Below are 83,885 nucleotides of genomic sequence, written 5' to 3' on the forward strand. Positions count from 1 at the left end.
TCTTTATTAATAGCTATTTTCGTATTTATTGTGGTTTTTGGAAAATCCTAAGTGCCGGACTTTTCCTTCTCTGTATTCCAAGGATTTACTCTTGAAAAAGAATGAGCAGCTCTATTCTTTCCTGCTTACCTGGATTTTTTCGGCGAATTACTAGGATATTATCTGGAGTTTAAATTGAATAGCAACAAAGTTTACGAAAAGAGCCTTATTAATAGAATCTTTTGAATCCATCAAAGTGGGATTTCCAATAAGAATTATTAAGGCTTGAAATAGTTACGCCATCATCACCTGCATGGATGAATTGATTCCCGCCAAGGTAGATTCCAAGATGGGAGATTCCCTTTTTATATGTATTTTCAAAGAAGACCAGATCACCGACCTCTGGCTGGTTCACATAATAAGAGCGGTTATAGTATCCTCCGCTCGACAGTCTGCCCATTTTCAATCCGGCTTGGTTATAGACATAATGGATAAAACCGCTGCAGTCAAAACCTCCATCGGAAGCGCCTCCCCAGACATATGGCGTGCCCATATGGGATCTTGCTTCATTGATAAGTTTTGCAGCATCAAATGCCTTACCGGTGGCGGGCGGTGCAGGAGTACTTCCTGCTTTCACTTTCAGTTTCTGTCCGGCAAAAATCAAATCATTCTTTAAACCGTTCCAGTCTTTCAGCTGTGCTACAGTCACTCCATATGACCGACCAATGGCAGAAAGAGAGTCACCTGGTTGAATCGTATAGGTCTTGGCAGTTCCGCTCTCTTTAGGAGGTGGAGGGCTGCTTGGTGCAGGTGGAGCAGGTTTCGATGGAGCAACAGGTGCAGGGGTTTGTATTTGTCCCTTTCCGACTACAAGTTTCTGCCCTGGATAAATTAAATGCCCATTCAGATTATTCAGCATCCTTAATTCTGCCAGAGTAATAGAATGCTTGTTGGCAATTCCAATCAGTGTATCACCGGAGACAACTGTGTATTTTTTATCAATTACCGGAAGCGGAATGACTTCCTGCGCTGGTGGAGGAGCACCATTCACCTGAGAAGAAACCTTTATCACCTGTTTAGGATAGATGACATCGGTCTTTAAACTGTTCAACTCTTTGAGCTTATTGACTGATGTACCGTATTTGTTGGCAATGGACCAGAGTGAATCTCCACTTGCAACTGTATGGGAACTTGCCTCTGCAGCAACACCATACGCAGTGGAAATAACAGCAGTCGTGGCGACAGTAAACAACACTTTTTTCACGTGATTTCCCCTTTTGTCATAATATAGTGATTTTATAAGTATTTTATCACGTTTCTTGTTGGAAAAGGTAGTATGTATTGTAATATTCTACTATTTTCTCAGAAATAAAGTAATGGAGAGGGAGGAAGAAGCAAGTTTTTGTTTCCCGAATCATAAAGATCGGGAAGGGACTATTCCTTTTAGACAAATATCCCCTTCAGTCAGAAAGGGCAGTGGGATTCTGCGAGCAGTGAAATATTATCGAGGCAGTGATTTGGTATTGAAGGAGGGAAGAGCAATGGACAGTAAAACGGTCTCTCATCCCTTTATAGTATTATCAATAGAGTCAGCAAATTCAAAAGGATAAGAGACACGATGATGGTTATAAGTTGAAGAGTTTTTTTCTTTGCAAGTGTATAAGGAGAGGAATTATCATGTTCTATCAATATCTTCAATGATCTGCACGCTGACTTTGCCTGATAATAGTGAGGGGAGTCTGGATGACAGGCTTTTTGATAATGTAGATAGGCTTTCATTAGTACTCCTTCTTCTTCCCATTTTTTTGCAAGGTAATAGTGAGCTTCGGGGGAATGGGGGTCTTTATACAGGAGGTACTTCTCAAAAAACTCAGGATCGCTTTTTGCCAGATATAAATTCCTTTTCAGCTTGATTAAATTCTTCTGTAAGGGGCTTTTGAAGAGGCTCATGATTCCAACCGCCTTTCCGCCTTTAAAGGTAAGCAGTGATGTGTTCTCTAACTCTTTCCCTTTTGAAATAAAATGCAAACTATAATTAATGAAATATAGAGAGAGGGTGTGCTTGGAGTTTCACTGCTGAGGGAAAGTGGAGTGCACCGAGTTTCAACTTTGAATACCTAAAAAAAGCATCTGACTGAGCGGCAGATGCTTTTAAGTGGAACTACTTCTCTCACTATACTCCTATAAAACCTTCCCAAGAAACGCCTTGGTCCGTTCGTTTTTAGGATTACCGAAAATCTCGCTGGGTACATCTTCTTCCACGATATATCCGCCGTCCATGAAGATGACACGGTCCCCGACTTCACGGGCAAAGCCCATTTCGTGAGTGACGACGACCATTGTCATTCCTTCGCGGGCAAGGTCTTTCATGACTTCCAGGACTTCCCCGATCATCTCGGGGTCCAACGCAGAAGTCGGTTCGTCAAACAGCATGACTTTCGGTTCCATGGCGAGCGCCCTGGCAATGGCGACACGCTGTTTCTGACCGCCCGAAAGTTCACCTGGATAGCTTTCTGCTTTTTCTTCAAGGCCGACTTTTCGCAGGAGCTCCAAAGCTTTTTGTTTGGCCGCTTCTTTATCGACCCCCTTTGTTTTCATTGGTGCCAAGGTGATATTTTGAAGGACCGATTTATGAGGGAAGAGGTTGAAGTGCTGGAACACCATACCCGTTTCCTGACGGATTTTGTTGATATTGATCTTAGGGTCTGTGATATCATTCCCGTTCACAATCACATGTCCCGCCGTTATATCTTCGAGTCTATTCAGACACCGAAGGAATGTACTTTTACCAGAACCAGACGGCCCGACGACGCAGACCACTTCTTGTTCTTTTACTTCAGTGCTGATATCTTTAAGGACTTCCAGGTCCCCGAATGACTTTTTTAAATTGTTCACTTGTATGACACTCATCGCAATTCATATCTCCTTTCTATGTAGTCGCCAAGCTTGGTTAGAAGATAGATGAGGATAAAGTACATGATTGCCACGACTCCCCAGATTTTAAAGGCTTCAAAGGTAGCCGATACGGCAGTCTGCCCTCTTTGTGTCAGCTCTGCAACACTGATGACGGAAAGAAGTGAAGTATCTTTAAGGCTGATGATTGCCTGGTTTACAAAGGCGGGCATCATTCTTCTTAAAGCCTGGGGCAATACGACATAGCGCATGGTCTGGCCGCTGGAAAGCCCCAAAGTACGGGCTGCTTCTGTCTGCCCTTTGTCGATGGATTGGATCCCTGCACGGATAATTTCGGCAATATAAGCACCTGCATTGATGGTGATCCCGATGATACCGGCTGGAATTGGATCCAAGGAAATAAAGTCCAAAGAGTTCAAACCAAAGTAAATGAAGAATAATTGAACCAGGAATGGTGTTCCCCGGACAAAGTTAATGAACCAGATGGCGATCCACTTTAACGGTGCAATCGGTGACAAGCGGGAAAGAGCGATAATCAATCCAAGGATGAATCCCAGCAACAGACCTATGGCTGTTATATAAGCTGTTACCTGTAATCCATCCCATAACATTGGCAGTATTTCGATTATGACATCCACGGGCTTTCTCCTTTCATGCTGTGAAATTTAAAAGGCTGTTTTCGCCTATAGTGTTGCTTTCGGAAAATCCCAGATGCCGGATTTTTTCCTTATATTCAAGGGTTTACTTTCAAAAAAAGAACGGGCAGCTCTTTATTTCCTGCTCACCGGGGTATTTTCGATGATTTACCAGTTCGTTATTTGAAAATTTATATTGAATAGCAACAATGTTTACGAAAAGCGCCATTTAAAAAGACAGCGCGCAACAGGGGCGCGCTGGTTGATCTTACTCTTCCAGGTATTTGTTCAGGATTTCATCATATTCGCCGCTGTCCCTGAGTTTCTGAAGGCCGCTGTTGATTTTATCCAGAAGCTCCTGGTTTTCGCCTTTCAGTACAGCAATTCCATATTGGTCACCATTCAGGCGTTCTCCGACTGTTTTTAACCCGAGGTCCTTTGTTTTGATTGCATAGGCAATGACAGGATAGTCTTCAATCAGAACGTCCGCGTTTCCATTCGCAACTTCCTGGAACATGGCGGGACTGTCATTGAACTGGCGGATTTCAGCTATGCCGATTTCATCTTTCAGCTCTTCCGCTTTATCAGCGCCTGTTGTACCATTTTTAACGGCGACGGTCTTACCTTCTAAGTCTTCAACCTTGGTAATGTCGTTGTTATCTTCTGAAACAACAAGTGTCAACCCGGCATCGAAATAGGGATCGGAAAAATCCACTTTCTCTTTCCGTTCATCGGTGATACTCATGCCGGCAATCGCAACATCAAGCTGATTGGCCTGAAGTGCAGGGATGATACCGCCAAAATCCATTGGCTTCAGCTCGATTTCAAATCCTTCTTCTTCTGCAATCGCGTTGATCAGGTCGATGTCAATCCCTTTATACTCTCCGCCTTCTTCAAATTCGAACGGAGGATAGGTAGTGTCGGTTCCAACAGTGTATGTAGTTCCGCCGCTGTCTCCTGCATCTCCATCATCACCGCTGCTGTTGTTTGCGGAGTTGTTCGTTCCGCATGCAGCCAGAATCAGCATCATTGCCATTAGAAAACTCGTTATCTTCAATTTCTTCATCTAATCCCTCCAGAGTAGTTTGATTTAATTGATAATTCAGTACTATTACAATGGTAACAAAAGTATGGGATGGAATTCAAAGGAAACGATTTGCTTTAGCACATTAACGCAGCGGGGGACTGTCCCCCGGTACGTTAATGCGCTAAAGCGAGCTTAAGATAAAAAAGAAGCATCAGCCTATTCCGCTGATGCTTCTCCAGGGGGACTATACTTATGTGCTGTCCCATTAATCTGGTTTTGTTTCCACTAAGGTGGCAGTCAATATAAATCGTTGAGGAGCGGGACCGATGTACCGGAAAGGGTAACAGGTGCTGACGGTCAAGGTTGCTCTGGGCTTTGGAACGATGATGGTTCTGTCATCTTTCTCTACAATCCTGATTTTACCTACCTTATAAGTGAACTCTCCGGCAGATGTTGTCACAATCAGTTCATCACCGATTTCTACTTCACCCAGCTCGCGGAATACCGAGTCCCGGTGGCCTGAAAGAACGCTGTTATCCTTTTCACCAGGGAGGACACTTCCTTGATAGTGGCCGACCCCTTTTTCCAATTCATCCTCATTAGCTCCATGAAAAATGGCTAGAGACTGTTCCAGCTTGGGAATTTCCATGACACCGATTTGTTCTCCGATTTTTGGTTTCTCACTGTAAAGTGGTTGAGTCTCTTCCTCTTCAGGAACAGGAATATTTTCTTCTGCCTTGAATTCCTGTACGCTTTTGACAGTTTGTTTCTTGCCAAAAAGGGCTGAAGCATTATCAAAAACCAAGAAGCCGCCAGCTGTAAAGAATATGCAAGCCGAAAGGATGATTAAGACCTTTCTCATTTACTGCTGATTATGCTCCGTCTTCTGAAGATCACGAAACCAACAATTATCAGACCCAATCCCAGGAACATTTTTTCAGTATAAAACCCTGCTGTTTTCGGAAGTTTTGCTCCTTTAACAGTAGTCTTTAATGGAACAGTTGCCTTTTTTACTGTTTCAGGTGAAGCGATTGTCTTGGTTTGTTCCTGAATCCAATCTGAGCCAAACATATCAGCTGTGAAGATCAGATCTGCCAGGTAATTACCTTCTAAATCGTAAATTTCAATTAGCAGGTCCTTACCATTGGTGGATGTCATGGAAATCATTTCTTCTTTTGATAAAGGGCCGGTTGTGGTGCCGTTCTCATCTATTAAGTAATAATCTGCTTGCAAATGGAACAATGATAACATTTCTTCCATGATAGCGTAGAGTTCTTCCAACTGAGCCTGAGTCAATTCTTCAGCCGATTCAAATTCACCCAGAGCATTCAGGCGTGATTCAAACCCTAGTAGTTTCGATTCAAATTCAGCGCTGTCTATATCAAGGGACATTAAGTGTTCAAATACAGCCAGTACTTCATCGCTGGTCAGTCCCAATTCTTCCAAACCAAAATCTTCAACATCCATTTCCACTTCATCATAAAAAGCTAAAGTATCTTCCAGAGCGTTCGTAAATAGGAAAGTAGTGAAAACATCATCTTCTTCAGATATTTCACCGTACTCTGTTAAAAAGGCTTCTGCATCTTCAATAGTTTCAAACCCATAACTGTCCAGGATGGGCAGTATAGTCGTTTCATTCAATCTTGTGCCGACAGTTTCATTCAGTTCATCAATTGAATTAAACGTCTGAAGTTCTTCGTCGAAATAGTATAAAAGATAATCATTGAACTCCTCTTTAGTCAAACCCAGTTCCAATAAGAGTGAATCCAGGTCTCCAGGGGGTATTGCAGCATAACTGATAAATGGGGTAACCGTGAATAATACCAGTGCTAGAAATATTACTGCTGCGATCTTTTTCATTTAACTTTTTGTCCCTCTTTCTCCAAGTTTATTTACCTACAATAATAATATAATAGAGAAAAAATTTTTTGGACAGAATTGATTTTACAAATTTTTTCAATTATACTATTAGTTTTTTCTGGAGTTCAATTAGAGTTAGGTGCAACCTTTTTATAAAAAGTAAAATTTCATTCATGCCAAAGTCCTATCTTTCCAAAACTTATTGATTAATCAAAAAAATCATAGTACCTTTATATGTAAGTAAATGACAGCGTTTGCATAAGGGAAATCCACGTGTAGTTGAATGGAAGGTAACGGTTTGTGCGATTTTGTGCAAACGATTTCACAACTGCGCTTATTTTTATGGAAATTGTGCAATCGGTTTCATTCCAACATATTCAGATCAAAGGGAGGAAAATGGAATGCATGGGAGAAAGTATCAAAGGGTCACGGCCGTAATTTTATCTCTTATTCTAGTCATCTCCATGTTTGCGGGGTACATACCAGCAGCTGAAGCGCAGACTGGGGATCGAGCTGTCAGCCTTTCATATGAGCGGGCAGATGGCGACTATGAAGGCTGGAATCTGTGGGTTTGGGGAACAGGGGTCCAGGATGACCAGATTGATTATACAGAGGTAAAAGACGGCAAGGCGATTTTCAATATCGAGGTTAGTCCCGATGTGGACCAAATTGGTTTCGTCCTTAGAAAAGGGTCGGATTGGTCACAGAAGGATGTCGATGCCGATCGATTTATCACTTTGAATCAAAATGATTCTATCACAAAGGTACATGTGAAAAGCGGGGAAATGGAGTTCCATACTGTCCCTGACGGTTCCGGTCCTGCAGTAGAAAATGGAAATGCGACATTCTATTTCCGGGACAAGGATTTGTATGCTCAAGACGCCATGGATACAGTGGAAAAAGTGGAGCTTGAAATATTGGGACAGCGTTATGAGATGGAGGCTGACCCTGATAACGAGCGATTCAGCTACACGCTGAACGACCTTCCGCAAGGGGAACATCCATATACGTATTTTGTCACAGTCGACGGAACGACGACCGAAGTAACGGATCCCTACAATACAGTTGACGGGCAGTCCACGGTCACCTATCAAGTGGCAGATTTCAATGTTTCCGGTACAGTTCAGCCTGCAGCGGTCAGCTACAATGAAAATGCTGTAGTAACTGTGGACCTTGGAACTGAAAATGAAGCCGCAGCACGTGAAATGTTTATCGATTTAACGGCAATTGGCGGAGAAGAAAAGGTCACAGTGGATCCTGCACTGAATGAATTGACTGTAGCAGTAGATCAAAAGGTGACAGCCGGGGTGAAAACACTTCCGATTACAGTGGTCGATGAATATGGAAACAGTCATCATGGAGAAGCGTCTCTCGAAGTAAAGGCCCGTACTTTTACAGGGGAGGAAGCGGACTTTGACTGGGATGAGTCTGTAATCTACTTTATGCTGACTGACCGTTTCTTTGACGGCGACAGCTCTAACAACGATCCATATGGAATCGGCTACGATACTTCCAAAATGGGAACCTATCAAGGCGGAGATTTTAAAGGAATCACGCAAAAGCTGGACTATCTTGATGAACTCGGGATCAACACGATTTGGGTGAGCCCGATTGTTGATAACATCAATTATGATGTCAGATATAACGAGGATCCTGGTACTCCTTATTATGCTTACCATGGATATTGGGCGGACAACTTCGGCCAATTGAATCCTCACTTTGGTTCTATGGAAGATTTCCATCAACTGATTGATGAAGCTCATAACCGCGGCATCAAAATCTTGGTTGATGTGGTATTGAACCATTCAGGTTATGGGTTAAAAGAAAGCGATGCGGGAACAACGGGTGTACCTAACTTCCCGAAAGATGAAGACCGCGCCCGTTTTGAAGGGATGCTTCGTGACGGAGGAAGCGATACGGTCCGCGGGGAATTATCCGGTCTGCCGGATTTCCTGACAGAGGATTCCGCTGTTCGGGATCAAATCGTTCAATGGCAGACAGACTGGATTAAAAAGTCCAAAACCCCGAATGGCAATACAATCGATTACTTCCGTGTCGATACGGTGAAACATGTTGAAGATACGACATGGATGAAATTCAAGAATGAATTAACAAAAGTAAAGCCTGATCACAAGATGATTGGGGAAGTTTGGGGAGCAAATGTAGAAAACGACGGCGGCTACCTGAACTCAGGCATGATGGATTCACTGCTCGATTTTGATTTTAAGAATCTTGCCCGTGATTTCGCTAATGGCAGCCTGGCTGCAGTCGAGTCAGAATTAGAAAGCCGGAACAAGGAGCTTTCAAATGATGCGACCCTGGGGCAGTTCCTGGGCAGCCATGATGAAGACCGCTTCCTGGAAGCAGTCGAAGGGGACCTTGGCAAATACCAGGTAGCAGCTACACTTCAGATGACGGCTAAGGGACAGCCTGTCATTTATTATGGAGAAGAGCTCGGCCTTCCGGGTGAAAACAATTATCCGGTTTATGACAACCGTCCGAACATGCCATGGGATGAAGTGGAAGGAAACAAAATTCTATCGCATTACCAAAAGGTGCTTAACTTCAGGAATGCCAACACAGATATCTTTGCCAAAGGAGAACGCAGCAAAATCGCCGGTTCTGATAGCGAGCAGTATCTGGTTTTCAAACGAAGCTATCAAGAAGAAAATGCTTACGTCGCCATGAATACCGCCACTTCTGTAAAAGAAGCAGCTATGGACTTCGGCCTGGCTGAGGCAGTCGTGACAGATCATTATTCCGGTAAAACCTACACTACCTCTTCCGACGGGAAAGCTTCCATTTCCATTCCTTCCATGGAAGACGGCGGAACAGCTCTATTAACGGTTGAAGGCGGAGTGACTGTTGAAGAACCTGGTGGTGCAGGTGAAATAGCGGAAGATACATTGCGCATCCATTACCAACGAACAGACAACAGCTATGAAAACCTGGGTGTATGGCTGTGGGGAGATGCTGCTTCACCATCTGAAAACTGGCCTTCAGGCGGTACGCCATTTGACGGGGTAACCGAATTTGGGGCATATGTGGATGTCAAAATCAATCCCGATTCAAAAAATATTGGCTTCCTTGTTTTAAATAGGACAAATGGTGAGAAGGACGGCGGGGATAAAACGATTGAACTGTCTTCACCAAAGATGAATGAAATCTGGATCAAACAGGGATCTGACGAGGTATTTTTATATGAACCAGCCGAGCTCCCGGAAGACACCATTCGTATTTACTACGAGCGTGAAAACGGAGACTACGACGGCTGGGGGCTTTGGAACTGGGATGATGTTGCGGCACCATCTGAAGGATGGCCGAACGGTGCAGCAGACAAAGCGGGAGTTGGAAAGTTCGGAGCGTATTACGACATCAAATTAAAAAAGAATGCCTCGAAAATCAGCTTTTTATTTGTTAATAAAGAGACCGGCGCCCAAACCGGAGACATGTCATTTGAAATGCTTGACCAATATCACACTATTTTCGTAAAAGAAGGCGAGGATAAAGTGTATACAAATCCTTATGGTACTGTGAAGCCTGCGCTTTTATCAGGCGAAGCCCTTTCCGACAAGCTGATCAGTCTTACGTTTGCCAAAACAGAAGGATTGACCGTTGAGGAGTTGAAAGAAAAGATCACAGTGAAAGACAAAGACGGCAATGCTGTGGCCGTGTCAGATATCACGATGGAAGGTCCTGAAAAGATACATCTTCACGGCAAATTTGATATCGAAAATCTTCCATATAAAGTTACGTATGGCGAGCGCACCGTGACAGTCAAATCAGGCTGGAAACTGATTGATGAAATGTATGGGTACGACGGAAAACTGGGAGCTGAGCTTCATAAAAACGGCGCTGCAACATTAAGGGTTTGGTCTCCTAAGGCGGATGACGTTTCCGTTGTCCTCTATGATAAAAAAAATCAGGACAAAGTCGTCAAAACGGTCAAAATGGAAAAGGGGGACCGTGGTGTCTGGTCCGTGACGCTTTCCAAGAAAAACACAGGTGTCCAGAATCATAGAGGATACTACTATCATTACAAAGTGACCCATGGAGAGGATACGAAACTGGCACTCGATCCTTATACGCAATCCATGGCAGCGTGGAGCAGTGAATCAGGTGATCCTGTCGGCAAAGCGGCCATCGTTGATGTTTCAAGGGTGGCGCCAAAACTTGATTTTGCTGATATTCCAGGCTATGAGAAACGTGAGGATACCATTATTTATGAAGCCCATGTTCGTGATTTCACCTCCGACCCGAACATTGAAGATGAGCTGAAGCACGAATTCGGTACATTTGCCGCATTCGTTGAAAAACTGGATTACATCAAAGAGCTTGGTGTCACACACATTCAGCTGCTGCCGGTAATGAGCTACTACTTCACCAATGAGTTCGAAAAAGATGAAAGAATGCTGGAATACCAATCAACAGATACGAACTATAACTGGGGCTACGACCCGCAAAGCTATTTTTCTTTGACGGGCATGTATTCCGAGAAACCGGGGGATCCGGAAAAGAGAATCAAAGAGTTCAAGAAACTGATTAAAGAGATTCATAAACGCGATATGGGAGTAGTCCTTGATGTGGTCTACAACCATACAGCACAGGTCTCGATTTTCGAAGACCTTGTACCGAACTATTATCACTTCATGGATGCAGATGGTACACCAAGGTCAAGCTTCGGCGGCGGGCGCCTGGGGACGACGCATAAAATGTCCCGAAGAATCCTGGAAGATTCGATTATGCATTGGGTTAACGAATATAAAGTTGATGGTTTCCGCTTTGATATGATGGGAGACCATGATGCGGAAAGTATCCAAAGGGCATTTGATAAAGCGAAAAAGGTCAATCCGAATCTTGTGATGATCGGTGAAGGCTGGAGAACGTATACAGGAGATGAAGGCGAACCGGTCCAAGCCGCTGACCAGGATTGGATGCAGCATACAGAAGCGGTCGGAAGCTTCTCTGATGAGTTCCGGAATGAATTGAAATCCGGTTTCGGAAGCGAAGGACAGCCAAGGTTTTTGACAGGCGGGGCGAGGAATATCGCGCAAATCTTTGACAATATCAAGGCCCAGCCGCATAACTTTACAGCCGATCAGCCGGGCGATGTCGTACAATACATCGCGGCTCACGATAACCTGACTTTGTATGACGTCATTGCCCAATCAATAAAAAAAGATCCGGATATTCCGGAAAACAACATGGGAATCCATAAGCGGATCCGAATCGGAAACGCCATGGTGTTGACATCCCAAGGCACGGCGTTCATCCATTCAGGACAGGAATACGGGCGTACAAAGCAGTGGAGAGAGGAAGCGGAAACGGCTCCATACAAGTCTACCTATATGACAGATGAAAATGGAAATCCATTCAACTATCCGTACTTCATTCACGATTCCTACGATTCGTCTGATATCATCAACCGATTCGATTGGGAAAAAGCGACAAATGAAGAGCTGTATCCGGTTAACAATGAAACAAGAGAGTACACATCCGGATTAATCAAGCTGAGACGATCGACAGACGCCTTCCGATTGGGCTCAAAAGAGTTGGTCGATGCAAACGTTACATTGCTTGATGCACCTGAAATCAAAGACCAGGATCTGCTGATTGCCTATCAGGCGAAAGCGACCAATGGTGATGTTTATCAAGTGTTCATTAATGCTGATTCTAAGGCAAGGACTTTGACGCTGAACGAAAATCTGACTGGTGCTGAAGTGCTTGTGGATCAGGATGAAGCAGGAATGAGGGAAGTTTCCAAGAGAACTGGATTCAGCCTGACTGCCGGCAGTATTTCCATTGAGCCTTTAACTACTGTTGTAGTGAAGGTTGGAGAGAATGACAAGAAGAAGCGTCCTGGTAAAGGAAAAGGGAAAAACAAATAAATAGAGAAAAAGCAAAAAGGCCGTCTCTATAGGAGGCGGCTTTTTTAGTGAGAGGGGGAGGCATGTTTAATAATAATAAAGAAAACCTCCGGCACTAAAGTGCAGAGGTTTTCTTGCTAACAAATTCATTCTTATTTCATGATTGTAATGGATCCAACGGATTTATCCTTAGCCTGGTCATTAACAAGAACTTTCAATCCATAGTTCTCAATGTTACGGCCGGCATCCGGCATGAAGATATTATTGAAATCCTTGTTGTCATTAAACAAAGGTATACCACGCTGAGGGCTTAAGAACAGGCTTTGAACCCCAGGATAATCCAGGTTCAATCCTGATGTCGGCATGAAGTTGAATGCGGCATCAGCTATGTGGTAGCGGGTGCTTGCCTGGCCGCCTGTGCTCCAAACAAGGTTTGTGTCATCATGGGCATCCACTACTCCAAGGAATCCGTCACCCGGGTGGATACCAGTCCAGTTGTCTGTATAAGTATCATCTACATACCATACGACCAAACCGCCATCATAACTCATCAAAGAGTTTCCACGTGCGATGTGAGCAAGCCCTTCGTCCACACCTTCATGATTCCGCCATTCTAATAAATAGTAGTGGTCGACATATTTATTACCGTCAGACTTAGTGAAGCCATTCAATGTAAATGGAGATTCAGAGCTCTCTCCTCCATCTTCAACTATCGTTGCTCCGTCTGCGACAACTTTGATATTGTCAGCGAAGAAGCCAGTGAAAGAACTGCCCCAGTCGGTGGCATAGCGTAAACGCAATTTGATTTCTTGTCCAGCATAGGTCGAAAGGTCAAAAGTTTGTGCTTCCCATCCATTTGAATTGCCAGTGAAACCAGGCATTGAATTCAGAATGGTTGGATATCCTTCTGGCACAACATCACTGCGCGTATTTTCATTTCCTAAAGAGGTCCATGTGGAGCCCCCATCAGTCGACACCTGGACAAATCCGAAATCCCATTGCTCTTCAATGTCATACCATGCATCAAAGGTCAATGTTGCAGAAGACTTTCCAGTTAAATCAACGTCAGTGACCATGTTAGTATCCATTTCATCTTGTTGGCCGCCCCAATACTCATAGGTGCCCGATTTAGGGTTATTTATAAGTGTTTTCTTTTGCGGCAGGTTCACTTGGATTGCCTGATCGTTTTTTCCGTTTGTAGAATTGGCTTGATCCAGTAAGAAAGATGCCCCTTTTTTGTTAAGATCCTCAAAGTCTACAACTGTTGGAACCGTCCAATTGCCGCCAAGTGTTGACTGTAAGTATGCCTTCGCCCAAGGCGAGAATCCAGTCGGCTCTGTTCCTGGAATTTTACCTGCCCAAGATCCCGACGCCATAATGGACCAATATCCAACCGCTTCTCCAGTTCCAGTGTATTGTGTATCGTACTCATCTGGAAGTCCAAGGTCATGTCCGTATTCATGGGCAAATACACCGGTTGCCCCATCTTCCGGCATCATAGTATAGTCGTAAAAACCTACCGTGCCATCACCTAAAGCATCCATATCCACATAAGAAGCTGATCGGTGTGACCAGATGGCATCATCCATAAGCGAGCCGCCGCCTGCTTCCTGCCCCATACCGGAATGGATGATTTGCAGGTGATCTACCAGGCCATCCGGCTCCCAGTAGTTTCCGTCTCCATCAAGATCATGTGGATCTTCTAAATCATAGTCCTCCAGTGGAATACCAGCCTCTATTGCAGCTAAGTAAGTATCTCTAACTAATGCTTTTGAACCGCCGGGAGTCACATTGTCGTGTCCTCCGGAAGCTCTATCAGCTCCGTAAAACTTTGCAGTTCCAGGAACCTTCAACCAGCCGTATGCTTGTCCCTCGATTGTATAAGTACCACCGGATTGTTCTTCATAAAACTGTTTCTGGGAAACAAAATTTTCTCCATTTGGTCCTGTTACCCCATCATCACCAAAAATCATCTCTTCAAAGTGTTCTGTGTTGTAATCCTCATAATAGTTATCGGTTTCATGAGGCTGGATGCTGTTATGTTCGAAGTCGGAGTACTCTACCATTATCGTAAGTAGTTTTCCTTTTTTGTTAATACCAGGTGATGGAGATTCTTCTACAGGTTTAGGATGTTGTGTACGCCCTTGCAACTTTCCTTTCTTTCCATTTTGAGTGAGCTCTTTGAAGTTTTCATGTTTTGCAGATTCCGCAGCTTTAGCGGCTGGGGCGATTGGATCATTCCCGAGTGCATCACTTTCTGTCTTTTTGCCCTTTAATTCAATATAATCTTGGAGCGCTTGCTGTTTCTTCGCTTGTGAAGCTTTTGCGGATACTTTTCCTTGTTTGATTAAGGATGCTATTAAACGCTCATCATTAATCAAAGCTAAGTCTAAGTCTCCATAAAAGTGAGAAGAATGAGAGACTTTGGATTTTTGTGTTACTTCTGTTAGTTCCTTTGCTCCTACAGATGAGATCCCGGGTATGCCTGAAAAGAGCGTACCTGCTACTACTACTGTAGTTAGACCGGTTTTGAATAGCTTGTTCATAAATAACCCCCTACAAAAGTATTTTGTTACACCTTACATACTATTCCAAAAAATCAGTCAATGGTAGGGTATCTTTTCATCAATTAACGACACAATATTTAGAGATCCAGTTTGGCAGAACCTTTCCTAAATGAAGACGAAATTAGTATATTACCTTGGTATGGCTAAGTTTATATCTGGTGAATCTTCTAAACAGCCTAAGGGTAAAATGAGAGAATTATAGGTAATTTTGTCGTATTATAAAGAACTATTTTGTTCGTTATATCGTTGACACTAGAAAAGAAGTCTAGTAGATTTGTGAATACAGGCAATTACTATTAAATTTCAAAAGGATGTGAGTCATTGAAAAAAAGAGCTATGAAAATTATTTCAACTCTTTTCGTCACATTGATAATTGGCAGTATCGCATTTCTATTATTTGTTACATATCAATCTCATAAGAATCCGAGTGAGATTCCTTCATTCTTTGGTTATAAGCCCCTGACAGTATTGACAAACAGCATGGTTCCAAAGATTAGTGCAGGTGATATGATCCTGGTGAAAGAGACTGAATCCTCATCATTGACTGAGGGTGATGTCATAACATTTCAATTGTCTGATAAAACGCTGATTACCCATCGAATCGTAAAAGTGAATGATGGCTCGTTCACGACAAAGGGTGACAATAACAATGTGGCAGATGAATGGGAAGTAAAGCCGCAAGACATCCTCGGACAAGTTGAATACACCATCCCGAATGCAGGTTATGCTGCCAAGTTTGTTACCAGCAAACTAGGGTTTTCGTTATTCGTCCTGTTTCCGCTGCTATTGTTTGTTCTTATTGAGGTCTACCAGAGGGTTTTCCGCTATTTGGACAAACGAGATGACACAGCAGCAAATGACCTATAGGTATTTATAGTTATATAAATATAAATCAATTATTTTTGGGAGGAATTTTAAATGAATAAAGTTAAAAAGGCATTACTGGCAACGTCAATGGCAGGGGCTCTAGTGGTAAGCGCAGGATATGGTACATATTCTTGGTTCACATCCAGTACAAGTGCGGTTGGAGACATCGACAATGGAACATTGTCTGTAAATAATGGAGAAGCCATTTCCACTAAGCTGTTCAGTGCTGCTAAGTTTGCGCCATCTCAGGTAGTAACCGGAGAATTCATCACCCTTGATAATACTGGGAATTTAGAACAAAACTTGAAGCTGACATATGAGGCTTCAGTTGATAAAGCATCTGCTGATCCTTACAAAATTTATTATATGGCATTTAAATACACAGCCAAGCCGGACATGGATGAATTAAATGATTGGAGAATGGCCTGGGAGAAAGGGTTCTTCAATGGCAACCACAATCCGAGATCGATGGGTATAGCCGCTGCCTCAAAGTCGGATATGCCTCAACTTCCTAAAGGAGTGGAAGTGGTTACTGGTGAAGTAGCTGTGGAAGAAGCATCATCTATAGCGTCCTTTAGTAAATCGACAGCTTCTGCGGCAGAAGGAAGTAAAACTTTCAAAATTGGAAATGATGAATTCTTTACCTTAAATGAAGATGAGTATATCACCATGGCTTTTGATGTAAAACTTGATGATGGTGCAGGCAATGAATATCAAGGTGCGCAGTATGATGCGAATCTGATGGTTGAAGCCAAACAAACAGACATGGGAGCAAAATATAAAAATAAATAAGTGATAAATCCTTATAGTGGGAGGCAGTCGGTTTCCGGCTGCCTTACTCTTTGGAGAGGAGCCCGTGACTTTGAAGAATCGTAAGTTGAAGAAGTTGTCCAGTCACTTTTTCCTGAAATATATTAAGATAACAGCTTTGTGCATCTCGGCAACCATGCTGTCGTTGTACCTTTTTGCTGAAACGTTGTCTTCCATGCCGGGGACGTTTGCCTGGTTTACTTCCCAAACCCAGGCTTCCGGCAGTATTCAAAACGCAACGACTTCTGATCTTTTGAAAATACATACTTCTGAAATTAATTATGGAAAGAATTGTTCAGTTCGTAATAGCATATCAATCAAAAATATTTCTAATATGGATACTGTAGTAAAGATTGCTCTAATAGGTCAAGGCGGAGAGAAATTGCTGGTGGAAAAAAATCTGAAGCCTAAGGAGACCGTGAAAAGTGATCCTGAAATGGCAGCTGATCATTCCCCAGGCTGTGAAACAGAAAAAATCGAGTATCGGGTGCAAGCCTTTAAGAACTTTGTCAATGAAACATACAAACTGAAAGTCGATAGTGAAAAGTTAAAGGAAACAATACAAGTTACTGAAGAAGATGTACCAGAGAAGGAACAGAAGGAAGAAGCAGAGACAGATCAGACTGGGGAGAAGGAAACAATAACGGATGAAGCCCCTCAAGAAGATCCAGCCACAAAGGATGCAGAGTTGGATTCCAAAATAGAAGATAAAGATCAAGAAGAAAGTCAAGATGGAGATCAGAAATCCTCTGAAGAAAAGCCAGGGGAGGAAGAAGATAAGAGCACTGAAAAAGACGAACAAGAAGTAACAAAGGAAGAAGGAGGGGAGACGGAAGCAGATATTGACTCTTATTCAGATTCCGATTCCAATGAAGTTAACGCCACGACCCTCGATCTCTCCACAGGAACTGAACAATAACCCATAGGATAGTGACGGCCTCCAAGCTTTATGTTGGAGGTCTTTTTTCAGGATTTCACCGGGAACTTAAAACCTGCTCCTTCCAGGTTTCTTTCTTCCAGTAGACTGAGTTAGAATAATAGTTAAGATTCCAAATATTGAAAGTATGAGGATGGTTCAGACTCTATGAAATTAGTAAAGATACTTATCATCATTATTGCCGGGCTCATCATCGGGTACGGCTCGTACAGAGTCAGCAAGGACATTGTGGAATGTAGGGAATCCGCTTATGAGCCTGTCTACCCTCCACAGAATAATGGGGATGATATGGGAGGGGAAAAGACAGATCTACCACCTGCAATGGAACCCCCGCAAGATATAGACAGGCTCATCTCTCATTCTGTCGATGGTACTGGCACCACCGATATCCCTGTTGACACGGAGGAACTGTTCGTCGTTCATGAAGGCGCACTGTATGTCAGGACGGAAAAAGAAGCGGCATGGATGAAGGTGCCTGATGACGAGATGACAGGATATGCACGGATCAGTGACTATCTTGACACAATCTCCCAAGACAATATTTATGTTTCCGAAGAGTTCGCTGCGGTGGTATATGGCGGCAGGGGATCGGAGAATATCAGTATCATCAGGTCATATGATGAAGGTGTCGCCTGGTCAGTAGGCAGCATCTCCAAAACAGCGACGCATGATTTGAAAAAGGGATATGACCAATTATATATCGGCTTTTCAAATGATACGGGAACAGGTTACCTCGCTGCGTTTCGTAATACTGGATCGAGCGGTGAAATTCACGCATATCGAAGTGTCAACAATGGAGTTACATGGGATCCAGTGACAGAAAATGATCAGCTCTACCCGGAAGTTCTCTCACAGTTCGGGTTAAAGGCGGTGGAGTAATGAAGGAAATGCCCAAAATGAAAATGATTGCATCAGCTGTCTTTGTCCTGCTTTTGATGTTTCAATCAGCTGTATTGGCTGCCCGCTCTTACGATGTTTATTTAGTGTATGGATGGATTTTTTTCATCAATAATTATTTACTGATTTTCCTGCTTTTGTTTTTACTCCCCTGGAATAATGTTTATGTCAAATGGGGTGTGCGAGGGTGTGCGTTAGCCTTGATTGTGGCCAATACCACATTCTTCTATTATTTTGGGAACACGAACGTATTGGTTTCGAAGCCGGCAAGCGGAGAGCATGCTTTGATTTTAAAAGAATATAAGAATCTCAGGTATGAAACAATCAGTTTGAAGCCTTTTATACCGTTATTCGGAAGAGCGACGGATGTTTTAGAAGGCAGTGCAGATTTTAAAGCGATTGAAAACAGCCAGTACAAAGTGGAATGGGTAAGCGGGGACACGGCGGTTCTTTCCTATAGACCTGACAAAGGCACTTCACTTGCACAAACCATCTTTAACTTCAGAGGCTCTGACTATGTACGTTATCAGTATGTCCTTGTGTCATTGACCGGCAAATGGAAGGAAGAGGATAATCCGGAAAACTATTTCATCTATGACCAAGGGGAAATCGTCTATGCAAATAATGGAGAGCTTTATTATTACGGTGAAGAGGAAACTGAACAGCAGGGAATCTTTTCTCTGATTGTGAATGGGAATGAATCTAAACCATCCTTTACAATAGTATTGAATGACGATGCCGAGTATGAAGAGAGCGGTCTCCTCGAGGAAGGAAGTACGATCACCATTTCCCCGGTATCCCTGGATGAAGAAGAAGGAAAGGTTTATCATAAGAACTAGTTATCTATGAAATGATTGAAGTTTATATAAAGATCAATTAATACAATCACTTGTTTGATTCATAATAGGGGGAATTCAAATGAAGATACTTAAAGGGATTTTGATATTGGCAATAGTCCTTGGTATCGGCGGGTATGCACTCTATCATTTCGGTACCGGCTTTGCTTCGGATAAAATCGTTGATTATGTCAACGATGAAATGGAAAACGCAGGTCAAGTGGAAGAGGCAAAGCGGCAGATTGCAGCCAATCCTGAGCTGAAAAAGTTTTTGGAGGAAGGGTTGGAGAATGTCGATGAAAGCAACTTGGTTTATAAGACAAAAGAAGAAGCGGTTCAAGGTGTCATCAAGAAGGTAGGCATCAGCAAACTGATGGAGCTGCAATCAGAGGTATCAGATGGAGTGACAGCTGAGGAACAAACAGAGATATTGGCCATGCTTCAGGAGAATTTGAATGAGGATGAAATACTTGCCCTTAAATACTTGGCTAATCAGGAATTGAACAGGTAATGAGGGAGTGCAGCCAGGATAGTTCTTCTATTAAATACAACTCTTTTTCACTTTACTGGCTGTTTCGCCTTGAATATTATTCTTTGAAGATTCTCTAGAACAGGATTTTATTCTTGATCAGGTGCAGGTATTATGTAGATTTTCAATAATATGATATACCTGCAAAATTACCTGTCAAGAGCTTTATGGTTTTTATCACTGTTCGGAGACCACCCCTGATACTCATGGGGAAAATCAGGATTTTAGTTTTTTGGTATGCAGCAATCCCTATGCTGAATACCTGTAAGGAAAAACCTCTATCCAATATGGACAGAGGTTTTTTATCAGTTATTATTCAGTAATCCCGACAGAATCAAAACCGCCGGCAGCTGCTAACGCTTCAGGGCTGCCTTCTCCATATAGGTCGACAGCTGATTGAATGATGGATTCACGGGCATGGCTGAAGTCAGAGTCCGGTGTCAGATAAACGGTCAGGGCACGGTAGTAGATTTTCCCGAGCTTATCGCGTCCGATGTCCTGAGCCGTCAGGTAGGCTGCATGGTTGATGATGGATGAGTTGATATGGACCCCGCCGTTATCAAGGTTAGAAGGGAGGTCATAGTATTCATCCATGTGGGAAGGGTACATGCCATCGCCATTTCCATATGGTACATAGTCGGCACCAACAGGGAATCTGCTCGGATCGCTCAAGCTTCTAAGGGCATCCCTGCCACTTTCTTTCGCTGCTGGTGCCATAATGTCTTCTCCCATTTCCCAATCAGAGTCATCTATCAGAGCTCCGAAGATATCAGAGAATGCTTCATTCAGTGCACCGGATTGGAAGCGGTAGACCAAGCCGGCGGAGTTGGAAGTTACGCCATGAGCCATTTCATGAGCGGCAACATCCAGCCCGGCGGATAGAGGTACCATGAATTCTCCATCTCCGTCCCCATATACCATATACGTTCCATTCCAGAAGGCATTGTTATAGTCTTCCCCATAATGGACGACTGACTGGATTGGCATTCCTTCCCCATCCAGTGAGTTCCGGCCATGTTCATTTAAGTAATAGTTATATACTGTTTCTGAATTGAACTGGGCATCTACGGCAGGGCGGTCATGGTCAGACATGAATGCAGCCCCTCTGCCTTCAAATACTTCAAGTCTATTATTTGAATAATCATAGGTAATGATACCTTCCAGCCCTTTATGACTGAAATCAGCCATCTGGAACAAAGTACCTTGACGGGGCTTTTGGTCGGTGGAAATATGTATCCTTCGTAAATCCCCTAGAACTCCAAGTCCTACTCCGCTTATTGTCTTGATTTTATCTGCATGCATGATGGCATTGTATTTATCAATCACATTACCAGTCTTGGCATCGATGAAAATAAACCAGTTGCCGGGTTCTTCACCAAGGAAGCTGATATTAACTTTATGTGCCAGGTAGTTTTCTCCTTCAAAAGGGTAGATGACAAGTTCGGCAGTCGGACGCTGGTCCAGAATGGCAGGAGCTTTGACAGAAGATTTAGCTGTATTGAGAGCTTCTGAAAGTGATACGACAGGGGTGGTGTCAAGATTGCTTTTTTCTACTTGCTTGTTGTGGGAACCATTGATAGAAGTAATTTCATTTTCGGCGTTGTAGTGGACAATGACTTCGGCACCTTCTACAGGAACCCCGTTCTTTGTTTGATTGAAGCGCACGTGGGTCATACCGAGCTCATCTTTTTCAGCCTTTTTGGCCTTCAGTTCAGCTTTAGGGTTTTTGAGGTTTAGTTTCGTTTTATTTTCCTGGAGATAATTAAGGGCATCACTTGATGTAGCGGCAGGACGTTTTGCAGTATGCGTTTCTTTTACAAAGAGAGGCACATTCGCTTTGTCATTCCACTGTTTTTGGGCAGCCTGTTCCAATTTCGATCCGGGTTGAACCGCCAGGACGTTGCTGTATGGAAGGGAAGCAGAAATCAGTCCTGCAGATAAAACGAGTGGTGCAATCATTTTCTTATTCAAACAAATTCCTCCTTTATTTAGGTTAGTACAAGTATAAAAGGAAGGAGGTCTAATTGCATGATTAGTTTGAATTATCTTACAAATATAGGTAATAGTTACAATTACATGGCTTTCGAGTTATTTCGACTTACGAAATAGTCTTAAAGTCCTTTACCGCATTAACGCAAGTGGGGACTGTCCCCACTTGCGTTAATGCGGTAAAGTATATGGCTGCTCACTGATCAACATACCCCTTAAACTCTTCAAATGACAGGGACTGGCTGATTGGGTACCTTGGAACCTCGTATATGTGATCGACCGGGCTGGCGTTCCGTTCCTCAAGGGCAAAAGCCATTTTTGCTCCTAATGAGTCTACTATCTTTATCGTTTCGGGCGTATATTCTCCGTAGGGATAAGCAATGAAGTCATTGTCGTTGAGCTGATAGAAGCTTGTTTCGATATCCTTCCTCACTTCTTGTTCAGACTTTGCTGCCAGGAAAGGAATATCCTTTCCGTCTGTTGTTTCTTTCTTATGAAATGTATAGGTGTGGCTTCCGTATTCAAAAACATCGCATGAGCCTTTCAGTTCTTCCTGGCTGAGATATTGTACTTTGTCCGGCAGGAAAGGCTGGGTTTTCTTTTTCACTGATCCTGTCACAAGGAAAGAGGCAGCGTGGAAGCCATATTCTTTCAATATGGGATAGGCTTCAATGTAATTGTCCTTATATCCATCATCAAAGGTGATGACCACACTATTTTCGGGTATCGCTTTTCCTTCCGTTAAAAAGGCATACAGTTCATCAAGCGTCAGGGTGACAAATTTTTTCTCTTTGAGGTATGACATCTGTTCCCTGAAAGTCTCAGCAGTGACAAGGTTCGGATTGATTTGCCCATCAAGGTAATGAGTCTCTGAAATATCCTTTTCCTTGATTACACGATGATACAGCAGGACCGGAATGTTTGCGGCTTCATTATTACTAGTTTCAAAGTTTCTCATGCGAGTGGTTTGTTCGCAGACATCAAGTCGCTTATCTGCAGGAAAAGGACCTTGATGTTCAACAGCCAGAATGTCGTATTTACTGATGACCATGCCGAAACTGACAAACAGTAAGCCAAGGAGCGAGACGAATCCAAATGCGAACATGACTTTAACATACATATGTTTCAAGCACGTTTCACTCCTTTCACCGCAAATGCACCGGTCCGTTCAAACTTGTTCCAGGAATGGGGCTTGTATACATAAGTTACCGTGCCGTAGAGGACAAAGATCAGGTTCAATAATCTAAAAACGAAGATTTCAGCAGGCAGGAATAATATGATCTGGACAATATCTAATTTTGAGAACTTAATATCATGAAGATGGCTGATGTAGAGAGTCGTAATCCTTTGATAGGTAAAAAGGAAGAATGCAATAGCAAGGAGCATCAACATGAATAAATAGTTATCATGATTAATTAATAGAAGAAATGGCGCTGCCACAACCGGGAAGCCATTAAGGGTGCCGATCAGGAATTGGTCCACAAGAAAGAAGATGGAGAACCTCTTTGAAAATTTATTGAAATAACAACGGCGGTAATGAACTAAACAATCGATAAAAGCCTTTTGCCATCTGACTCTTTGCTTGAATAAGTCTTTTATGGAACTTGGAGCTTCCGTGAAGCAGACGGCAGAGGGGACAAAAGTGATTTTATCTTCGTTACCATTTTCCTTAATGAACTTGTGCACCTTGAGTGTAATGTCCATATCCTCCCCGACCGTGCTCCGGAACCCATTGATCTTCAGGAGCATCTCTTTCTTAAAGGCACCGAAGGCCCCTGAGATAACCGACATGGTCCCCAGGGTAGCTTGCGCCCGCTTGTATAGAAAAAAGTCTGTCAGGTATTGTAAATACTGATACCTTAAAATGCCCTTCATTTTAAAATGTGGTTTAAAATGGCCGAATTCACCTTTAAATGCCTGGGCAATCATCACATTTCCCCCGCAGGCGACAACATTTTTCTCCTTAAAGGCGTCATTCATTTCACTCAAGGAGTTTGGATCCAAGATACTGTCAGCATCCAGTGTCACCACAATTTCCTTATTTGCAAAATTAATGCCGGCATTGAGAGCATCTGCTTTCCCGCCATTGAATTTGTCGATCACAAAGATGTTTTTTGCTGTTTCCGAACGGTAGACATTCAGGATTTCCTTATGAGGAAGGGTCCGATCAAAGGGCTTTACATAAGGCCGTAATTTCAACTGTGTTTTCAAGACTTCCAGGGTATTGTCGCTGGAACCATCATTAACAATGACCATCTCAGCATTCTGGTGCTTAGTCTGTAAAAATCCGAGGATGCAGTTTTCAATGACAATCGCTTCATTATAGGCTGGGACAATGACGGAAAAGCTGTGCTCATGCAGGTTCAGCACTTTTCTCCTTCGTTCATCTTTAAAGATAGGTATAAGGATATACAGGGTCTGAAAAGCTACAAACGTCAAAAAAATCGCTAATGCCAAGTAAAGATAAGCCATTTCCCTCAATCACTCCTCGTTGGATTGTTGATAGATCCTTACATAATCTATAAGTGTTTCTTTCGGATAAGAATCATCCGGATCCGGATAGCCGGGCCAATTGCCTCCGACAGCTGTATTCAAATAAAGATAAAGGGGAGAGTCCGGTGAAAATCTTTCAGTTTCAAAAACCTTGATGCCATCCAGCGTCCATGTAATCCTGTCCTCATCCCATATCAATCCATAATTATGGTAATCTGCCGAAAAATCGATACCATCGCTGACGTAAGTGGTGAAATCCCTTTTTTTGCCGCCTTCTTCAGTTTCCCAATGCACTACATAGTGCAGCTCGTTAGGCTTTTGCCCGATATTTTCCATGATGTCAATCTCAGGGAGCCATGTCCCCCCATTTGAGTTCACAAGCCAGAAGGCTGGAAACATCCCCTGCCCTTTAGGGATCTTCGCCCTGATATCAATTTTTCCATACGTGAATTCAAATATATTCTCAGTGGTTACGGCCCCTGAGGTATAATGCCGCCCTTTGAATCTTTCTCTTTTAGTCGTGATAACCATCTTCCCATCCCGGACTTCAACGTTATTCGGAGAGTAATACTGAAGCTCATTATTTTTGTAAGAAGGCCAGTCTTGCAGCATCCACAAGCTCTCAAGCTTTTCAGTATTCTCAAACTCGTCATTCCATACAAGAGACCAGCCTTCTTCCGGCCTTATTTCCGCACTGGCAGAGTCCTTTGTTTTCTCCTTTGAAGCAGACTTAACATCAGCTTGCGGGACGATTTCAGGGGTGTTCTTTATAAAGACCTCATCATCCGGACCATTCTGAGCGCTGCAGCCTGAAATAAAAATCATTAAAATAAAAATTCCGACAAAAACACGCATTAAAGTTGACCTCCTATTACAAAATTCATTTTAAAGCAATGATATTTCTTTATTAAGAACATTAAACGTAAAAAAATAATTTATGTTCATTATAAAGAACGAAATAATTTTATCAAGTGATATGCATTGAATGATTGTGATTTCCTTTTTACTGGAAAGATATATGTGGAAGTTCCTTTTATCAGACCAAGATAATTGCTACTAAGGGAGATGGGAAATACAAAAAAACAGCCTGGAAAGCATCCAGGCTGTTTCGTTCATTCACCAAAGTACATCTGTATATTCATTGTTAAATAGATTTGTGTCGATATTGCAGGCTTGCGCATCGAGTCCGTACTGCCAGCCGATCACCTTGGAGCCTTCCGGTGCCTGTGGTCTATACTCCGGGGCGTCCTCCTCGGTGGTAATGCCGACATTCGGTGCTGCTGTCCAGAGGTAGGTATCATCCTGTATAGAAGCATCCTGGTTGACCGCTTCTGTAAAAGCAGCTGTCAACGCTTCATCCCCTGCAAAAATTCCGTATATTCCTGGTGCATATGAAGAAGAAGAGACCGTTTCATACCAGCCTATGATAAATTCAGCATCCACCGGGTAATTAGGTTCGATGTCAGCAAACAGGGCCGTTCCTTGAGGTGCTCCGATCTCCTGGGCCAGCCCAATGGCTTCTTCAGCTTCTTCAACCCCTTTATCAAAGCCGGCTGCATCATCAAACCGGTTATGAATAAGGAGAATCTCATCATTATTTGATTTGATCAGGTCGACTTCCTCTTTGGTCAAACCTGATGATACACCTTCTTTCTCACCAAGATATCTGCCGACCACTTTAGGATCGCCGAAATTATCCCGCACACACACACTCAACTCTTCAGTCAGCGGGCTGGCTGTGTCAATGCCCCAGGACTGCCCGGAACCGGAGTTGTTTCCGTCATCATCCCCGTTTCCTCCGCTGCCATTGCCGCCGTCTCCATTTCCATTTCCGCTGCCGCCCGTATTTTGATTCGTTACACTGTTGCTGATATTGTTGCTGATTGTATTCACTACATCACCGTCGCCCTGTACGTTTACTTCCACATTATTCGTAATATTGTTGGTGATGTTGTTTTTCACATCCTTGCCCGCTTCATTCTCTATTTGATTTTCAACCGTATTCTCGGCTGACTTGCTGCCGTTGTTTTCAATTTGGTTATTGATGTTGTTCGTCCCGTCCATTGGCTGTGCTGAAGATGAAATTTCTTTTCCTTCTTTGAGCCCGGCCTTATAAATATAAAGTCCGGAAAAAAGTGAAAGCAGTAAAAGAACCGCTGCCAAAAAGACACCAACATATTTATTTTGCCACACTCTACGTTCACACCTTTCGTCATTCTCCTATCAGCATATGTAAGGGAGGGAGGTGGACGTGCGGGCGCATGCCCAGTGGCACTGCATTGCCACATCGAGAGCGAATAAAAACCCGGAAAGACATTAATATACAGTAGTCTGTTTCCAGTGGGGTGATTGTTATTTTCATAAAACATATTGCATATTTATACTAATGTGTTAAAATACATTTTATTGAATAAATATTAATTAGAAGATTAGGGGGATCAGTAATATGAAGAAGCTTTTTGCGGGATTGATTGCAGTTATGGCCGCAGGTTCATTAGCGGCATGCGGTACTTCGGAGGAAACGAGCGGGGAAGGAAAGGAAAAGATCGTGATGGGAACATCAGCAGACTTTCCGCCATTTGAAACACATGATAACAGCGGGGAAATTGTCGGGTTTGATATTGACCTTGCCAAGTACATAACAAAGGAGCTGGGGTACGAGCTGGAGATCAAGGATATGAACTTTGATGGATTGATCGGGGCTTTACAGGCTGACACCGTTGACTTTGTGGCATCGGGCATGTCCGCCACAGACGAACGGAAGGAAAATGTGGATTTCTCAGTCGAATATCACCGTTCCGGAGAGATGTTCATCACTTTGCCGGAATCAGAGATTGAGAGTATGGATGACCTGAATGGGGCAAAGGTTGGCGTACAGCTTGGAACCATCCAGGACACGGCTGCCAAAAAGCTGGCCGAAACCATTGATATAGAGGTGAAAGCGCTGGATAAGCTTCCTGCGTTGATCCAGGAATTGAAAGCAAAGCGTATCGATGTGATTTACCTTGATAAGACCGTCGCTGAAGGCTATATCAAGGAGGTCGGTTTAAAGGGATTTGACGATGAGAGCTCAATATCACCGGGCATGGCCATTGCTTTCCCGAAGGATAGCGACAAGGTTGAAGAGTTCAGTGAAATAATCGAGAAAATGAAAGAGAACGGCGAGTTGGAAAAATTGGAAGAAAAGTGGCTGAAGGAAGAATAAACTTTTAAGAAATGAGGTGCAAAGGGCATGGATTTGGATTTTCTCCAGATCGTGCCTTCTATTCCTTTTATACTGAACGGCGTCTGGGTGACGTTGCTTTTCGTTTTGGTGTCAGGAATCGTAGGCTTTATCATCGGAACAATTTTATCATTATTCAAGATTGGCAGAGTCAAAGTTTTGAAGTGGGTCGCCGATGCATATACATCCATTTTCAGGGGCACTCCGCTGATCTTACAGCTGATGTTGATTTATTTTGCAACGCCACAGCTGACAGGCTATGATATTCCGCCATTTTTGGCCGGGATGCTGGCTTTCGGCCTGAATTCAGGGGCATACATATCAGAAATCATCCGCGCGGGGATCCAGGCTGTGGACAAAGGGCAGAAGGAAGCTGCCGAGGCACTGGCAATCCCATACCGCCCGATGATGAAGGATATCATTCTGCCGCAGGCGCTGAAAAACATTCTTCCTGCATTGATGAATGAATATATTACATTGACAAAAGAATCCGCGATTGTATCGACCATCGGATTTTTAGATATCATGAGAAGGTCGCAAATTGTCAGTGCTAATACGTATACAGCATTCGAGCCGCTGATTTTCGCTGGTGTCATCTATTATGTACTTGTGATGTGCTTGACGCTGCTCGGGAAAAAACTTGAGAGGAGGCTGCGCCGGAGTGAGTAAGGATTATATAAAAATAAAGGACCTTCACAAGTCGTACGGGAAGCTGGAGGTATTAAAAGGGGTTTCGGCGAAGATTAATAAAGGGGAAGTGGTGGCAGTCATCGGCCCTTCAGGTTCAGGAAAATCCACGCTGCTGAGATGCTTGAACCTGCTGGAAACCCCGACGAGCGGGGAGGTTTGGATCGGAACGGATGAAATCACGAATCCTCAGACAGATATTTTGAAGGTTCGGCAGAATGTAGGCATGGTGTTTCAGCACTTCAATCTATTCCCGCACAAAACCGTACTGGAGAATGTTATGTATGCACCTATAGTGGTAAAAGGGGAATCAGATGCTGCTGCCGAAGAAAATGCGTTGAAGCTCCTGGCATCCGTTGGCTTGTCAGAGAAAGCGGATGACTATCCGAACAGATTGTCAGGCGGGCAGAAGCAGCGTGTGGCCATAGCGCGTGCGCTGGCGATGTCGCCGGGTGTCATGCTGTTCGACGAGCCGACATCCGCACTGGATCCGGAGATGATCAAAGAAGTGCTGGATGTCGTAAAGTCCCTTGCCCACACAGGGATGACGATGGCAATTGTCACACACGAAATGGGTTTCGCCAAAGAAGTCGCAGACAGGATTCTCTTCCTCGACGGAGGCATCCTGATGGAAGACGTCCACCCCGACGAATTCTTCCATAACCCAAAAAGCGAGCGGGCCAAAGAGTTCCTGGAGAAAGTCCTTTAGTGCTTTAAAGCAACCGGGGACAGTCCCCGGCTGCTTTAAAGCGGTAAAGCGTGAAACACCCGAATACTTAGCAAAAGAGGTTGATTCTAATATGGATGTATTGAAGCAGCGAATTGTGGATGAAATCGATCAGTTAAAGACAGTTTTTGAAGAAATCAGCATTTATATTGGTGAAAATCCGGAGCTTGGCCATGAGGAGTTCAAGGCAAGCAAGATCCTTTCTGAAACACTTGAGGACTTTGGGTTCGATGTAGAGATGGAGACCTGTGATCTGCCGACTGCCTTCAGGGCAGTATTCGACAGCGGGAAGGCAGGACCGGTCATCGGCTTCATGGCTGAATATGATGCCCTGCCGGAAGTCGGGCACGCCTGCGGCCATAATCTGATCGGCACCATGGGAATCGCCGCCGGCATCGGCTTGAGCAAAATAATTTCCGAAACAGGCGGAAAGGTCGTTGTCTATGGGACCCCTGCAGAAGAAACACGGGGCGGAAAAGTCACGATGGCAGAAGCTGGCCTATTTAACGAATTGGATGCGGCGTTAATGGTCCACCCTTTAAACAGCTATGTGAAAAGCGGATCGTCTCTCGCAATGGACGCGATTCAATTCGAGTTTTTCGGAAAATCCACTCATGCCGCAGCAAGTCCTCAAGACGGAATCAATGCGCTTGATGCGGTGATTCAAACCTTCAACAGCATCAACGCCATGCGCCAGCATATCCTGCCGACTGCCCGCATACACGGAATCATCACTGAAGGAGGGAAGGCTGCGAATGTCACGCCAGACTATGCGGCTGCCCAGTTTTATGTACGCGGTACTTCACGTGAATATGTGAATGAACTGACGGAGAAAGTGAAGAAGTGCGCAGAAGGAGCCGCCCTGCAGACAGGAGCCTCCATGAAACACTCTTTCTATGAATTTTCATACGACGACATGATCACCAACATGGAATTATCAGAAGCCTTCACGAATGAACTGGTTTCCCTTGGGGTGGACAGGGGTGAAATCCAGGAACAGCGTGACGGCAGCGGCTCGCTCGATATGGGAAATGTCAGCCAGTTCGTACCGGCCATCCATCCATATATCAAAATCACGGAAGGAGCCTATGCCTGCCACACCCACGAGTTCCGTGAGGCGGCCATGACAGATCAGGCAAGGGAAGCGATGATCATTGGCGCAAAGGCCATGGCTCTGACAGGGTGCGAAGTCCTGACGAATCGTGAGCTCCTGAATGAAATTAAGAAAGAGTTTGCTTTGAATCGTGACAGTCACGCCCCGGAATATGTCGAATAATCTCCAGCAAAAAACCTTTTAACAAGCTGACTCTCAGCTTTGTTAAAAGGTTTTTTGTTGGAATTTCTCCCTTAACCGGGAATAATCATTTCTCTGGTGGAAACTCTAAACTCATACTCATTACCAGGGAGGGATCCAGGATGGAAAATAAGAACCCGGAAAGAAAATCAGAACAGGATCAGCAGGCAGTTGTGAAAGCCCAGAATGAATCCAATCAATTTAATGGTGCAGACACCGAGTTCTCACTTGATGAGGATGTCCAAAAGGCAGCAGCGAAAAGCCAGCAGTACCAGGCACAGCATCAGCAGCCGATGTATGAGCCGAATAAACCGTTATAACAAGTAAAAACCGGTACAAGAAAAGTACCGGTTTTTCTCTGTAAACCCTAGGCCCAGTTAATGATAATTGTGTTTCCTTCCTTAAAAATGTAGTAACCGGCACCATCGTTGAAATTCACATCCACTTTTGCCCCGCTTTCTGCCGCCACATCAATATTGCCGGCAATTCCGGTTTCCTCAGAGTATCCGTGGAATGCCATGTAATCCTTTAGGACAGCGATATCTTCAACCCCGGCACTGACAGTCCCTACAGAGAAGAACAATAAAGGCTCTTCCCCCTTGATAACTGCAAAACAGTCGGAGTTCTCAATAGCATACAAACGTGCACCGTGCTTTTGAGCAAATTCAGCCAAATCTTTGAACTTTTTCATATCTGTTATATCTACATATTCTTCATTGCCAACCATAACCGTTTCTCTTTCAGAGGAACTTTGCTCCGCTTCCGATGGCTTTTCTTCAACAGAATCGTTTTCCTCGACGGCAGATGAAGAGTCAGGGGTAACATCTGTGGTTTCATCAGGAGTATTATTCTTCTCGGCAGCTTGCTTTTCAACCATATCTCCATCAGCTTCGCCTGAAACCGTGCTTTCACTTTCCTTCTGCTGCTCCACAGAACCACCACTAACCCCGTTCGTTGCTGATACCGTACTCTTCGTTCCTTGATAATGAAAGGCACCGACTGCTAAAAACAAAACCGTGAAAAAAACGACAAATGAAAGCTTCTTCTTCATTCTGATCCTCTCCGTTCCTTTAAAAGATTCTTACTTATTAGACGAATTGAAATGAAGAAATGTTTCAGTTTTATTACAAAAGTTACAAATGGTTAAAAATACCTAATTTTTACCTGCCAAACCCTAGCCACCTTCACTAAGAGAGGCACTTCTTAAACAAACAAACTCTGTGTCACTCTTCACAAACCAAAGATCATTAGTATAATAGGGATATGATTAAATCGGAAATGTGGTGCATGAGATCATGAAGATAGATGATGTTGATCGTAAGATTCTGCAAATCCTGACCGAGAACGGCAGGACTTCCTATGTGGATATCGGGAAAGAGCTTGGATTGTCACGTGTGTCTGTCCGGGAGCGGGTGAACCAGTTGATAGATGGCGGCGTGATTGAACGGTTCAGTGTCGTTATCAACTCCGAAAAGGTCGGGAAATCAGTGTCCGCTTTCTTTGAAGTGGACTGCGAACCTGCATACCTTGTGGAGGTGGCTGAAAAATTAGTAGAGCTGCCGACTGTAGCCAGCTGCTATCAGATGACAGGGCCGAGCACCCTCCACATGCACGTGCTGGTCGACGACTTCTCCGCATTGGAGAATTTCGTTAATAATGAATTATATGCACTTGAAGGCATCACTAGAGTAGAAAGCCACATCTTGCTTCGCCGATTCAAGAGCCGGAATGGATTGAAATTATAGGTTTTGCTTCCGAAACGGAAGGTTATTGCCCAAAGACTTAGACAGGTTGTCTTCACAGCCAGTCTGAGTCTTTTTTAGTTTCTTTGCATGAGGGATAAGGAAGAATGAGCATTTCCCCCAATGTAGAGTCCGCTCAATGAAGCTGCCCTTGGATCCCCCGCTTATTTTAACAGCAGAGGAAAGATTCAGCTGTCACGACCTCACACACCCCGCACACCCTCAACTTTTATAGAATGTACAGGCTCAGACATTTTTCCAAGATAGAGAAAATGGCCCCCCGAAACTGGTTAGATATGCCCATAAATATCCAGACAAACTAGTCCTTTATAAATAAAATAAACTTTTTTGTAAAAACACTAGAAATATTCTGAATTATCATTTATAATCGTCCCTAACATCAAAAAACTTCCGTTTGTAAACTAAAAACTTAAATTAAATTAACAAACGGAAGGTAACGCAGGGAAGTGGCTTCTAAAATTATGAAGCGCTTACATATCAAAAAGGGAGGGTGAACCGATGATAGCACTTATTTCACGCAGATTTATTCAATTGGTCTTATTATTATTCGGAATCTCGTTTCTGGTATTCGGCAGCATGCATCTGGCACCAGGGGATCCAGCCACCATCATTGGCGGGCCGACGGCAAGTGACTCCGACATAGCAGCCATCCGGGACAGCCTTGGTTTGAATGATCCATTCCTGGTTCAGTACTGGGATTACTTAAAGAACATCTTTCAAGGGGATTTTGGTTATTCCTATCAAACGAAACAGTCGGTGGCTGAAGCCATTGCCATCCGCTTTCCGAATACACTTAATCTGGCGATCGCCAGCATGATTGTCGCCGTGGTCATCGGTGTCATAGCCGGGATCATTTCAGCACTGAAGCAGAACTCCTGGCTGGATGTTACCAGCACCGTGTTCGCACTCGGCGGGATATCGATTCCGAATTTCTGGCTTGGAACCATCCTGATTCTTGTTTTTGCAGTCAACCTTCAGATTTTACCCGTCGGTGGCTTGAGTGCTCCGTTCTGGACGGTGGAAGGGATGAAGCAGCTTATCCTGCCGGCCATCACATTGGGAACCGGTTCGGCAGCAATGATTGCAAGGATGAGCCGGTCGTCCATGCTTGAGGTCATCAAGGCAGACTACATACGGACAGCGAGATCCAAAGGAGTGAAAGAGAAAACAGTCATTTGGATACATGCTTTGAAAAATTCAATGATCCCGGTCATCACCGTCATCGGCCTCAACTTCGGATTCCTTCTGGGAGGAACCATCATTACGGAGCAGGTTTTCGCGATTAATGGAGTCGGCAGGCTGATGATCGATGCCATCGCAGCAAGAGATTTTCCGATGGTGCAGGGCTCGGTGCTCCTGGTTGCCACACTATTCGTTCTGGTCAACCTGATTGTCGATATCGTTTACGTCTTCATTGACCCAAGAATCAGCTACGATTAAGCCGTTTTAGGAGAGGAGGAACTTACCTTGTCAGCAGAAGCAGTACTTAATGAAGAAATCCAGCCGGAAACGAAGTCCAAGAAGGAAAAGTTTCTGGTCACTACCTTTAAGCGATTGATAAAAAATAAGCTGGCTGTCATCGGACTGGTCATCATTGCTTTGCAGCTGATCCTTGCCATCGCCGCACCTGTAATTGCCACACATGATCCATTGAAACAAGCATTGGCAGATTCCGAACTGCCTGCTTTCTCAGAGGGACATTGGCTTGGAACCGATAACTATGGAAGAGATATATGGAGCCGTATCGTATACGGTGCAAGGATTTCCTTGTCAGTCGGCCTTCTCGCAGTCACTCTGGGACTGCTCGGAGGAGTCACCCTCGGGTTGATTTCGGGTTACTACCGCCGGCTCGACGGAATCATCATGAGACTGGTGGATTTACTGTTCGCATTTCCAGGCATTTTGCTTGCGATGCTGATCATTGCCATTCTTGGAACAAGCCTGGTCAATGTAGCAATAGCCATCAGTATCTGGTCGATTCCATCCTGTGCGAGGATTGTCCGCGGCTCGGTCCTGACCGTCAAGAAACAAGAGTACATCCAGGCGATGCGCTCACTCGGTGCAAGTGATTTCAGGATCCACGTGAAGCACATCCTGCCGAACTGCATGGCGCCGATCATTGTTTTTGCGACAATGAGGATGGCCACCGCAATCCTTTCAACTTCAGCGTTAAGTTTCCTCGGTTTGGGGGCACAGCCGCCGACACCGGAATGGGGAGCGATGATTGCCCAGGGGCAGAACTTCATGTGGACATCACCGCACATGACGATCGTTCCGGGGATCGCCATCATGCTGATCGTATTTGCTTTCAATGTAGTAGGAGACGGACTAAGGGATGCGCTCGATCCAAACATGGATCTGAATCAATAATACTTTTATTAAAAAATAGGGGGAAAGCTCAATGAAAAAGTGGTTGGCAGTATTACTAACGGCAATGCTTGCTTTTACGGCAGGCTGTTCAAGCAGCTCAGGCGGTTCAGATGGAGGAAATGCCAGTACAGATGTACCTCAGGAATTAACCTATGCATCGACTTCAGATGCTGTAGGGCTATCACCCATCATGACAAATGATTCTGTTTCATCCCGAATCATCGAGCAAGTCTATGAAACACTTTTCACTAGAAACCCTGAAACAATGGAAGTCGAGCCGAAATTGGCAGAATCCTATGAAACACCCGATGAAAACACATGGGTGATCAAATTGAAAGAAGATATCCAATTCACGGATGGAACACCTTTCAATGCCGAGGCGGTCAAATATACATTTGATAAGTTCCGCGATCCTAAAACGGCTGCACCCCGCGCTTCACTTTTAGAACCTATTTCTGAAGTGAATGTTGTTGATGAATACACAGTCGAGATCAAGACGGAAAAGCCATACGGAGCCATGCTTGCGGCGCTGTCCCATACAAATGCTTCAATCGTCAGCCCTGAAGCAGATAAAGCGCAGGACTTAATGAAGGAACCGGTCGGTACAGGCCCATTCAAGTTCGTCAGCTGGACACAGGGTGATCAAGTGGTTCTGGAAAAGAATGCCGACTACTGGCAGGGCGAACCAAAGCTTGAAAAAGTGACCTTCAAAGTAGTGCCGGAAGTCAACACAGCAATCTCCATGCTGCAGACAGGCGATGTACAATTCATCGATGCTATCCCATCCGAACAGTTGAAGCGCGTTGAATCTCTGAAAAATGTTGAAATCACTAAAAATGAAGGAACGCCAATGTATTACATGGGCTTCAATATGAACAGGGAGCCAATGAAGGACCTTGAATTCCGCCAGGCAGCAGCCTATGCGCTTGACCGTGAGGCGTATGTCAAAAAGCTGAACGGACTCGGTGTCCAAGGAAACAGCATCATCGGCCCTAAAGTATTCGGTTTTGATGAGTCTGCAAACGAAGAAGGCTACAGCCACGATGCTGAAAAAGCAAAAGAAATGGTCGAGAAGAACGGATACGGCGATCAAAAGCTTACCATCCTTACTGCGAATACTGAAGCATACATGATGATGGCGGAAATCGCCCAATCTCAATTAACACAAGCAGGATTCAACGTCGAAATCGAATCCATGGAATGGGGCACTTTCCTCGATACAACGAAAGAAGGGAACTTTGATATCACCTTCATGGGCTGGTCCAACTCGACAGCTGATGGAAGCGAACTATTGTATCCAAACTTCCACAGCGACAACATCGGATCTTCAAACCGTATGGCGTATTCGAATCCTGAATTCGACAAGCTTGTCGAGGAGTCACGCTCCAATGTCGACCAGGAAGTGCGCCAGCAGAAACTTGATGAAGCAAACAAACTGCTTGTTGAAGATGCCCCCGCAGTCATCATGCACCATGGTGTTGTAACGGCAGCTTATGATAAATCGGTAAAAGGACTCCAAGTAGACCCGACAGGACAATGGTCACTATACAACGTTTCAAGAGAGTAGGGATACAATGTCTAACGAATTATTATATGTAACGAATTTAAACACTGCTTTCCGTACGGCTGATGGGGAACTGTCGGCTGTACGGGGAATCTCTTTTTCAGTGGATAAAGGCGAAACCCTCTGTATCGTCGGTGAATCGGGCTGCGGAAAGAGTATTACATCCCTGTCGTTGATGGGACTGCTCCCGAGCAATGGCTATATCAAAGAAGGATCCATTGATTTCGCCGGGCGGAATCTGACAACCCTGTCAAAGGAAGAATTGAGAAAGGTCAGGGGAAAAGACATCTCGATGATCTTCCAGGAGCCGATGACTGCCCTGAACCCCGTACTGACAATCGGCTATCAGCTACGCGAACCATTGATGCTTCATAAGAAAATATCGAAAAGGGAAGCGAACAAACAAGGAATCGATCTGTTGAAGCAGGTCGGCATTCCTTATCCGGAAAAACGGATGAACCAATACTCACATGAACTCAGCGGCGGGATGAGACAGCGTGTCATGATTGCCATTGCGCTGGCTTGCCGCCCGCAATTATTGATTGCAGACGAACCGACGACTGCTTTGGATGTAACGATCCAGGCACAGATCCTTGACTTGATACAGGATCTTAAGGATGACCTGAACATGGGTGTCATCATGGTCACTCATGATATGGGAGTCGTCGCCGAGGTGGCTGACAAAGTGATGGTCATGTATGCAGGGGAGAAAGTAGAGGAAGGGGACGTCGAGAGCATCTTTAACAGCCCTCAGCATCCATACACACAAGGGCTTCTCCGCTCCGTACCTGATGTCGATGATCCTTCTTTTGAGTTAGAAGCGATTCCGGGATCTCTTCCCAATTTGAACGAAAATATAACAGGATGCCGTTTTCATCCTCGCTGCCCTTTCGCAATGGACTGCTGCAAAACGGAATCACCGAAGGAATATGATGTCAATGGAACACACCGCGTAAAATGCTGGCTTCAGGAGGTGCGAGAGGATGGAAGTGCTCGAGAAAAAGTCGCTACTTAAACTGGATGGCGTACAGAAATATTTCCCGATTAAAGGAGGATTTCTGAAGCGTGTCCAGGGACATGTCAAAGCTGTCGAGGATGTGAGTCTGGACGTTTATGAAGGAGAAAGCATCGGGATTGTCGGTGAATCCGGCTGTGGAAAGTCAACGCTTGGCCGCACCATTCTCGGCCTCGAAGATATCACCAACGGAAAAGTCCTGTATAAAGACAGTGAAATTCAATCGTTAAGCGGCAGCAAGTGGAAAGAACTTACAAAAGAAATGCAGATGATTTTCCAGGATCCCTATGCCAGCTTGAACCCGAGGCAGCGGATCGGAAATGCGCTTGAAGAAGTGTTTGTCATGCACACCAATCTATCAAGCAGCGAGCGCCGGCAGAAAGTATATGACCTTTTAAAAGAAGTCGGGCTCAAGGAAGAGCATTACGACCGCTATCCGCATGAGTTCAGCGGCGGGCAGCGCCAGCGGATCGGGATTGCACGCGCGATTGCCTTGAATCCTTCTGTTATCATATGTGATGAGGCCGTTTCGGCTTTGGATGTATCGGTACAGGCGCAGGTGCTGAAGCTTTTGAAAAACCTTCAGGAAAAATACGGTTTGACCTATTTGTTCATCTCGCATGATCTTGGGGTGGTCCGCTACTTCTGTGACCGCGTCGTGGTGATGTATTTGGGGAACACGGTTGAACTCGCATCATCCAGAGATCTCTATTCAAACCCGCTTCACCCTTATACAAGGGCACTGCTTTCTTCGATTCCGCGTCCCAAAGTGGGTGCAAGAAAAGACCGCATCCGTCTGACTGGGGAAATCCCCAACCCGGCAAACCCTCCGTCAGGCTGTCCATTCCATACACGCTGTCCGCTTGCGACAGACATTTGCAAACAGGCAAAACCGGAATGGAGGGAAATCGAGAAAGATCACTTTGTAGCTTGTCATCATGTTGAACAGGAGGTTGTGAATTAATGGAGAACATGGATTTTTTATACCACCCGTATTCCTCGCAGCGAAATACGGTCTTTTCAAAAAAAGGGATGGTCGCGACATCCCAGCCACTTGCTGCCCAGGCAGGACTTGAAATTCTGCAGAAAGGCGGCAATGCCATTGATGCCGCCATCGCCACCGCGGCAGCTTTGACAGTTGTCGAGCCCACTTCGAACGGAATCGGCGGCGATGCCTTTGCCCTTGTATGGGTGAAGGATAAGCTGCACGGCCTGAATGCCAGCGGCCCATCGCCAAAATCGATTTCCATTGAAAAAGTGAAAGAACTCGGTCATGACAAAATGCCGGTCCATGGCGTCATACCGGTGACAGTACCTGGAGTTCCAGCGGCATGGGCGGAGCTGTCCGGTAAATTTGGAAAGCTTTCCTTGAAAGAAACACTGGCACCGGCCATCCGCCTGGCGGAAGAAGGCTATCCGCTCACACCTATTCTCGGTAAGTATTGGTCACTTGCTTATAAAAAATTCAAAGAAATTTTAACCGGAGATGAGTTCAAAGCGTGGTTCGAAACGTTTGCTCCGGACGGAAGGCCGCCGAAAATCGGAGAGGTATGGTCATCACCAGGGCATGCATCCACATTGAAAACAATTGCCGAAACAAACGGCGAAAGTTTTTACAGAGGAGAAATTGCTGATAAAATCAGTTCCTTCATGGAAGAACATGGCGGTTTTCTATCACGGGACGATTTAAAGGAATACCAGGCCCAATGGGTTGACCCGATCAAAACGGATTACCGGGGATACGACGTGTGGGAAATTCCGCCGAATGGCCAGGGATTGGTCGCATTAATGGCGCTGAATATTGCAAAAGGCTTTGAATTCCAGGAAAAAGACGCAGTCGATACATACCACAAGCATATCGAATCAATGAAACTGGCCTTCACGGACGGAAAAGCGTACATTACACAGCAGGAACACATGCCGCTTCCCGTAGACGAACTCCTTTCTGACCGTTATGCAGAAGCACGCCGTAAATTGATTGGCGACGAAGCCATCACACCGGAAGCGTACGATATCCCCAAAGGGGGTACTGTATATCTGGCGGCAGCTGACGAGGAAGGCAATATGATCTCATACATTCAAAGTAATTATATGGGCTTCGGCTCCGGCGTGGTCATCCCTGGCACAGGCATTGGCCTGCAGAACCGCGGTCACGACTTTTCTTTGGATCCGGAACACCCGAATGCCTTGAAACCTGGCAAAAAAACATACCATACCATCATCCCTGGCTTCCTGACGAAGGATGGCAGAGCAGTGGGCCCATTTGGAGTCATGGGCGGCTACATGCAGCCGCAGGGCCACTTCCAGGTGATCAGCAATACAATTGATTTTCATTTAAACCCGCAGTCAGCTCTTGATGCGCCAAGATGGCAGTGGATCGAAGGGAAAAAGGTTCTGGTGGAGCCGAACTTCCCGACACATATCGCGCAGGCATTAGCAAGAAAAGGACATGAAATCCAGACCGCAACAGACGAGGGAATGTTTGGCAGAGGCCAGATCATTTGGAGAGATGAGGATACAGGCGTACTCATGGGAGGAACAGAGTCGAGAACAGATGGAGCCATTGCGGCTTGGTAAGAATCATGTCCGGACATCAGGCAGGGGAAAGCGGGGCATACTAAACCTGCCTTCTTCTATGCTTGATGTCATGCTCTTTCATTAGGTTGTTTGGATTGACTTATATAGTGCATATTCAAAAACTGCCAGGTGAAAAGAGCATATCCAACAACAAGAGGGTGATGAAACCTTGAAGCAGCTTCAACTATTTTTAGCTTTTTTCCGAGTGGGAATTCTGGGGTACGGCGGCGGGCCGTCATCGATTCCCCTCGTGCATAATGAAGTCGTGGAGAAATACAAATGGATGGACGATGATGATTTTTCAGATGTTCTCGCACTGGGAAATGCCATGCCGGGACCGATTGCCACAAAGATGGCCGGATATATCGGCTGGAGGGTCGGCGGCTTTGTGGGAATGGCTAACGCGGTACTTGCCACCATCATTCCGACAATCATTCTGATGATCCTGCTCCTGAATGTGCTGAATGCCTATAAGGACAAGGCTTGGGTGCAGGGAATGGCCAACGCAGTCGTGCCGGTGGTCGGCGTCATGCTCGGGGTGCTGACATGGGATTTTGTCGTGAAGTCCAAAGGCGCCTTGGGATGGACCGTCACCATCGCCATCCTGATTGGAAGCTTGATTACAATTGAACTGCTGGGCATCCACCCGGCAATTGTAATCGGCGGCCTCCTGGTATATGCCTTGGTCGGTAAAAAGAAAAAGGCAAGTGAGAGAGAGGTGAAAGCCTCATGATTTATTGGGAAATCTTTTTGGCTTTCTTCATTCCCGGTATCCTGGGATATGGAGGCGGCCCCGCTTCGATTCCACTGGTGGAGCATGAAGTGGTCGACCGATATGGCTGGATGAATGTCAATGAGTTCAGTGAAATGATTGCGTTGGCGAACGGGCTTCCGGGTCCGATTGCTACAAAGATGGCCGGATACATCGGTTATGAGCAGGGAGGAATCCTCGGAAGCATTGTCGGTGTTTTTGCGACAGTTGCACCTTCCTTGATCCTGATGATCGTACTATTGAGCCTGCTCATGAAATACAAAAGCTCACCGAGAGTCAAGAAAATGACCAGCCTTGTCAAGCCAACCATCGCCGTCCTGCTGGGCGTAATGACCTGGGGATTCATCTCCAATTCCTATGAAGGCATCGGCTGGCTGCAAACAATCATCTTGGCTGGTGCAGCCTTTCTCCTGCTGGAAAAGCTGAAGATCCATCCCGTATATGTCATTGGCGGGGCTTTGGTTTATGGAGCGGTGTTCTTGGCTTAGCGCTCTTAGTGACAGGCACGACCCAAAATTTGTCGACGGAAAAAACAAAAATCCAAGCCGTTTTTGGCTTGGATTTTTTTTATATGTATATCCGAAGTTAAAAACACCTGGCGGTCAGGTGCCAAGTTTAGATTCATGGTATTTGTTTTTTCTTATAGGCAGCACTTTTTATATTTCTTGCCGCTGCCGCATGGGCAAGGGTCATTACGGCCGACCTTGTTCTCATTTTCGGCCGGGGGAAAAGTCTGTCGGAATTGATCTTCCTTTTCAATCAGACTCATTTTTATGTGATGCAGTCCAGGGTGATCGATTTTGTTGAGTACAAGGCTGGCATAAAAGGACATTTCCAAATCGGCCATGATCATGTCATAGCCTTCTTCCAGCTGGTGCTCCACAAGAGGAATCGCCTCTACAGACAGATGCTGGCAAAGGGCGTCAGCAATCGTGGTTTGGATGCTGATATCATCGGTCTTCTGCCAAAGCCTCATCAATGCTTGTTCAGCTTCCTTGGATTTGATTTTAGCCAGTATATCAATGCTGTAGATGAAAATGTTCTCATCAATAGCGATTTTTTCTACTTCACGGACCACTTCATCAGTGCCGATTTTTATAAGCGCAGAAGAGATTTCCTCCAGAGCTTCGTCACTATCATCCCTGACAAGCAGCTTTATGAGGTCGGGGACTGTGGATTCTGTCCGGAGTTCACCTGCCATATAAATTTGGAACAAGCCGATCGATGGCATGAAAGAATACGAGAGCAGCTCACCCATCGCATTCTCTGGTTCCCAATCTTCAATGATGCCTCTGCCGATCAACTCATTTGCGACGCGTTTTCCCATTTGTATGGCCGTTGGGTCATAGGTGTTGTCCAAGTTGTTGGCAATGCCGGCAAGCTTTAAAAAGAGGCCTTCTTCATCCATCTCTGAAAAAGAATTCAGTTCTTTATAAAACTTTCTGCCCAAATAGGGAGCTAAATCACTCTCGTATTGCAGAAGCACTGAAGTATCCGCATTATCCAGGAGATTAACAAACCATTCCTTATTTTCATTATCCGTTTTCAAGCGTGAAATAAGCTCCTGCACGCCTTCCTCATCCACCGGAAGAAATCCGATGTGCGGCAGGATCAATTCCGGGAATATGGTGGGGAGTTTCCGGTCATAGGCTTCCAAAGCCTTAAATAATGTTTTCGGCGTTGCAAGATGGCTGTCCTGCAGAATGGAAACGGCAAAATGCTGAACAAATGGATCATCGCTCACTAATGCGGGTTCGATTCTATTTAAGAATGTCATGTGCAGACTTCCTTCCTTGTCGGTTAGTTTCTATTGTAAGGGTTCTTAGATAGAAAATAAACGAGGTTGTCGAATTTTCGATAAGAGGTTTTCCTTTTAGCAATTGGAAGCTAAAGATTATAATAGAGGGTAAAGGAGGTGTGCCCCATGAATCCCCATTATAGTTAACCCCGCTTGAATCCTTGTCCAGATGGCCGGTCCAAACCCATTATAGAAAGGAAGAATGAAATTTGCCAAAAGCCTACCTCGTCAACACAAACAAATCCCAAAACCCCCTAAATGAAGCAGAAATGCTGGAAGAACAGAAAGTCGCTGCTTATTACTCCCCTTGGAAGTACCTCATCAACCACATTGAAGCCAATGACATGGTATTCCTGTACAGCAATGGAAACGGCATTATTGCCCGCGGAATCGGTTCCGGGATTATTGAAAAAGCGGGTGAAGAGGATCTAGAACATTTTATGCCGCTGCTTCAGTTTGAAAAATTGGAAGAGCCCCTGCCTCCGTCCGGCATCGTTCAGCTCGCACAGGGTGTCACAGACGAAAACTATAAGATTAAGTGGAATCAGACATTGATTCACCTTCAGGGATTTATTGGAGAGGAAATCTGGCGTTACATTACCAAAAATAATCTTTGATAGCACAGCAAGTTTGCTTTTTGCCCTCAGCTGTCCGAAAATGTAGGGAGAATGCAAAAGGAGGTCATGTCCATTGAAACTGAAAGATAAGAAGGTTCTTCAGCTTGTCAGTGATGACTTTGAAGATCTTGAGCTGTGGTACCCGGTTTTGCGCTTGAGAGAAGAAGGCGCTGCCGTCCATCTTGCTGGAGAAAAGAAAGATCATGAATATACCGGAAAGTACGGAGTGCCTGCTGTTTCGGATGTATCCTTCAAAGAGGTGGATCCGAATGACTACGATGCTCTGCTTGTGCCCGGAGGATGGTCCCCGGATAAATTAAGAAGGTATGAAGAAGTGCTGTCGATCGTTAAAAAAATGAATGAGGACAACAAGCCGATAGGACAGATCTGCCATGCAGGATGGGTCTTGATATCAGCTAAAATCCTTGAAGGCAAAAAAGTGACAAGCACTCCGGGAATCAAGGATGATATGGAGAATGCCGGTGCCGCGTGGGTGGACCAGCCTTCCATCATTGACGGAAATATTATATCCAGCAGAAGGCCGCCCGATTTGCCGGATTATTTAAGAGATTTCATCAGCGTGATGGAAAAATAAACAGAGAAGACGAGTCCTGAATGTCTGCGGGACTCGTCTTCTTCTTATTTCCTTGATAACTTTTGAATATCTGTTTCAGCTTGGAACAGTCTTTTATTCAGCGCCTCGGAATTGGAGTCTATCTTGGTATGGAATGTTTTTAACAAGGCAATGACATCTTCATTCTGGTTGGTTTCTATGCGTTTAACGATATTTTTTATTTCGTTTTGGCCGGTTTCAAGGCTTGAAAGCCGCCTGTCGATTCTGTCAAACCTGCTCTCCTGTTTGGTGAAAGCTAGGTCATGACTATCCAGGCGGGCATTGAATTTTTTATCTTGTTCGTCGAATCGGGCGTTGAACTTTTTGTCTTGTTCATCAAAGCGGGCGTTGAACTTTTTATCTTGTTCGTCGAAGCGGGCGTTGAACTTTTTGTCTTGTTCGTCGAAGCGGGCGTTAAACTTTTTGTCTTGTTCATCAAAGCGGGCATTGACCTTTTTATCTTGTTCATCAAAGCGAATGTTCATATTTTTGGCTTGCTCGATGAAGCGCGAGTTCATTTTCTTCTCTTGTTCATCGAATTTTTCATCCACTCGATCAAATTTTGCATCGATTTGATTGAACCGTCCGTCAACCTTCTCGAGTCTCTCATCAATGGTATTCAGTTTAGAGAGGATTTCCTTTAGGATTTTTTCCATCTGTCTCACCTCTTTTACATTGTGTAGCCCTTTCCGGCTTCAACACCGAATTCGAAAACCTTATAAGCGGTAAGGGTAAAACATTCGACAGCATCCTCTTCGAATCTTATTGAGGCGTCTGCTGTCATGGTATCCAGCCTCTTCTTGACTTCCGAGGATATATCTTCTTTAAGAAACTCATTCAGCATATTGGCTTTGGAATAAAGGGAGAAAATGAACCCGTCTATAAAAAGATTGAGCCCATAGTTTTCAATGAATCGGTAATGAAATGGAGATTCAAATAAAGGCTCGAGAACTGTGATCTTTTTTTCAAAATGCGCTATTGTAAACAGTGCTTCCAGTATATCCGGGATTTGCTCACTATAAAAGAAGAGGATATCTTCTTTTATCTTTTCCCTGTCTTTGGAAAAATCATCATGGATAGATGTGTAATTTTTAATAGAAGAATTCAATGGGGGACCTCCAAATCATTTGTTTTTCTCTGTAGAAGAGTGCGTGGTCATATTAGTGGGTTTAAATTTCCAAATTTCACCTCCTTTTTCCTATTTTAGCACTATTTTTTATAAAAAAGAGGAAAGTTTTCGGAAAAATCTTTTTATTTTTTGGTATGATTAGAAGAAAGAAGACGATTCATGAGGGTGGGGCTGAATGACAACAACTTCCGAAAGGCTGGCGTTTTTTCTAGAGGATAATTTCCAGGAATTTTTGCAAACATGGAGGTCGCAGGTAGTGATTTCTGAAGGAGATAAATATAAGGAAGAAGTAATGAATAACGGGATCAGGATGTACGGACTTGTCAAAAGGGCAATCAATGGCGGGCTTAGCGAAGAAGATATCAAGATGCTCGCTAAGAAGGTGGCCCTCGAACGAGTCGAAGCCGATGTGAATATCAGTGAGTTCGTCTACAATGTCAATATGGGCAGAAGTGAAATCATCAAATGGGTTGGCACATCAGGCATCGGGATGGAAGAAATGCATACCCATCTGGAAGAAATCAACCGTGTTTTTGACCGTTTTTCCTATTATGCTGTCAAATTTTATTCCGAGAAGAAAGACCAGCAATTGAAGGAAAAGGAAGTATATATCGACCATACTCATAAAGAGCGGCTGACGATCCTAGGCCAGATGAGTTCCAGCTTTGTTCATGAATTCAGGAATCCACTGACTTCCATTATAGGGTTCACGAAGCTGTTAAAAGGTGATTATCCCGAACTGCCGTACCTGGATGTCATGAGCCATGAATTGGATCAACTGAATTACCGGATTTCGCAATTCCTGCATGTTTCAAGAAAGGAAATCATTGAAAGCAAAAAAGAGAAATTCCTGGTGTTTTCGCTGCTGAGTGAATTGATAGAGTTTGTATATCCAAGTTTGGTAGACGGTGATGTCCAAGTGAAATCGCACCTGGACTCACAGGTTTATATCAAAGGGAATAAAGAGGAGCTCAGGCAGGTATTCCTGAATCTGATTATGAATTCCATTGATGCGCTTCAGCAGGTCAAGTCTGACAGGAAAATAACGATCACTTGTACCTTTGAAAATGAGGAGATTCATGTGAAAGTGGCAAACAACGGGCCGGAAATCAGTGAGGAAACGATGGAGGCCATTTTCGAGCCGTTCTATACCACCAAAGAGCTGGGGACCGGAATCGGACTGTACATCTGCCGAAAGCTGGTGGAAAAGCATGAAGGCAGCATCCTATGCACCTCAAGTCCCGAGGAAACAGCGTTCACCATAACGATACCGGCTGCAGAGGAAGAACCTGTCCAAGGAATGCTCCTTTAGTCCTTTAAAGCAGTGGGGGACAGTCCCCTGTTACGTTAAAGCGGTGAAGTGTTAAATAATAGAATAAAACTATCAATAACCGGCAAGGATGATGGACAGTTGGGAGGGAGTCATCTTTGCGGTTATTGGTAGTTTTTTTGTACATAGGGTTCCTGTTCATCATGACGTGTACAGCCAGCTTTACAGATTTGATAGAGCATCAGCAGATCCGGTTTTTAGTCACAGACCAACCAGATTTTTGGAGTTTTTTCGAATACCGCTCCTTTCCGTACAGTGATCCCGGGTATATCAGCCAAAAGGCAGGCCATGCCTTGTGCTTCTTTATGCTGGCGGTTCTTTTGAAGACATTGTTTCACAGCTTTAAGGCGGTCATCACTGTTTCATGGGTATTCGCTTTAATCACTGAAATCGCGCAGATGTACTTTTCAAGGACAGGATGCCTGGTTGATGTGATGTATGATTCAGGCGGGATAATGCTTTTTTTAATGGTCCATTATTTAAGCAGGGCAGCAGCGCGTTCGACTGATATATTCGATACGTGAAACACATAAGCATATTGTAAAGACCGAAAGTGCCCTTGTCAGTATAAGGGCACTTTTGGTTTCTGTTATTAAGACGTGCTTTACCGCTTTAAAGCACTCGGGGACAGTCCCCACATGCTTTAAAGCGGTAAAGCGCAAATGGATTCCCCTTTAGGAGAAGATCTTCCCTGGGTTCAACCGGTTCTCCGGGTCAAGCAGCTGCTTGATCGACTTCATGACAGACAAGGCCGCTCCGTGCTCTAGTTCCTGGTACTTCATTTTTCCGAGGCCGACGCCGTGTTCTCCTGAGCAGGTGCCTCCGACTTCGATTGCTTTCCGTGCCACAAGGTCATTGATCCGGGCTGAAGCGGAAGCCTGCTTTGACTCACCAGGGTCATAGACTACGAGAGTATGGAAGTTCCCGTCGCCGACATGGCCGAATACTCCACCGAGCAGGCCGCTCTCATCTATCAGCTTGCGGGCATATACAACCATATCTGCCAGCTGTGAAATAGGCACGCAGACATCTCCTCCTGAATTGGCCATTCCTTTTATATGCCTGAAAGAGTAGGCCAGTTCATGGCGTGCGCGCCACAACTCGTTGCTTTCAGCAGCACTGTCAGCCCTCTCCCAATTTTCTCCGCCGTGCTCCAGCACCAACTCTTTTGTCAGATTCGCATCTTCTTCTGCAGATGCCACAGTCCCCGAGAACTCCAAGAACAACGAGTGAGCCTCCGGAAAAGAATGTTCGCCGGTTAAATTGACCTGTCTGATGCTGTCAGCGTCCACGAGCTCCATGCGCAGCACTTGTATTCCGCTCATTAAAATGGATTGGGCGGCCTCCGCACATGCTTTAGGTGTTTTGAATGTGCAGCGGGCCGTGACGGTATGTTCAGGTATACCGTGCAGCTTCAAGGTAATGGCGGTCATGATTCCAAGAGTCCCTTCAGACCCCACGAACAACCCATTCAAGTTATAGCCGCTTGAGGACTTCTTTGCCCTGCTTCCGGTGTTGATGACAGAACCGTCTGCTAAAATGACTTCCAGGTTCAGAACCTGGTCCCGCATGGACCCGTAGCGAACGGCAGTCGTACCGCTCGCATTTGTGGCTGTCATACCGCCGATACTGGCATCAGCGCCAGGGTCAACAGGGAACTGTAGGCCGTGCCGGTTGATGGATTTGTTCAATTGTTTCCTCGTGATGCCGGGCTGTACTGTAACCGTCAAATCCTCGGGGTTAAAAGAAAGAATCTTGTTCATCCTTTCAAAATTAATCGAGATTCCTTTGTTGATGGGAATAGCATGGCCATCCAGCCCTGATCCCGCTCCAAAGGGAGTGACAGGAAGATCATTCTCCCGGGCGATGCGCAGGATTTCGATGATCTCTTCCTTGCTTTCAGGGTAGACAACGACGTCCGGCTCAACTGGAGGATGGGAGGATTCATCCCGGCTGTGCCGGTACAGATCCCCTTCACTTATGCTCACTTTATCTGTGCCCACTGACTCAGTTAACTGGTTGATTAACGATGTATTCATCTTTCCACCTCTAAAGTTTGTAATATTCCAACTACTATACTTGTAAAATATCATAGCACAGACTTGGGGCTGGAGAGGAGGTGTTCGGTTTAACTCATTAACGCGTTAACAGGTTGGGGGACAGTCCCCTGGTAGAGCACCGCGGTAACGCGTCAGCGTAACAGGGGACTGTCCCCCAGTGCTTTAAAGGGGTGAAGCACACAGAAATACAAATTTATTACAAATTGGTCGGTTTTATCCAATAAAGATGATAAAATAGTCTTTATATTGAGTATTTTTGCATTTTACTTTTGGGAGGATTACAGAATGAATTCAGAGCTTAATAGGCCAAAAGGATTTGGCGAGATTTTGGATCAGACCTTTCGTCTGAGCAAGAACCGGTTTTTAGATTTTTTCTTGATTTTTCTTATATTGCTCGGGCCGATTTATCTGCTTCAGGCATTATTTGAATTGATGGCAGGAACGAGCTTTTTCAGAGTGGCCGGAACCGGGAACAATTGGTTTGAACAGTTCTTGAGCAGCATAGAAGGGGGAACGATGGAAGCGGAACCTGTAACAGGTGCAGGCATATTTGCAGGATTGGCCTCCGGGCTCCTTGGCATCATCAGCTCCATATTCGGTGTCATTGCGAGTGCTGCCGTCATCATCGGGGTCAACCATGTCAGGAAAAATGAAGAGTTCACGGCAGGAAGCGCAATCAAGCAGGCATTCAAAAGATTCTGGGCTTTGCTTGGGAGCTCTATCCTATACTTCCTGATCATTTTCGGAATGATCTTTGTGCCGATCATGATTATTGGAATCGGAGGCATTTTCGCTTTCGGCTTTGGAGAAGCCTTTTCCGTCGACTCGTTCGCAGGCTCATTGGTGACAATCCTATTCATCTTCGTCCTTCTATTAGCTGCGGCAGTGGGTATCGGGTATTTGGTCACACGCTGGAGCTTCTATATCGGAGTCGTCACGATAGATAAAATAGCACCTGGCATCGGAACAAGCTGGAACCTTTCCAAGGGGCGCGGCTGGCTAGCATTCGGCGTTTTCCTGGTGCTGATGCTGATCACAGGGGTCGTCACGGCCGCCCTTGAATTCACATTCGGTCTGGCGCTCGGCAATAGTGTCCTGTACTCCATCATCCTCAATTTTGTGACGATGATTACATCCCTCATCACCTCGGTCGGCTTGGCTGTCATGTTCTTTGACTTGAAGAGCAGAAATCAAGCGGAAGATCTGCAGGAAATGATTGAGGATTACAAACAAGAGTAGTATGTGCGGTGCCTGGTACAAAACAGCTGATTTGTGCCGGGCTCCAATACCAATGCTGCTAATGAAAGTCAGGTGAGTCAGTTTGCTTAACGAAAATAATGCCAGGGATGAGCTGCAGGATATCCTGAATGATAGGGAATACACTGTGTACCAATCGGAAAATCAAGGGTTCTTTCAAAGCCTCTGGGAAAAAATCAGGGACACCGTCATAGACTGGCTCAACAATTTATTTCCGGAATATCAAGTATCCCAGGGCAGCGGCACGATGATTACGCTGGTCCTGGTCATTCTGGGGCTCGCTGTGCTTTTCCTCGTCCTGTTTTTTGTATCCAGAAAGATGATCAACAAGCGGAAAATGGCGAAACAAAAGCCGCTGCAGCACCTTGCGGAAAAGGATTGGTCTTATCAAGATCATCTGGGTGAATCGCTAAGGCAGGAAGAGGCGGGGAATTACTCTCTTGCGGTCCGCCATCTGTTCCTTGCACTGCTTCTGAATTTCCATGCAAGAGATTGGCTGCAGGCCAGGAAATGGAAGACGAACTGGGAGTATTACGAAGAGCTTCAAAAAGTGAACAAGGAATGGGCAGAGCAATTTTTTTCCCTCGCCTTGAAGTTTGACGAGGCAGCCTATGGCGAACGTGAAATTCAGCAGGAGGAATTCATTCCATATAAAGAAACGGCCATGAAGTGGCTGAACGAAAACCAGCAGGAAATGGAAGCGTAGGGAGGGGAAGGAATGGCAAAAAACAGATCGAAACTCATTATCTTCACCGTCATCCTGCTCGCCTTCGCGGTGCTGAGCTATATCATCGGATCACGCGCACCTAAGGAATATCCGGACTTCCTCTCCAATTCGCCTGCCCCGATGGGAACCAAAGCCATTTTTACATATTTGGAAGACGAACTCGGAAGTGTTGACCGCTGGGATCACTCCCCGGATTTATTGGATAAGTCAGATGAAAGCAAGCTGCTGGTGATGGTCGAGCCGTATTTTATCCCCGAGAGTGAAGAGACCACGGGGTATCGGGAGTTCATGGAGGCAGGAAATACGATTCTCCTTTTTAAAACCGTCCCCGGCGGTATGTTTGATATAAAAATTTCAGGGTCTGAGCCAGCTGGCGCTGACGAAAATACCGTGACGCTAAGGGATCCTCAAGGCGAAGAAAGAAATGCCTATTTACCGGCTCCCGTCCGGATCGAACCGGCAGACAAAGACGAGGTCCTGATTTCGGATGAAGCAGGTCCGGTCGCAATCCAGCGTCCTGTAGGAGACGGCAGTCTGATCGTTGCCACTGCACCGGATTGGATGACGAACAGAGCCATTTTGGAAGAGGATCACCTGCCACTTATTTTGACTCTCATCAACACCGTCAATCCAGACACCATCCTGTTTGATGAATACATACATGGCGGCGGAAATGCTTCAACCTTTGCCACGCTCTATCCGCAATGGTTCCTGATTTTCATCGTCCAGGGAGCAATCCTTCTCATCCTATGGCTCTGGCATCAAGGAAAGCGGTTTGGACCGATTGAAACGGCACGTGAAGAGTACGTGAGGTTCAGTGATGAGCGGATTCGTGCGCTGGCAGCCTGGTATAGAAGAGGAAAGAGGTATTCAGATTCATTAAACATCCAGGCGGATTACGTCAAACTGCTCATGCAGGAAAAATGGGGCATTGCCTACTCAAGGGAATGGACGGAAAGCACCGAGGGTCTGGCAAGGAAATGGACATCTGTTTCGGAAAAAGAAATCACGAACTTCGTTAAGGGATTAACCGATATTTTACAAAGAGACAAAATGAGCAAGCAGGAATACTTATCATGGTCGAAAAAAATTGACCGACTGAGGAAAGAGGTGGAGGAGAATGAAGCCAGAACTAACATCCTTACTAGAAAAATATGAAAGCCGTATCCTGGGGCAGCGGACAAACCTGAGACTGCTCCTTTCAGCCGTATTGGCAGGGGGACACGTCCTCATCGAAGGGGTTCCGGGCACGGGAAAAACACAGATGGTCCGTACGCTGGCAGAGCTGCTGGCCGGGGATTTCAGCCGCATCCAGTTCACGCCGGATCTCCTGCCGAGTGATATTACAGGAAGCACAATCTACAATATGAAAGACAGTTCCTTTCAGACACTGAAGGGGCCGATTTTCACCAATATCCTTCTTGCGGATGAGATAAACCGGACACCTGCCAAGACACAGGCAGCCCTGTTGGAGGCCATGGAAGAAAAGCAGGTGACCATCCAAGGTGAAACATATCCGTTACCGGACGTCTTCTTTGTTGTGGCGACACAGAATCCGATTGAGTTCGAAGGAACCTATCCGCTTCCGGAAGCCCAGCAGGACCGTTTTCTGTTTAAACTGAACATCGATTTCCCTGAGCTGGAAGAGGAAAAAAGAGTGCTGAAATCAGTCATCGAAGGAATCTTCAGCCAGGGAGCTGTGGAACCGGCGCTGACCATGGAGGCTTTTTCAAGCATCCGCAAAGAAGTGGCGGCTGTCACAATCTCAGACAGTGTCCTCGACTACATCATGAAAATCGTCCGCAAAACAAGGGACACTGACAGCATCCGTTTCGGTGCCAGCACAAGGGCGGCGATCTCCATCGGCAAAGCCTCACAAGCGTGGGCTTATATGGCCGGCCGCGATTATGTCACACCAGATGATATTAAAATGACGGCACGCCCTGCTTTACGGCACAGAATCCAAATCTCGCCGCACATGGAATTGGAGGGAGCGACGGTTGATACGATCATTGAAGAACTTGTGGGGGCGGTTCCTGTTCCGCGATAAAGGAATCCTGCCGACGGGACGGCTGATGATGTCAATCGCCGTTCTGTCTTTATTGCTGTTCCTTGGCGGGTTCTTCGGGATTTCCTGGACCCTGGTCATCACCGCTGATTTAGCTTTTCTTTTGCTGAGCCTGCTTGATTTGATTCTGTCTCCCCGTAAAAAGGAGATTTCGGTCCGCAGGGAAATGCCGGATGAAATGGAACGTGCCTTGGAATATGATGTCCAAGTAAAGGTTTCGAGCGAATCGAAACATGCCTTTTCCTATAAAATTGTTGATGGAATCCCGCAATCCTTCGAACGGCCGTTTCCTCTGCAAGGCTCCGCCGGGGAAGGGACGTCTACATTATTATATAAAACAGCTGCTCCGGTACGCGGGCAGTATGCCATTGAAAAACTTTTTCTGCGCTATCGAAGCAAGCTTGGTTTATGGGAAAAGCAAAAGACTTTTACAATAGAGGAAAGCGTCAAGGTGATCCCTGACCTGACGGATACAAAGCGGTTCCTTGAGGATGCCCAGCAGTTCCTGATTTATGAAGGAATGAAAATCCGCAGAATGAAGAGCGGCGCCGGGGAGTTTTCGAAAATAAGGAATTACGCTGTCGGGGATGATCCAAGAATGATCAACTGGCGGCAGACGGCCAAGCTGCGTGAAGTCATGACGAATGAATATGAGCCTGAACATGGTAAGTATATTACGGTTCTGATCGACTGCGGCCGGATGATGGGAGCCGAGCTGACGAAAGGCAACCGTTTGGAAAGAGCATTGGAAGCCGCGATGACGGTAAGTGCGGCTGCGCTGCAAAAAGGAGACTATGTGTCGGTGCTGGCTTTCTCGAAAGACGTCAAGGTCTTTGTACCGCCTGCTAAAGGAATGGCGCACCTGCAGACAATCCTGCAGAGCATTTATAATCTGGAAGTGGATTCAGCAGAATCTAACTATGCAGCAGTACTCAGCTACCTTCAGAATGTGCAGAAGAAACGAAGCCTGCTTTTATTATTCAGTGATGTCGGTTCCTTCCTGCATGAAGGTGGAGCATTGACGTACCTCCACCGTTTGCGCCAGCGCCATTTATTCTTGATGCTCGGGATAGAAGACAGGACAGTGCTGAACCGGGCAGGGGAAGAACCAGAGTCGATCAGGAATACCATGATCAAGAGCATGGCGCAGAAGCAACTGCTGATCAAGAAACGGGAAAAAGTGAAGTGGGAAAAAAGAGGCCTCCAAATGGCGGAGGCCCGGGAAGAGAAGCTGGCCGCAGCCGCCGTCTCTCACTATATCGACATTATGAACCGGGGGCTGCTGTAGGCTGAAAAGCGGAAGCGATCCCGTTCAGCTGCGTGCGCTCTGGGCTGGCTCCAGTAGGAGATAAGGAAATTCGGCAAGCGAAGCAAGCCGATGTTGACTTCTTTCAAAGGAGAGAGACGGAAATCTGCCGGTACTGGCCGCTTTGTAGGCGAGGAGGCATTGTCCATCGTTGCGCCGGCCGTTGTGGCATTGAAGCAAAGCGGAAGCTGCCGCTCAGAGTCGAAGCCCGCGCTCGCCCGCTGACCCTGAATGTGGCCGCCTGCCTTCCGCTTCAATCAGCACCGGGAAATTCTTTTACCAGCAAGAGCAGTTCGGTTATACGAACTTAACTTGATTTTTCTTCATCAGCATACTTCCAATCAGGACATAAACAATCAAACCGATCACCGTCAATCCGGCGATCACGTATTTGACTTCCAGTGAAAGAGTGGAAGGTGTGATGAAGCCTTCGATGATACCGGCAATCACGAATAAAGGAATCGTACCGAGAAGCAGCAGGACAGAACGTTTTGCCTGCTGCTTTAATTGATAACCGCGCGAATAGCGGCCTGGTGCAAAAAGATTGTAGCCCATAAGCAGGCCGGCACCTCCGGCGATGAAAATCGCGGTGAGTTCGATCATCCCGTGCGGTACGATATAAGCCCAGAACTCATAGCTTTTACCATAATGCCAGAATAGAGCGGCGATCGCCCCGACGATGATGCCGTTATAAATCAGCAAGTACACCGTCAGAAGGCCGAATGTGATCCCGCCTGCGAAAGCCAGCAGTGCGACCTGGATGTTGTTGGTCATGATGGTGGCGGACATCATCGGCGCATCGACACTTCCTTCATTTTCACCGAGCCTTTCAGGGTCGAATCCCTGGGCCATATTTTCAGGCAGCACTGAATAAATGTGAAGCGGATCGTCGGCAACCGAGAAAAAGCTTCCCACTGCACCAATGATGAAAAGAAGCATGGCGAAGAGGATCATTTTCCACTGCTGCAGGAACAAACCGATAAAGGTGACACTGAAAAAGTGGCGGATCTGCTTCCAGCTGGAAACCTGGTCGCGGTATAAGAGATTATGAGACTTAGAGACAAGATCATTCAAGTAGGCTGTCACGTCTTCTTGAGGATAGTAGGTCTGGCTGTAGGAGAGATTTTGGGCAGCTTTTTGATAAAGCCGGCTGAAGCGGTCAATATTCTCTCCTTTGATCTTGCTTTTTCGTCTTGGCATGCTTGCAATCAGTTCCTCCAGCTCTTTCCAATCATTTCGATGCTGCTGGATGAATTGTTTTGAATTCATGAAAACACCTGCTTTTAATAGGGTTGTATTTCCGGCAAAATTCGGGTGGTGACTGTCACTTGTCGGAAAATATGTAATTATTGGATGGTTCCGTCATCTTTATTATAGTACAAAAATCAGGAAATGAGGAATCGGATATGCGCGAGGAACAAATAGATATCAAAACACCCGAGTATGTGTCGCTCCAGTTTCGGACGGCGGGGCTTGGAAGCAGGGCTGCTGCGTTCTTGATCGACCAGATCCTGCTCACTATCATCAATATCCTGGTGATTGTAGTGCTGGCGTGGGTGTTGAATATATCTTCCCAAAATCCATACATGGAAGCCCAGAGAATCTATTCAGGGACAATTGCCATCGTTGTCGTTGGAATGTTTGTTCTAAACTGGGGCTATTTTTTAGTATATGAATTTTTTTCCGGCGGAAGGACGCTGGGGAAGAAATTGATCGGCATCAGGGTCATCCAGGAGAACGGGCAGAGCATCACGCTTCTCTCAAGTTTTATAAGGAACATCATGAGGATCGTCGATATGCTCCCGGTTTATTATTTTGTGGGAATGCTGATGGTGTTCTTCCATGGAAAGCACAAGCGTCTTGGCGATATTACAGCTGGAACCATTGTCGTCCATGAAAGAAGGAAGAAGAAAGCGAATAAGAAAAGTGCAATCGAGAAAGAAGTCGCATCCAGAGGGTACGACAAGGACAGCCTGGATATCGAGGAAAGCACACTCAGGGCATTGGGCGCGAAAGAGTGGAAGCTCCTAAGGACCTACAGCCAGCGGTTCACCCACGTGGAACAGAATCAAAGGCTTGTATTGACCAGGCAGGTTGCCGAGATCATCCTCCCAAAAATCGGGATGGAAGTAGAAAGACAAACCGAGCAGGAACTTGAAAATACCTTGCTCGTACTTTATCTCAAACTCAAGGATGAATGGGAATTCGAGCTTTGATGCTTTACCACTTTAAAGCACTCGGGGACAGTCCCCTGTTACGTTAACGTATCAGGGGACTGTCCCCGACTCTATTAACGCATTAACGCGATGAGGGACAGTCCCTCATCGCGTTAATGCGTTAAATTAAAAAGTGTCTGGAAAGCACCAGAAACGGGCTTTTAAGACATTTTCTCTGCTTTTTCAAGGACTTCATGTACTTTAGACGGATTCTCAAGACATTTTCTCTGCTTTTTCAAGGACTTCATGTACTTTAGACGGATTCTCAAGACATTTTCTCTGCTTTTTCAAGGACTTCATGTACTTGCACCGGTCTCTCAAGACATTTTCTCTGCATTTTGAAGGACTTCATGTACTTGAACCGGTCTCTCAAGACACTTTTTCTACTTTTTTAAGGCCTTCGTGTACTTCAACCGGGCTCTCAAGACATTTTTTCTGCTTTTTCAAGGACTTCATGTACTTGAACCGGTCTCTCAAGACACTTTTTCTACTTTTTGAAGGCCTCCATGTACTTGAAACGAACTCTCAAGACACTTTTTCTACTTTTTCCAGAACATCGTGTACTTGAACCGGTCTCTCAAGACACTTTTTCTACTTTTTGAAGGTCTCCATGTACTTGAACGGGTCTCTCAAGACACATTCTCTACTTTTTCCAGGCCTTCATGTACTTGAACTAACCTCTCAAGACATTTTCTCTACTTTTTCAAGACTTTCATATACTTGAAATCAACAAAAAGCGTGAGGATCGGGGTCCTCACGCTTTCATCTAGAATTATATTTACGCTTTCACGCCATCTTCTTCTTCAATTCTGCGAAGTCTTTCTGCCACTTCTTCTTCAGAAAGGTTGTGCTCCATCACGTAGCGGTTTTCTTCATGAGTACGGCATTCGTGAGAGCAGCTTCTCATATATTTATGCTCATTTTCTTCAGAGCAAAGGATTTTCTTGTTACATGGAGGGTAAGCACAGTTCACGTAGCGCTCACAAGGCTCGCCGCTGTAGTAGTCTTTCCCGACAACGACATGCTCTTTGCGGTTTACAGGAACAGCGATCCTTTCATCAAATACATAAAGCTGTCCATCCCACAGATCGCCTTGCACTTCAGGATCATAACCGTATGTCACGATACCGCCGTGCAGCTGGGCTACATCCTCAAAGCCTTCACGCTTCAGCCAGCCTGAGAATTTTTCGCAGCGGATTCCGCCTGTGCAGTAAGTGATGACTTTTTTGCCTTCCAGCATTTCTTTATTTTCACGGACCCAGTCAGGAAGATCACGGAAGTTTTCGATATCCGGTCTGATCGCTCCTCTGAAGTGTCCTAAATCATACTCATAGTCATTTCGAGCATCAAGCAAGACAACATCATCGCGTTGAATCTGCTCATAAAAATCTTTCGGGTTCAGGTATTCACCAGTGATTTCGTGAGGATTGATATCATCTTCAAGACGAAGAGTCACCAATTCCGAACGATGTTTTACCTTAAGCTTCTTGAAAGCATGCTCATCCGCTTCATCAATTTTAAAAACTGTATCATGGAAGCGGTGATCGTTTTTCATCATGTCCATATATTGTTCTGTCGCTTCGAACGTACCGGAAACCGTTCCGTTGATTCCTTCCTTAGCGATCAGAATGCGTCCTTTAAGGCCCATTTCCTCACAACGCTTCTTGTGGTACTTTGTGTACGCCTCAGGATCCTCGATTGTTACATAATTGTAGTACAGAAGGACTCTGTATGGTTTTGTCTCGCTCATATTCATTTCCACCTATCAATTTATATTTGCAAGATATAAATGCCAGATGCCATTTCTCTTACGATTTACTATTATAGCAAAAAAACAATAAAAATATTAGTGGGAATTTTTATTACAGATTAACGTATTGATAACCTCTTTTAGAAGTAATCCTTTAACGCATTAAAGCAGCCGGGGACTGTCCCCCGCTGCTTTAATGCGCTAAAGTGCACATCTCCTTCTTGATTTCCGGATTACGGGAGTGTAAGATATAGGTTATAAGTACTATTTATATGGAAAATAAGGGCAAATCAGTCGAAAGGCTGGGGCGCAAAACTACAGGGGCTACCATCCGGGACGGATATGCCAGCCAGTTGCACACTACGTATGGCGCCCTCTTTGAGTGCGTTTTTTTTCTTGCTTCATATTAGTAGTGTAGGGAGAGAGTCACCATGACAAATATTATGCCAATGTCAATCCAAAAACTAAAGTATAGATTCTATGCTGTTTTACTGCCTGTCTTTCTTTTCGTCGCATGCTTAGGGTGGTATGAAGAAGTAAATGCAGAGTCACCCGATGACCTTAATTTGATATTACTGCCGATTCTGGTCATCTTATTCTTCATATCAACCTTGATCGTCTTTTTTAAGAAAAGCTGGATTGAAACATCGGAAAAGATCATGGTCATAGCAATCTGCATAGTAAGTGCCATCAGGTTCACCCATGCAGTCAGCTTTGAACTGGAACGCACGATGACACTCGGGCCGTTCACTTATTGGATGCCGATGTTTTACATGTTTTTATTTTTCCTCCTGAACACCAAGTGGGCTCTTCTTACGACCATTTCCACTTACGTATGGTTTCTTGGGGTAGCCCTATATAAACTGCCTGTATTAATCGGAACGCCGGCAATGTATGTACTCGTCCACTACTTCTTTGCGAACCTTGTCTTCATAGTGACCCTCTTTTTCCTTCAGACCGTCAAGCAAAATTACATCAAAGCAGAAGTTCTGGAGGAGATGGCCAACACGGATTACCTGACGGGGCTGCCAAACCGCAGGAAAATCGACCAGGAACTGATTCTCGCACTGGACAAGCAGCAGAAGCTGGCCATTATATACCTGGATATTGATTACTTTAAGCAAATCAACGATACCTACGGCCATACAGCAGGTGATCGATTACTGAAGGAATTCACAGTGAAAACGCTGGAAGTGATAGGGGAGAAAGACTTTCTCGGACGCTGGGGCGGCGAAGAATTCATGCTGATACTGAACGACCGGGACCTCGAGCATGCCTATCTCCTGGCGGAAAAAATCAGGAAGGAAATCTCAGAAAATCAATTTGAACATCTTGATACACTGACAGCCAGCTTCGGTGTAACGGAACGGCTGGCAGGCGATACCCTGGATACCCTTTTAAACAGGGCTGACAAAGCTTTATACGAAGCAAAGAACAGGGGAAGGAACCGAGTGGTTTCCATTAATAAATGAGAAAAGCAGTCCGGAAGCCATTTCCAGACTGCTTTTTCTTATTCCTGTGCCTCTGTAACCGTCACATGCGTAACTTTTCCTAACTGAATTCTGTAAAGCACATTGTTCTCCTTGAAAACAAAGTGATCCGAATCATTTCCGAAGATCTTATGAAGTACGGTTGCTTCTGTACGTTCATCTTCTATAAAAAAAGAAACGGGCTTGTCATGATCAAAATGGAATTCTACACGAAAGTTTTTCACTGGATTGTCTCCTTTCAAATATCATCTCAACTATTACTTTCCCGATGTTCCCCTGGGTAAACGTGAACGAAATACTATTTGTTTCTGAAAAAATATGGTAAAGTAATGAAAAATTCAGAAAAAAAGGATGGTTGCTATGCAAAAAGTCACAAAGGATCATTATTTTTATGCATTCAGCAAAGAAAATCAGGCTTCTGTCAAAGTGGAATCTGGAAGCAGCCTCACGATTGAAACCTATGACTGCTTTAAGAACCAGATTACTTCAGAAGATACTGTACTCGAGGCAATGGATTGGGATCAAATCAACCCGGCCACTGGTGCGGTCTATGTAAAAGGTGCACAGCCTGGAGATATTTTAAAAGTGAAAATTGAAAAAATCGAAATGGGAGACAGGGGAGTGATGATGGTAGAACCAGGTCTGGGTGTGGTGGGACACCGGATTAAGGAATCAGAAATAAAAATTATCCCGATCCACAACGATAAGGCGGTATTCAATGAAGATATCAGTCTTCCGCTGAATCCCATGATCGGTGTCATAGGGGTAGCGCCGGATGATGGTGCCATTTCCAATGGAACTCCCGGACCCCATGGCGGGAATATGGACACGAAGCTGATTACAGAGGGAAGTACTTTGTATCTGCCTGTTTTCCATGAAGGGGCTCTGTTCGGGCTTGGAGACCTCCACGCCGCGATGGGGGACGGTGAAATAAGTGTAAGCGGAATCGAGATTCCCGGTAAAGTAACAGTGACACTTGAGGTGTTGATAGGCTCCTCGATTCCTTATCCATTTGTGGAGACCGACGAGGGTCTTGCTGTCATCGTCTCTAAGGAAACAGTGGACGAGGCAGCTAAAAGTGCAGTCGAAATCATGGTGGATACATTCCTTCCGCAGACAAACCTGACTCTGAACGAACTTACAATGCTGTTCAGTGCTGCAGGCCAATCGCAAATTTCCCAGATAGTGGACCCGCTCATGACAGCGAGATTTTTTGTGCCGCGCTATATAGTAGACAAAGTAGGGAAACCAGGGTTTTTAAGTAGTGGAGACGAAGAAGTCAGAGGGTGAACATAAATAACTAGGCCGGCCATTGACTAGTGTAATCCAGCAAAATTCCTTTAGGCACTTTGCTTCAGTTGGGACCGTTGGCTGATTGCTTTCAGAATGAAAAGTTTATCCTGCGGGGTAAGCATTCTCCAGCTTTTCACTTTAATCTTCATAAGAATCGCTCTCCTTTGAATTTGTAATGGATGTGAATTTCTCGATGAAGAACCGCCTTGCTTTTGGCCTAGTTTTTATATATAAACTTAATACCCGTGCTTAAACACAATATAAACAACAAAAATTCTTACAATTTCCGGGGAAATATGTCGAAAGGGGAGCAGGTCCATCCTTTAACGCTTTAAAGCAACCGGGGACTGTCCCCGACTGCTTTAAAGCACTAAAGAGGCGGTTCCCTCTTCACATAAGAGAAAACCGCCTTCTACAACCTATTCTAAATCCTCGCCAATGATCCGCACTTCACGTTCAAGTTCCACATCGAACTTTTCCTTCACCGTCTTCTGGACATGCTCGATCAACGAGATATAATCTTTTGCCGTCGCGTTATCTTTGTTCACGATGAACCCTGCATGCTTGGTGGAAACCTCGGCACCGCCGATATTCGTTCCTTGCAGCTGGCTGTCCTGGATCAGCTTCCCGGCGAAATAGCCTGGGGGCCGCTTGAAGACTGAGCCGCAAGAAGGATATTCCAGCGGCTGTTTCGACTCGCGCTTGTACGTCAAGTCGTCCATGACAGCTTTGATATCCGCATAGTTACCAGGCTTCAATTTAAACGTCGCTTCCAGCACGATATCCCCATTCTCCGGAATATTGCTCGTCCGGTAATCCAAATCGAGCTCGGATGCCAGCCTCTTCACCAGGTTTCCTTCCTTATCAACCACATACGCGTAATCGAGGACATCCTTGATTTCACCGCCGTACGCACCTGCATTCATGTAAAGGGCACCGCCTACCGTCCCGGGGATCCCGCAGGCAAACTCAAGCCCTGATAGACTTTCAGCCAAGGCGCGGCGGGAGGCATCAATGATCCGCGCACCGCTCTGGGCGACAAGGGTCGCTCCTTCAGATGAAATGGAGATATCATCAAGATGCTTTAAATTGATGACGATTCCGCGGATGCCCCCATCCTTGATAATCAGGTTCGACCCGTTCCCTAACAATGTAAATGGAATGTTCTCCTCATTGGAAAGCTTCACGACGTTCTGTATCTCTTGGTACGTTGTCGGTGTAATGAAGAAATCAGCTTTCCCGCCAAGTTTCGTATAAAGATGGTCCCTGAGCATTTCATCTACTTTAATATTTTCAGTCTTAACCACTTCAAGCAATTTATCATGAATTTTCTTATTTTCGATCATTGACATCATTCCCATTTCAAGTTTTATTTCCCCTGTAGGCAAATGCCTTGCTTCTATAAGTATATGCCTAACCACGCCCAAAGGTAAACGTTGGACAGAGAAATAATTTTACACAACTTACATCTTAATACAATCTGTAAAAAATTCAAATGAAGATTATACTCGAATAAAATATGTATAGGATCAACTCCGGCTAACCAGGAAGTTGACCGCCGTAAATTTAATCTTCCACCATTCTCAAACGGTGGTATTCAATCTTGCTTTTGATCTTGGTTTTCAGGGTTTGATCCAGACAGCCTTCCAAAACACTGTTGTGATAGCCAAGCATGAATTGATGCCAGAAATGACGAACCTTGCTCAAGGGTTTCAATGGAATGGCCTCCTCGTGTTGTTTTTTCTATTATATAAACATTTTCCATGACATTTAAACGGTTTAGTGAAAAAGTGGCCTTTCGACATATGGATAGGAAACAGTTGGCACAGGCTTATGGATATTTCAAATCATAGACTGCTAGAACTTGTCATACGATTAAACCAAGGCACTCTTTGAAGGAGATTACCATGCGGAGAAGAAAATCGCCACTTCCTTTATTGGCGTTCGGTTTAGTCCTTATTTTTATCGTGTTCCTCGTTCTGAAATCCTGCGCGGGAGGCAGTTCACCACCGGACTCCCCGGAGACCGTGATTGAAAAATTCTATGAATATGAGCAAGACGGCGACTTCGGAAATTCATGGGAACTGTTTCATTCTGAAATGAAGAAGCGCTTCAAGAAATCTTCCTATATCCAAACAAAAAACCATGTCTTCCTGGGGCATATGGGCGTCGAAACGTTTGATATTGAAGTCGGGAAAATGAAGAAGCTTGAAGAGTGGAAAATGACTTCAGACGGCCTTGTCTTCAAGGATGTGACAGAGGCGGAAGTGACCATGAAATACGACAGCCAATTCGGCATCATGGAGATCAGCCAGACCTGTTATGCTGTCCTGGAAAAAGGCGAGTGGAAGGTTCTCTGGGATTATAATTTTTAACATTAGGCTGCTTTCAGGAAAGCCATAACTGTATGCCAGTTAGAGCAGCAAATTTCAAGAGTATTAATCAAACATTTGATTAATAAAAAAATTTCTAAAAACAGGTTTTACCATCCAAAATCCGGGTATCTAGAAACTAACATTTTCAAAGGAGGGTGAGAAACTGTGACAATGCTGTTTATGAAAGCGCGCGAAATGTTTGAAAACGACGCCAAACGAGTTGAGAAGAGCGGAGAAGATTTATCCGCAAATCGTGTGTACCGCAGTAAACCTTCACCCATGGGCTTAAAAAAGAAATAACTTCAACCACTTGAACAAAACCAGCCCATAAATGGACTGGTTCTTTTTTATTGTATGGTTCTTTTCGTAAACTTTGTTGCTATTCATTATAAATTTCAACTAATATCCTAATATATCGTCGGAAAATCCCTCGGTGAGAAGGAAAGAAAAGAGCTGCTCGTTCTTTTTAGGGAGTAAGACCTTTGTATACAGGGAAAAATCCGGCACCTGGGATATTTTGAAAGCAACAATATATGCGAAAACAGCCTATTGTACAGGTATTCATTCTTCACCCTTATGCCTCCCGAAGAGACCCTTCAATCTGTACGGCTGTATCATCTAGAGCGGCCTTTCCTCCGGATCGTCTAATGCCTGCCGGTCTGCTCAATGCGCTCCCGCATAAGAAATGAAAAAATTGTCATATATTTAACTTTTTTGAAAATTCATGTTTTACATAATTAGGAGAGGGGTAATGAAGTAATTACAGACCGGCAATGCATAGGTAAAGCCTGCAATTTTTACATAAGAAAATGAAAGTGGATAAACTTGTCGGCATATAAAAGAAAGGGGGGAACACTACATAACCTGTCGACTGAATGCTCAGTCATTCTTTCACCTCATGACTCAACTTCCCGGAATCTTTACTACAGCAAACTATTAACACCAATACAGTACCCAGATAGAAAACTTATAAACAAAGGGGATCTTTATATGAAAAGGAAGCTATCATTATTGCTCATGTTCGTTCTTATGGTTTCAAGTTTCCTGGCAGGATGTTCTTCTTCAGAGAGCAGTTCTGGCGACGGAGAGACGGAATTAAGCTTTATCCACTGGCGCGGGGAGGACTCCGATGCATTCAAGGAATTGATCAGTCGATTTGAAGAGGAAAACCCGGATATCAAAGTCGAAATGACGGTCTATCCTTCTGAAAAATATCAGTCGACCGCACAGACACTGCTCCGCGACGGTTCCACAGGCGATGTTTTCACTGCCTTCCCGGGATCACAATTCGAAGTCATCAAGAAAGCCGGTCTGTTTGAAGACTTGACAGGCGAGGACCTTGTCGGAAACTTCAATGAGAACCTGCTTGAAGCCGGACAGGATGGGGATAAACAGCTGGCGCTCCCGCTGCAGCTTGTCTACAACCAGCCGGTCTATAACAAAACCGTGTTCGATGAACTGGGCCTTGAGCCAGCGGACGATTGGGAAGGATTCCTGGAGCTATGCGAGACACTCAAGGAAAATGGATACACCCCGATCGCATTCCCAGGGGCTGACATCGGTCCAGGACAGATGATGAACCCGATGATGATGAACAACGCCCCTGAAGGTGTATTCGGGGAGTTGATGGACGGAGAAACAGAACTAACAGATGAGTGGTGGGTCAAGACACTGGCTCAATTCCAGGAGCTTATGGACAAAGGCTATATTGGCGAGGATGCCCTTGGTATGAAGCACGAGGGGGCCATTGCCCAGGTGGCCCAGGAAGAAGCCGCGATGCTGGCATCCGGTTCATATGCAATGGCCAACATCAAGGAATTGAATCCTGACCTTGAGCTCGGCCTGCTTGCACCGATTACAGTGCCGGCCGACGAGGCACAGTTTGAAGGGATCCATACAACGACCTTCATGCTTGCCGTCAACAGCAAGTCCCAGCACAAAGAAGAAGCCAAGAAATTCATCGACTTCCTGTCACAGCCGGAAAATGCGGAGTACTATGCCAATGAAACCGGCCAGTTCCTGACGATCCCGGATATCAACTATGAATCCGAATCATTGAAGGCTGCCGCGGACTGGATGGACAAAAACACCCGATTCCAGCCTCGTTACCTGATTCCTGATGCTGACGTGGAAAAAGCGGTCATCGCTTCAATCCAGGATGTCCTTGGCGGGGAGAGTCCGGAAACAGCCGCAAAGAATGCCCAGGAAATCGTTAACCAAAAGACAAAGTAACGTTTTGATAGGGAGGGAGGCTGACTCTTTCCCTATTAAAATATGTTTCGGAGTTTAGGAGGAGGGGGTTCCATGGATCTCAAGAAAAATAAAGTCCTGTATTTGTTTGTCCTGCCGGGCCTGATACTATATTCGATCTTTTTTATCTATCCGACGTTAAGCGCCCTGTTCTATTCATTCACGGATTGGGACGGTTTGACGCCGCAGTATAATTTTGTCGGAGTGGATAACTACATAAACATTTTTACCAATGATTCAATCTTTATAAAAGCATTCGGGAATAACTTGAAGTTCATGCTGTTCGTCGTTATCTTCCAAACGGCATTCTCGCTTCTTTTTGCCCTTTACCTTGTCAAAAACACCAAGACCAACATCTTACTAAGAGCTCTTTACTTCTTCCCGACCATCCTGTCATCCGTTTCGGTGGCATTCATCTGGTCCTTTGTCTATGACCCGAGCCTCGGGATATTGAATACGCTGCTTGAAAAAGCAAATCTCGAATTCCTGACATACAACTGGCTTGGGGATCAGGATATCGCCATCTTCTCGATCGCCGTTGTCCAAGTATGGATGCATACCGGACAGATGCTGATCATCTTCGTCGCCGGGCTGCAGAACATACCGAACGATTTATACGAAGTAGCCAAAATCGAGGGAGCTTCCAAATGGCAGCGATTCCGCTTCGTAACCTGGCCGCTTGTCGCCCCGGCAGCTACCATTGTTGTCGCCTATACGACCATCCAGTCATTCAAGGCCTTTGACCTGATTTTTGCCATGACGCGCGGAGGCCCGAACTACGCAACCGAAATTCTGGCTACACTGATTTATTCAACGGCATTCCAAAGCTTTAAATTCGGATATGCTTCAGCGGAATCCGTCATATTCATGATCGTCATCGCCATCATAACGATCCTTCAATTCAAAGTGCTGCGGTCCGACAGAGCAGCGGGCTGATTTTTCTATAGAGATAAATAAGGAGGGGGAAGCTCTTGAAGCTGACGAAAGGCGTTCTAAGCGCCATTTATGCCTTGCTGATCATCATTCCCGTTATAGTGATTTTCTTTGCCACATTCAAATCAACTTCCGAAATGTACAAAGATGTACTGGGACTGCCGGCAAGCTTTGGTTTTGATAATTACCTGACAATGTTCACGGAGGAGTCCATGAGCACCTACTTCTGGAACAGCGTCATCGTGACACTGATTTCCGTAGGGATGACCTTGTTCTTCTCAAGTTTGATCGCATTTGCCATCACGCGCATGTCCGGCTGGCCGGGGAGGATCCTGTTCGGCTTGTTCACGCTTGGGATGATGGTCCCGGCTCAGGTAAACATGATTCCGCTGTACCAGCTCGTGTTTGACCTTGGGTTGACCAACAGTTTGACAGGACTGATCTTAGTCAATATATCCGTCACTCTGCCTGTTGCGGTCTTCATTTTAACCGGGTTCATGAAATCACTGCCGAGCACACTGTTTGAAGCGAGCCGGATCGACGGCGCCTCAAACTGGCAGATGTACCGGAAAATCGCGGTTCCATTGTCACTGCCATCCATTTCGGCTACAGCCATCTTCCTGTTCGTCATGAACTGGAACGACCTGCTGTACCCATTGCAGTTCATCACCGACAGCGACTACAAAACCCTGCCGCTCGCCCTGCTTGAATTCCAAGGCGAGTACATGACCAACTACCCGATGCTGTTCACAGGCGTCATCATTGCATCAGCTCCAATGGTCATCGCCTACATCTTCCTGCAGCGCTATTTCGTTGCCGGCATGATGGCTGGGTCATTGAAGGGGTAAATAGAGGAGCCCGGACTTTGGTCCGGGCTTTTTTTGCTGCTTGCGTATCGTGAAAAAAGCAGTCGTTGATAGAAGGTGCAAAGTCGTTGTTAGGAGTGCGAAACTCGTCGATAGAACCCGCAAAGTCGTTGATAGGAGAGGGGAAGTGGTTGATAGAACGAGAAAGTCGTTGATAGGAGAGAGGAACTCGATGATAGAACCCGCAAACTCGATGATAGAAGCACCACCCCTTATCACAATGCATCCGAATACTCACCCGCGGGAAAAACAAAAAAACGACCGCTTCAACAGCAGTCATGTACTCATATCTTGGTTTTTCTAACAGAATCAATCACAATACCCGCGCCGATTAATCCAAACAGAATCGCGAGTGCTATCGGCAGGGTGCCAATTTCTCTTAGGGCCGTGCCGTAAACTCCATACTCTGTGCTCCAGCCCTCACCGCCATCCCTTGTCAACACCAGGGAATATACGGAGGCTGCGATCAGTGCCGCACTATACATGATTGCACTTGATAATAGCAATACCAATCCAATGGTGATATGCTTCATATGCATCTCTCCTTTAAGACAATCCGGCGTCCAATTCCCCTCTGCGCTTCTGCCAAAAATAATAAGTGATGGAAAATGTACTGACAGCCAGGGTTAAAAATGCAATCCCAACGATTAAAGGAATGTAGGTCCAAGCACGTGTCAGTTCTTCCGAAACCATCCAAACCTCTTCACTGCCCTGCCTGGAAAGAGAAGAGGCGATCCGCCCGCCAAAACCGGACAGAATGACAAACAAGAAACCAATCAAGAAACTCCAACTTGGAACGCCAAAAGTCTTAAAGATAAGGTTTTTCAAAGTGATATCTCCCTTTATTCAGATGAGATAATTATAGCGTGGAGCGGAGAGAAAAGATATAAAAATTTTGAAAATTGTAATTTTTTTGAAAGGGGAGTAACCAATGCCTGTCATCCACCATCAACAATTCATAAAAGCCCCAATCAACCTGTGCTTCGACCTTGCCCGGAGTATCGACGTCCACACCCAAACTACATCGAAGACGAAGGAAAAAGCAGTGGGCGGGGTGACGGAAGGATTGCTGGAAGAGGGGGACATTGTTACCTGGGAAGCCGTACACTTAGGAATAAAACAAAGGCTCACCGCCAAAGTGACCTCCATGGAAAAACCAACAGAGTTCGTCGATATCATGGTCAAGGGTGCGTTTCATTCCTTTGAACATACACATCAGTTTATTGAAAAGGCTGTTTTCGCATATATTGTTGCTTTCGGAAAAATCCCAGGTGCCGGATTTTTCCCCTGTATACAAAGGTTTTACTCCCAAAAAAGAACGAGCAGCTCTTTTCTTTCCTGCTCACCGGGGTTTTTACGGCGATTAACAGGATATTATTTGAAATTCATATTGAATAGCAACAAAGTTTACGAAAAGAGCCATTGAAAAAGAAGGCGGAACCCTTATGATTGACAGGTTTCAGTATAAATCCCCTCTGGGTCCGCTCGGCAGCCTCGCAGACAAACTCTTCTTGGAAAAATATATGAGGAACTTCATTGCTGGCCGGGCAGTTGAGTTGAAAAAGATTGCAGAAGAAGGGACAGCGGATTGATAGAAATGCCCCGGCTTGTCGATAGAATGGCCAAAGTCGATGATAGAAGTACAGAACTCGTTGATACTGAAAAGTCGTCGATAGGACCCCCTGCCCAGACTGCGAGCTGGGTTTTTTTGAGTGAGTTTCATTAAGTTGCTGAAAGGGAGGACTTTTTCGCTGAAAGTATCCACGAAATCGCCGTAAGTAAGGACTGTTTCGCCGAAAGCACACCCGAAACCGCCGTAAGGGAGGCCGGTTTCGCCGAAAGTTCTCACAACCCCGCCGAAAGCAACCCCGTGCAGGCGCCAGACCCCATCAATGCACTTCCCCCACAAAAAAACCAGCCCAACTCGGACTGGTTTTCCTTCTATCAACGAAAAGCCCTCTGCACAACAGGCTTCCTTTCGTATTTAACAAACATGATTCCGCCGATCACCACTGCTGGAATCGCCACTATTCCCATACCGAGGAAGGCATATCCTGATGCATACTCGTATAGGAATCCGCTGACAAACGTCAAGACAGCAGTGCTTAAGCCGGAGCCAAGTGCTGTGTAGACACCTTGGGCGGCAGGCAGGTCCTTGCTTTCCAGTTCCTCATAGACCAGCCTCATGAACGCATAATGAGTGAGTCCGAAGGTGAATGCGTGAAGCAGCTGCGTTGCAACGAACATCGCGACACTCGGGAACATGAACAGCATTGTCCATCTCAGGATGGCGGCTGAACTGGCGGTCATGAACATGACCGAAATCGATTTTCTTTTTAAAAATTTGTCAGAAAGAGCAAAGAACAGGATCTCTGCAATGACAGCTACATTCAGCAGGACGCCGATATACATGTTGCTGACATGAAGCTCTTTCAAATACAATACGCCATAGTTATAGTAAGCTGCGTGGGTTCCCATCGTAAAAATCACGATACCCATGGCCAGCATGAATTTTTTTGACTTCAACAAACTGCGGTAAGACATTCTTTCTTGACCGCGGGGCTCGCTCATGGATTCAGGAAGCTTCATCAATGAAGACAGCAGGATCGTGATGATCCCGGCAAACATTATGTAGATGATGGCTCCTTCACTGTAAACCGACGTGATCACACCGGCTAAAAGCAGGGCGGAAGTATATCCGATTGATCCCCAGGATCTGCTTTTTCCATAATCAATGCTGTCTTTTTTCATCATGACGGCGGCCATGCTTTCAACAAGCGGCATCAGCATAGGATAGACCAGGCTGAAAAGGACCATGCATGCCATCATTCCGAAAAAGGAACTGAGCGGGAAGAACAGCAGCAGCAAAACGCCGGATGCAGCCACCAGAATTCTTGCGAGCTTTCCAAGTGGAAACCGCTGGCTGAGTGTCGGGAATAAATAAAAACTTGAGAACGAACGGGCAATCATGCCGGCAGCGACAAGGGAAGAAGCAGTTGCGATTGAAAATCCTTTACTTTCCACGAGCCATGCTGTCCAGTATGGAATGAAAATACCCCATGTAAACATGATGACAAAGAACTGAACGGACAGCCAAGATTGTTTCTTCTTCATATAATGAAGAAATCCCCCTTATGTATGTAGATTCATGATTAATAATTACTGTTTATTATATCCAAGAAGTCATTATACGCCTGGCCAAAAATGGATACAAGGGGAGTTTTGGCAGGATTAGTATATGGTTGCGCTTACATGCCCATTCCATCAATCATAAAAATAATTAATGGAAAAGGGATGTGTATCCATGAGTTTTCCATTTGTCGCATGTATCGGAAATTGTTTTAAGGTATCCTTTAAAATGAAAGGCAGCCAATTCACAAATGAATTGGCTGCCTTTCATTTTATATTAAGAATTAACAATTTTGGAAACATGGTCAATCAAAAATGGAGGGTAATGAGTAGCTACTTCAGCATGTTTTGAATAGTCACCTAAGTCCAGGTTATAATCTATTCCCTTTTTATCTAGCCATTGAATCAATGGAACTACATGTTTAGAGTAATGCTCTTCTCCTTTGCCTAAGTGGATATTAATGTTCGGTTGATAAGGAGTATTCTGAATAACATTAAATAACAGACTGTTTAAATATTGTTTATCCTGATTAGTTGCTCCACCTGATATATCAGTTGCAACATTTGCACAATCGACTTCCTCTAGAAGATAGTTCCCGATTTGACTTTGTGGAGAACCTGCAATGCAATGACCATAACCATATTTGAAAGCGAAATAAATTGATGCATATCCACCTTTGCTGGATCCTGCAGTAATAACATTTTCAGAACTGATCTGATTTTTCTCGCAAATGTCATCAATTAACATCTTTACAGAAATATCTATACTTTGATCTCTATTTAGTCCCATATAATAAACGCCTCGTTCACCATAGCTATCGAGAATAAAAAGCTTATTACAATCGATGTCATCTAATGTACGCATATAATTGTATCTAGCAGGAACGCCGGGTTTTGAAAACCCTGAGAATACTACAACTAAATGATTGCTTGTCTCTGATTTATTAAAGATATATTTGAGGATCTTTTCCCCTTTGAAAGTTTTTTGTCCTAACAAAGCTGCCACCCCTTTGGTTGTTTAGGTACCTAGAGTATAAGGGACCTAAACAACTGTGTCAATTAATAGAAAATCCCTTTGGCCAAATTTAAGGCGAAAGGGGATTTGACGCGAATACATATTAAATTCCTGTTTCCTCTTCTAAAACAGGCATTAAATATTCTCTTAATATTGGTGCTAAGGTTTGGGAGTAGGTTGCTGTAATATGGTTTTTGTCCTGATAAACCAGTACATTTCCAACTATAGGCTTACAATATTCCTCTTCACAGAAATAATCGCTTAAATCAGCATAATGTACATTGTTGGGAGGAGTCTTTAATTTACTCCAAGCGCTTTCTTTAGGTACAGCTTTCCCTCGGTCTATTAGACATTTTTTGGAGTTTTCCCCATACTCATCTATACAGGAAGGAACATCAAATTTTGGCCATGGGTTGTCTCTTACAGCGAAAACCGGAATATTTGCCTCATCCAACTCTTCCCACTTCTTAATATAACCTTTAGGCACTTCCTCATTTGGGTTTGCTCCCACATCAGCAGGTAAGAATACCAGGTCAGGTTTTTTTGAACGAAGAATTTCCATTAACTCGCCATTCCAGTCGGCACAGTCATCAACAACATCACCATCTGAGAAGCGGCAACCACTTTTAGTATAGTTTAATATCATAATATTTTCTTTGGCGGCGACTCCTTCAAGAGCAGGAAGCCAATGTGCAGAATGAGACCCCCCCACTAATGCTATGGTGTATTTAGGATTATCTGTAGATCCATACTTACATTCTAGAACCTCTGGGTCACCTGGTTTTTGGTGACAACCGTCTTTGTAGCCTCTGGGAACATCATCTCTGGCTTGAATTGCTCTTGGTATAAATCCCTTTCCTTCCTCAACCGATTGATTAAAATCATCCTTTAAAGAAACTGCTCCTGGATATTCTTCAGAAATTTCAGTAAGAGGAATTGCTGAAGTTTGTTCAACGGATTGCATCTGCTTTATTGTGAAATACCATCCACCAGCAAGAAAGACTACAGGCAAAAGGAAGGATAAAGAAACCTTTGCAGTCTTTAGTTTTGTATCCAACTTAGCACTATTTCTAATTGGCTTTTCTATGAAAGTAGTTGTTAAATATGAAAGTAATATAGCTGATAGGATGATAATGATACCATCTAATAAATTTGCTTTCTCGTTACCGGTAACAGCAAAATAGAAGATTAGTAGAGGCCAATGCCACAAATAAAAGCCATATGATAATCCGCCGAATGTCACCATGGATTTATGACTTAAAAACGAATAGACACCATATTTTCCTCCTTGGTTTCCTGCCAAAAGAATAAATACAGCACTTAAAGTTGGCCATAATGCAACAAAACCAGGAAACACAGATGAAACCGGCAATAGAAGGCCGCAGCTTACTAAACCGATCAACCCCATCCATCCTAAAACAGCGCTGACTGACTTTTTTAGAGAAATATTGGCAATAATAAGAGCTAATATTCCGCCCATGCTAAATTCCCATACTCTTGTAAACGTATCGAAATATGCCCATGGCTGGTTAACACTTGTAAGATAAATTGAATAACTCAATGAAAGCACCAATACTACAGATAAAACAATTAAAAACGAAAAACGAACTGATTTTTTAAAAATGTATTTTGCCAGCAATACTGAAATAAGCAATAGCAGCGGCCAAATGATATAGAATTGACCTTGTATGGACATCGCCCAAAAATGTTGGAAAGGACTTGCCTCACTATTTTGAGCAAGATAGTCGACAGATGTTTGAGCCAGCATCCAGTTCTGAAAATATAATGCAGATGCGAGGGCTTCTTTAACCGTCTGGCTCCATCTGAGTTCAGGTAAAAAGAAAATACAGGCGATAACAACTGTAAAAAGAACGGTAAATGCAGCAGGAAACAGTCTTTTAGATAGACGGATTAAAAATCCCGGTAAATCTATTTTCCCTGTTTTCTCAAATTGAGATAAAAGCGAGGTAGTAATCAGGAAACCTGAGACAACAAAAAATACATCAACTCCTCCGGACACTTTTCCTAGCCAGATGTGATAAACAGCAACGAGAAGAGCAGCTACTGCGCGCAGACCTTCGATTTCCAATCTTATTTTTCTATTAGACTTTTTATATAAATCCACTTATTTACACCCTTTCACTTGGAGTAAAATAATTTAGTTTAGTATAGTTAAAATAGATATTTTTGTAAACCTAAGGAATCAAGGACTAGCGTGATTTATAGAGGTTTTTGTTGCATTACATTCAATACTAAGGTAGCCCTTAATCTTATCCTTATTCAAATATTACAAAAATTTTAAATTTAGTTATCCCTATAATATCCTTTAAACATCCACTTATAAGATTTCACTGGGTTTTTTGGGTATATATACTATTTTTGTACGGTTGTTCTATTAATATTATGTAATGATTGTGGTAATCTTAACAGAAATTAAATCTGGAACTTTTCCTTTTATACAAAAGGGGCTAGATTATTATTTATCAGAACTAGTTTCTTATTCAGGAATTATGGTAGTTGTTAAATAGATAGGTAATAATTACCGTTATAAACATCTTGTTTTTTTTACAGGTTAGTAAAAGATATTACAAGCGGAAAAAAATTTATCGGGTATATTATGAGTAAGTTTTATGATTGTATAAATGAATTCATTATGATAATCTAGTCATGTTATTCACTTACTTTAATTGCCTTTTTAGGAGGATAAAAATGAAAATTTGTACAATTGGTTTAGGTTATATCGGGCTCCCAACATCTATAATGTTTGCTAAGCATGGTGTTGAAGTGGTTGGTATCGATGTAAAACCAGAAGTAATTCAATCTTTAAATAATGGTCAAATCCATATAGAAGAGCCAGGCTTACAAGAAGCGCTGGAGGAAGTGGTTGCGAATAATAAATTTAGAGCTTCGCTCGAAGTTGAAAATGCTGATGTTTATATTGTGGCGGTACCAACTCCAAATAATAATGATGAGTATAAATCATGTGATTTAACCTATGTATTAGATGCAGTTAAGAAAATTATTCCTACATTAAGTAAAGGGAATGTCTTGATCGTTGAATCGACAATTGCTCCTCGTACGATGGATGACCATGTTAAGCCTTTAATTGAAGCGGCAGGGTTCATTATTGGTGAAGATATCTTCCTTGTCCATTGTCCGGAAAGGGTACTCCCAGGGCAAATTATGCATGAAATGGTATTTAATAACAGAATTGTCGGTGGTATTACACCCGCCTGTTCAGATGCAGGGGCAAGAGTATACGAAACGTTTGTTAAAGGTGAAATACTTAAGACTAATGCAAAAGCAGCCGAAATGTCCAAACTAATGGAAAATACATTCCGAGATGTAAATATCGCTCTTGCAAACGAACTAACACGTGTCTGCCATGAATTAGAAGTTGATGTACTTGAAGTGATCGAAATGGCTAATAAACATCCTCGTGTTAACCTGCATACTCCTGGACCAGGGGTTGGCGGCCACTGCCTTGCGGTAGACCCATATTTCATTGTAGCAAAAGCTCCTGAAACTGCTAATCTAATCAACCTTGCTAGAGGAATTAATGTTTCAATGCCTTATTATGTGGTTGATCAAATTAATGACTTGATGCATAAGACAGCAGGTAAAGTAGTCACAATTTTTGGTTTAACATATAAAGGAAATGTCGATGATATTCGAGAAAGTCCAGCGATGGAGATCAAAGATATTCTTACAGAGCAACAAAAATTTGAAATTCGTTCTTTTGATCCTCATGTAAAAAAGGACTTCGTTGAAGAAGACTTGGAAACAGCGGTTGCTGATTCAGATTTGATTGTTATTTTATCCGATCATAATGAATTTAAAGACATGGAATGGGATAAATTAAGTGGGATGAAAAATAAAATTATTTTTGATACGAAGAACATTGTGAAGAATGCTCCAGAAGAATTCACATACATTAACTTTGGTAACTACCCTTCTAATTCAAAAAAACTAGTGAGTATGAAATAAAATAAGGTATAAACTTCCACATTATAGACACGTTGAGTCATAAGACTCAACGTGTCTTATTTACTTAGGTTGCAATTGTTACAATTGAGTACATAACTTATCATGAAATTCAAAGTGTGATAAAATAGCAAAAGTGCTGAGAAACTATATTAAGGAGCCGGAGTAAATGACGGTTAGAATTTTAATTATCACCCAAAATTTTTATCCTGTGATCGGAAGTGCCGGAAATAGGATGAAAAATATATATACCCTGCTAGCAGAGGAAGGATATGAAGTAGAGGTGCTAACAACAGAACCTTCCTATCCTAATAAAAACCTTTACAAGTCTGCTGAGTTTTGGGACCATGAACCGTTAAACAACAATTCATTGATCTATCGTGTTGGAGTTAGTGATAAGAAGAATAAATTAGGAACGAATATGATAAAGAGATTATATTATTACCTTGAAATAACTGTGAAAATGCTTTTGTTTATATTTAAGTATAGGAAGAAAGCTGATATTATCCTTGTATCATCTCCACCTATTTTTATGGGGGTCGTGGGTTTACTTGCTAAGCGTATCTTAAAAGCAAAAATGTACCTAGAGGTAAGGGATTTATGGCCGGACTCGTTAAAAGGGGTAGGCAAGTTCAACCATCAGGGAATAATTAGGCTTCTCACAATGTTTGAAAAATTTCTTTATAATGCTGCCGATAAGATTATTGTTAATAGTAGAGGCTTTGTTAATCATATAACAGAATTAAGTCGTAAGACCAAAGAGGATATAATTTTCATCCCAAATGGAGCAACAAAAGAAGAATTAGAAATTGCCAAAAAATCCACTAAAGAATTCTCAGTAATATATGCGGGTAATCTCGGCCTTGCTCAGGATATTGAGATAATTAAGCAATTGGCAACTAAACTTTTCAAAGAAGGTATCACGTTTACTGTCATCGGATATGGATATAAAACGAAAGATTTTACTACTTTTGTTGAAAATGAAAAGTTAACAAACGTCAATATCATTAATCCTACTACAAGAAGAAATTGTATTGAAATCATTTCAGAACATAAGGTTGGAATAGTGACACTCACGGATAAAGAAGTGTTTGAAACTGTATTGCCTGGAAAACTAATTGATTATATGACGTGTGAGGTACCCGTGGTGGGTATTGTTTCAGGGACCTCTGAAAAGTTAATCACCGACAATCAAATTGGACTGGTAAGCAAAAGTAGAACGGCTGAAGATGTATTTTCTAAAATTCTATATTTAAGAGAAAATAAAGCTGAAATAGGGAAGATGAAAGAAAACTGTAGAAAAGTGGTTCAGAATAATTATTTGTGGGAAGATAATATTAAAAAACTTATAAAAATCGTAGAGAAACAAGGTGGAAATAAAGTTGAATACTAATCCCAAAAAAAATGTATGTATGTTTGTCTGGAACCATTTTACTAATGATGCCAGGGTATTGAGAGAATGTACAGCACTTTCAAATGATAATTTTCATGTCGATTTAGTTTGTATCCATGACCCAAGTGACCCCGACCTACCTATGTTTGAAGAATATAATGAAAATTTCAATGTTATTAGGGTCCAGCGATATCCTTCCTTTCTTAAGGGTTTACAAAATTTAAAGTCTAAACTTGTGAATAATAAGCTGTTACTTTTATTCCCTTTATTTATAGGGGCAGCTTTACTTTATTTTCTTCCGATATTAACGCTTATCTTTGGGGCGGTAGGTCTTGCGGTACTTTCTTCAAAGGGACGAGTAATTCTAATAAGATTATCGATAATCCTGAGAATGATCAAAGCAGGAAGAAGCAAGAAATACGATATTTATCATGCTAATGATTTAAATACCCTGCCTCAAGCTTATATAAGTGCTAAGCTGAGAAGCAAGAAGAAAAAGCTCGTCTATGATTCACATGAAGTTCAGACAAGCAGAACTGGTTACAACAGCCCAATCTATGGGATGATGGAAAAATTCTTTATTAAACGTATTGATACCATGATTGTAGAAAACGATACTAGAGCCAAATTTAATGAAGAGTTATATGGCTTCTATCCAAACGTTGTTCATAATTATCCTTTCAGGAGAGAAAATTTGACAGCGAACAAAATTGATATGCACCGCCTGCTTGGGTTGAAGGAGGATGAAAAGATACTTCTTTATCAAGGGGGAGTCCAGACTGGAAGAGGACTTGAAAATCTTATTGAAGCTTTTCCTGAATTTAAGGAAGGTACTTTGGTTTTTATCGGTGATGGAAAAATAAAGCAAAAATTACAAGAGATGGTGAGTAGGCGAGGGCTTGAAGATAAAATAAAGTTCATTCCAAAGGTGCCTCTGGATGAACTTCATAGATATACTCCCAATGCGTATCTAGGCTTCCAAGTGTTAAATAATGTATGTTTCAACCATTACTCAGCTTCCTCAAACAAGTTATTTGAATATATGATGAGCGGGGTTCCTTCAGTTGCGTGCAGCTTTCCGGAAATACGAAAAGTTATTGAAGAAGAAAAAGTTGGTGTTTGTGTAGATTCCCATGATCCAGAAGATATTGCCAGAGGGGTTAATTATCTTTTAGATAACCCTGATGTCAGGGAAGAAATGAGTAAACATAGCATTGAAGCCAAGGATAAGTATAACTGGGAAGAGGAGAAAGAAATCTTCCTTAATATCTATAAGAAAATTAGCTGATTGAAGTATTAAGTAAAGGATGCCAATTTTATGAACTCTATGAAGACTGTTTTACTTGAACAAGTATATTATATTAACTTGATATTCAGGCTTGCCGTTTACGAGATAAAAGGAATGTACCAAATCCATTATCTTGGAGTCTTATGGCAGATATTGAATCCAACAATCCAAGTAACTATTTATTGGTTTGTTTTTGGGCTTGGAATCAGGGGCGGTCAGCCTGTAGGAGAGATCCCGTTTTTTATTTGGCTGTTGGTCGGATTGATTCCATGGTTTTTCATTAGTCCCTCTATAATCCAGGGATCTAACAGTATTTACTCTAAAGTCAGTTTAGTTTCTAAAATGAAATTCCCGATCAGTGTACTGCCTACTATCCGGATTTTCAGCAATAGTTTTCAATTTGTATTTATGCTGTTGTTTCTGATGATTATCCTTATGGTCTACGGGGTAAACCCAGGCTGGTACATTATCCAACTGCCTTACTATTTGGTGTGTTTATATATTTTTCTTTTTTGTTTTACACTTTTGAGCTCTACCATTGCGACTTTAATTAGAGACTATCAGATGCTGCTTCAATCTTTGATGAGGATGCTTTTATATTTAACCCCGATTTTATGGGATACAAGCAGGCTTCCTCAGGTCTTCGAAAATATTTTGAAACTAAACCCTTTCTTTTATATTATTGAAGGATTTAGGAATACTATCTTTGCAAAAGAGTGGTTTTTTCAGGATCCGGTATACGCAATATATTTCTGGCTCCTTACTTTTGTTATACTCTATTTCGGTTCCAGAGTGCATTTGAAATTCAGGGATAGTTTTGTAGACTATTTATAGGAGAATGGAGTCATACTTATGTTAGAGAAAGTAATATTCGAAAATGTTTCAAAAAAATTCAATATGTATTCAAAGCAGTCTGATAAGCTATTGGATCTCGTCTTTGCAAAAAAGAGACAGACTAAAAAACAGTTTTGTGCTGTAAAGGATGTTTCCTTCAAAGTTTATCAAGGAGAGACCATCGGAATCATTGGTCTTAATGGATCGGGAAAATCGACCCTATCGAACATTTTATCCCAAGTAATTCCACAAAGTGAAGGCAGGATTGAGATATATGGGGAAACTTCATTGATTGCAATCTCTGCAGGACTGAATGCCAGTTTATCAGGAATTGAAAATATTGAATTAAAATGTTTAATGCACGGGTTAAATAAACAGGAAATAGAAAAGTTGAAACCTGCTATCATGGATTTTGCGGATATTGGCGATTTCATCTATCAACCGGTGAAAAATTATTCCAGTGGTATGAAATCAAGGTTAGGTTTTGCTATTTCAGTCCACACAAATCCCGATGTATTAGTTATTGATGAAGCGCTATCTGTTGGGGACTCCACTTTCTATGAAAAATGCATGGCTAAAATGCGGGAGTTTAAAGCTGAGGGTAAGACTATTTTCTTCATCAGCCACTCAGCTTCACAAGTAAAGAATTTCTGTGAGCGGGTAATTTGGATGCATTATGGTCATATGAAAAGAATGGGAGATGTTAACGAGGTTATTAAAGAATACCTTGCTTTTATCTCATGGTTTAATGACCTGAATGCTAAAGAAAAAAAAGAGTATAAACAGGAAATGCTTAATCGGCAGGTTGAATATACCAAAATAAGCAATAAACCGAAGAGGGGAAATGGCCTTCTGTTAAGAAATATTGTTAAACCAGCGGGGATGCTTTTTGTCCTGCTAGCTTCAGCAGTAATGTTGATATTAAGCTAAAGAGATCGGAGAGGTGAATATGTTCTCATTCAATGAACAGGAGTATAAATCAACTCTGCCAGTAAACTATGTATTAGAAGAGGGCGAATCTCAAAAGGATTTCCTAGTAATCGTCTTTTCAGGATTTAATGAGAAAGGCGAAAAAAAATATAATTATATGAAGACACTAAGGAACATGGATTGTCATAAGTTATTTATACTGGACTCTTATGGACCTAGAGGGTGTTATTATATTGGAGAAAACATGTCTTTTGAGGTTGAAACTTCAGTAACTTCGTTAATATTTTATACAATCAGAAAGCTTGGAGTAAAACCTGAAAACGTCATATGTGCTGGATCTTCAAAGGGAGGCAGTGCTGCCCTGTATTTCAGCTTGAAATATAACTTGGGTTATTCAGTTGCAGGAGCCCCTCAAATCCATATTGGCAATTATATTACGAAAGCTTCTTTAGAAACCGCAGATTATTTATTGGGTATAGATGAGAGTAGGGGGGATAACTTAAAGAAGTTAAATCAGCTAATACTTGAACAGATTAATGATGTTCAATATACTGATATATTTTGTTTAACCTCTGAAAATGATCCGCAATACAACATGCACATGGTTCCTTTTTTGGAGAGGACTAATGAGCATGAATGGAAAGTTGAAACTAAAATAGATAATCAAATTAAATCACACGGTGAAATTGCACAGGCTTTCCCTGACTATTTGGTGAAAAAGCTTCTTTATATTATGTACAAGATCAATCTAGAGGAGATCTCTATAGAAGAAATAGAAGAACATCACTGGAGGTTCACATTGAAATTAACGGAAAGACCTCCTGGTGTAAAGACCAGTATAGTCTTTAAATCTGCTGCTAATAAAGATGTGAGAAAACATTTTGACAAAGAATATGAGTTAGATTTAAATGAATTAGCTAAGAAAAAGCCGGAAATTTATAATGTTTACCTTGTGTTAAGTTATGAGCACAGGGAATTATTGAGTTATCCTATTAAGGAAGTCTTAATAGGAAAGGGATTAGTATTTGACGGATCTACTGTAGGTTTTGAAAACGGGGAAATTAATTTTAAGGTTAAAGTTAGTGACCCGAGTAATTTGGAGTTTGCTTTCTATATAAAGCGCGATAACAAGGTGATAGAAAAGCTGCCATATGGGAAAGACAACACATTGACATACAAAGTTCCTACAAAGGGAACGTATCAGATCTCCTATTTTATAAAAACAGCAAGTGGTGAAAGGCTGGCAGAGAAGTCAGATCTTATCACAGTTGATAACCTTTAAGGGATAATTGGAGGCTTTTATGAAAAAACCAATTGATAGAATTTATGAGGCATACTTTAATGAATTAGGGAAAGAGTTTGGAGAGAAAGTCAGAGTAAGAATACATTGGCTGTTAGAAAATGCCAAAGGAGAAGAGATTTTAGATATAGGTTGTTCACAAGGGCTCCTTCCAATTCTCTTAGGTCGAGAAGGAAAAAATGTTTTGGGATTGGACTTAATGGAAGAGGCAATAAGTTATGCAAAAGATGCCTTGGAAAAAGAATCGCCTGATACTAAAAAGCATGTTATTTTTGAAACATCCAATTTTATGGACTATGATTTCGAGGGTAAGACATATGACAGTGTAGTTATGGGGGAAATATTGGAACATATAGCAGACCCTATGAGATTCATAAATAAGGCCAGCGAATTATTGAATGATACCGGTCAATTGATTGTAACTGTTCCCTTTGGCGTAAATGATTACTTTGATCATAAAAAGACCTATTATTTAAAGGATCTGCTGGATTTTTCTGGGGACAACATGAAAATCACCGATATAAAATTTTTTGGTAAATGGGTAGGAGTTGTTTATAAAAAAGAGGGACAGTCCAATAATGAAAGTTTTATTAAATTGGACAGTGAGCTATTATTACAATTCGAATCTACACTTGCGAGTAATGAACGTACTTATATTAAGCAGATTATTGATTTGAAAAAGAAAACTGCTGAACTAAATAAGACAATTGAAGAGATTCAGCTGGAAGAAAAAACAGAGGATAGAGTTAATTCTAATGTGGATGTTCAATACAAAGAAGAAGTTGAAAAGTTAAAAGCCGAGATCGAACATGAAAAGAAAGAAAAAGTCATAATGAAGAGAAAATTAGTGGAAGCATACCAAAAAGAAGAAGAACTCTTGAAAGAGTATAAGGTTAGTCTTAAAAGGTATAATTCACTTAAAAATTCTAAATTAGGTAAGATTACATCTAAGTACTGGAAGTTAAGAAAAAGTCTCTCTAGGGGGAACTGAATTGAATAACAAATCAATAAATAAAAGGTTGCAGGACCTTGAACGTTTAAAAAAGCAATTAATGGATGAGATTTTAATGGAAAAAAATATAGTAAAGTCTCTTTCCAAGGAAGACTCAACCTGGAGGGGATTTCTCAATCCTGCGAGAATTAGTACAAGTAGATTCAGCACAAAGGATAACCTATTTTTGCAACAATACTTGAAGGAAAGAGAAAAACTTGCTAATGAAAGTTTCTTTGAAGAGGTTAAACCTATTTTAGATGCTATCCCTAAAAGCAACGGCAGTCGCTTTTTTGGAAAGCTTAATATTAATATAGGAATTATTGCTGATGAATTTTTATTTAATTCATTTGATGGAACAGCAAACTTATTTTACCTTACAAGGGAAAATTATAAACAATATAAGGGGAAGCTTGACTTTCTTATTGTAGCAACTACCTGGAGAGGATTGGATAATGAATGGAGGGGACTAGGAAACCCTAAATCTCCTGTTAGAAGAGAATTATTTACCTTACTTGAATATTTTAAAGAAGATGTAAAGGTAGCTTTTTACTCAAAAGAAGACCCTGTAAGTTATGAGCGGTTTTTGGGAATTGCACAAAGATGTGACGTGGTCTTTACAACAGCATCTGAAAAAGTTAAGGAGTATGAGAAAGATTGTAAAGACACCAAGGCTTATTTGCTTCCCTTTGGAGTTAACCCACATTATCATAACCCTATAGGTATAAGGAACGATTATAAAAAGGAAGAAGTCTTGTTTGCAGGTTCTTGGTATAACAAGTACCCGCATCGCCAGAAAGATACCAGGATGATTTTTGAAGGTGTATTGGAATCAGGCAAGGGCCTTCAGATTTTAGATAGAAACTACTATTTAAATAATATTGATTATTTTTTCCCGGAAGAATATCTAGAATATATATCACCCGCTATATCCCATGCTTATGTACAAAAGGTGCATAAATTATACAATTGGGCAATTAATCTTAACTCTGTTACAACTAGTGAAACAATGTTTGCCAATAGGGTATATGAGTTGCAAGCATTAGGAAATATTATTATTTCTAATTATAGCATGGCTATTAATAACAAATTCCCGAATGTATTTCTTACGCATTCAAAAGAGGAAGTTCCATACATCATAAACTCGTTTGATGATGTGGGAATTTATAAACATCAGGTCATGGGTATTAGGAATGTTTTTACCTCAGAAACTACCTACCACAGGCTTAACTACATACTTAATTGTTTAGGGATAAACTCTAAAGAGGATAAGAGAAGCATATTGGTGGTCGTAAAAAAAATCACTGCAGAGATTCAAGAAATGTTTGACATCCAATCCTACCCTAATAAGAAATTAATTGAAGAAAGCGAGCTGAACGATGGCTTGAAGTCATCCTATAGCATGGTATCCTTCTTTGATGATAAGTATTTTTACGAGGAATATTATCTTCAAGACTTGGTGAACGGATTTAAGTATACGGATTCCGATTATATTTCTAAGGACTCTTATTTTGAGCATGGAAAGATGGTAGAAGGAATCGAGTATGATTATATATCTCTTTTGAAGGATAAAGGCAGAAGTGCTTTTTGGTTTGAAAGTTTCACTTCTGGAACCTTACTTGAATTAGAGGAAAATGAACGTTTACCAAACGGATTCGCAATTGATTCGTTTGAGGTTTCAATACCAGCACAAGAGTCAACAACGAAAGTAATTCAGAGGAAAGATTTTAAACTTTCTCTAATCATTCCAGTATACAACAATGGTAAATACTTGGAAAATAAATGTTTTAAGAGTTTGCAGAGAAGCAGTATTTTTTCTGAGATGGAAATTATCATTGTTGATGACGGGTCAACATGCGACCATACTATTAGAGTGGTAAACAGGATAGAGAGAGACTTTTCAAATGTTAAAGTATATAAATTCGAAGACGGAGGCAGCGGAAGCGCCTCACGTCCACGAAATAAAGGTGTAGAGCTCGCTTCTGCAGAGTACATTACCTATCTCGATCCTGATAACGAAGCAGTAAATGATGGATATGCATACTTATTAAGGGAAACAACAATTGACCCTGAACTTGATATGGTGGTAGGAAATATATTAAGGTTAAATGACCAATCAATGAGATTAAATTACTATTCACCAGTAATAAGGGTAAATGGAACTGAGGAAATAAAAGATACGAGGAAAGTACTGATTGATACTGAACTTAAGGCGCAAAGTATACAAGCGTTAATTGTACGAAAATCGGTGGTGCGCTCCAATAATCTGAAAATGGTTGAAGAAGCTGCTGGCCAGGATACTCTTTTCTTTCAGGAGCTTTTACTTTATTCAAATAAAGTAAAGGTTATAAATCTAGATATTCACCTTTATTATGCTGCAGTAATGAATTCAGTAACAAATACTGTTACAAAGAAATTCTTCGATAAGTACTTTAATTTAGAAGTAGAGAGGATAAGATTTTTAGAAGCCCAAGACTTACTTAGTCATTATATGGAAAATAGGTTCAATTATTACTTTGTGAATTGGTACTTAAAAAGAGTTCCTAACCTCCTTGAAGAAGATTTAGAACCTGGATTAGAAAGGCTGTATGAGATTTTGGAGATCTATACACCTTATATAGTGAAAAAGGATCAGGATATTGAGACATTCAGAAAACTGGTTGAAAGAAAAAGGTATAAAGATCTTCAAAGCTTGATGAAGAAAAAATTCCCACCTAAAAAATAATGTTTAGAAGTCATTGAAAC

The 83,885-nt window shown here is 43.4% G+C and carries 77 protein-coding genes and 1 riboswitch; of the genes, 49 read left to right on the forward strand and 28 right to left on the reverse strand.

Annotation, left to right across the window (positions count from 1 at the left end; genetic code table 11):
• Positions 1-208: 208 nt before the first annotated feature.
• The 7 genes from D3H55_RS14445 to D3H55_RS14475 form a co-directional block, all read right to left on the reverse strand.
• Positions 209-1,243: a C40 family peptidase gene (locus tag D3H55_RS14445; protein ID WP_119547849.1), complete on the reverse strand. Its 1,035-nt coding sequence runs from the start codon at positions 1,241-1,243 to the stop codon at positions 209-211.
• Between the two features lie 305 nt (positions 1,244-1,548).
• Positions 1,549-1,929, reverse strand: coding sequence for a hypothetical protein (locus tag D3H55_RS14450; protein WP_119547851.1), 381 nt, complete (start codon positions 1,927-1,929; stop codon positions 1,549-1,551).
• 231 nt (positions 1,930-2,160) lie between these two features.
• A complete protein-coding gene (locus D3H55_RS14455; RefSeq protein WP_119547853.1) occupies positions 2,161-2,889 on the reverse strand; it encodes an amino acid ABC transporter ATP-binding protein in 729 nt (242 codons plus the stop codon).
• Positions 2,886-3,530 (reverse strand): amino acid ABC transporter permease, encoded by a 645-nt coding sequence (locus D3H55_RS14460; RefSeq protein ID WP_119547855.1) that lies wholly within the window; start codon positions 3,528-3,530, stop codon positions 2,886-2,888. Before D3H55_RS14460 ends, D3H55_RS14455 begins: the two co-directional genes overlap by 4 nt.
• A gap of 265 nt (positions 3,531-3,795) precedes the next feature.
• A complete protein-coding gene (locus tag D3H55_RS14465; RefSeq protein WP_119547857.1) occupies positions 3,796-4,593 on the reverse strand; it encodes a transporter substrate-binding domain-containing protein in 798 nt (265 codons plus the stop codon).
• Between the two features lie 226 nt (positions 4,594-4,819).
• Positions 4,820-5,416 carry a class D sortase, LPxTATN-specific gene (gene srtD / locus D3H55_RS14470; RefSeq protein ID WP_119547859.1) on the reverse strand — a complete coding sequence of 199 codons (597 nt, stop codon included), beginning with the start codon at positions 5,414-5,416 and terminating at the stop codon, positions 4,820-4,822.
• A complete protein-coding gene (locus D3H55_RS14475; RefSeq protein WP_119547861.1) occupies positions 5,413-6,414 on the reverse strand; it encodes a processed acidic surface protein in 1,002 nt (333 codons plus the stop codon). Before D3H55_RS14475 ends, srtD begins: the two co-directional genes overlap by 4 nt.
• 401 nt (positions 6,415-6,815) lie before the next feature.
• Between D3H55_RS14475 and D3H55_RS14480 the strand changes: the two genes are divergently transcribed.
• Positions 6,816-12,302, forward strand: a complete 5,487-nt coding sequence (locus tag D3H55_RS14480; protein WP_205685490.1) for a pullulanase — start codon at positions 6,816-6,818, stop codon at positions 12,300-12,302.
• A gap of 131 nt (positions 12,303-12,433) precedes the next feature.
• Here D3H55_RS14480 and D3H55_RS14485 read toward each other — a convergent pair whose 3' ends face one another.
• A complete protein-coding gene (locus D3H55_RS14485; RefSeq protein WP_119547863.1) occupies positions 12,434-14,827 on the reverse strand; it encodes an immune inhibitor A domain-containing protein in 2,394 nt (797 codons plus the stop codon).
• A 342-nt stretch (positions 14,828-15,169) separates the two neighbouring features.
• On the opposite strand from D3H55_RS14485, the gene D3H55_RS14490 reads away from it, so the two are divergent.
• The 6 genes from D3H55_RS14490 to D3H55_RS14515 all read left to right on the forward strand — a co-directional run bounded on the left by D3H55_RS14490 (position 15,170) and on the right by D3H55_RS14515 (position 19,706).
• Entirely contained in the window at positions 15,170-15,715 is a 546-nt protein-coding gene (locus tag D3H55_RS14490) for a signal peptidase I (protein ID WP_119547865.1), read from the forward strand.
• A 51-nt stretch (positions 15,716-15,766) separates the two neighbouring features.
• A complete protein-coding gene (locus tag D3H55_RS14495) occupies positions 15,767-16,507 on the forward strand; it encodes a hypothetical protein (RefSeq protein ID WP_119547867.1) in 741 nt (246 codons plus the stop codon).
• 70 nt (positions 16,508-16,577) lie between these two features.
• Positions 16,578-17,444, forward strand: coding sequence for a hypothetical protein (locus D3H55_RS14500; RefSeq protein ID WP_119547869.1), 867 nt, complete (start codon positions 16,578-16,580; stop codon positions 17,442-17,444).
• A gap of 165 nt (positions 17,445-17,609) precedes the next feature.
• Positions 17,610-18,341 carry a hypothetical protein gene (locus D3H55_RS14505; RefSeq protein WP_119547871.1) on the forward strand — a complete coding sequence of 244 codons (732 nt, stop codon included), beginning with the start codon at positions 17,610-17,612 and terminating at the stop codon, positions 18,339-18,341.
• Positions 18,341-19,198 carry a hypothetical protein gene (locus tag D3H55_RS14510; RefSeq protein ID WP_119547873.1) on the forward strand — a complete coding sequence of 286 codons (858 nt, stop codon included), beginning with the start codon at positions 18,341-18,343 and terminating at the stop codon, positions 19,196-19,198. The genes D3H55_RS14505 and D3H55_RS14510 overlap by 1 nt, the downstream gene beginning before the upstream one ends.
• A gap of 79 nt (positions 19,199-19,277) precedes the next feature.
• Positions 19,278-19,706 carry a hypothetical protein gene (locus D3H55_RS14515; protein WP_119547874.1) on the forward strand — a complete coding sequence of 143 codons (429 nt, stop codon included), beginning with the start codon at positions 19,278-19,280 and terminating at the stop codon, positions 19,704-19,706.
• Between the two features lie 330 nt (positions 19,707-20,036).
• Here D3H55_RS14515 and D3H55_RS14520 read toward each other — a convergent pair whose 3' ends face one another.
• The 5 genes from D3H55_RS14520 to D3H55_RS14540 all read right to left on the reverse strand — a co-directional run bounded on the left by D3H55_RS14520 (position 20,037) and on the right by D3H55_RS14540 (position 26,399).
• Positions 20,037-21,695: a M4 family metallopeptidase gene (locus D3H55_RS14520; protein WP_119547876.1), complete on the reverse strand. Its 1,659-nt coding sequence runs from the start codon at positions 21,693-21,695 to the stop codon at positions 20,037-20,039.
• A 214-nt stretch (positions 21,696-21,909) separates the two neighbouring features.
• Complete coding sequence (locus D3H55_RS14525; protein WP_119547993.1) at positions 21,910-22,833, reverse strand: polysaccharide deacetylase family protein; 924 nt, start codon at positions 22,831-22,833, stop codon at positions 21,910-21,912.
• 5 nt (positions 22,834-22,838) lie between these two features.
• Positions 22,839-24,185, reverse strand: coding sequence for a glycosyltransferase family 2 protein (locus D3H55_RS14530; protein WP_119547878.1), 1,347 nt, complete (start codon positions 24,183-24,185; stop codon positions 22,839-22,841).
• 9 nt (positions 24,186-24,194) lie between these two features.
• Positions 24,195-25,061, reverse strand: a complete 867-nt coding sequence (locus D3H55_RS14535; RefSeq protein ID WP_119547880.1) for a glycoside hydrolase family 16 protein — start codon at positions 25,059-25,061, stop codon at positions 24,195-24,197.
• Positions 25,062-25,322: 261 nt separating this feature from the next.
• Entirely contained in the window at positions 25,323-26,399 is a 1,077-nt protein-coding gene (locus D3H55_RS14540; protein ID WP_240628590.1) for a glycoside hydrolase domain-containing protein, read from the reverse strand.
• 253 nt (positions 26,400-26,652) lie between these two features.
• Between D3H55_RS14540 and D3H55_RS14545 the strand changes: the two genes are divergently transcribed.
• From D3H55_RS14545 to D3H55_RS14565, 5 genes are all read left to right on the forward strand, one after another.
• The gene (locus D3H55_RS14545) at positions 26,653-27,411 is read left to right on the forward strand and encodes a transporter substrate-binding domain-containing protein (protein WP_119547882.1); all 759 of its coding nucleotides are present in this window, start codon (positions 26,653-26,655) and stop codon (positions 27,409-27,411) included.
• Positions 27,412-27,438: 27 nt separating this feature from the next.
• The gene (locus D3H55_RS14550; protein WP_119547884.1) at positions 27,439-28,098 is read left to right on the forward strand and encodes an amino acid ABC transporter permease; all 660 of its coding nucleotides are present in this window, start codon (positions 27,439-27,441) and stop codon (positions 28,096-28,098) included.
• Positions 28,091-28,825, forward strand: a complete 735-nt coding sequence (locus D3H55_RS14555; RefSeq protein ID WP_276310244.1) for an amino acid ABC transporter ATP-binding protein — start codon at positions 28,091-28,093, stop codon at positions 28,823-28,825. Before D3H55_RS14550 ends, D3H55_RS14555 begins: the two co-directional genes overlap by 8 nt.
• A 100-nt stretch (positions 28,826-28,925) precedes the next feature.
• The gene (locus D3H55_RS14560) at positions 28,926-30,119 is read left to right on the forward strand and encodes a M20 family metallopeptidase (RefSeq protein ID WP_168413109.1); all 1,194 of its coding nucleotides are present in this window, start codon (positions 28,926-28,928) and stop codon (positions 30,117-30,119) included.
• Between the two features lie 140 nt (positions 30,120-30,259).
• Positions 30,260-30,457, forward strand: coding sequence for a hypothetical protein (locus D3H55_RS14565; protein ID WP_119547888.1), 198 nt, complete (start codon positions 30,260-30,262; stop codon positions 30,455-30,457).
• Positions 30,458-30,504: 47 nt separating this feature from the next.
• Here the strand turns inward: D3H55_RS14565 and D3H55_RS14570 are convergent, their stop codons facing one another.
• Positions 30,505-31,188, reverse strand: coding sequence for a hypothetical protein (locus D3H55_RS14570; RefSeq protein WP_119547890.1), 684 nt, complete (start codon positions 31,186-31,188; stop codon positions 30,505-30,507).
• Between the two features lie 244 nt (positions 31,189-31,432).
• Here D3H55_RS14570 and D3H55_RS14575 point away from each other — a divergent pair, with 244 nt between their 5' ends.
• The 9 genes from D3H55_RS14575 (at position 31,433) to D3H55_RS14615 (ending at position 40,686) form a co-directional block, all read left to right on the forward strand.
• Positions 31,433-31,882 (forward strand): Lrp/AsnC family transcriptional regulator, encoded by a 450-nt coding sequence (locus D3H55_RS14575; RefSeq protein ID WP_119547892.1) that lies wholly within the window; start codon positions 31,433-31,435, stop codon positions 31,880-31,882.
• 516 nt (positions 31,883-32,398) lie between these two features.
• Entirely contained in the window at positions 32,399-33,340 is a 942-nt protein-coding gene (nikB, locus tag D3H55_RS14580; protein ID WP_119547894.1) for a nickel ABC transporter permease, read from the forward strand.
• Between the two features lie 27 nt (positions 33,341-33,367).
• Positions 33,368-34,270, forward strand: a complete 903-nt coding sequence (locus tag D3H55_RS14585) for an ABC transporter permease (RefSeq protein ID WP_119547896.1) — start codon at positions 33,368-33,370, stop codon at positions 34,268-34,270.
• Positions 34,271-34,301: 31 nt separating this feature from the next.
• On the forward strand, positions 34,302-35,837 hold the full coding sequence (locus tag D3H55_RS14590) for a glutathione ABC transporter substrate-binding protein (RefSeq protein WP_119547898.1): 1,536 nt from the start codon (positions 34,302-34,304) through the stop codon (positions 35,835-35,837).
• A gap of 7 nt (positions 35,838-35,844) precedes the next feature.
• Positions 35,845-36,849, forward strand: a complete 1,005-nt coding sequence (locus tag D3H55_RS14595) for an ABC transporter ATP-binding protein (protein ID WP_119547900.1) — start codon at positions 35,845-35,847, stop codon at positions 36,847-36,849.
• Entirely contained in the window at positions 36,818-37,813 is a 996-nt protein-coding gene (locus D3H55_RS14600; RefSeq protein WP_119547902.1) for an ABC transporter ATP-binding protein, read from the forward strand. Before D3H55_RS14595 ends, D3H55_RS14600 begins: the two co-directional genes overlap by 32 nt.
• A gap of 8 nt (positions 37,814-37,821) precedes the next feature.
• On the forward strand, positions 37,822-39,426 hold the full coding sequence (locus tag D3H55_RS14605; protein ID WP_119548001.1) for a gamma-glutamyltransferase family protein: 1,605 nt from the start codon (positions 37,822-37,824) through the stop codon (positions 39,424-39,426).
• Positions 39,427-39,595: 169 nt separating this feature from the next.
• Positions 39,596-40,159, forward strand: a complete 564-nt coding sequence (locus D3H55_RS14610; RefSeq protein WP_119547904.1) for a chromate transporter — start codon at positions 39,596-39,598, stop codon at positions 40,157-40,159.
• The gene (locus tag D3H55_RS14615) at positions 40,156-40,686 is read left to right on the forward strand and encodes a chromate transporter (protein ID WP_119547906.1); all 531 of its coding nucleotides are present in this window, start codon (positions 40,156-40,158) and stop codon (positions 40,684-40,686) included. Before D3H55_RS14610 ends, D3H55_RS14615 begins: the two co-directional genes overlap by 4 nt.
• A 152-nt stretch (positions 40,687-40,838) precedes the next feature.
• On the opposite strand, the gene D3H55_RS24975 is transcribed toward D3H55_RS14615, so the two are convergent.
• Positions 40,839-41,975, reverse strand: a complete 1,137-nt coding sequence (locus D3H55_RS24975; RefSeq protein WP_119547908.1) for an SEC-C metal-binding domain-containing protein — start codon at positions 41,973-41,975, stop codon at positions 40,839-40,841.
• A 230-nt stretch (positions 41,976-42,205) separates the two neighbouring features.
• Between D3H55_RS24975 and D3H55_RS14625 the strand changes: the two genes are divergently transcribed.
• Both D3H55_RS14625 and D3H55_RS14630 read left to right on the forward strand, forming a co-directional pair.
• Entirely contained in the window at positions 42,206-42,613 is a 408-nt protein-coding gene (locus D3H55_RS14625; RefSeq protein ID WP_119547910.1) for a hypothetical protein, read from the forward strand.
• A gap of 73 nt (positions 42,614-42,686) precedes the next feature.
• Positions 42,687-43,208 (forward strand): type 1 glutamine amidotransferase domain-containing protein, encoded by a 522-nt coding sequence (locus D3H55_RS14630; protein ID WP_119547912.1) that lies wholly within the window; start codon positions 42,687-42,689, stop codon positions 43,206-43,208.
• 44 nt (positions 43,209-43,252) lie between these two features.
• Here the strand turns inward: D3H55_RS14630 and D3H55_RS14635 are convergent, their stop codons facing one another.
• On the reverse strand, positions 43,253-43,882 hold the full coding sequence (locus D3H55_RS14635) for a hypothetical protein (RefSeq protein ID WP_119547914.1): 630 nt from the start codon (positions 43,880-43,882) through the stop codon (positions 43,253-43,255).
• Between the two features lie 14 nt (positions 43,883-43,896).
• Entirely contained in the window at positions 43,897-44,334 is a 438-nt protein-coding gene (locus tag D3H55_RS14640) for a hypothetical protein (RefSeq protein WP_119547916.1), read from the reverse strand.
• Positions 44,335-44,530: 196 nt separating this feature from the next.
• Between D3H55_RS14640 and D3H55_RS14645 the strand changes: the two genes are divergently transcribed.
• A complete protein-coding gene (locus D3H55_RS14645; RefSeq protein ID WP_119547918.1) occupies positions 44,531-45,667 on the forward strand; it encodes a sensor histidine kinase in 1,137 nt (378 codons plus the stop codon).
• A 116-nt stretch (positions 45,668-45,783) separates the two neighbouring features.
• Positions 45,784-46,209, forward strand: a complete 426-nt coding sequence (locus D3H55_RS14650) for a VanZ family protein (protein ID WP_119547920.1) — start codon at positions 45,784-45,786, stop codon at positions 46,207-46,209.
• 150 nt (positions 46,210-46,359) lie between these two features.
• On the opposite strand, the gene D3H55_RS14655 is transcribed toward D3H55_RS14650, so the two are convergent.
• On the reverse strand, positions 46,360-47,724 hold the full coding sequence (locus D3H55_RS14655) for an FAD-binding oxidoreductase (protein WP_119547922.1): 1,365 nt from the start codon (positions 47,722-47,724) through the stop codon (positions 46,360-46,362).
• A 306-nt stretch (positions 47,725-48,030) separates the two neighbouring features.
• Between D3H55_RS14655 and D3H55_RS14660 the strand changes: the two genes are divergently transcribed.
• The 6 genes from D3H55_RS14660 (at position 48,031) to D3H55_RS24360 (ending at position 53,328) form a co-directional block, all read left to right on the forward strand.
• Positions 48,031-48,984: a hypothetical protein gene (locus tag D3H55_RS14660; RefSeq protein ID WP_119547924.1), complete on the forward strand. Its 954-nt coding sequence runs from the start codon at positions 48,031-48,033 to the stop codon at positions 48,982-48,984.
• A gap of 82 nt (positions 48,985-49,066) precedes the next feature.
• The gene (locus D3H55_RS14665; RefSeq protein ID WP_119547927.1) at positions 49,067-49,708 is read left to right on the forward strand and encodes a DUF4129 domain-containing protein; all 642 of its coding nucleotides are present in this window, start codon (positions 49,067-49,069) and stop codon (positions 49,706-49,708) included.
• Between the two features lie 12 nt (positions 49,709-49,720).
• Positions 49,721-50,887 carry a DUF4350 domain-containing protein gene (locus tag D3H55_RS14670; protein WP_119547929.1) on the forward strand — a complete coding sequence of 389 codons (1,167 nt, stop codon included), beginning with the start codon at positions 49,721-49,723 and terminating at the stop codon, positions 50,885-50,887.
• Complete coding sequence (locus tag D3H55_RS14675) at positions 50,850-51,779, forward strand: AAA family ATPase (RefSeq protein WP_119547932.1); 930 nt, start codon at positions 50,850-50,852, stop codon at positions 51,777-51,779. The genes D3H55_RS14670 and D3H55_RS14675 overlap by 38 nt, the downstream gene beginning before the upstream one ends.
• Positions 51,780-51,804: 25 nt before the next feature.
• Positions 51,805-53,085 (forward strand): DUF58 domain-containing protein, encoded by a 1,281-nt coding sequence (locus D3H55_RS14680; RefSeq protein WP_420808755.1) that lies wholly within the window; start codon positions 51,805-51,807, stop codon positions 53,083-53,085.
• 90 nt (positions 53,086-53,175) lie between these two features.
• The gene (locus tag D3H55_RS24360; RefSeq protein ID WP_168413106.1) at positions 53,176-53,328 is read left to right on the forward strand and encodes a hypothetical protein; all 153 of its coding nucleotides are present in this window, start codon (positions 53,176-53,178) and stop codon (positions 53,326-53,328) included.
• Between the two features lie 72 nt (positions 53,329-53,400).
• On the opposite strand, the gene D3H55_RS14685 is transcribed toward D3H55_RS24360, so the two are convergent.
• The gene (locus D3H55_RS14685; RefSeq protein WP_119547934.1) at positions 53,401-54,372 is read right to left on the reverse strand and encodes a stage II sporulation protein M; all 972 of its coding nucleotides are present in this window, start codon (positions 54,370-54,372) and stop codon (positions 53,401-53,403) included.
• Positions 54,373-54,509: 137 nt separating this feature from the next.
• On the opposite strand from D3H55_RS14685, the gene D3H55_RS14690 reads away from it, so the two are divergent.
• Positions 54,510-55,319, forward strand: a complete 810-nt coding sequence (locus tag D3H55_RS14690; RefSeq protein WP_119547937.1) for an RDD family protein — start codon at positions 54,510-54,512, stop codon at positions 55,317-55,319.
• 778 nt (positions 55,320-56,097) lie between these two features.
• On the opposite strand, the gene trhO is transcribed toward D3H55_RS14690, so the two are convergent.
• A complete protein-coding gene (gene trhO, locus D3H55_RS14695; RefSeq protein ID WP_119547940.1) occupies positions 56,098-57,069 on the reverse strand; it encodes an oxygen-dependent tRNA uridine(34) hydroxylase TrhO in 972 nt (323 codons plus the stop codon).
• 274 nt (positions 57,070-57,343) lie between these two features.
• Positions 57,344-57,430: riboswitch (cyclic di-GMP riboswitch) on the forward strand.
• A 70-nt stretch (positions 57,431-57,500) separates the two neighbouring features.
• Between trhO and D3H55_RS14700 the strand changes: the two genes are divergently transcribed.
• Positions 57,501-58,541, forward strand: coding sequence for a GGDEF domain-containing protein (locus D3H55_RS14700; RefSeq protein ID WP_119547942.1), 1,041 nt, complete (start codon positions 57,501-57,503; stop codon positions 58,539-58,541).
• A 38-nt stretch (positions 58,542-58,579) separates the two neighbouring features.
• Here D3H55_RS14700 and D3H55_RS14705 read toward each other — a convergent pair whose 3' ends face one another.
• Entirely contained in the window at positions 58,580-58,783 is a 204-nt protein-coding gene (locus D3H55_RS14705) for a hypothetical protein (protein ID WP_119547944.1), read from the reverse strand.
• Positions 58,784-58,919: 136 nt separating this feature from the next.
• Here D3H55_RS14705 and D3H55_RS14710 point away from each other — a divergent pair, with 136 nt between their 5' ends.
• Positions 58,920-59,849 (forward strand): acetamidase/formamidase family protein, encoded by a 930-nt coding sequence (locus D3H55_RS14710; protein ID WP_119547946.1) that lies wholly within the window; start codon positions 58,920-58,922, stop codon positions 59,847-59,849.
• A gap of 422 nt (positions 59,850-60,271) precedes the next feature.
• Here the strand turns inward: D3H55_RS14710 and murB are convergent, their stop codons facing one another.
• Together murB and D3H55_RS24365 are read right to left on the reverse strand one after the other, a co-directional pair.
• Complete coding sequence (gene murB, locus D3H55_RS14715; protein ID WP_119548005.1) at positions 60,272-61,198, reverse strand: UDP-N-acetylmuramate dehydrogenase; 927 nt, start codon at positions 61,196-61,198, stop codon at positions 60,272-60,274.
• Between the two features lie 220 nt (positions 61,199-61,418).
• Complete coding sequence (locus D3H55_RS24365; RefSeq protein ID WP_168413107.1) at positions 61,419-61,568, reverse strand: hypothetical protein; 150 nt, start codon at positions 61,566-61,568, stop codon at positions 61,419-61,421.
• Positions 61,569-61,759: 191 nt separating this feature from the next.
• Here D3H55_RS24365 and D3H55_RS14720 point away from each other — a divergent pair, with 191 nt between their 5' ends.
• The 5 genes from D3H55_RS14720 to D3H55_RS14735 all read left to right on the forward strand — a co-directional run bounded on the left by D3H55_RS14720 (position 61,760) and on the right by D3H55_RS14735 (position 66,258).
• On the forward strand, positions 61,760-62,227 hold the full coding sequence (locus D3H55_RS14720; protein ID WP_119547949.1) for a hypothetical protein: 468 nt from the start codon (positions 61,760-61,762) through the stop codon (positions 62,225-62,227).
• Between the two features lie 165 nt (positions 62,228-62,392).
• Complete coding sequence (locus D3H55_RS25270) at positions 62,393-62,527, forward strand: hypothetical protein (protein ID WP_276310245.1); 135 nt, start codon at positions 62,393-62,395, stop codon at positions 62,525-62,527.
• A gap of 690 nt (positions 62,528-63,217) precedes the next feature.
• Positions 63,218-64,459 carry an ABC transporter substrate-binding protein gene (locus D3H55_RS14725; protein WP_168413108.1) on the forward strand — a complete coding sequence of 414 codons (1,242 nt, stop codon included), beginning with the start codon at positions 63,218-63,220 and terminating at the stop codon, positions 64,457-64,459.
• A 72-nt stretch (positions 64,460-64,531) separates the two neighbouring features.
• Complete coding sequence (locus tag D3H55_RS14730; protein ID WP_205685491.1) at positions 64,532-65,413, forward strand: carbohydrate ABC transporter permease; 882 nt, start codon at positions 64,532-64,534, stop codon at positions 65,411-65,413.
• 35 nt (positions 65,414-65,448) lie between these two features.
• Positions 65,449-66,258: a carbohydrate ABC transporter permease gene (locus D3H55_RS14735; protein WP_119547952.1), complete on the forward strand. Its 810-nt coding sequence runs from the start codon at positions 65,449-65,451 to the stop codon at positions 66,256-66,258.
• Between the two features lie 302 nt (positions 66,259-66,560).
• On the opposite strand, the gene D3H55_RS14740 is transcribed toward D3H55_RS14735, so the two are convergent.
• The gene (locus D3H55_RS14740) at positions 66,561-66,809 is read right to left on the reverse strand and encodes a phosphatase (RefSeq protein ID WP_119547954.1); all 249 of its coding nucleotides are present in this window, start codon (positions 66,807-66,809) and stop codon (positions 66,561-66,563) included.
• Positions 66,810-66,822: 13 nt separating this feature from the next.
• The gene (locus D3H55_RS14745) at positions 66,823-67,104 is read right to left on the reverse strand and encodes a hypothetical protein (protein ID WP_119547956.1); all 282 of its coding nucleotides are present in this window, start codon (positions 67,102-67,104) and stop codon (positions 66,823-66,825) included.
• A 103-nt stretch (positions 67,105-67,207) separates the two neighbouring features.
• Between D3H55_RS14745 and D3H55_RS24980 the strand changes: the two genes are divergently transcribed.
• Positions 67,208-67,702, forward strand: coding sequence for an SRPBCC family protein (locus D3H55_RS24980; RefSeq protein ID WP_240628591.1), 495 nt, complete (start codon positions 67,208-67,210; stop codon positions 67,700-67,702).
• A gap of 19 nt (positions 67,703-67,721) precedes the next feature.
• Positions 67,722-67,868, forward strand: a complete 147-nt coding sequence (locus D3H55_RS14755) for a hypothetical protein (protein ID WP_205685492.1) — start codon at positions 67,722-67,724, stop codon at positions 67,866-67,868.
• 352 nt (positions 67,869-68,220) lie between these two features.
• Here the strand turns inward: D3H55_RS14755 and D3H55_RS14760 are convergent, their stop codons facing one another.
• The 3 genes from D3H55_RS14760 to D3H55_RS14770 all read right to left on the reverse strand — a co-directional run bounded on the left by D3H55_RS14760 (position 68,221) and on the right by D3H55_RS14770 (position 72,545).
• Positions 68,221-69,390, reverse strand: coding sequence for an MFS transporter (locus D3H55_RS14760; RefSeq protein WP_119547958.1), 1,170 nt, complete (start codon positions 69,388-69,390; stop codon positions 68,221-68,223).
• A gap of 292 nt (positions 69,391-69,682) precedes the next feature.
• A complete protein-coding gene (locus D3H55_RS14765; protein WP_119547961.1) occupies positions 69,683-70,402 on the reverse strand; it encodes an accessory Sec system protein Asp2 in 720 nt (239 codons plus the stop codon).
• Between the two features lie 121 nt (positions 70,403-70,523).
• The gene (locus D3H55_RS14770; RefSeq protein WP_119547963.1) at positions 70,524-72,545 is read right to left on the reverse strand and encodes an acyltransferase family protein; all 2,022 of its coding nucleotides are present in this window, start codon (positions 72,543-72,545) and stop codon (positions 70,524-70,526) included.
• Positions 72,546-73,129: 584 nt separating this feature from the next.
• Here D3H55_RS14770 and D3H55_RS14775 point away from each other — a divergent pair.
• The 8 genes from D3H55_RS14775 to D3H55_RS14810 all read left to right on the forward strand — a co-directional run bounded on the left by D3H55_RS14775 (position 73,130) and on the right by D3H55_RS14810 (position 83,865).
• Positions 73,130-74,407: a nucleotide sugar dehydrogenase gene (locus tag D3H55_RS14775; RefSeq protein ID WP_119547965.1), complete on the forward strand. Its 1,278-nt coding sequence runs from the start codon at positions 73,130-73,132 to the stop codon at positions 74,405-74,407.
• Positions 74,408-74,573: 166 nt separating this feature from the next.
• On the forward strand, positions 74,574-75,797 hold the full coding sequence (locus D3H55_RS14780; RefSeq protein WP_119547967.1) for a glycosyltransferase family 4 protein: 1,224 nt from the start codon (positions 74,574-74,576) through the stop codon (positions 75,795-75,797).
• Positions 75,798-75,816: 19 nt separating this feature from the next.
• Positions 75,817-77,085, forward strand: a complete 1,269-nt coding sequence (locus tag D3H55_RS14785; RefSeq protein WP_119548012.1) for a glycosyltransferase — start codon at positions 75,817-75,819, stop codon at positions 77,083-77,085.
• A 30-nt stretch (positions 77,086-77,115) separates the two neighbouring features.
• Positions 77,116-77,919, forward strand: coding sequence for an ABC transporter permease (locus tag D3H55_RS14790; RefSeq protein WP_119547970.1), 804 nt, complete (start codon positions 77,116-77,118; stop codon positions 77,917-77,919).
• Between the two features lie 18 nt (positions 77,920-77,937).
• Positions 77,938-78,849 (forward strand): ABC transporter ATP-binding protein, encoded by a 912-nt coding sequence (locus D3H55_RS14795; RefSeq protein WP_119547981.1) that lies wholly within the window; start codon positions 77,938-77,940, stop codon positions 78,847-78,849.
• 19 nt (positions 78,850-78,868) lie between these two features.
• Positions 78,869-80,131 carry an accessory Sec system protein Asp2 gene (locus D3H55_RS14800; protein WP_119547983.1) on the forward strand — a complete coding sequence of 421 codons (1,263 nt, stop codon included), beginning with the start codon at positions 78,869-78,871 and terminating at the stop codon, positions 80,129-80,131.
• Positions 80,132-80,150: 19 nt separating this feature from the next.
• Entirely contained in the window at positions 80,151-81,140 is a 990-nt protein-coding gene (locus D3H55_RS14805) for a class I SAM-dependent methyltransferase (protein ID WP_119547986.1), read from the forward strand.
• Position 81,141: 1 nt separating this feature from the next.
• Positions 81,142-83,865 carry a glycosyltransferase gene (locus D3H55_RS14810; RefSeq protein ID WP_119547988.1) on the forward strand — a complete coding sequence of 908 codons (2,724 nt, stop codon included), beginning with the start codon at positions 81,142-81,144 and terminating at the stop codon, positions 83,863-83,865.
• The last annotated feature ends 20 nt before the right edge of the window (positions 83,866-83,885 follow it).

The sequence above is a fragment of the Bacillus salacetis genome (genome assembly GCF_003581585.1).
GTDB lineage: Bacteria > Bacillota > Bacilli > Bacillales > Bacillaceae_B > Rossellomorea > Rossellomorea salacetis.

Bases quoted from the DNA above. Each gene is read 5' to 3' on its own strand.
- D3H55_RS14450 (WP_119547851.1), bottom strand. From the start codon at position 1,929: ATGAGCCTCTTCAAAAGCCCCTTACAGAAGAATTTAATCAAGCTGAAA.
- D3H55_RS14455 (WP_119547853.1), bottom strand. From the start codon at position 2,889: ATGAGTGTCATACAAGTGAACAATTTAAAAAAGTCATTCGGGGACCTG.
- D3H55_RS14465 (WP_119547857.1), bottom strand. From the start codon at position 4,593: ATGAAGAAATTGAAGATAACGAGTTTTCTAATGGCAATGATGCTGATT.
- srtD (WP_119547859.1), bottom strand. From the start codon at position 5,416: ATGAGAAAGGTCTTAATCATCCTTTCGGCTTGCATATTCTTTACAGCT.
- D3H55_RS14475 (WP_119547861.1), bottom strand. From the start codon at position 6,414: ATGAAAAAGATCGCAGCAGTAATATTTCTAGCACTGGTATTATTCACG.
- D3H55_RS14480 (WP_205685490.1), top strand. From the start codon at position 6,816: ATGCATGGGAGAAAGTATCAAAGGGTCACGGCCGTAATTTTATCTCTT.
- D3H55_RS14485 (WP_119547863.1), bottom strand. From the start codon at position 14,827: ATGAACAAGCTATTCAAAACCGGTCTAACTACAGTAGTAGTAGCAGGT.
- D3H55_RS14495 (WP_119547867.1), top strand. From the start codon at position 15,767: ATGAATAAAGTTAAAAAGGCATTACTGGCAACGTCAATGGCAGGGGCT.
- D3H55_RS14505 (WP_119547871.1), top strand. From the start codon at position 17,610: ATGAAATTAGTAAAGATACTTATCATCATTATTGCCGGGCTCATCATC.
- D3H55_RS14510 (WP_119547873.1), top strand. From the start codon at position 18,341: ATGAAGGAAATGCCCAAAATGAAAATGATTGCATCAGCTGTCTTTGTC.
- D3H55_RS14515 (WP_119547874.1), top strand. From the start codon at position 19,278: ATGAAGATACTTAAAGGGATTTTGATATTGGCAATAGTCCTTGGTATC.
- D3H55_RS14525 (WP_119547993.1), bottom strand. From the start codon at position 22,833: ATGTATGTTAAAGTCATGTTCGCATTTGGATTCGTCTCGCTCCTTGGC.
- D3H55_RS14530 (WP_119547878.1), bottom strand. From the start codon at position 24,185: ATGGCTTATCTTTACTTGGCATTAGCGATTTTTTTGACGTTTGTAGCT.
- D3H55_RS14535 (WP_119547880.1), bottom strand. From the start codon at position 25,061: ATGCGTGTTTTTGTCGGAATTTTTATTTTAATGATTTTTATTTCAGGC.
- D3H55_RS14545 (WP_119547882.1), top strand. From the start codon at position 26,653: ATGAAGAAGCTTTTTGCGGGATTGATTGCAGTTATGGCCGCAGGTTCA.
- D3H55_RS14550 (WP_119547884.1), top strand. From the start codon at position 27,439: ATGGATTTGGATTTTCTCCAGATCGTGCCTTCTATTCCTTTTATACTG.
- D3H55_RS14565 (WP_119547888.1), top strand. From the start codon at position 30,260: ATGGAAAATAAGAACCCGGAAAGAAAATCAGAACAGGATCAGCAGGCA.
- D3H55_RS14570 (WP_119547890.1), bottom strand. From the start codon at position 31,188: ATGAAGAAGAAGCTTTCATTTGTCGTTTTTTTCACGGTTTTGTTTTTA.
- D3H55_RS14575 (WP_119547892.1), top strand. From the start codon at position 31,433: ATGAAGATAGATGATGTTGATCGTAAGATTCTGCAAATCCTGACCGAG.
- nikB (WP_119547894.1), top strand. From the start codon at position 32,399: ATGATAGCACTTATTTCACGCAGATTTATTCAATTGGTCTTATTATTA.
- D3H55_RS14590 (WP_119547898.1), top strand. From the start codon at position 34,302: ATGAAAAAGTGGTTGGCAGTATTACTAACGGCAATGCTTGCTTTTACG.
- D3H55_RS14595 (WP_119547900.1), top strand. From the start codon at position 35,845: ATGTCTAACGAATTATTATATGTAACGAATTTAAACACTGCTTTCCGT.
- D3H55_RS14600 (WP_119547902.1), top strand. From the start codon at position 36,818: ATGGAAGTGCTCGAGAAAAAGTCGCTACTTAAACTGGATGGCGTACAG.
- D3H55_RS14605 (WP_119548001.1), top strand. From the start codon at position 37,822: ATGGATTTTTTATACCACCCGTATTCCTCGCAGCGAAATACGGTCTTT.
- D3H55_RS14615 (WP_119547906.1), top strand. From the start codon at position 40,156: ATGATTTATTGGGAAATCTTTTTGGCTTTCTTCATTCCCGGTATCCTG.
- D3H55_RS24975 (WP_119547908.1), bottom strand. From the start codon at position 41,975: ATGACATTCTTAAATAGAATCGAACCCGCATTAGTGAGCGATGATCCA.
- D3H55_RS14635 (WP_119547914.1), bottom strand. From the start codon at position 43,882: ATGGAAAAAATCCTAAAGGAAATCCTCTCTAAACTGAATACCATTGAT.
- D3H55_RS14645 (WP_119547918.1), top strand. From the start codon at position 44,531: ATGACAACAACTTCCGAAAGGCTGGCGTTTTTTCTAGAGGATAATTTC.
- D3H55_RS14655 (WP_119547922.1), bottom strand. From the start codon at position 47,724: ATGAATACATCGTTAATCAACCAGTTAACTGAGTCAGTGGGCACAGAT.
- D3H55_RS14660 (WP_119547924.1), top strand. From the start codon at position 48,031: ATGAATTCAGAGCTTAATAGGCCAAAAGGATTTGGCGAGATTTTGGAT.
- D3H55_RS14670 (WP_119547929.1), top strand. From the start codon at position 49,721: ATGGCAAAAAACAGATCGAAACTCATTATCTTCACCGTCATCCTGCTC.
- D3H55_RS14675 (WP_119547932.1), top strand. From the start codon at position 50,850: ATGAAGCCAGAACTAACATCCTTACTAGAAAAATATGAAAGCCGTATC.
- D3H55_RS14680 (WP_420808755.1), top strand. From the start codon at position 51,805: ATGATGTCAATCGCCGTTCTGTCTTTATTGCTGTTCCTTGGCGGGTTC.
- D3H55_RS24360 (WP_168413106.1), top strand. From the start codon at position 53,176: ATGTTGACTTCTTTCAAAGGAGAGAGACGGAAATCTGCCGGTACTGGC.
- D3H55_RS14685 (WP_119547934.1), bottom strand. From the start codon at position 54,372: ATGAATTCAAAACAATTCATCCAGCAGCATCGAAATGATTGGAAAGAG.
- D3H55_RS14690 (WP_119547937.1), top strand. From the start codon at position 54,510: ATGCGCGAGGAACAAATAGATATCAAAACACCCGAGTATGTGTCGCTC.
- trhO (WP_119547940.1), bottom strand. From the start codon at position 57,069: ATGAGCGAGACAAAACCATACAGAGTCCTTCTGTACTACAATTATGTA.
- D3H55_RS14700 (WP_119547942.1), top strand. From the start codon at position 57,501: ATGACAAATATTATGCCAATGTCAATCCAAAAACTAAAGTATAGATTC.
- D3H55_RS14710 (WP_119547946.1), top strand. From the start codon at position 58,920: ATGCAAAAAGTCACAAAGGATCATTATTTTTATGCATTCAGCAAAGAA.
- murB (WP_119548005.1), bottom strand. From the start codon at position 61,198: ATGATCGAAAATAAGAAAATTCATGATAAATTGCTTGAAGTGGTTAAG.
- D3H55_RS14720 (WP_119547949.1), top strand. From the start codon at position 61,760: ATGCGGAGAAGAAAATCGCCACTTCCTTTATTGGCGTTCGGTTTAGTC.
- D3H55_RS14725 (WP_168413108.1), top strand. From the start codon at position 63,218: ATGAAAAGGAAGCTATCATTATTGCTCATGTTCGTTCTTATGGTTTCA.
- D3H55_RS14730 (WP_205685491.1), top strand. From the start codon at position 64,532: ATGGATCTCAAGAAAAATAAAGTCCTGTATTTGTTTGTCCTGCCGGGC.
- D3H55_RS14740 (WP_119547954.1), bottom strand. From the start codon at position 66,809: ATGAAGCATATCACCATTGGATTGGTATTGCTATTATCAAGTGCAATC.
- D3H55_RS24980 (WP_240628591.1), top strand. From the start codon at position 67,208: ATGCCTGTCATCCACCATCAACAATTCATAAAAGCCCCAATCAACCTG.
- D3H55_RS14755 (WP_205685492.1), top strand. From the start codon at position 67,722: ATGATTGACAGGTTTCAGTATAAATCCCCTCTGGGTCCGCTCGGCAGC.
- D3H55_RS14760 (WP_119547958.1), bottom strand. From the start codon at position 69,390: ATGAAGAAGAAACAATCTTGGCTGTCCGTTCAGTTCTTTGTCATCATG.
- D3H55_RS14775 (WP_119547965.1), top strand. From the start codon at position 73,130: ATGAAAATTTGTACAATTGGTTTAGGTTATATCGGGCTCCCAACATCT.
- D3H55_RS14780 (WP_119547967.1), top strand. From the start codon at position 74,574: ATGACGGTTAGAATTTTAATTATCACCCAAAATTTTTATCCTGTGATC.
- D3H55_RS14785 (WP_119548012.1), top strand. From the start codon at position 75,817: ATGTTTGTCTGGAACCATTTTACTAATGATGCCAGGGTATTGAGAGAA.
- D3H55_RS14790 (WP_119547970.1), top strand. From the start codon at position 77,116: ATGAACTCTATGAAGACTGTTTTACTTGAACAAGTATATTATATTAAC.
- D3H55_RS14795 (WP_119547981.1), top strand. From the start codon at position 77,938: ATGTTAGAGAAAGTAATATTCGAAAATGTTTCAAAAAAATTCAATATG.
- D3H55_RS14800 (WP_119547983.1), top strand. From the start codon at position 78,869: ATGTTCTCATTCAATGAACAGGAGTATAAATCAACTCTGCCAGTAAAC.
- D3H55_RS14805 (WP_119547986.1), top strand. From the start codon at position 80,151: ATGAAAAAACCAATTGATAGAATTTATGAGGCATACTTTAATGAATTA.